Annotated in this window: 85 protein-coding genes and 1 pseudogene (1 of these 86 running past the window's edge); 22 read left to right on the top strand and 64 right to left on the bottom strand. The window is 31.3% G+C overall.

Features of this window, described 5'->3' with window-relative positions; translation table 11 throughout:
• Window positions 1-155 precede the first annotated feature (155 nt).
• From KTF99_RS06545 to KTF99_RS06510, 8 genes are all read right to left on the bottom strand, one after another.
• Window positions 156-347, bottom strand: a complete 192-nt coding sequence (locus tag KTF99_RS06545; RefSeq protein WP_003534968.1) for a DUF951 domain-containing protein — start codon at window positions 345-347, stop codon at window positions 156-158.
• Window positions 337-1185, bottom strand: coding sequence for a bifunctional methylenetetrahydrofolate dehydrogenase/methenyltetrahydrofolate cyclohydrolase FolD (gene folD, locus KTF99_RS06540; RefSeq protein WP_003534969.1), 849 nt, complete (start codon window positions 1183-1185; stop codon window positions 337-339). The genes KTF99_RS06545 and folD overlap by 11 nt, the downstream gene beginning before the upstream one ends.
• Window positions 1186-1246: 61 nt before the next feature.
• Window positions 1247-2227 (bottom strand): tRNA dihydrouridine synthase DusB, encoded by a 981-nt coding sequence (gene dusB, locus KTF99_RS06535; RefSeq protein ID WP_009299408.1) that lies wholly within the window; start codon window positions 2225-2227, stop codon window positions 1247-1249.
• A gap of 209 nt (window positions 2228-2436) precedes the next feature.
• On the bottom strand, window positions 2437-2901 hold the full coding sequence (locus KTF99_RS06530; RefSeq protein WP_008792379.1) for a DUF1307 domain-containing protein: 465 nt from the start codon (window positions 2899-2901) through the stop codon (window positions 2437-2439).
• A 133-nt stretch (window positions 2902-3034) separates the two neighbouring features.
• A complete protein-coding gene (gene hslO, locus KTF99_RS06525) occupies window positions 3035-3904 on the bottom strand; it encodes an Hsp33 family molecular chaperone HslO (protein ID WP_003534972.1) in 870 nt (289 codons plus the stop codon).
• 139 nt (window positions 3905-4043) lie between these two features.
• Window positions 4044-6008 (bottom strand): ATP-dependent zinc metalloprotease FtsH, encoded by a 1965-nt coding sequence (gene ftsH, locus KTF99_RS06520; RefSeq protein WP_003534973.1) that lies wholly within the window; start codon window positions 6006-6008, stop codon window positions 4044-4046.
• A gap of 9 nt (window positions 6009-6017) precedes the next feature.
• The gene (gene hpt, locus KTF99_RS17520) at window positions 6018-7817 is read right to left on the bottom strand and encodes a hypoxanthine phosphoribosyltransferase (protein ID WP_003534974.1); all 1800 of its coding nucleotides are present in this window, start codon (window positions 7815-7817) and stop codon (window positions 6018-6020) included.
• A 100-nt stretch (window positions 7818-7917) separates the two neighbouring features.
• On the bottom strand, window positions 7918-9228 hold the full coding sequence (locus KTF99_RS06510) for a DEAD/DEAH box helicase (RefSeq protein WP_003534976.1): 1311 nt from the start codon (window positions 9226-9228) through the stop codon (window positions 7918-7920).
• A gap of 252 nt (window positions 9229-9480) precedes the next feature.
• Here KTF99_RS06510 and KTF99_RS17625 point away from each other — a divergent pair, with 252 nt between their 5' ends.
• Window positions 9481-9657, top strand: coding sequence for an IS3 family transposase (locus KTF99_RS17625; protein WP_081446362.1), 177 nt, complete (start codon window positions 9481-9483; stop codon window positions 9655-9657).
• A 30-nt stretch (window positions 9658-9687) separates the two neighbouring features.
• Entirely contained in the window at window positions 9688-9804 is a 117-nt protein-coding gene (locus KTF99_RS17620) for an IS3 family transposase (RefSeq protein WP_081446363.1), read from the top strand.
• A 103-nt stretch (window positions 9805-9907) separates the two neighbouring features.
• Here KTF99_RS17620 and KTF99_RS06495 read toward each other — a convergent pair whose 3' ends face one another.
• The 7 genes from KTF99_RS06495 to KTF99_RS06465 all read right to left on the bottom strand — a co-directional run bounded on the left by KTF99_RS06495 (window position 9908) and on the right by KTF99_RS06465 (window position 18494).
• Window positions 9908-12100, bottom strand: a complete 2193-nt coding sequence (locus KTF99_RS06495) for a PP2C family serine/threonine-protein phosphatase (protein ID WP_003534978.1) — start codon at window positions 12098-12100, stop codon at window positions 9908-9910.
• A gap of 128 nt (window positions 12101-12228) precedes the next feature.
• On the bottom strand, window positions 12229-12723 hold the full coding sequence (locus KTF99_RS06490) for a GNAT family N-acetyltransferase (protein ID WP_003534981.1): 495 nt from the start codon (window positions 12721-12723) through the stop codon (window positions 12229-12231).
• Between the two features lie 64 nt (window positions 12724-12787).
• Entirely contained in the window at window positions 12788-13081 is a 294-nt protein-coding gene (locus tag KTF99_RS06485) for a nitrous oxide-stimulated promoter family protein (protein WP_008792380.1), read from the bottom strand.
• Entirely contained in the window at window positions 13081-14727 is a 1647-nt protein-coding gene (locus tag KTF99_RS06480) for an amino acid ABC transporter ATP-binding/permease protein (protein WP_029481889.1), read from the bottom strand. Before KTF99_RS06480 ends, KTF99_RS06485 begins: the two co-directional genes overlap by 1 nt.
• Window positions 14711-16447 (bottom strand): ABC transporter ATP-binding protein/permease, encoded by a 1737-nt coding sequence (locus tag KTF99_RS06475; RefSeq protein ID WP_029481890.1) that lies wholly within the window; start codon window positions 16445-16447, stop codon window positions 14711-14713. The genes KTF99_RS06480 and KTF99_RS06475 overlap by 17 nt, the downstream gene beginning before the upstream one ends.
• Window positions 16440-16814, bottom strand: coding sequence for a YbaN family protein (locus KTF99_RS06470; protein WP_003534988.1), 375 nt, complete (start codon window positions 16812-16814; stop codon window positions 16440-16442). Before KTF99_RS06470 ends, KTF99_RS06475 begins: the two co-directional genes overlap by 8 nt.
• 129 nt (window positions 16815-16943) lie before the next feature.
• A complete protein-coding gene (locus KTF99_RS06465; RefSeq protein ID WP_003534990.1) occupies window positions 16944-18494 on the bottom strand; it encodes a prolyl oligopeptidase family serine peptidase in 1551 nt (516 codons plus the stop codon).
• A 257-nt stretch (window positions 18495-18751) separates the two neighbouring features.
• On the opposite strand from KTF99_RS06465, the gene KTF99_RS06460 reads away from it, so the two are divergent.
• On the top strand, window positions 18752-19252 hold the full coding sequence (locus KTF99_RS06460) for a CarD family transcriptional regulator (protein WP_029481891.1): 501 nt from the start codon (window positions 18752-18754) through the stop codon (window positions 19250-19252).
• Window positions 19253-19261: 9 nt separating this feature from the next.
• Entirely contained in the window at window positions 19262-19708 is a 447-nt protein-coding gene (locus KTF99_RS06455; protein ID WP_029481892.1) for a hypothetical protein, read from the top strand.
• 32 nt (window positions 19709-19740) lie between these two features.
• Here the strand turns inward: KTF99_RS06455 and KTF99_RS06450 are convergent, their stop codons facing one another.
• The 37 genes from KTF99_RS06450 to nrdD (KTF99_RS06270) form a co-directional block, all read right to left on the bottom strand.
• Window positions 19741-21165, bottom strand: coding sequence for a 6-phospho-beta-glucosidase (locus tag KTF99_RS06450; protein WP_003534996.1), 1425 nt, complete (start codon window positions 21163-21165; stop codon window positions 19741-19743).
• 87 nt (window positions 21166-21252) lie between these two features.
• A complete protein-coding gene (locus KTF99_RS06445; RefSeq protein ID WP_009299395.1) occupies window positions 21253-22002 on the bottom strand; it encodes a MurR/RpiR family transcriptional regulator in 750 nt (249 codons plus the stop codon).
• 47 nt (window positions 22003-22049) lie between these two features.
• Window positions 22050-22907: a peptide chain release factor N(5)-glutamine methyltransferase gene (prmC, locus tag KTF99_RS06440; RefSeq protein WP_003535000.1), complete on the bottom strand. Its 858-nt coding sequence runs from the start codon at window positions 22905-22907 to the stop codon at window positions 22050-22052.
• Complete coding sequence (gene prfA, locus KTF99_RS06435) at window positions 22907-23983, bottom strand: peptide chain release factor 1 (protein WP_029481894.1); 1077 nt, start codon at window positions 23981-23983, stop codon at window positions 22907-22909. The genes prmC and prfA overlap by 1 nt, the downstream gene beginning before the upstream one ends.
• A gap of 363 nt (window positions 23984-24346) precedes the next feature.
• Entirely contained in the window at window positions 24347-24937 is a 591-nt protein-coding gene (locus tag KTF99_RS06430; RefSeq protein WP_003535004.1) for a thymidine kinase, read from the bottom strand.
• An 11-nt stretch (window positions 24938-24948) separates the two neighbouring features.
• Window positions 24949-26322, bottom strand: a complete 1374-nt coding sequence (dnaB, locus tag KTF99_RS06425) for a replicative DNA helicase (protein WP_003535006.1) — start codon at window positions 26320-26322, stop codon at window positions 24949-24951.
• A gap of 9 nt (window positions 26323-26331) precedes the next feature.
• Entirely contained in the window at window positions 26332-26778 is a 447-nt protein-coding gene (gene rplI / locus KTF99_RS06420) for a 50S ribosomal protein L9 (RefSeq protein WP_003535008.1), read from the bottom strand.
• Entirely contained in the window at window positions 26778-28739 is a 1962-nt protein-coding gene (locus tag KTF99_RS06415; RefSeq protein WP_003535009.1) for a DHH family phosphoesterase, read from the bottom strand. The genes rplI and KTF99_RS06415 overlap by 1 nt, the downstream gene beginning before the upstream one ends.
• Window positions 28740-28780: 41 nt before the next feature.
• Window positions 28781-29347 (bottom strand): DUF2232 domain-containing protein, encoded by a 567-nt coding sequence (locus KTF99_RS06410; protein WP_003535012.1) that lies wholly within the window; start codon window positions 29345-29347, stop codon window positions 28781-28783.
• A 39-nt stretch (window positions 29348-29386) separates the two neighbouring features.
• The gene (locus KTF99_RS06405) at window positions 29387-31096 is read right to left on the bottom strand and encodes a bifunctional diguanylate cyclase/phosphodiesterase (protein WP_003535014.1); all 1710 of its coding nucleotides are present in this window, start codon (window positions 31094-31096) and stop codon (window positions 29387-29389) included.
• A 192-nt stretch (window positions 31097-31288) separates the two neighbouring features.
• Window positions 31289-31516 (bottom strand): hypothetical protein, encoded by a 228-nt coding sequence (locus KTF99_RS06400; protein WP_029481898.1) that lies wholly within the window; start codon window positions 31514-31516, stop codon window positions 31289-31291.
• A 40-nt stretch (window positions 31517-31556) separates the two neighbouring features.
• Window positions 31557-31745, bottom strand: a complete 189-nt coding sequence (locus KTF99_RS06395; protein WP_003535017.1) for an ATP-binding cassette domain-containing protein — start codon at window positions 31743-31745, stop codon at window positions 31557-31559.
• Window positions 31746-31753: 8 nt separating this feature from the next.
• Window positions 31754-32167 (bottom strand): hypothetical protein, encoded by a 414-nt coding sequence (locus KTF99_RS06390; RefSeq protein ID WP_029481900.1) that lies wholly within the window; start codon window positions 32165-32167, stop codon window positions 31754-31756.
• A gap of 54 nt (window positions 32168-32221) precedes the next feature.
• Window positions 32222-33193, bottom strand: a complete 972-nt coding sequence (locus KTF99_RS06385; protein WP_029481902.1) for a serine hydrolase domain-containing protein — start codon at window positions 33191-33193, stop codon at window positions 32222-32224.
• Between the two features lie 20 nt (window positions 33194-33213).
• The gene (locus KTF99_RS06380) at window positions 33214-34041 is read right to left on the bottom strand and encodes a MerR family transcriptional regulator (protein WP_003535022.1); all 828 of its coding nucleotides are present in this window, start codon (window positions 34039-34041) and stop codon (window positions 33214-33216) included.
• 105 nt (window positions 34042-34146) lie between these two features.
• Window positions 34147-35619, bottom strand: a complete 1473-nt coding sequence (locus KTF99_RS06375) for a family 1 glycosylhydrolase (protein WP_003535023.1) — start codon at window positions 35617-35619, stop codon at window positions 34147-34149.
• 122 nt (window positions 35620-35741) lie between these two features.
• Window positions 35742-36593 (bottom strand): MurR/RpiR family transcriptional regulator, encoded by an 852-nt coding sequence (locus KTF99_RS06370; protein ID WP_008792388.1) that lies wholly within the window; start codon window positions 36591-36593, stop codon window positions 35742-35744.
• Between the two features lie 115 nt (window positions 36594-36708).
• Complete coding sequence (locus KTF99_RS06365; protein ID WP_003535026.1) at window positions 36709-36984, bottom strand: hypothetical protein; 276 nt, start codon at window positions 36982-36984, stop codon at window positions 36709-36711.
• Between the two features lie 15 nt (window positions 36985-36999).
• Window positions 37000-38307: a PTS sugar transporter subunit IIC gene (locus KTF99_RS06360; RefSeq protein ID WP_003535028.1), complete on the bottom strand. Its 1308-nt coding sequence runs from the start codon at window positions 38305-38307 to the stop codon at window positions 37000-37002.
• Window positions 38308-38713: 406 nt separating this feature from the next.
• On the bottom strand, window positions 38714-40192 hold the full coding sequence (locus KTF99_RS06355) for a 6-phospho-beta-glucosidase (RefSeq protein WP_009008542.1): 1479 nt from the start codon (window positions 40190-40192) through the stop codon (window positions 38714-38716).
• Between the two features lie 112 nt (window positions 40193-40304).
• A complete protein-coding gene (locus KTF99_RS06350; RefSeq protein WP_003535032.1) occupies window positions 40305-40745 on the bottom strand; it encodes a flavodoxin in 441 nt (146 codons plus the stop codon).
• Window positions 40746-40855: 110 nt separating this feature from the next.
• Window positions 40856-42160: a PTS sugar transporter subunit IIC gene (locus KTF99_RS06345; protein ID WP_008792391.1), complete on the bottom strand. Its 1305-nt coding sequence runs from the start codon at window positions 42158-42160 to the stop codon at window positions 40856-40858.
• Window positions 42161-42476: 316 nt separating this feature from the next.
• Complete coding sequence (locus KTF99_RS06340) at window positions 42477-43508, bottom strand: Gfo/Idh/MocA family oxidoreductase (RefSeq protein ID WP_009299377.1); 1032 nt, start codon at window positions 43506-43508, stop codon at window positions 42477-42479.
• Window positions 43509-43543: 35 nt separating this feature from the next.
• Window positions 43544-43972 (bottom strand): heme-binding protein, encoded by a 429-nt coding sequence (locus tag KTF99_RS06335; RefSeq protein WP_003535038.1) that lies wholly within the window; start codon window positions 43970-43972, stop codon window positions 43544-43546.
• 136 nt (window positions 43973-44108) lie between these two features.
• A complete protein-coding gene (locus tag KTF99_RS06330; protein WP_003535040.1) occupies window positions 44109-45461 on the bottom strand; it encodes an MATE family efflux transporter in 1353 nt (450 codons plus the stop codon).
• Window positions 45462-45708: 247 nt separating this feature from the next.
• Window positions 45709-47268, bottom strand: coding sequence for a putative ABC exporter domain-containing protein (locus KTF99_RS06325; protein ID WP_224209052.1), 1560 nt, complete (start codon window positions 47266-47268; stop codon window positions 45709-45711).
• Between the two features lies 1 nt (window position 47269).
• Window positions 47270-47962 carry an ABC transporter ATP-binding protein gene (locus KTF99_RS06320; RefSeq protein ID WP_003535043.1) on the bottom strand — a complete coding sequence of 231 codons (693 nt, stop codon included), beginning with the start codon at window positions 47960-47962 and terminating at the stop codon, window positions 47270-47272.
• A 176-nt stretch (window positions 47963-48138) separates the two neighbouring features.
• Window positions 48139-48912, bottom strand: a complete 774-nt coding sequence (locus KTF99_RS06315) for an EFR1 family ferrodoxin (protein ID WP_003535044.1) — start codon at window positions 48910-48912, stop codon at window positions 48139-48141.
• 163 nt (window positions 48913-49075) lie between these two features.
• Window positions 49076-50053: a ParB/RepB/Spo0J family partition protein gene (locus tag KTF99_RS06310; RefSeq protein WP_003535045.1), complete on the bottom strand. Its 978-nt coding sequence runs from the start codon at window positions 50051-50053 to the stop codon at window positions 49076-49078.
• Window positions 50043-50813, bottom strand: a complete 771-nt coding sequence (locus KTF99_RS06305) for a ParA family protein (RefSeq protein ID WP_003535046.1) — start codon at window positions 50811-50813, stop codon at window positions 50043-50045. The genes KTF99_RS06310 and KTF99_RS06305 overlap by 11 nt, the downstream gene beginning before the upstream one ends.
• Before the next feature lie 16 nt (window positions 50814-50829).
• A complete protein-coding gene (locus KTF99_RS06300; RefSeq protein WP_003535047.1) occupies window positions 50830-51690 on the bottom strand; it encodes a phosphatidylserine decarboxylase in 861 nt (286 codons plus the stop codon).
• Window positions 51687-52301 carry a CDP-alcohol phosphatidyltransferase family protein gene (locus tag KTF99_RS06295; protein ID WP_008792395.1) on the bottom strand — a complete coding sequence of 205 codons (615 nt, stop codon included), beginning with the start codon at window positions 52299-52301 and terminating at the stop codon, window positions 51687-51689. The genes KTF99_RS06300 and KTF99_RS06295 overlap by 4 nt, the downstream gene beginning before the upstream one ends.
• Before the next feature lie 491 nt (window positions 52302-52792).
• A complete protein-coding gene (locus KTF99_RS06290) occupies window positions 52793-54589 on the bottom strand; it encodes a beta-glucoside-specific PTS transporter subunit IIABC (RefSeq protein ID WP_029481906.1) in 1797 nt (598 codons plus the stop codon).
• A 2-nt stretch (window positions 54590-54591) separates the two neighbouring features.
• Window positions 54592-56061, bottom strand: a complete 1470-nt coding sequence (locus tag KTF99_RS06285) for a glycoside hydrolase family 1 protein (protein ID WP_003535051.1) — start codon at window positions 56059-56061, stop codon at window positions 54592-54594.
• A 357-nt stretch (window positions 56062-56418) separates the two neighbouring features.
• Window positions 56419-57201, bottom strand: coding sequence for a MurR/RpiR family transcriptional regulator (locus KTF99_RS06280; RefSeq protein WP_029481908.1), 783 nt, complete (start codon window positions 57199-57201; stop codon window positions 56419-56421).
• A gap of 163 nt (window positions 57202-57364) precedes the next feature.
• Window positions 57365-57892 (bottom strand): anaerobic ribonucleoside-triphosphate reductase activating protein, encoded by a 528-nt coding sequence (nrdG, locus tag KTF99_RS06275; protein WP_003535053.1) that lies wholly within the window; start codon window positions 57890-57892, stop codon window positions 57365-57367.
• 2 nt (window positions 57893-57894) lie between these two features.
• On the bottom strand, window positions 57895-60054 hold the full coding sequence (nrdD, locus tag KTF99_RS06270; RefSeq protein ID WP_009008533.1) for an anaerobic ribonucleoside-triphosphate reductase: 2160 nt from the start codon (window positions 60052-60054) through the stop codon (window positions 57895-57897).
• Between the two features lie 342 nt (window positions 60055-60396).
• Between nrdD (KTF99_RS06270) and nrdD (KTF99_RS06265) the strand changes: the two genes are divergently transcribed.
• Window positions 60397-62514, top strand: coding sequence for an anaerobic ribonucleoside-triphosphate reductase (gene nrdD / locus KTF99_RS06265; protein ID WP_009299370.1), 2118 nt, complete (start codon window positions 60397-60399; stop codon window positions 62512-62514).
• Window positions 62514-63008, top strand: coding sequence for an anaerobic ribonucleoside-triphosphate reductase activating protein (nrdG, locus tag KTF99_RS06260; protein ID WP_003535056.1), 495 nt, complete (start codon window positions 62514-62516; stop codon window positions 63006-63008). The genes nrdD (KTF99_RS06265) and nrdG (KTF99_RS06260) overlap by 1 nt, the downstream gene beginning before the upstream one ends.
• Window positions 63009-63031: 23 nt before the next feature.
• Here nrdG (KTF99_RS06260) and KTF99_RS06255 read toward each other — a convergent pair whose 3' ends face one another.
• Entirely contained in the window at window positions 63032-63691 is a 660-nt protein-coding gene (locus tag KTF99_RS06255; protein WP_029481911.1) for a cyclic nucleotide-binding domain-containing protein, read from the bottom strand.
• Between the two features lie 81 nt (window positions 63692-63772).
• Between KTF99_RS06255 and KTF99_RS06250 the strand changes: the two genes are divergently transcribed.
• Both KTF99_RS06250 and KTF99_RS06245 read left to right on the top strand, forming a co-directional pair.
• Window positions 63773-64192 (top strand): DMT family transporter, encoded by a 420-nt coding sequence (locus KTF99_RS06250; RefSeq protein WP_009299369.1) that lies wholly within the window; start codon window positions 63773-63775, stop codon window positions 64190-64192.
• Between the two features lie 29 nt (window positions 64193-64221).
• A complete protein-coding gene (locus KTF99_RS06245; protein ID WP_254210102.1) occupies window positions 64222-64647 on the top strand; it encodes a DMT family transporter in 426 nt (141 codons plus the stop codon).
• A 298-nt stretch (window positions 64648-64945) separates the two neighbouring features.
• On the opposite strand, the gene KTF99_RS06240 is transcribed toward KTF99_RS06245, so the two are convergent.
• Window positions 64946-66277: an MATE family efflux transporter gene (locus tag KTF99_RS06240; RefSeq protein WP_029481913.1), complete on the bottom strand. Its 1332-nt coding sequence runs from the start codon at window positions 66275-66277 to the stop codon at window positions 64946-64948.
• Window positions 66278-66478: 201 nt separating this feature from the next.
• Here KTF99_RS06240 and KTF99_RS06235 point away from each other — a divergent pair, with 201 nt between their 5' ends.
• The gene (locus KTF99_RS06235) at window positions 66479-67159 is read left to right on the top strand and encodes a PIG-L family deacetylase (RefSeq protein ID WP_008792403.1); all 681 of its coding nucleotides are present in this window, start codon (window positions 66479-66481) and stop codon (window positions 67157-67159) included.
• Between the two features lie 409 nt (window positions 67160-67568).
• Here the strand turns inward: KTF99_RS06235 and KTF99_RS06230 are convergent, their stop codons facing one another.
• From KTF99_RS06230 to KTF99_RS06220, 3 genes are read right to left on the bottom strand one after another with little or no spacing between them, the layout of a single operon-like run.
• The gene (locus tag KTF99_RS06230; RefSeq protein ID WP_029481915.1) at window positions 67569-68018 is read right to left on the bottom strand and encodes a hypothetical protein; all 450 of its coding nucleotides are present in this window, start codon (window positions 68016-68018) and stop codon (window positions 67569-67571) included.
• A 3-nt stretch (window positions 68019-68021) separates the two neighbouring features.
• The gene (locus KTF99_RS06225; RefSeq protein ID WP_029481916.1) at window positions 68022-68426 is read right to left on the bottom strand and encodes a DUF6120 family protein; all 405 of its coding nucleotides are present in this window, start codon (window positions 68424-68426) and stop codon (window positions 68022-68024) included.
• 9 nt (window positions 68427-68435) lie between these two features.
• The gene (locus KTF99_RS06220) at window positions 68436-68756 is read right to left on the bottom strand and encodes a PadR family transcriptional regulator (protein WP_029481918.1); all 321 of its coding nucleotides are present in this window, start codon (window positions 68754-68756) and stop codon (window positions 68436-68438) included.
• A 165-nt stretch (window positions 68757-68921) separates the two neighbouring features.
• On the opposite strand from KTF99_RS06220, the gene KTF99_RS06215 reads away from it, so the two are divergent.
• The 9 genes and pseudogenes from KTF99_RS06215 to KTF99_RS06175 all read left to right on the top strand — a co-directional run bounded on the left by KTF99_RS06215 (window position 68922) and on the right by KTF99_RS06175 (window position 73750).
• Window positions 68922-69494 (top strand): hypothetical protein, encoded by a 573-nt coding sequence (locus KTF99_RS06215; RefSeq protein WP_029481920.1) that lies wholly within the window; start codon window positions 68922-68924, stop codon window positions 69492-69494.
• Between the two features lie 15 nt (window positions 69495-69509).
• Window positions 69510-69635 carry an LPXTG cell wall anchor domain-containing protein gene (locus tag KTF99_RS06210; RefSeq protein WP_118263922.1) on the top strand — a complete coding sequence of 42 codons (126 nt, stop codon included), beginning with the start codon at window positions 69510-69512 and terminating at the stop codon, window positions 69633-69635.
• Window positions 69636-69905: 270 nt separating this feature from the next.
• On the top strand, window positions 69906-70118 hold the full coding sequence (locus KTF99_RS17080) for a hypothetical protein (protein ID WP_254210101.1): 213 nt from the start codon (window positions 69906-69908) through the stop codon (window positions 70116-70118).
• Entirely contained in the window at window positions 70090-70680 is a 591-nt protein-coding gene (locus KTF99_RS06205) for a hypothetical protein (protein WP_254210100.1), read from the top strand. Before KTF99_RS17080 ends, KTF99_RS06205 begins: the two co-directional genes overlap by 29 nt.
• 18 nt (window positions 70681-70698) lie before the next feature.
• Complete coding sequence (locus KTF99_RS06200) at window positions 70699-70935, top strand: PF20097 family protein (protein ID WP_336244690.1); 237 nt, start codon at window positions 70699-70701, stop codon at window positions 70933-70935.
• Between the two features lie 776 nt (window positions 70936-71711).
• Window positions 71712-72528, top strand: a pseudogene (locus tag KTF99_RS17615) (IS1634 family transposase); the annotation flags it as partial.
• 98 nt (window positions 72529-72626) lie between these two features.
• A complete protein-coding gene (locus KTF99_RS06185; RefSeq protein ID WP_229107935.1) occupies window positions 72627-72920 on the top strand; it encodes a PIG-L family deacetylase in 294 nt (97 codons plus the stop codon).
• Between the two features lie 55 nt (window positions 72921-72975).
• On the top strand, window positions 72976-73569 hold the full coding sequence (locus KTF99_RS06180; protein ID WP_029481928.1) for a transposase zinc-binding domain-containing protein: 594 nt from the start codon (window positions 72976-72978) through the stop codon (window positions 73567-73569).
• A 31-nt stretch (window positions 73570-73600) separates the two neighbouring features.
• Entirely contained in the window at window positions 73601-73750 is a 150-nt protein-coding gene (locus KTF99_RS06175) for a hypothetical protein (protein WP_254210099.1), read from the top strand.
• A gap of 142 nt (window positions 73751-73892) precedes the next feature.
• Here KTF99_RS06175 and KTF99_RS06170 read toward each other — a convergent pair whose 3' ends face one another.
• The 4 genes from KTF99_RS06170 to KTF99_RS06155 all read right to left on the bottom strand — a co-directional run bounded on the left by KTF99_RS06170 (window position 73893) and on the right by KTF99_RS06155 (window position 78606).
• Window positions 73893-74738, bottom strand: a complete 846-nt coding sequence (locus tag KTF99_RS06170) for a hypothetical protein (protein WP_003535073.1) — start codon at window positions 74736-74738, stop codon at window positions 73893-73895.
• 116 nt (window positions 74739-74854) lie between these two features.
• Window positions 74855-75799 carry a glycosyltransferase family 2 protein gene (locus KTF99_RS06165; protein WP_008792407.1) on the bottom strand — a complete coding sequence of 315 codons (945 nt, stop codon included), beginning with the start codon at window positions 75797-75799 and terminating at the stop codon, window positions 74855-74857.
• Window positions 75786-76193, bottom strand: coding sequence for a GtrA family protein (locus KTF99_RS06160; RefSeq protein ID WP_003535077.1), 408 nt, complete (start codon window positions 76191-76193; stop codon window positions 75786-75788). The genes KTF99_RS06165 and KTF99_RS06160 overlap by 14 nt, the downstream gene beginning before the upstream one ends.
• On the bottom strand, window positions 76165-78606 hold the full coding sequence (locus tag KTF99_RS06155; protein WP_009299363.1) for a YfhO family protein: 2442 nt from the start codon (window positions 78604-78606) through the stop codon (window positions 76165-76167). Before KTF99_RS06155 ends, KTF99_RS06160 begins: the two co-directional genes overlap by 29 nt.
• 140 nt (window positions 78607-78746) lie before the next feature.
• On the opposite strand from KTF99_RS06155, the gene KTF99_RS06150 reads away from it, so the two are divergent.
• Genes KTF99_RS06150 through KTF99_RS06140 form a run of 3 tightly spaced genes read left to right on the top strand, consistent with a single transcriptional unit; the run spans window position 78747 to window position 81325 of the window.
• Window positions 78747-79448 (top strand): response regulator transcription factor, encoded by a 702-nt coding sequence (locus KTF99_RS06150; protein WP_003535081.1) that lies wholly within the window; start codon window positions 78747-78749, stop codon window positions 79446-79448.
• Window positions 79441-80769, top strand: a complete 1329-nt coding sequence (locus KTF99_RS17515; protein ID WP_217215496.1) for a HAMP domain-containing sensor histidine kinase — start codon at window positions 79441-79443, stop codon at window positions 80767-80769. The genes KTF99_RS06150 and KTF99_RS17515 overlap by 8 nt, the downstream gene beginning before the upstream one ends.
• Window positions 80770-80812: 43 nt before the next feature.
• Window positions 80813-81325, top strand: a complete 513-nt coding sequence (locus KTF99_RS06140) for a dUTP diphosphatase (RefSeq protein WP_003535086.1) — start codon at window positions 80813-80815, stop codon at window positions 81323-81325.
• 40 nt (window positions 81326-81365) lie between these two features.
• Here the strand turns inward: KTF99_RS06140 and KTF99_RS06135 are convergent, their stop codons facing one another.
• Complete coding sequence (locus KTF99_RS06135; RefSeq protein WP_008792410.1) at window positions 81366-81602, bottom strand: hypothetical protein; 237 nt, start codon at window positions 81600-81602, stop codon at window positions 81366-81368.
• A gap of 161 nt (window positions 81603-81763) precedes the next feature.
• Here KTF99_RS06135 and KTF99_RS06130 point away from each other — a divergent pair, with 161 nt between their 5' ends.
• Window positions 81764-83293 carry a hypothetical protein gene (locus tag KTF99_RS06130; RefSeq protein WP_118249095.1) on the top strand — a complete coding sequence of 510 codons (1530 nt, stop codon included), beginning with the start codon at window positions 81764-81766 and terminating at the stop codon, window positions 83291-83293.
• Window positions 83294-83384: 91 nt separating this feature from the next.
• On the opposite strand, the gene KTF99_RS06125 is transcribed toward KTF99_RS06130, so the two are convergent.
• Together KTF99_RS06125 and KTF99_RS06120 are read right to left on the bottom strand one after the other, a co-directional pair.
• On the bottom strand, window positions 83385-84203 hold the full coding sequence (locus tag KTF99_RS06125; protein ID WP_029481933.1) for a sensor histidine kinase: 819 nt from the start codon (window positions 84201-84203) through the stop codon (window positions 83385-83387).
• 15 nt (window positions 84204-84218) lie between these two features.
• Window positions 84219-85003 carry the 3' portion of a hypothetical protein gene (locus KTF99_RS06120; protein WP_029481935.1) on the bottom strand. 40 nt of this gene lie beyond the right edge of the window, so the window shows 785 of its 825 coding nt (coding positions 41-825); its start codon lies off the right edge, out of view; the stop codon is at window positions 84219-84221.

Raw genomic sequence — 85003 nt, 5'->3', positions numbered from 1 at the left:
TTTTTTATTTCGCATACTTCGTATGCTCAACTGACTTAAGTCTATATGTTCAAATTTTCAATTTGAACAGGTAACAAAAAAATTGGCACTAAAAGTGCCAATATATATCTAAGACATTATCTAGTTCATCTTCTAATAAATCATCATCATCCATACTACTCAATTATCTTCTTTAATTTTTTTTCAAATTCACGGCGTGGGAACATTACAATCGCTCCGCATCCCAAACATTTAATTTTAATATCTGCACCCATTCTAATAATTTGCCATTGTGTTGACTTTTTGCATGGATGAGCCTTCTTCATTTCAACAATATCATTTAATTTATATTCCATATTAGTCACCATTTCTATGATAAAAAGCTTCAATTGTATTTTTCATTAACATTGTAATCGTCATTGGTCCAATTCCCCCTGGAACTGGAGTAATTGCTGACACTTTGTCTTTAACATCATCAAAATCAACATCACCGCATAATTTGTTATTTTCATCACGATTAATTCCTACATCTAATACTACTGCACCATCTTTAACATACTCGTGATTAAAGAATTTCGGTTTCCCTATTGCTGCAATAAGTACATCAGCACGTGAACAAACTGCCTTTAAATCTTTTGTCTGACTATGTGCAATTGTAACAGTTGCATTTTTTTGTAAGCACAATAAGGCTACCGGCTTACCAACAATATTACTGCGCCCAACAATTACTACTTCTTTACCCGCCAAATCATAATTAATTTCTTCTAATAAAACCATCATCCCTTTTGGTGTACAAGGAACCAAACTATGTTGTCCTAAAAATAATTTAGCCACATTTTCGGGATGAAAACCATCAACATCTTTACTAGGAACAATCGCATCTAAAACTTTTTCTTCATTAATATGCTGTGGCAATGGTAATTGCACTAAAATTCCATCAACAGTATCATCATTATTTAAATCATTAATTTCTTGTAATAATTCGATTTCACTAAAAGATGCATCATGTCTCAAGATTTCTGATTCAATCCCAATATACTGACAACCTCTTTCTTTGTTCCTAACATATGTCTGACTAGCTTGATTATCCCCTACTAGTATTACAACCAACTTAGGTAGACGTGGATATGTTTCTTTTATCTTACTTACTTCTTCCTTTAATTGATCCTTTATTTTTACAGATATTTCTTTACCACTAATAATCACTACTCAAATCCCCCTTTAATTATTATTTCAATTATACCAAAATATAAACTTGTTGCAACTCTTAGTCCAACTGATCTAAATATTCTTGATACTCTTTCAAAATAATTTCAAGTTCTTCAAAAGTATTAATCTTAGATAATTCATTTTTCACACGAGCTGAAGACTTTAATCCCTTGATATACCATGGCGCATGGCCACGCATTTGAAACATAGCAACCTTTTCTGGTTCAATTTCCATTAAACGTCGTGCGTGTGCTAAACACTGCGTAATTTTTTCTTGATAAGTAGGTTCACTAATTGTTTCACCAGTTTTTAAAGACTCTACAACCTGTTTAATCAACCATGGATTTCCTAAGGCCGCACGACCAATCATAACTGCATCAACTTTTGTTTCTTCAAGCATTCTTTTAGCATCCTCAACACTCTTGATATCGCCATTGCCAATTACTGGGATTTTCACAGCTTCTTTGACTTGACGAATTATTTCCCAATCAGCATGACCTTCATACATTTGCGAACGAGTTCTACCATGAATTGCAATAGCACTAGCACCAGCCTTCTCAATTAGTTGAGCAACCTCAATTGCATTAATATGTTCTTTATCAAAACCACTACGTATTTTTACTGTAACAGGTTTAGTTACATTATCAACGACACCTTTAACAATCTCATAAATTTTATCAGGATATAATAATAATTTACTACCAGCATCGGCCTTTAAAACCTTATTTACTGGACATCCCATATTAATATCAATAATGTCACAATTAGCATGTTTATCGATATATTTGGCTGCTTGAACCATTGTTTCTACTTCACCGCCAAATAGCTGAATACTAACTGGATGTTCGCCATCATCTACTTGTAACATTTCTATTGTTTTAGCATTTCCATAACATAGCGCTTTATCACTAACCATTTCCGAATAGACAAGTCCGGCACCAAAATCTTTAATAATTTTACGAAAAGCCATATTAGTAATCCCTGCCATTGGTGCCATTACTACTGGATTTTCTATTTCTACATTTCCTATTTTAAACATTATGTCACTCCTCAAAAGTATCTTATCAATAAATTAAAAAAAAAGAAATATAAATGTATAAAATATTTCTTCATAGCCATACTATTTATAGATAACTTACCCTTCCCCGCTATTTTCCTCCCCGAAATAGACGTAAGTTATCGAGTTAGTTATATTCCTAAATATGTTGGTTTCCAACAAAAAAAGAAAGGCTTCCCCCGCCTTTCTTTTTATTTTTCTTTACAAGTAAGTCCACCTTTTTCTTGTTCTTTAATTGTTTCTTCTAAAGAAATATACACGATTTTCTTATCACTATCAGTAGTTGTAACTAATTTAGCTTTTTTAAGTTCATCAAAATCAGCTTCACCATAATCTAATTCAATTTTAAGAATAATTTTTTCACCATCTACAGTATATTTAGCTGAACCACCTTTTAATGAATCATAATCAACATTAATAGATTTCACTTTAGGAAGCCAATAAGTATCAATTGGTGTACTTTCAGTTACATAACCAGTAAAATCATAAGTAACTGTACTTTTCATGACATCAGTTTTATCACCAGTTGCTTCGATCGTAACTTCAGCTGCTGTCATTTCATCAATATTTCCTTTACAAATAGTAGTGGTTTTTTCTTCTCCACCACATCCTGTTAATAGCAATGCCAGTAACATTACACTTAATAGTTTTTTCATTTGATTTTCCCTCACTTTATTTGTCTATACCATTATCATAGCACAAAATTTACCTAAAAAATACCATAATAGTACATTTGTAGCAAAATAATCACATAAAATTACAAAAAATAGAATAGTTTTCACTATTCTACTATAATCTATTTTTAATTTCTTTTAATTCTTCTTCACTAAATTGATATTTTTTATTACAAAACTGGCAACTTAATTCACAACCATGATCCTCATCAATCATCGCTTGTAACTCATCCTTACCAACTGTAATCAAAGCCTTACCCATTTTCTCTTTTGAACAATCACATTTGAAAAACAAATCTTGTTTTTCAGTAATCTCCACATCATCAAATAGCTGCTTTAATATCTCTTCAGGACTTTTCCCTTCATTGATCAACTTAGATACCGGCGGACATTGAGCGACAACTTTTTCGATATAATCAATATCTTCTTCAATAGCCTCAGGTAATAATTGAATAATAAATCCACCTGAAGCAAGCACTTCATTAGTATCATTTACTAGTACCCCAACCGATACAACTGAAGGAGTTTGTTCACTAACTGCAAAGTAGTAACCAAAATCATCACCTATTTCCCCAGTTTGTAGTGGAACTGATCCCGTAAACGGTTCTTTTAAACCCATATCACGAATTACTTGTAAAGTTCCTTCATGTCCAACTGCTACACCAACTGCTAATTTACCAGTATCATTATAAGTATAATGCACTTCTGGGTTAGCAACGAATCCTTTAATATTTCCATCACCATTAGTAACCGTCATCATAGTTCCAATTGGACCGCCACCATTGATCACAACTGTCATTTTCTCTTGATTCTTGTTCATTTTTGCCATCATCAAAGTAGCTGACATCATTCTCCCGATTGCTGCAGAAGCAGTAGGCCATAAATTATGATGTTTGCGAGCCTCATCTACTAAATTAGTCGTTTTACAAGCAAAAACGCGACAGTTTTTACTATTAACTAAACCTCTAACTAAATAATCTTTCATATATTCTCCTTATAAAAATACCATCAATGATGATAATATCATTGGTATTATCATACACAAAATAATAAAATAGATAAATATTTTTCTTTTCTTGTTGTTCATCATTTACCTCACATATGAAAAAAAGCGGATACCGCTTTTATTTCATATCATCTAATAGATCATCAGCATCATCAAACGATGGTGTTGTTGTACTTGAAGCATTAGAATCATTTGATGAATCATCATTAGAGCTACTATCAACTGTTCCATCATGACGATCTAACATCTTACCTGTATTAAATAATGCTTCAATTTGTTCACCAGCTAATGTTTCATATTCTAATAAAGCATCAGCAATAATTACTAATTTATCTTTATTAGCCTCAATAATTTCTTTTGCCTGTGCATAGCATTCATCGATGATCTTACGAACTTGAACATCAATTTCATAAGCAATTTGCCCAGAATGAGAATTATTGTGTTGTGTATAGTCGCGTCCCAAGAAAACATTTCCTTGTTCAGAATCATATTTGATTGGACCAAGTTCTGACATTCCCAATTCAGTAACCATCATTCTTGCAATTCTAGTTGCTTGTTCAATATCGTTATGAGCACCGGAACTTACATCACCAAAGAAAATTTCTTCAGCTACACGACCACCCATAAATCCAGCAATATTAGCTTCTAATTGAGTCTTAGTTTGGAAATATGTTTCTTCTTTAGGCGTCATTAAGTTATAACCCCCAGCTTGGCCACGTGGCACAATAGTTACTTTTTGAACTTTGTTGGCAGCTTCTAAAGTTAAACCTAACACAGCATGTCCAGCTTCATGGTATGCAACTAGACGGCGTTCTTTTTCACTATATTTACGAGATTTTTTCGCAGGTCCACCCATAACACGGTCAACTGCTTCATCAATATCATCCATTGAGATTACTTTGTGATCTTCACGAACTGCTAATAAAGCAGCTTCATTTAAAACATTTTCTAGTTCAGCCCCTGAGAATCCAGGAGTTCTTTGTGCTATATTACTAAAATCTACATCGGGAGCAAATTTTTTGTTCCGCGCATGAACTTTTAAGATTTCAGTACGAGCATTCTTATCAGGATTAGCTACCTGAATTTGACGGTCAAAACGACCTGGTCGTAATAATGCTGGATCTAATACATCAGCACGGTTTGTTGCCGCTAAAATGATGATCCCTTCATTACCACTAAATCCATCCATCTCAACTAACAATTGGTTAAGAGTTTGTTCACGTTCATCGTGTCCACCACCCATACCAGTACCTCTTTGACGCCCAACAGCATCAATTTCATCGATAAAGATAATACATGGCGCAGTTTGTTTAGCCTTTTTGAACATATCACGAACACGACCAGCACCGACACCAACGAACATTTCTACGAATTCTGAACCAGAAATTGAATAATAAGGCACACTAGCCTCACCAGAAACGGCTCTTGCTAATAAAGTTTTACCAGTACCTGGTGGCCCCACAAGTAATACCCCTTTTGGAATACGAGCCCCCATTTGAGCGAACTTTTTCGGATTTTTCAAGAATGCTACTAATTCTTTTAATTCCTCTTTTTCTTCATCAGCACCAGCTACGTCAGCAAATCTAGTTGTTTGGTTTTTTTCTAACTTAGCTCTAGAGTTACCAAAATCAAAGGCTTTAGCATTTCCGCCACCTTGACCCATCATCTTGAAGATAAAGAACATTCCTCCAAGTAATAATACATATGGTAAAATACTAATAATGACCTTCATAAATACACCACGATCATTAGCATCAACAATCGTAGTTTCAATACCCTTTTCATTTAACAATCCAGTTAATGATTGCATTTCAGCTTCAGTATTAGGAATCGTAGTTGTAAATTCATACTCTGTTGATTTACCATCTACTTTCTTTGTATACTTCCCACTTACATCAACGACTAAACTTGAAGGAACAATTTCTACTTCCTTAATTTTTTCGTCTTGGACTACTTCCACGAATTCACTATACTTAATCTCTTTACTATTACCCTGATTCATATAGGTAACAAGTCCACCGATTAAGAATAATAGAACTACCCATGGAAGAATCGATTTTAATAATCCATTCTTATTACTCATATACTCTCCTTACTTATAACAATCTTCTTTTAATATTCCAACATATGGCAATTGACGATATCTTTCATTAAAGTCAAGTCCATAGCCTACTACAAAAGCATTAGGGATTTTAAATCCCACATAATCGGCCTTCATTTCAAAAACCCGACCCTCTTCTTTATCTAACATAGTGACAATTTTAACACTATTGGCTTTACGTTTTAATAGCATCTCTTTAACATTAAATAACGTCTTTCCAGTATCTAAAATATCTTCAACGATCAAGACATTTTTACCACTGACATCTTCCTTTAAATCTTGCTTAACAACTAATGTCTTGGATTCAACACCCTCATAACTACTTACATTCATATAGTCGAAAGTAACATCAGTATTTAAATATTTTGATAACTCCGCCATAAAAGGGACTGAACCTTTTAATAAACCAACTAATAGGACTTCTTTCCCCTCATAGTCTTTATCAATGATTGCCCCTAATTCTTTACATTTAGCACTAATTTGATCTCCACTGATCAAAATTTCTTTTATATCCTTATGCATTATCTCACTCCTAGTCGTATATGTTTCTAATTTTACCACATATATATTGGGTTTTGAATATAAATACCCAATATTTTTTGCAAGATGTGGCACAAGAATTATCATTCCTTGGCTATTTTCAACAATTGGCCAAGTATCCCGCTTACTTTTAGGAATTTTATTGTCAATAAACAATCGCGAAACCTTTTTTGTTCCACCAGCAGTAACAATAACATCACCAGGACGTGCCGATCTAATCGTAATTGGGAAATCTTCTTTACTCACATAGACGCCTTCATTTAAATGACCTACTTCACTTAAATAAAAGTGCTCATGCTTATCATAAACTAAATGTTCATATTTTAAACAATAGCTATGGTTATTTTTCAAATTAGAAACACATATATTATCATACTCTTTTATGAACCTAATATTAACAGGCAAATCCATATTAATATTTGGCTTATTACTTTTTATTTGTTTAATAATTTCTTTAATCAAAGCATTGCTGATCAAAGGGGGATAAACAACTTCTTTTAAAATTTCATAAATAAATCCATCTAACAGCTCTTTAGGAATACAAGTATAATCAATTTTATTTTTTTGATGATATAAATCAAGATAAATTTGTAATTGTTTTAGCTTACTAGCATATCTTTGATTATGTTCTTGTGCCCACTTAAGTAATTTCTCTATTTTTTCTTCATCATAATCTTTCAAAGTAACATTTCGAACATAATCACGAGTAAACTCAGTTTGAAAATTTGTATAATCATCACGATATTCAACATTATGACCATGACAATAGTCTCTTAAAAACTGTTTTCGTACCGCTAAGCACGGTCTAATTACAGTTACTCCAAATACTTCACTGATTTCTTGGATTCCCAGATATCCCTTAGTGTTATGGCGCTGTAACTGCATTACAATATTTTCAATAACATCATTTTGATGGTGGGCCAAAACCACTTTTTGGGTTTGATATTTCATTCCAATTTCTAAATAAAATTGATAGCGTAGCCGCCGAGCTTGATCTTGGAAATTATCCGGTCCGTAAACTTGTTTATCAATTTCTCGAACATAACAAGGCAAATCATATCGGTGACAATATGCTTCAACTGTCTGTTGATCTAGGTCACTATCTTCGCGTAAATGATAATTGACGTGACATACGATTATTTGGTAACCAGCTTGATTCATCATGTCTAATAATGCCATCGAATCACAGCCCCCTGATACCCCAAGGATATACAGCTCCTGCATTTTCAGCAAATCTTTAAAACTATCCATTTAATCACCTCAATATCTTTACCATTATATCAAATAATTATTAATTTAACATATCATTTTCGTGACTTTTTCACTAATCAATTAGTAAAAGACGTCATTTTTAAGGACGCCTTCTTTTAAAATTACTTCTTTTTGTCTTACTATTCTTTTTTATGTTATTTGTTCTTACTGATGACTTTTTTTGTCCTTGTTTCAAGTGCTTAGCTTTATCACGTGATTTTTGTGTTTCACCCTTTTTTTTACTTTTATGTTTCTTTTCTGGTATTGATAAATCTTTCATTGGGTAATAAGGGTTATCCACCACCGGAATATCTTGGTTAATAAATTTTTGAATATCTTTTAATAATGCCTTTTCTTGAAAACTACAAAATGTAATTGCTTCTCCCGATGCTCCAGCACGAGCAGTTCGGCCGATCCGATGAACATAATTTTCTGCTTGATCAGGTAAATCAAAATTAATAACATGTGTTAATTCATCAATATCGATCCCTCGAGCAGCAATATCACTAGCAACAAGAACTCGAACTTTATCATTTTTGAAGTTATTTAATGCTCGAACACGTGCATTTTGAGATTTATCACCATGGATTCCCTCACAAGTTATTTGCGCCTTAATTAGTTTCTTACATAAAGTATCCACATTTCTTTTTGTCCTAACAAAAACAATTGCATTATATATTTGAGGATTTTCTAATAACTTGATCAATAACTTAGCTTTATTTACTTTATCAACAAAGTATAGCGATTGATTAATTTTTTCTACTGTAACATTACCACTGCTTATCATGATTTTAAGCGGGTCATTCAGTAGATCACTAACCAGGTGTTTAATTTCATCAGGTAAGGTTGCTGAAAATAACATAGTTTGATGACGACGAGGAATAAATCTTAAGATCTTACGAATATCTTTAATAAATCCCATATCCAACATACGATCTGCTTCATCTAAAACTAAGTATTCTACATGTTTTAAATCCACCAATCCTTGATTATAAAGATCAATCAGTCTTCCTGGCGTGGCAATCAGCACGTCGATCCCACGATTAATTTTAGTAACCTGACTACCCTGACGAACCCCACCAAAGATAACTGCTGATTTTAAATTAACCTGCGGATTCATTGCCTCAAAAGTCTCATTGATTTGAATTGCTAATTCACGAGTCGGAGCCAAAATCAGTGCTTTAATAGTTCGTGGATACTTTTCGCTTTCATCACGTAAATATAATTTTTGTAAAATCGGTAAAGCAAAAGCTGCTGTTTTCCCTGTTCCAGTCTTGGCACATCCAAAAATATCTCTTCCCGAAATAATTGCTGGAATTGCCTGTTCTTGAATCGGTGAGGGGATATCATATTTCATTTCTTTTACTGCATTTAATAATGGTTCAATTAATTCTAATTCACTAAATTTCATCTATTTCTCTCTCTTAATCGTTTTTTGCAGTATAACACATTTATTCTAAAATAACTAATTTTATTCACAATTCCATAAATTAACCTCATCTAATAGAAATTTCAGCTAAATTCTCACTATCTTTTTATACTTTTTGAAATATAGATATTTTAAAATTTTGCTTTAATAATACTAAAAATAGCCTTTATTATTTAGCAGTGTATTACCATGAAAATAGAAAAAGAAACAGAGAATTAGCTTAAACAGTAAAAAATATTCAAACAAAATAAAAGTCGTTATGGAGTGTGTAGGGTCTATCGAGAACTTCTTAACTGTGCTTACCAGATAAATCATAAACGTGTCCATCACATTATGTACAACTTAGGATTATTCAGTAAGATTGTTGACAATACCATAGATAGAAATTTTGGTACAACTGATGTTTCCTAGTTTAATTTTTTTTGAAAATTAAAGAATAAAATGTATTATGAAAATGAATTTAAATGTTTTGAAGAATTTGCAGTTGTTATAGATGAATATATAGATCATTACAACAACCAAAGAATTCAAGAAAAACAAAACGGATATCTCCTGTAAGATACAAGGAAACATCCATATGTATTGCCTAGTTCATAAATAAACATGTCCAAAATTATGGGTACATATCGCTGATTCATTCAAACTAATGAAGTCCACTAAATTAATTATTTACCACTTTAATAACTATAATACTTATATCATCTAAATTATTTTTCTCTAATACTTGATCCATTAAAAAAGTAGCTATTTCTTGTGGGTGCTGATCACAATATAAGTGAACATTATCATTAACGATCTGTTCAAAATCATTTCCTGTTCCATCACTTGACATAATAATTAAATCATTATTTTTTAGCGGCATCTCATAACTAACCATTTTTAATTTAGAAACAACTCCAACTGGTAATGAATTAGTTGCAATTTTTTCAACCATTCCACTACGAATATGATAACTTGGATTAGCACCATATTTGATTAACTTCATTCGGGCATTAGCAAGATTAATATTACATAGATCTAAAGTCGTAAACATGTCGTTACGATTTTTTATTTTTAATAAAGCATTAATTGAATCAATTGTATCTTTTAATCCAATTCCATTTAAAATTAATTTTGATAGTACTTCTAATGTCAACTTACTTTCATTAGCAGCCATCTTGCCTTGACCCATTCCATCACTCAATGCTAAATAATGAAGATTATCTTGATGGAACGCGCTAAACGAATCACCACAATTAAGAGGCTCTAAAGCATATTGCTGAAAACCATACTGCAATGAATAATTTTGTTGATGTTTTAAAACTAATGACGTGTAACCAAGATGATGCATTGAATCCTTTAGAGAAACTATTTCTAATGTTTCATTTAAATATGACTCTACTATTGGAACTAGTTCATTAACAACCTCCTCCTCACTAATATCCATTAATCCTAATTCTAAAGTATAAACATTATTACCGATTTGATGACGGTATAAATATGTAATATTAAATTGATAGCCTAATAAATGCTCTTTTAAACTATCATCATTTAATGGCGTTTGTTCTAAAGAATTGCTAAAATTATCAAACACCTCACTCAATAACGAAAATTCATAAAACAAATCTTTCTTTAAATGCGAATTTTCCTGATTAACTCTTTTTATCTTTTCATAACTATCCTTATATTCACTGATACTCTTTAAGAAGCGATTTGGACTAATGCAATTACTATTAATATAGTTAATATCTTCTTTTGTGTAGTTAGTCTTAAATCCTTTATTAATCAATTTTCCTAATCGACTTACACTCCCATCACGATAAAAACATAAATCCCGACTAGGACATTTGGAACATACATCCTCATAAACATAGCCAACAAACTCACCGACATTTACATTACGATTTGCTTCTTGAAAGATATCTGTTAATTGTTTAAATAAAGAGGCGAATGTGGTAGCACGTTGAATTAATTTGTTTCGACTTGTGATATTTTTAAAATCATCACTAAGTAATTTAGGCTTATGTTTAAAGGTAGGTACAAATAAAAACAACGTTGCGCTTACTACAATAATAAAACTATGATAGTAATAATCATATGTAATAAAGAAAGGGAGAACTAGATGACTTACAAGATAAACGGTTGAACAGACTAATTTATTTTCCGGCTTATACATAAAGAAAATACTAAAAGGAAGGATTAATGATAGTATTTCCTCTTTTAATAAGGGATTAATAAACATTAATATGATTGATATATATAGAATCGTAGGCATGGTACTATTAATTCCTAAATAATAGACACTTAGTAATAAATAGAACCTTAGTAATATCATCATATAGACTTGATTGAGCTCAACTAATGAAATGATGGCTAACATTATCATTGTTGAAAGAATCATCATCCGTTTATTGGTATATACTTCAATCGTGTTATGGATAAAGAGAGGCACTACTTCTAGGTACAGTAGACTATGTAATAGTGTAAAGGATAATATAACTAATACTTCAATATAATTATATTGATAAATGTAAAGAAAGAGTAAACTTACCAAAGTAACTACTAGGGCTAAATACTTACTTTTGACAAATTTTAAGTACATCATCACTTGCATAATTATCACGCTAGTAATCGAAACTAATAATAGCATATAGTTATCATAAGATATGTATGATACCAATAATAAAGCGGTCATGTACATAATGATATGTCGATAGCCGCACATAAATGATACTACTAGCATGGGGAGAACAAAACACAGTGATGTGTCATATATTTTTACTAAACCTAGAAGGAGGGTTAATCCAAAGATTGAAACATAAGTCATTCCAGTATTCTTTATTTTTGTTTTTGTTTTTGCTACTGTCAAATCCATTTCATTCACCTCGTAATATCGATTATAGATACTTACAGTAGAATAATTTGTCACTTTTTATTTATTTTAAAATAAAATAAAAACTTATAGATTTACAAACAAAAAAACAACTAGTTTTACACCAGTTGTTATAATCTTAATTTAAATCCAATATCCCCCATGATCTTAGATGTTTCATATTGAACAAATCCAAGATTTTTAAGCAAACGAATAGATCTTATGTTGTCATCATAAACATGAGCAAAAACAATTTTAAAATTATATCTATTTTTTAACTCCAATAAAAGTGCTCGCATCGATTCAATTGCATAGCCATGTTGCCAATAATCACTATCAAAAGTATAACCGATCGTAATAGAATTAGATTCTAAGACCTCTAAAAAATAATCACCTATCAAAATATTATTTTCTTTTAATACTACACCTAATTGATAATTACCACGACTTCCATCAAAAGGATGTTTAACACAATACTCTACTCTTTTTAAGGCTTTCTGGTAAGGGTACCGCCACCATGATTGATAGAAAGCAACTTCCCTTTTATCACGATATTCACTCAAACGCATAGCATCTTTTATTTCCAACTCTCTAATTATCAAGCGTTGTGTTTCTAGATTTTCCATCAAGCCACCCCGATTCCTCTAGATATCATATCATAATATCATTACCTAGTACAATCGGTTTATTTTAGCTCATTATTTTATATTTTAGCGTATTTATTACATGTTTGAAGGCAATGACTGGATGTTTGAAGATAATTCTTTTTCCTGAATATTTCATAACTTCTCGAATTTGCTGCCGATATGTTTTTTGATAGCAATGAATCGGGCATGATGAACAAAATGTCTTTTCCTCTTTACGAGGGCAAAATTCAATTCGCTTAAAAGCATAATTTTTTAAATCACTTAAATCGACTTTATTACCATCTTCATAGATTTTAATCATTATACTAATTAATTCTTTTTCTTGATCAATCGTCATTAACTCTGTCGCCCCTGTTCTATTTTAATAATTCGATCACAGATTTTTAATGATGAAGGTCGGTGACTAACCATAATAATGGTTTTCCCTTGATGATTATCACTTAGTGATTTTAATACTAAAGCTTCATTTAAGCTATCAAGATTACTAGTTGGTTCATCCAATAGAATCAATGGTGCATCATGTAAAAAAGCTCTAGCTAGAGATAATCTTTGCAGCTGTCCCCCTGATAAAGACTGATAAAGGCTCCCGATCATTGTTTCATAACCATCTTTTAAACTAATAATAAATTCATGAAGATTGGCTTTCTTACAAGCTTCAATCACAGCCTCATCGCTAGTTTCCATCCCTAATTTAATATTATTGATAATACTATCATTAAAAACATATGTATCTTGGGTAACATAACTAATTAATTTCGCTAAAGAATCACTTTGCCATGTTTTGATGTCATGACCATTAATCAGAATTTCTCCGTCAGTAGGATCATAGAAACGCATCAATAATTTCAATAGCGTTGTTTTACCACTTCCACTTCGTCCTTCAATTCCAATGATTTCACCAGGTTTAATACTTAAATTGATTTTATCTAAAATCGTTTCAGCTTCATATTTAAATGATAAATTATTTATTTCAATCGTTCCTAAATTCCCCTGATATCCATTGATTACAGTTTCAACTTGAGGTTCTTCAGCTAATAAGTCAAGAACACGATTTCCACTTGCAAAAGTAATAACTAGATTATGTGCTAATGAAGATAAAGCCAAGACTGGTCCAAATGATGCCATTAAAGCAATCGTACTAATTAAAACGCCATTAAATTCAATTGATCCTTGGCGATATAAATAATATCCTAAGATAAACATTGCTAGTGAAAATAAACTAACACAAATATCTCCAATCATTCGATATTGACCCTCAAGATCTTTTAATTCTTTATTTTGCTCATTTAATAACTCACTTTTTTTATCTATTTCTTTTAGGCGTTTATTACCACGGGAAAATTGATCAATAATTCTTAGACCATGGACAGACTCTAGTACATAACTAGTATACTTACCATAATCATTCCGATAATTTAACCCCATATTTCCCGACTTCTTACCAACAATTAAAGGAATAATTACACCAATAAATAGGTAAGCAGTGCTTGCTAAAAGACCTAAAGCAAAATGATAATATCCAATATAGATAATCATAATAATCGAAACAATTAAAGCAATCATCACTGGGGAAATTGTATGTGCATAAAACACTTCTAAAAGTTCTACATCGCTAGTAATCATGGCTACCAAGTTTCCTTGATCTTTACCATCAAGTTTTGCTGGTGCTAATTTTCTAAGTTTTTCAAAAACAATATCTCTAATCATCGCTAATAATTTAAATGCGATAAAATGATTACACCATTGTTCCCCATAACGTAGAAAGCCCCTTAATATTCCACAAGCAATCAATAAATATAATAAACTAGTAAAAGTCTCATGCTTAATTACTTTAATCATGATTTCTCCTGCTATTACCGTTAGAAAAATAGCAGCCAAGTAGCCAATAACACCTAAAATAATTGCTCCAAGCATGATTAAGAGCATTGATTTGACTAAAGCAATCAAACTGATTACTACTTTTAAATTACTCCGTTTTTGCATTTGCCTGGCCTCCATAATTCTCAATTTCTTTTTGGGTATTAACTAACTCTATATATTCTGGATTATTTCTCATCAATTCTTTATGATTTCCCCAGCCAATTAATCTCCCTTGACTAAAGACATAGTTACATTTACAATTTTCGACACTTGCTAAACGATGTGAAATTAAAATAACAATTTTTTCATCACGCATCTGCTCAATTACTTTCATAATTATTTCTTCACTTTCAATATCAATATTAGATGTCGCTTCATCAAAAATATAAACACTAGTATCATGCAATAATGCTCGGGCAATACTTAAACGTTGTTTTTGTCCACCAGACAAATTATTTCCACGCTCTTCAATTTCACTATCCAAACCATTAACTCCATCAAAATAATTCCATAAATTAACTTTCTTTAATACCTCAATCATTATACTATCATCACAGTTATCATTCCCATCACTTAAGTTACTGCGGACAGTTCCTGCAAAAATATAAGGATTATGTTCAACCATTGTTATTTGTTTCATTAAACTTTGATGTTTGACTTGATTGACTTGATTTCCATTGTAGCTTAAAACACCTTGATAATTATCATAATAACCCATTAATAATTTAGCAATCGTACTTTTACCACTCCCTGAGCTTCCAACCACACCATAAATACCAGGTTCATCAATTTCTAAACTAACATCCTTCAATACTATTTCTTCATCATATCCAAACGACAGTCTAGTAATTTCAATTTTTTCAATCTCAGTAATTTCTAATTCTTTATGATCATTTACCGGTGTATCTAATAACCTAAAAATTTTCTCACTTGCGGTATTACCATTCATAGCGATATGGAAAAATGATCCTAGCAGTCTTAACGGAATGAAAAACTCTGCTGATAACATGATCATCATAAATGTTTGCCCTAAATCAATTGCTCCACCTTGATAACTGTATAGTGAAATAATAATTCCTAGTGCTGCACCACCATAAGCAACAAGATCCATAATGCTGATAGAATTTAGCTGCATTACCAAAACCTTCATCGTAATATTTCTAAATCGTTGTGCTTCTTCATTCATTTCAAGATGTTTAGCTTGATCCCCTTGATACCCTTTCAATGTTGTCAAGCCGCGAACATTATCTAAAAAGCGTTCAGCAAGATTCCCGTAAAGACCCCAATACTTATTTAATAATCTTTTAGCAAACTTTTGAACTAAGACGATCGATACCGGAATTAAAGGAACACAAACAAACAATACTAGGGCTGCTTTGAATTCTACTCGTCCCAAAATAATGAACAGTGTCAGTGGTGCTAACATACTATAGAAAAACTGTGGCAAATATTTACCAAAATAAATCTCTAATTGTTCAACTCCTTCGCTCATTAATTGCGTTAATGAAGCCGTACTGATTACATCACTATAATGATTATTTAATAATAATACTTTCTGATAAATATCACATCTTAGTTTTCCTTTAATATTTTTTGCAGCTTTAAAAGAAAAAGATGATACTAATTTACCAAAATAACCTTTAATCAAAATTAATACAATTATGATTATGATTTTAATACTAAAATTATTTACTTGATGCCCCTGGTAAAGTTCATTGATCATATTAGCTATAATTGCAACAATTACTACTTGACTAATCAATGCCAGCCACTGCATCAAAACTTGTAAATAAATATATTTTTTATCCTCTTTTAAATAACTAACTAATCTTTTATTAATCATTGCTCACTTCTTTAATTGTTTTAATTCGAAATGCAAAATAATAATACTTAAATATTACTAATAAAACAATTGTTATCCTTCCATAAATATTATCCATCATTAAAAATGCAATTAATAACATCGTACTTGCAAACGATAACAACATCACTTTGGTTTTCAATGTCATAGCTCTTTTAGTTACAAAGTCATTTAAATGATTTTGATAAATTTTTGTCCCTTCAAACCAGACTTTAGCCCGTGAAGAACTTTTAGTAAAAAAGAACATTGCCACTAAAAGAAAAGGAGTTGTTGGTAAAACTGGTAAAACTACGCCAATCATTCCAATCCCTGTAAATATTATTCCTAGCATAAAATATAGATATTTCATATCGTTCTCCTTATGTTATATTCATCTAACATACTTTAACATTTACTTTTCATCTTTTCAATAATAAGTTAGTCTAATTTAACAATTTAATCAAAAAAGAACTTAGTTTCTCAACTAAGTTCACTACTTTTAATTATATCTCTTTTTTAATAATGCAATTCCACAAAGTCCTGCTAATGTAGTTATTGCGTATAATCCAAGGCTCACACTATCACCAGTCTTAACTGAAGTTTTAGGTGTATCAGCTGGTGTTTCTGGTACTGGTGCAGGTGTTGGTTGTTCTGCTGTTTTTCCATATTCAGCAGCCCAATTCATAATACTAACACCTTTAGCATCTTTAGGATTGTTATTTAATGTATAGATCCAAGACCAGTGATCACTATATTGAACTAATGTTGCTACACCATCTTGATCATAATCTTCTGCAAATTCTAATTTATTAGAACTTGCTCCTGTACTAGGATCTGTTACTGCTACTGTTTCATATAAAGATAATTTATATTTTCCATCTTTAGTTTCAGAAGTTGTAAAATCAGAATTTAAATCTTGTTTATGTTCTGAAGTAATTAATTCTTGTCCATCTGTTAAAGCATTAAATAAACGGATTGAGCAATCTTCTGGTTTAACACTGCTATCTGTTTTCCCTTGAACTAACCAAATTGCAGTATCAGAATTTTTAATACTTGCTAATTCTGCATCAGTTGGAGTTTCTCCACCACGAGCATCTGCTACATCTAATGCAGGACAGTTGATCATTGCAGCAGCAAATAAATCTGGATAAGCAATCAACATTCTTGTTGTCATATAACCACCAGCTGAACATCCTGAAACAAACACTTTATCAGGATCGATATTTTTAGCTTTGATTACTTCATTAATTTCATTATACGCTTTTTCTAATAAACCATCATTTTGTGCATAATACCAAGTATCTGGTGCTTGGAAAGCCATAACATGAGCCCCTCCAAAAATATTTTGAGTCTCATCTGTAGCCCAAGCAACTGTACCACGATTAGCTAACATTTGTGCAACATTGTTGCCAGAAGATAAATAATCACCTTCACCATTACCATGGAACCAAACAATCAATGAATCTGCACTACCTGCATCATAATATTGATAATTAATTCCATCCTTTACTTTAACTGATTCAAATTTAGCAGTTTCTGCATTTATTACAGTATTATCACAAGTATAATTACCGGTATATGAATCGTTAATAACTGTACCATCTGCAGCTGTTAAAGTAACTGGCTTATTTTGTGTAACCGTATAAGTTAATTCAGCCGGATAATTTCTACCTGAACTTAAATAAGCTAAAGTGGCCCCTTCACTTTGATTAAAATAGATGTTTACATATTGTCCTTCAACTTCTACTTTAACAATTTTACGGTCAAGATCATAATCACCATAGCTAGTATCTTGTGTACCTTGACGAATATCTTCTGTTGATGCTTTAGCATGAACAGTAAATGTATCTAACCCTACACCTGTAACCTTTTTAGCAGCACCATAGTCAATTACCATTTTTGATACGACCTCACCCGCATCTGTCACTTCCCCATATAATTGACAGCTATAAGTATCTGGAGCATCAACAGCAAATAATGGGGTGCAATATGTTGTTGCTACTAATGCGAAACTTACGACCATCGCTAATAATCTCTTTAATCTCTTCATATCTCTTTCCTCCTCGATATATTTAGTTTATCACCCTTTCTCATTGAAAGCGATTACAAAAATACTTACTAAGTACCATAAATAGGTACCTAAAAATTAAAAAAACTATTGAATTTAAAATCTATTTATGATAATGATTTTAAAATTGATACATGAAATTATTTTTTTAAATGATATAATTATATTATCTCAACGTGTAGTTTGCGGAACGTAAGTCCAGTTGCAGCTACACTTTTTTATTATATGGAGGAATTTATATGTACAAAATTGGCGATACCGTTTTATATGGACGTGAAGGTGCTTGTAAGATCAAGGATATTGTTACTCGCAAACTTAACAATATCGATAAGCAATATTATTTTTTAACCCCATTGGATGATCATATAACTATTCTTGTCCCAACAGATAATGAAGAGGCTTTATCAAAAATGCGAAAAGTATTATCTAAGAAAGATATTTATGAATTAATTAAGACGATGCCAGATAATGAAACAATCTGGATCAATGATAAAAATATTCGAAAACAAAAATATAATGATATTATTAATCATGGGAATCATGAACAATTAGTTAAATTGACCAAAACTTTGTATTTAAATAAACAAAAACAAGAAAAAGCCGGAAAAAAATTTCATGTTCAAGATCAGCATTTTTTACAAACCGCAGAAAAAATGCTTTATGATGAATTTTGTCATACACTCAATTTAAAGCCAGAACAAATTTTACCATTTATTTTAGAAACTTTGAAAGAAAATTAAGGAGCATTTATGTATAAAATTAATAACTATATTATTCATAAAAACAATCATCTTTATCAAATTATCGCTATTCACAATCACACTTGCATTTTAACAACTTGGCAAACCAATGAAACAATCATTACGAATATCACCGAACTTGTCCGAAAGGTTATAACAGCTTCTGAAATGGAGGAAATTGTTGAACGAATTCCATATATTCGTACTTTAAACATAACTAGTGAACGATATCGACAAGAGCTTTACCAAAAGTCACTAGATAAATATGATGAAGTTGAGTGGATCAAGCTAATTAAAACAATCTATATTCGTCACCAAAAAAAACAGACTCAAAATTATGAACTAAAATATTTTAAAGCAGCCAAAAATATTTTTCATGAAGAAATATCACTTCTTCTAAATATTCCACTACCTAAGATTGAAACATACATAAAACAGAAAATTTTAGAAAATTAAAAACATTGACTTTTATGAGTCAATGCTTTTAATTAATCTAAATCAGTTCCATTTGAAGCAATAACTTTTTTATACCAGGCAAAACTTTTTTTCTTTGAACGTTTTAATGAACCGTTCCCTTGATCATCTCGATCAACATAGATAAATCCATAGCGTTTTGACATTTCACCAGTTGAAGCAGACACTAAATCAATACATCCCCAAGGTGTATAGCCTAATAATTCAACTCCATCTTCATTAATTGCCTTATCCATCTCTATTATATGTTCTCTTAAATATTCAATTCGATAATCATCATTTACTGAACCATCAGCTCCAATTGTATCTTTGGCACCAAGACCATTTTCAACGATAAATAGTGGTTTTTGATAACGATCATATAAAGTATTTAATGTGATTCTTAATCCTAACGGATCGATTGCCCAACCCCATTCACTAGTTTTTAAATATGGGTTTTTAGTTCCCTCAAAAGCATTTCCAGAAGTTTTTTCAACATTTCCTTGTGTTGAAATACAACGTGATGAATAATAACTAAAAGAAATAAAGTCAACTGGATTATTCTTTAAAATTTCTTTATCTTCTGTGGTAATACCAATATTGATACCTTCACGTTCAAACATTTTTAAAGCATAGTTTGGATAATATCCACGTGCTTGAACATCAATAAACATTATATTTTCCCGATTTTTATTAATAGAAGCCCAAACATCTGCAGGATGGCAACTATATGCATAATATTCGCCTCCAGCCAGCATACATCCTACCATATTATTAGAATCAATTTCATGAGCAATCTTGGTAGCCCAAGCGCTTGCTACTAATTCATTATGAGCCGCAATATATTTAGCTTCTTTTTGATCTTCGCCTTCTTTAAACATCAGTCCTGCCCCCATAAATGGCATATGTAAGATCATATTGATTTCATTAAAAGTTAACCAATATTTTACTAGACCTTTATATCTTGTAAAAAGAACAGTAACTAATTTTTTATACATTTCAATTAATTCACGATTTTTCCATCCGCCGTACTTCTTAATTAAATGAATAGGCATATCAAAATGAGTAATCGTTACTAAGGGCTCTATTCCATATTTATGACATTCATTAAAAACATTTTCATAAAACTTTAGGCCTTCTTCATTCGGTTCATTTTCATCACCGTTAGGAAAAATACGAGTCCACCCTATCGATAGTCTAAATGTTTTAAACCCCATTTCAGCAAATAGTTTAATGTCTTCTTGATAATGATGATAAAAATCAATTCCAACTTGAGCGGGATAATAGTATCCCTCTTCAAAATCTAGCATTTCTTTCATTCCTAAGCAAACAGGAAAACGGTCTTTACCATGAGGTACTACATCAACATTAGCAAGACCACGTCCCCCTTCATTATATCCACCTTCACATTGGTTAGCAGCAGTTGCTCCACCCCATAAAAAATCTTTTGAAAAAGCCATCTTTCATTCCTCCTTTTTACTATATCCTTACCTTACTATAAAAAAAGAATAAATACTTAATAGTTCACAAACTGTGAACTAAAATATTTACTCTTGGTTTTGTTGCAATCTGGCAATAATCAAATCTGTCACAAAGCGGATATTTATCTTATTCAATGTAGAATCAACAGAGGGAACATAAATTTTTTTCCCAGCAAAAGCAATTTCTTGATTGCAAGTTATTAACCAAGCCTTTTGTTTTTGCTTTAATATTTTAGTAATTGTTCGGTGATTATACATTAGTGTATTACCATTAACACTGATAATTAAAAATACAGCGTGATCACCAATTCGATATTCTTTTCTAAAATCAACATCTACTACAATAATCGGTATTTGAAGTGCATCCAATTCAATTTGGATCATTGAACATAGTCCTTTTGCCTCTCCATGACCTAACAAAAATAGGCAAGAACAATTTCTAATATCTTCTACGAGCATATCTAGATCATTATAATTGATCTGATGTACTGTATTGGTTAATAAATTATTCATTCGCACAACTAAATCTGAACTATTACTTCTAAAATCACTATCTAACTGAAAATATCGATCCTTTAATCCAAGACTTCCGACATACATCGAACAACTTTCTTTTAACTCAGCAAAGTTATCATAACCTAATTCTTTAACGAACTTCGAGACCATGGCTTTAGAAACATGACTTCCATCAGCTACTTCCTTAATAGTTAAGGAATTAATTATAAGAATATTTTGTTTAATAAAGCTAGAGATCATATATCTAGGATCACTCGTTTGACTATTATTGATAATATCGTTTAACTTATTAATGATCATCATATCCCACCTTTATTTCATTATACAACAAAAGCACCTTTCGGTGCTTATTTAAGATTACGATAAATAAATAACATACGATCTTTTCCATTAATATCCTTAATGATTTCATGGGGATCGTTAGGAAAATATTCTTGAAGAGCTGCTTCCATAAGCTCCCGTTGATCAAATCCCATTTCAAATGCTAATAAAGCCCGTTCCTGCAATAATGGCTCGACTCCCTGAAATATTTTACGATAAAAATATAGTCCATCATTACCACCAAATAAAGCCACATGTGGTTCATTATCTTTAACCATTGCTTCGATTTCTTGTTCTTGAGGAATATATGGGGGATTAGAAACAAAAATATCAACCTTTATTTCATTTTCTAATAATGGCTCTAACATATCTCCAACCATAAATTCAATATTAGCACCCAGATTCTTTGCATTATCTTTAGCGACTGTAACTGCTTTTAAAGAAATATCAGTTGCGAAAACTTTTAGACGCGGTTCTTCTAAAGCAAGACTAGTTGCAATCGCCCCACTACCCGTTCCAACATCACAAAGAGTAATGCTTTGATATTCAGCAAAATAGTCATCAATACGATATAAAATATTTTCCACTAATTCCTCAGTCTCATAACGTGGAATCAAAACGTCTTCATTAACTTTGAAATCACGTCCAAAAAAGTTTTCTACACCTTTTATATACTGAATTGGTTTTCCTTGATAATATTCTTCCATACCTGCCAAGAACTTGGCTTCTAGTTCTGAACTGACTTCTTCATCATACATTAAATATAACTCATGCGGTTGTTTATCAGCAAGGTGATAAAACAGCACTTTAGCAACATTAACATCTTTACTAGCATCATCTAATCTGCTTTCTGCTAATTTAATCAGCTCTTTTACAGTTGCCATTAATGTTGACCTTCCATTTTTAAACGTTGGTCTTCATTAATCAAAGCTGTAATAATATCATCTAATTTTCCATCAACAATACGATCTAATTGTTGGATCGTTAAACCAATACGATGATCAGTTACTCGATTTTGAGGATAATTATATGTTCTGATTTTTTCAGCACGATCACCAGACCCAACTTTACTCTTTCTTTCACTACCAACTTGTTCGTCATGTTGTTGCTGATAAAAATCATAAATTCGTGAAACTAAAGCTTTCATTGCTTTATCTTTATTATCGTGTTGTGAACGTCCATCTTGACTAGCTGCCACAATTCCAGTTGGAAGATGGGTAATCCTTACTGCAGAATCAGTCTTATTAATATGTTGACCTCCTGCACCGCTAGCACGATATGTATCAATTCTTAAATCACTTTTATTAATTTCAACATCTACTTCTTCCATTTCCGGCATTACTAGAACAGTTGCTGTTGAAGTGTGGACACGTCCTTGCGTTTCGGTTTTAGGAACCCGTTGTACTCGGTGAGATCCAGATTCAAATTTTAATTTACCATAAACATCTTCACCCTTTACCATGAAAGAAATTAATGAATAGCCACCTGCTTCGGCATCAATAGCTTCCATTACTTCAACTTTCCAACCTTGAGACTCTGCATATTTTACATACATCCGATATAAATCTCCTGCAAAGATATTTCCTTCATCACCGCCAGCAGCACCACGAATCTCCATAATTACATCTTTATTATCATTGGGATCCTTTGGAATTAATTCAATTTCTAACTTGCTTATAATCTCAGGTAAGCGTGTTTCCAACTCCGCTAACTCCATTTTAGCCATTTCTTTAATTTCAGGATCACTTTCTTTAGCTAGTTCTTTAGCATCGCTGATCCCAGCTTCTACTTCTTTATACTCTTGATATAAATCATATGCTGCTTGAAGTGATGACTGTTCTTTTGTAACTTCCGTCATTTTCTTAATATCGCTACCGATATCTGGATCCATCAGCATATGTCCTAATTCTTCATATCTATTCTCCATTGTTTTTAAACGATCTAACATACTCTCATTCATGATTTATACCTCCAAACCTCTCATATTATATAATAAACATACTAAATAAGCAAAATAAATTTTGTTTGAATTCATCGTCTTTTATTTACATTTTAAAACTTTTAAATATTTCTAATATTATTATTTAGTTCACATTCAGTTCACCTAGCTATTTTATGATATTAGTGTAGTAAGAAAACTACCCTCCCTTTAATCATAAAAACGAAGACAAGTTACTAACGTAACTTGTCTTTATTTTGCTTTAGGCCGTACTTTTTAAAAGAAGGTTGAATTTAACCAGTGTGTCTACTTGACAGCACTAAAACCAAATTAAAACCTGCTTCTTTATATTTTTATAACCCAAACTATAAAAATCTCTCATAATTAGAATTTATGCGGTTTATTAGGAACTTGATGGCAATGACGACATCTTGGTTCATAACTTTCATCAGCCCCAACCATCACGATAGGGTCTTCAAATCCTGCTGGTTTACCATTAACTAGACGTTGTGTTCTTGTCGCCGGGGCCCCACATTTAGCACAAACCGCTGTTAACTTTGTGACAAACTCTGCCCGAGTCAATAATTCAGGCATCACGCCAAATGACTCACCTCTAAAATCTTTATCTAAGCCTGCAACCATTACGCGAATTCCCTTATCAGCTAAATATTCACAAACTTCAACGATATCTTTATCAAAAAACTGCACTTCATCTATTGCTACTACTTCGGTATCAGCTTCAATTTTCTTTAAGATATCCTGGGCTTTTTCAACTACTAAACAAGGTACTTTAGCACCAGAATGAGAAACTATCTCACTATCAGAATAACGATTATCTATTTTAGGCTTAAACACAATAATATTCTTCTTAGCATAGCTTAATACATTGATGCGTCGAATCAACTCTTCTGTTTTTCCTGCAAACATACATCCACTAATTACTTCAATCCAGCCTTCACGGTATTGATGATACATCTAATTCCTCCTTAACTTCTAAGATCACGCACGCCTTCACTTGTTCCGTCTGGACCCATTTGAGCCAAATCAGAAAAACGGCTATAATTCTTTTCAAAAGCAAGATTAACTTCACCTGTTGCCCCATTACGATGTTTTGCAATAATGATTTCTGTTAATCCATTATCTTCTGATTCTTCTCCAGGATCTTTATAATAATCTTCACGATAAATAAACGAAACAATATCGGCATCCTGCTCGATTGCCCCAGACTCTCTTAAGTCAGACATCATCGGCCGTTTATTAGGTCGTTGTTCAACTGAACGTGATAATTGTGATAATGAAATAACTGGTACTTCAAGTTCTCTGGCTAATGCCTTTAGCGTTCTTGAAATCTCAGATACTTCTTGTTGTCGATTTTCTTTATTTTTAGAAGCAGTTGTAATCAATTGCAAATAATCGATTACAATCATCCTTAAGCCATGCTCACTTTTTAATTTACGACTTTTTGCAACAATATCATTGATTTTAATACCCGGACTATCATCTATGTACATATTACATTTAGATACTCGTTCTGCTGCGGCATAATATTTATTTGCATTTGTTTTTAAAATTTCACCTGTTCTCATAGAAGAACCTTCTATTCCCCCCATTGAACAGATAACCCTCTGAACAAGCTGTTCAGCAGGCATTTCCAGGGAAAAAATAGCAACCGGTTCCTCAGCTTTATACGCTGCATTATGGGCTAGATTCAAGGCAAAGGCTGTTTTCCCCATCGCTGGACGTGCAGCCAAAATAATTAGATCTCCCTTTTGAAAACCAGATGTAATCTTATCAAGATCACGGAACCCAGATTTTACCCCAGATATATTTCCATCAATTTTTTGGAGTAAATTTAAACGATCCGTAACACTTTTAATAACCCCACGAATATCTCTAAATTCACCAGCACTTCGATCTTGAGTTACTTTTAAAATCGTTTTTTCAGTTTCATCAATAAAAGCATCAATATTTTCAACATCACCATAAGCATTTTCAGCAATTTGAGTTGTCTCGCGAATAATTCTTCGCAATGTTGCTTTATTATGTAATATCTTCAAATAATATTCACTATGCGCTACAGTTGGTACAGATTCACTTAATCTAAGCAAATAATCAACACCACCTATTTTATCTAGCTGGCTATGATCCATAAGATAAGATGTTACCGTGGTAACATCTACTGGAGTGCCTTCTTCATTGATTGCAGCCATTGCCTTAAAGATTGCTTGATGACTGTCATCATAAAAATCATCTTCAACTGTTTTATTCAAGATATCAATACACTTATCTTTTGAAATAAGCATTGAACCTAATAATGATCTTTCTGCCTCTATGTCATGAGGATATTCTCGATTGGCCATACATTTCTCCTATCGTTCTTTTAAATGAACATTGATTGTTGCAATAATTCCTTTATATAAATCTACTTTTAATTTAGTATATCCTAATGCTCCAATTGGATGAGCATCAATAAATTTTCTTTTATCAATTTTAATACCATACTTTTCTCTTAATTGTTCAACTACTTGTTTAGTAGAAACGCTACCAAAAGTTTTACCATCTTTACCTGATTTTAAAGTAAATTCTAAAGTAATGCTTTCAATTTCTTTAGCTAATTCTTTAGCTTTTGCTTGATTTTCTAAATCTTGTTGGTGCTCTGCTTCTTTTTGACTCTCAACAATTTTACGACTTGTATTTGTTTCTAGAACTGCTAACTTGTTTTTAATTAAGAAGTTTTGTCCATACCCATCGGCTACTTTAACAACTTCTCCTTTTTTACCAACTTTTTTTACATCTTGTAATAAAATAACTTTCATTATTCATTCGTCCTTTCATCTAAATATTCGTTGATTGCTTCCTCTAATAAATTAATTGCAATCGTTACATCTTCATACTTTAATTGGCAAGCTGCCATAGAAAAATGACCGCCTCCACCTAATTTTTCCATAATTAACTGCACATTAACATCACGGGTACTTCGTGCACTAATAGATACCTCTTCTTTACCTGTACGACCTACTGTAAATACCGCCTTAACTCCACTAATACCTAATAGCTCATTACCAGCCTTTGCTAACAATGTTCTACTATATATTTTATCTTGACGTCCAAAAGCAATCAAGATATTTTCACCATAACGATATGCTGTTTGCGTAATTGACAATTTTGTTAGAGTCGTATCATAATCATCTTCTAGATATTTATAAGCTTCTGATACATTCGCCTGCATCTCTTTTAATTTAGCTGCAGCCTGAAATGTTCTAGTTCCTACACGTGTCCTAAAATAATTAGTATCGATCAACATTCCCGCATACATGATTGTCGCTTCACGTTCAGTCACACAAACATTTTCTTTTTGATAATCAAATAATTCTACAATCAATTCAACAGTTGACGAAGCTGCCGGCTCTAAATACGTCAGCAATGGTAATTCAATAAATTCCTCACCACGACGATGATGATCAATTACAACTTTATTTTTAATTATATCAAGTGCATTAGCATCGATTGCTAATGACGGTTTATGATTATCAACATTCACCAGCAAGGTTTTACTGTGATTAAATTCATTAATTCTAGCCGGTGTAATAAAAACTCCACGATAACGTTCATCATCACGCAGGCTCCGAGCAATTACCCCAGTCTTTTCTTCCAATGAATCATAATCAATAATGATGTGTGCCTTTTTCCCATAGGCTTTACAAATTGAATACATTGCGATTGAAGCACCAAAAGAATCAAAATCCGATTGTTTATGCCCCATAATTAAAACATTATTAGCCTGACGAATCAATCCCGCTAATGATTGAGCAATTACACGGGCACGAATTTTATTTGATTTTTCATAGCTTTCACTATTTCCACCAAAGAAACGAATTGGTTCATCATTTGATTTAACTGTAGCCTGATCTCCGCCTCGAGAATAAGCCAGCGAAAGCGCAGAAAAAGCCAGCTCATCAAGTTCACGGAGAATATTACTTCCTCGTCCAATTCCAATAGATAATGTCATCATTTGTCCTAACTGCTCTGCTTGTTCTTTAAAATAATCCAAGATCTTAAACTTATCTTCAACCTGTTTACGATAAGTCCTTTCGTTAAACATTGCAATATAACCATCACTTTTATAGCGTTTCAAAACAATTCCATTTTCTTTTGCCCAATCTAATACGATCTGGCGTGTCGTTGATTGAATTGAAGCAGCTGTTTGTTCATCAGCCTGTTCAATCGACTCTTCATAGTTATCAACCGTAATATACGCAACACAAACCTGCTGATCTTCAAACTCTTTACTAATCCCTACATAATCACTTACATCTTTTAAATATAATAAACGGCTTTCCTTACTATTATAAACCTCAAATTTACGAGAATTGATATCAATCACCTTAATATCATCATCTTCAAATAAAGAAGCTAATAACGGTTGCCATTCTAATAATTTTTTACCAACAATATTTAATTTCATCTCAGTAAATAAATCACTGATCCAAGAAATATTCCGGTTTTCATCATATTTAATCAGGCCGATTCCACCAAAAATAAAGGCATTTTTAGCTTCATTATTTAACGCTTCACTAACACTTAAATTATTTTCATTAGCCAAACTTGATGAATAAAAGATAAATCCTAGAACAATAACATTCTTTATAAATATATATGTAGCCAGAACTAAAGATGTATTACTAGAAAGAAATACATATCCCATCAAAGCAAATATAAATTCAATCAATAATAAAGCAATCACTACATTCTTTATTCGTGTCATCTTTACTGTCATTTAGCTCACCACCTCTAGAATAATATCATTATACATTAATTTTACTTTCTTTTCATCAATTTGCTTACGATTATATTTGAATACACACGAACGATGTAAGATTCACTAATAAATAGAAATATCCACAGCAATGCAAACGATACTTCCGGTGTTAGAATATTTTTTAACATTGGTATTAACGAAATAATCTCTCTATACATCTCAAGTCCCTCTTGATAAACATTGATTCCTAATAATCCTCCCAATAGAAAGAAAATTAAAAAGTTTTTTATTGCTGAAATGATCATTAAGCCATATTTAGAAAAACATTTCTGCTTTTCATGTTTTAGACAATACCCATAAAATATCCCCATCACTAAAGTAAAAGTAACATAAAATGTAAAAAATAATTCACCAACTAAAAATAAAATTACAAAAGTAACTGCTAAAACACTCAATCCTGCTCGATAGTCATATAAATAAGTATAATATACAAGCCCAATAACCATAACATAAGCTAAAACAATATCAAAGATACTCCCAGTATAAAGATTAATAACTCCTAGTACACCAAATAATGATGCCAACATCGCACCTTGTGCCATGACTTTAACTTTATTACCATTCACCTTAATTTCCTCCTTAAAAGAAAAATGCCCGCAGGCATTTTATTCAAAAATATGATAGCTCTTTTTTCCATTCTTTTTAGCTTCGTAAGCAGCACTGTCAGCTTGATGATAAATTTCATCAAATATCACTCGAGGAGTCTCGACAAAAGTGACACCAACTGAACATGAAATATCAATTTTACTTCCTGGACAAGTCGTTGCTAGTGCCTCACTAACCTGTTTTGCCTTAGAAATAACATCTTTTTTAGCTCCTACTTCTTTCATATAGACCATGAATTCATCGCCCCCAAAACGACCGACAACATCATCACCACGGAATAATGACTTTAATCGATTAGCAACAAAACGTAACGTTTCATCACCAGCACTATGTCCATTTGCATCATTAACTAATTTAAAATTATCTACATCAATCATAAATAAGGCTCCATAGTTACCTGGTTCAACTAACTGAATCTCTGATGTAATTACCCGTTCCAATTCACGACGATTAATTAATCCGGTTAAAGCATCAGTCCGCGCCTGCCGTGTCAATTCAATCGTCTTACGTTTATCATCATCAATATCGTTAGCATAAAAAAAGCCCATCAACTGATTAGTTTCTTCATTATATAAAAACATCATATGCGTAGATACCCAACCATAACGCTTTTTCGTTGGACGATAAAATAAAAAACTAATTCTCAGATCATCTTTACCATCATGGTAAGCTTGACGTACATTATCCAATCCAAAAGTATCTAAAAATAAGTGTTTATCTTCATCAGCAACTAATGTAACCATCTTTTTAATAAATTCACTATAACTTGCTTTTTCATCTAATCCTAAAAGATTATAAGTAACATTGTGTGCTTTAATCACTTCATCAGTAGTTAAATTAACTTCAAGATTTGTAATTGAGCGTTGCATTAATTTTTGACGATATTTAATTTCTTGAAGATAACGTGACTCAAGTCGCACTTGCTCATCAATATTTTGGTAAACTCCAACGGCTTTGATCGGCTGATTGTCATCATCAAAAATATTAGTGAATTTAACATGAATCCAAATATATTTATCACTATTAAGTGCACGCATTTTTAATTTAACTTCCCCTGTTTTTACGCCACCAATAATCTGATGATAAAAATGATAAAAATCATCAAATGAACGTTCGTGAATCAAATCACTATCAATCAATGATTCTGGGATATTTGAAAAAGCAGCTGAATCAAAATACGCTGCACTACTTTCACTTGAACAAGAAACCTGTTTACTACGATGATCATATTCTAATAAAAATACATTACTTTGATTAAATGCAATATGATACATTTCCTCATTAATTCGCGATTTTTCTTCTAGCAGGCGTTCTTTAGAACTATCGGTAATCAATCCAACAAACACATTTCGGCCATCTTCAGTGCCAATATAGTTCACTCTAAAATATGTCCACATCAATGTCCCATCATTACGAAAACAACGGCAGCCATGCTCAAATGATTCTCTATTCTTAGTAGCTTCATAAAATTCTTCTTGTAGAGGTGCTAGATCAGGTTGATAAACAATTTCAAAAACATCACTATGGAAAACCGTTTTAAAAGCTTCTTTACTATATCCAAATAACTGATAAGTTCCGTCATTTGAAAATAATGTTTTAATCTTATTTTCCTGCATTTCAAAAACAATAATCCCACCTGGTAAATTATTAATGATTTTATCCATAGATGCTCTATTTTTCTGATTAAACAGTCTATCTTGATATTCCATTTCCAGACCTCCATTCTTTGTAAGATACTTGAAAATTATATCACAATAATATCACTTCTTCAATTGTGAGATTATCGACAAAAAGTCTGATAATAACCAAATAATTTACATTATTCACCTAAAAAAAGGAAACCCTAAAATTATATCTTAATACAAAAATTTAAAATAAAAATAAACTATCTTAAGAACAGTTTATTTTTTCTCTAATAACTCCGTCGTTTCCCGTATACTCTTTGCTGTAAGGGTCTGAGAAGTTGTAATCATTTCCTTGGGGGTTCCCTGAAATACAACTTTGCCTCCATTTTTACCACCTTCAGGACCAATATCAATGATCCAGTCAGCCTGTTTAATTACATCAAGATTATGTTCAATTATAATAACTGTATTACCGCTATCGACAAGCGAATTAAATAATTTCATCAATTTCGTTATATCGCACGGGTGCAATCCTGTCGTCGGCTCATCTAATATATATATTCCCTTTTTTATTCAAAGCTTGAGCTAACTTGATCCTTTGGATCTCACCACCAGATAAAGCTGTTAAAGACTGACCTAAGGTCATATACGATAATCCCACATCGACTAATTGTTGAAGCTTCTTAGTAATTTTAGCATTATCAAAGAAGTCAAGAACCTCCTCAATTGTCATTACTTTTCCTAATCCCGAACATACTGGGCAGGATCATTAAAAGAAAAACACGCGGCACTGCCAAAATAAGGCTTACCAATACGAGAAAATAAAATGCGTAAATCAGTATACAAATCACTAATTGTTCCAGCTGTTGAACGAATATTCCCACCCAAAGAAGATTGCTCGATAATAACCGCTGGTGACAAATTTTCAATACTTTGAAGATTTGGTTTAACATATTGTGGCAATTTTCCCCTTATAAAAGCCGCAAAAGTTTCATTTAGCTGACGACCTGACTCTGTGGCAATCGTATCAAAAACAATACTAGACTTTCCCGGCCCTGATACCCCAGTAAAGATTACAATTTTATGTTTGGGAATATCTAAATCAATATTTTTAAGATTATTTTGAATCAAACCTCTAATTTTTATTTTGTCCATTATATTCCCCTATTTAAAGAACAGATAACTTTAAAGTTATCTGTTCTTATTTAATTATTCATCAAATAGCGGTTCTAGATATTCTTTAATAAATTCAATTCGATCATTAACATCTGGTTTAAACGTAGCAGTAATCGATATTACTATTTTTTTCATGATATTTACATAAATAACATTTCCCCCATCACCCATTGCCATAAAACCATCTTGATGCAGCCACCATAAATATCCATATGCTAAATTAAGTTCATCATTATAACTTTGTTTTTTTATTGAATCAATAACCCATTGCTTTGAAACAATTTGTTGCTTATTCCATCGTCCTTGATTTAGATATAATTGCCCAATTTTAGCCATCGCCCTAGTTGATAACGTAAGTCCCCATCCTGCTGCATTAATGCCACATGAATCTATCACCCAGCCGTTAATATCTTTAGCTTTAAGAAAAGCTACTTGTTCCTCCTCACTTCTAAAAGTGATTTTATCTTTAACTTCAATTCCAAGTGGTGTAAATAAATATTCAGTAGCAAAATCAAATACTGATCTTCCTGTAGTATTAACTAAAATACCTGATAATATATCTGGCCCAATTAATGGAGCATACTGAAATTTTCCAATTTCACCACAATCACCTAGTAAATTAAGGGAAAAAGTAACCCAGTCTTTACTTGTAAAATATTTAATATAAGAATCTTCTTGATATTTGTAAGGTACAGTCATCGTCATCATATCTCTAATAGTAATTTTTTGAATTGCCAAATTATTGTTTTTTATTACATAATTCGGAAAAAAATCTATAATCTTTTGATCAATTTTTTCTATATAACCTTTATCTAAAGCTATCCCGATTAAAATTGAAATAATACTTTTAGTAACAGAAGCAACATGTACCGTACTATTTACGTTACCCCCATTAAAATAATTTTCATATTTTGTTACACCATTTTTTAATCCAATAATTCCTGTAATATTATCATATTTTGTATTAATGATTTCTTCTAACTGCATTATTTTCTCTTGGTTCATCTAGTTCTCCTTTATTTTCATCAAACTTTAAGCTTACTTACTGGATAATAAACTTCAGTAATAAGTTCTTTGTCACTTGTAACCTGTGATGGATCATTTACATATACTTCATACAAAGGGGCATCATTTTTATAACCTATTTTTTCCGCCCATTCACATTGTTTAATATATACCGAAGACAAATTAGAATAAGAGCCATGAACAACCGTTTTAAGACATGTTCCCGGTACAAATTCTCTAGTTCTATTATTTGTTTCTTGTACAGGAATGGCAAATTCTGTATCTAACCCTTGTAAAGTAAATTCTGAGCTGTGGAAAAGTACCATCGGTGGCGCGGTTACTGTTAACTTATCGGTCATAATTTCTCTAAACAATTGTCCAAAACTATTACTGTATGCTTCAGCAAATTCATCTTCTTGAATCATTTTACGAATATTCAGTAAATTCATAGGCGGTATTTCTACTAGCTGCACATCAATTTTATCTAGATACGACATAATTGATTTTCCTTGTTGGAGAGTTGTGATATCCTCATGCAGCTGCGCTAAAGAATTTTGATAATTTTGGATTTTTAAATCAATCTCCTTTTTCTTTTTCATTAAAGCTTTACATAATTTTTCATCCTGTGCTTCTTCTGTTTCAAGAATTTCTTTAATTTCTTCTAGTGAAAAATTATATGATTTTAAGCGATTAATAAATAACATTGTTTCTAACTGATCAATAGAATAATATCGATAACCATTTTCCAGATTGATCTCATCGGGTAAAATTAGCCCAATTTCAGCATAATATCGTAATGTTTTAGTCGAAACTTGGCATATCTTTGAAAACTCCCCAATTGATAACATAAATTAGTACCTCCTACTAATCTCTATGTTCATCTTACACCTTGCCCTAAGGGGAAAGTCAATGTAATCTAATTAAGTTTTTTATAATCCACAAAAAAGAGGACCTTAGTCCTCAAATAAACATGCTCCATTAGTTTCAATTACCTTTTTATACCAATAAAAACTTTTTTTAGGAATTCGTTTGTATGTTCCCTTACCGTAATCATCAGCATCTACATAAATAAAGCCATATCTTTTACTCATTTGCTTTGTCGATTCTGAAACAATATCAATACATCCCCAAGAAGTATATCCTAAACATTCGACTCCATCAATTTCAATAGCATTAAGCATTTCTTTAAAATGACAATCGAAATAATCAATCCGATATTGGTCATCAATAGTTCCATCAGGTAAAACTACATCCTTTGCACCCAAACCATTTTCTACAATAAATAACGGTTTACGATAACGGTCATATAAATCAACCATTGAAATTCTTAAACCAATTGGATCAATTTGCCAGCCCCATTCACTTGAAGGCAAGTAAGGATTTTTAACTGCTGTGACAGTATTTCCAACTGCTGTATCTAAACCTTCGCTACTAGCAGCTGAACATGATGACATATAGTAACTAAATGATACAAAATCAACAGGATACTTTTTCATCACTTCATCATCACCAGGTTCTTTTACAATTTCTACTCCCTCATTTTTAAATTTTGCTAATAAATAAGCAGGATATTCACCAAATACTTGAGTATCACTATAACAATATGTACCTCTCATATCTTGTTGGGCTTGTAAGACATCTTCTGGTTTGCAACTATAAGGGTAGTATGTCAGTTTAGTCAACATACACCCTACCATTGAATCAGAAATAATTTCATGACAAATTTTTGTTGCTAACGCACTAGCTACAAATTGATGGTGCATTGCTTGAAAAATTACCTGATTCCATTTAATTCCTGGAAAACGATCTTCAATCAAACCACCAGTAGTATAAGGATGACGAATCATACTATCCACTTCATTAAAAGTAAGCCAATATTTAACTTTATTTTTATAACGTTCACAAATTGTTTTTACGAACGTTTCAAAGAATCCAACTAATTTACGATTATACCAGCCATTATATTTTAATACTAAATTTAATGGGGGTTCATAATGTGACATTGTTACAAGTGGTTCAATTCCATACTTTGCACACTCATCAAATACATCATCATAAAATTTTAAGCCCGCTTCATTTGGTTGTTCATCATCACCATTAGGGAAAATTCGCGACCAGGCAATCGACATCCGGTAAACTTTAAACCCCATTTCTGCAAACATTTTAATATCTTCTTTATAATGATAATAAAACTGACTCCCATGCCGTTTTGGATACAAACTATCGTCATCACTTGCTAATGCTTCTTCAATATCTTTACTAGTAATATGATTATGAGCTTTATAATTTTCAACATCAACATCAAGGTGATGACGGGCACAATCAGAAACCGAAATACCTTTTCCACCTTCTTTCCAGCCACCTTCTACTTGATTAGCTGCAGTTGCACCGCCCCATAAAAAACCTTCTGGAAATTTTCTCATCATAACTCCTCCTATATAATTTTATTATAAGTTTTTAATCAGCAGTTGCCCATATCGATATATTGTTTCGGTTAGAATTATCAAATATTATAATTTGTTTTAAGCTTTTTTGAAATTATCAACCATTAGTCATTTTGCCAATCATAGCGCTGCCCAATCAATTCTTCAAGATGCCGTTCTATTTTATCGTAATTATGAACAATTAAAGATGCTACTAAGATATCTAAAATATATAGTGATGACATAGTAAAAATTACTGTTGAAAATTCAAAGGTATTTTCTGTTATCATAATTTGAAAATTATAATCTGTTAGATTCAATAACCGCTTATCAACATTCCCGGTTATTGATAAACTAGGGATATTATATTGTTTTAAACGTTTCGCAGCATCAACCATACTCGGATTTTTACCAGTATGTGATAATAAGATTGAAAATGAAGGAATTTTATCTTGCTGCAATCTTTTACAGTGATTCCACTGGATACTGTTATAAGCATTTGCTGAAATTCCGATTTCGTCAAGTTTGTAACAAATATTACGAGCAATTTCAAAATTGATTCCATCACCGTATAAATCAATTACTTGTGCTCGCTTCATTAAGTTGCTTACGCGAATAACCGTATTACGATCGAGCATGCTGCGAGTATGATCAATAGCACGTGAATAAATTAACGGCATAGTATGAATAATATCGTCAATTCCACTATTTCGACTGAATGGTACTACTTTTAATGAATCCTTTAATTTCATCATTTCAGGATATTCTGATACATAAATAAATTTCATATCAGCATATCCTTTAGTACCTAATTTTTTACATAATCTTGTAATTGTCGATGCACTAGTATAACTTGCATTAGCTAACTCATTAACACTCATTTCCAATAAAGCTTTAGGATTAGCAATAATGTAGTCGACAACTGCTTTTTCTTGATTAGTAAGATTTTCTAGGGTATTCATTTTATCAATAATCATCTCTCTATCCTCGCGTATCTTATTTTTCTTCATTATAATATTTTTATTGACGAAGCAACATTTTTTTCATTTTCTAAAAATTACTAATTAAAAATCCCCAGTTTTAACTGGAGATTTAAAAAATTAATTGAATTAGATAGCAAACATAGAGCACACAAGTCAAAGTTTGCCCAATTTTTTCTGTGATATCAAAAGTAGAATCCTTTTTCCAAACACGATACATCGCAATAGGTGGAAATAAAATAACTAAAAAATATGTGATGATTTTATATTTAGTGAAAGGATGTAATGCTTTTTCATCTGGTTTATTGAGCTCCTCTTTCATCCTTAAAATATTTTGTTGTCGTAGAGTCAATCCCCGATTGTTCTGTTTGATTACTTTTGTTGCCATCTCTATTCTCCTTGATTAATTTTCTTGCTTATTTGCAGCAAAAACAAATGGTAAATAAACGATAAATGATAATACTACACAAAGGGCTTGAGTAATAACTGCCCCAATACTTCCTCCCGAACCTAACCAGGCAATTAGTAATGGTGGAGTAGTCCACGGAACTGCATAAATCATTTTTCCACAGAAACCAATTACTGTCATAAAATATGCAAATGTTGCGGTAATGACAGGTGTTAAAATAAATGGAATCATAAAAATTGGATTTAATACAATTGGCAATCCAAAAGTCATTGTTTCATTAATATTAAATAGCCCAGGGGCTAAAGATAGTTTAGCAATTGTTCGATGGTCGGAACGTTTTGATGCCAGCAGCATAGCAAATAATAGTCCAATCGTACAGCCTGCTCCACCCATTGTTGTAAAACAACTAATAAATGTTTCATTTAAAATAAATTGTGGGGTTTGACCATTAGCTGCAGCATCAGTATTTGCGATAACAGCTTCTAACATGGTTGCTTGATAAACCGGTTTTAATACTTGAGTACCATGGATACCAATAACCCAGAAACAAGTTGAAAGGAAGAATATTAATAAATATCCCGGTAATCCTGTCAAAATACCTCTTAACGGCGCTTGAATCCATGTTGAAATCATATTGTAAATTGAATTCCCTGTTACTTTTGTAAATAAAAGTCCAAAGGCCGAAATAATCAAAATTGTAAGTACTGCCGGAAATAATGCATTAAATGCTGATGAAACATTTGATGGCACTGATTCGGGCATTTTAATTGCTAATTTTCCACTATCTGCTAAGCGACAATATATTTCCATTGAAACAATAGCTACGATCATTCCTAAAAATAATCCTTGTGCATTAGTAAACTCACGCGGCAATACATTGACTACTTCAACTAAATCAGTTACTCCCTCAACTGCAACTTTAGTAAACGAATCGCACAAAGATACATATGCAGAAATTGCAACAACTGGTGCCACTGTCTCTTTATGTCCTAATTGTTTAGCCATTTCAATTGCTATTAACACTACTGTACCAATCGTAAAGAAATTTAAAGTAGCGTAATTAGCTGCGGTAAATAATGGTGTCAATTCTTCAAGCCAAGCAAATCCATCAATTTTAGCTAAGCTGATTCCTGTAGTAGTTGTACTACACACAACATTACTAAACAGCGTACAAAATGCTCCCGTAATAATAATTGGCAGCAAAGCAGTAAATGCATTTTTAATCGCTGTCATATGACGTTGATTAGAAATTTTTGAAGCGACCTTTAATAGCCCCTCGGTAAGACGATCAGTCATACTCATAACTCTTTCTCCTTTTATCAATTAAAATTTTATTGTGCACAAAATTTAATTTATAGAATGATTGTAACCGCTAACAAATTTTAGTTCTACCGTAGAAAATTGCTTTGGTTGAAAAACGTCAAGATATTCAATATTTAGTTTTACTTTTTGAAAATTTCGTTCAAAATTTAATAAATAAAAACTATTAAAACTTTCTCTCTAACAGCCAACTCAATCTAAATTTATTTACTATCCTTCACAATTACCTGTTTTAAAATATCTTATTCTAAGCCGATTACTTTTCCTAATTTGAGTCCAATCCTCATACCTTCAGTTATACCTCTTTGAATCCATTATCATGATGCCTATCTTTAATTGTAATCATTTTTTATAAACAACTTGAATCATAAAATAATAAAAAGAGAACTTAGTCCTCTAATATAGATGCCCCATTTGTCGCAATAACTTGTTTATACCAGTCAAACGAATCTTTTTTATAACGTTTATATGAACCATTACCATAATCATCCACATCAACATACACAAAACCATAACGTTTAGACATTTGGTTTGTTGAATTAGATACCAAATCAATACATCCCCATGTGGTATAACCCATTAGCTCAACACCATCTTCATGAATGGCTTCATACATTGCTTGACAATGTTGTTTTAAATAATCAATTCGATAATCATCATGTACCTTGCCATCAATCAATTCATCTTTAGCCCCTAAGCCATTTTCTACAATAAATAACGGTTTACGATAACGATCGTATAGATCAACTAATGATACTCTTAAACCAATTGGATCAATTTGCCAACCCCAATCAGAACTAGGAATATGAGGATTTTTAATTGCAGTTACAGTATTACCTGCAGTTTTATTTAATCCAGTATCATCTTTAGCCACACAGCTAGATGAATAATAACTAAATGAAATAAAATCAACTGGATATTCTTTCATAATTCTTAAATCTTCTTCTGTCATATTAATATTGAAGCCCTTATTTTTATACATACTTAATAAATATGCTGGATACTCACCATGAACTTGGGTATCAGAGAAACAGTAAATTGAGCGCATTCTTTGTTGTGCTTCTAAAACATCTTCAGGTTTGCATGTATATGGATAATACGTTAATTTAGTCAACATACACCCCACTTTTGCATCAGGAATATTATCATGAGTGACCTTAGTCGCTAAAGCACTAGCAACAAATTGATGGTGCATAGCCTGAAAACATACTTCTTCAAATTCTTCCGGTTTAAATCTTGATTCAATCAAACCACCAGTCATAAATGGATGTCTAATAATTGAATCTATCTCATTAAATGTAAGCCAATATTTAACTTTATTTTTATAACGTTTAGTTATTACATCAACATATCTAACAAAAAAATCTATTGCTCGACGATCATACCAGCCATTATACTTTCTTGCAAACTCTAGTGGTGGTTCATAGTGTGACATTGTTACTAATGGTTCAATTCCATACTTTGCACACTCGTCAAATATGTCATCATAGAATTTTAATCCCGCTTCATTAGGTACTAATTCATCACCATTGGGAAATATCCGACTCCAGGCAATTGACAAACGATAAACCTTAAATCCCATTTCCCCTAATAATTTAATATCTTCTTTCCAGTGATGATAAAAATCACTAGCATGTCGTTTTGGATAATAAACTTCATCATCCGTTGCTAATGCCTGATCAATCATTTCATCAGTAATATCACATAATCCATGTACATCAGTTAACTCTTTTAAACTTTTAGGATCCGTAAATAATGCCACGTCACTTACCGAAATACCTTTTCCACCTTCTTTCCAACCACCTTCAAATTGATTAGCAGCAGTGGCACCACCCCATAAAAATCCTTCAGGAAATTGTTTTGTCATTTTATCGACCTCCGTATTCTAATTTATTTTAATGTTAGCACTATTGATTATTAATTTCTTATTTGTTTCATCTTATGAAAAACAAAAGCAGTAGATTTCTCTACCACTTTCGTTAATCAATATAATTATTTAATAATCTGCCATCAGCAAAATTAAGCTCCGGATAATGAGCTTTTAAATTTTCTACAACATTACTGATACCGCTACCTCCAGATGTAGCGAAAGGTACAATTTGTTTTTTAGAAAAATTATAACTTTCCAAAAAGGTATCAATAATTCGAGGTTCAACATACCACCAGATTGGAAAACCTAGATAGATTATCTCATATTGATCAAGATTATCCAATTTGTTTAAAATCTCTGGTCTACAGCTTTGCGCCTTCATTTCTAAAGAACTGCGACTATTATCATCCATCCAATTTAAATCAGCACTTGTATACTCGATCTTTGGACAAATTTCAAATAATTCCGCTAATTCTTCTTGAGCCAGTCTAAGTGCGACTTTTTTTGTAACACCACTAGCACTAAAATACGCAACTAATTTCTTACTCATACATTTCCTCCTAAACAATAATAAAGGTATATCTCTATACCTTTATTATAAGATGACTTTAAATAAAGTCTAATACTTAGTTTTTATTAGTAGTAATGCTTATTAAGCATCTATGCTGTTTGTTCAATTTGTGCCTGTTGTTTTTCATATAGCTTAACAAAAGGTAAATAGATCAATGCAGATAAAATGATTCCTGCTAATTGACAAATTGGCGCCATAAAATTACCCCCAGATCCTAAAAATGCAATTAACAACGGTGGCATTGTCCACGGTAAATCGACATACATAATTGGACAAATATGAAGCATTGTAAGAACATAACCAAAAATAACAGTAACTAGCGGTGCTAAAATAAATGGGATGATTAAAGTTGGATTCATTACAATAGGAACCCCAAACATACTAACTTCACCAATATTAAATAATTCAGGTACTAAAGCAATTCGTGCAATTGATTTATTTTCTGGACGTTTACAAACTATTAACATAGCTATCGTCAAACCTAACATACATCCTGTTCCACCAGTGGCGAAGAAAGCCCGATGAAATGTATTATTGACAATATTACTTGGCTCCAACCCTGCTTTAATTGCATCAAGATTTTCAACAGCTAAAGTTGTTAAAATAGGATTGAAAACACCACCAATCATGTTATCACCATGTAATCCAATTGACCAAAATACTAAACTAATAAACATAAATGTTAGTACACCCGGTAAAGAACCACCTATATATAGTAATGGCTTTTGAATAACATTAAAAATAACATCATTAATGTAGACTCCCGATACCGCATTTACCCCCAAACCAACTAAAGAAATAATCAAAATTTCAATAAATGCAGGTACTAAATATTCAAATGATTTAGCAATTTGTGGTGGTACTTGATCTGGTAATTTGATTTTTAACTTATCAAGTTTAAATAATCCACAAAATAATTCTACTGCCACTATCGCTACGATCATTCCTGTAAATAGTCCTTGACTCCCTAATGAACTAGTAAAGATTCCACTCACAGTTTGAATTAATTCACCTCCCGCTTTAATATCTAATGATGTTTGAGTTACAGTTAATAATGAAACGACTGCTAATAAACCACAAAACATTGGACTGCTTTTTCGACTTGTTCCAATTTCACCACCAACTAAAAATGTGATTGCAACACTGATACATCCAATTGTCGCAAAATTTAGTGCATTAAAAGCTGGATTTAAAAAACTTAAATTCATTACCGCTGGTACTAAGGCCCCTAATCCCGTGGTATCATTACAAATAACATTTGACCATAATACACCAATTGCTCCAATAATAGTAAATGGAACAAAAGTCTGAAATGCATTCTTGATTGATGAAAGATAACGATTTTCAGCAGCAAAAACGCCTACTTTCATCAATATATCTTGAAATTTATCCATAAAATTCTTCTCCTCTTTTAAAAACATTGTACTTAATCTTCGCTAGCAGATAATTAAGTTTTTTCAAGCCATATTCATCTTAGCAAAAAAATAATCATAAATAATAAATTGTCTAGATACAGGAATAAAAGTTCAATTATTTAGATTTATCAGTAAAATATTTCGTACTTTTAGTCCTATTTAAGTTTTCAAATCTTTAGTAAATAATTAGATACTCAATTAGTTTTACACAAATTGTAATGTACTATTAAAATCGTATAAAATAAAAAAGATTACTCGACTGAGTAATCTTTACAACCTAAAAACAAATAAATTATTATTTTAACTTTGAAATACCTGTTTCCAATATTTCCATTTGTAATAATGTTTGTTCATGAGTAATAATCTGAGGCTGATGCTTAACAATACAATCATAGATACCATCATACACTCGGGCATAGTCCCCTGTTACACTAACCACTTTTTCTTCGTGATAAAAACCATCTTGATCATAATAGATAAGGGTACCATAATGCTCCGGTGTATCAACTCCAAAATCTTTATTCGTCGGCATATAAAATAATTTTAAATGTTCTTCTTGACGATCCTTGCTCTGTTTAATAAACATTCCCTTCTTACCATATACAACAAAACTAGGTCTTTCTTTAACTCTAAAATAACTTGATTTAACAGACACTTTCAACGTTCCATAATACATATCTAGATCAAAATAATCATTAAAACGCCCCTCTCCTAATAATTGACGAACATCATAATTAATTGTATCAGGTTTTCCAAAATAACTAATAACCTGATCTAATGTATGGCAACCATGCCCATATAAATATGACATTGCAGGATCAAAATGATTGATTTTTTCTGGAACCTCCGGACGATAATAATCAAAATGCATTTCTAATTCTAATAAATCTCCTAATTTCCCACTCTCTATTACTTTTTGTACCGTTAAAAAATCACTGTCATAGCGCCTATTTTGATATGCTGAGCAATACAGCCCTTTCTCATCAGCAAGAGCAAAAATCTCTTTAGCCTGTGCACTATTTTCCATGAATGGTTTCTCAACTAAACAATGCTTTCCAGCATTTAAGACCATTTTTGCATAATCATAGTGTAAGTGATGAGCTGTACAAATAACGACCATATCTATTTTAGGATCATTCAATATCTTATTAACATCCTCAACATACTCAACTCCATCAATAGTTTTCCATAAATCATGTCTAATCCTAATATCAAATATCTTTTTAACAATAAACTTATCTGATCTTTGTAAGACAAAAGGTAAATGGTAACGATTAGCACTTTTGCCATTCCCAATATAAGCTAAAACTAATTTATTATTAATCATTTTCAGATACTACTCCTTTCTATTATTCATAATATTTATATTTTATTTTTCTCATCATGATATTTTGATAAAACATCAACAATTATTTGGTGATCCTCATTATGAGCTAATCCAGATACAATAACACTTCCAATCATCCCTTTACCAACAATAATAGGATAAGCACCACCACATATCACATATCTTTCATCATTAGTGTATTGCTGATAACAATGACTTCGTTCATTCTCTTGCCAAATTTGATAAGTTGGCAATTTAAATAGTTCTACTGTGTTTTGTTTACGATTTAACCATTGATCACCTTTTTTGCCATTCATCAAATATTGAAAAACAATATCTTGATTTAAAACAATTCTGATTCTAATATTTTTTAAGTTTTCTTTTTTTACTTTTTCAACTAAATTACAACCAAGCAAAAAAGCATCTTCATTATCAAACTTATTAAAAGCAATTAGTTTTTCCATTTTATCACCCCATTTATTTATATCATAAATATTTAGAGGTTTTGTTTATTCCCCTTATTTAGTATCTAAAGTTCTATTTTAAAACCATAAATAACAATTTATAAGTACCTTTAGACCTAAATAAAAAGGAGTTTAATTAAACTCCCACTAAATTATTAAATTTCTTTTTCTTAGTAACAAAATATGCAATTATAATTGATGAAGCTGTTAAAGCCCAACTAATTGGATAAATAATCAATAACATATTATATGTATTGAAATGCGGGAAGACTAAAAACATATAACCTAACCGAACCCCGCAAGTAAAAATAACACATAATAATGTTGAAATCATAGGACTGCCTAACCCCCTTAGACTACCTGACATAATTTCTATTGTCATATTTAAAACTTCAAAAATTAATATATATGTCATTCTGATTGTCGCCAACTCGACAATTTTAGGATTTGAGGTAAATATACCTGCAAAGAACCGATCAAAAACAATAAATATCATACTTAATGAGACTGTAAAAATAGTCCCTAAGATCATACAGCCTCGAGTAGATTTGATACATCTTTTATAGTTGCCTGCTCCATAATTTTGACTATTGAATGTAATACTAGCTTGTGAAAATCCAGTTATTAAATAGTATACATAAATTTCAAAATTCAAACCAACTGTTGAAGCCGCAACAACATCAGCTCCTAAACTGTTTATTCCTGATTGAATAATAATATTAGAAACATTAAATAACATCCCTTGAATAGCTGCAGGAATCCCAGTAAATAAGATATCTTTAGTAATAGTCTTATCTATTTTTAGTTTTTCTAACGATAATTTCAATGGTCCCTGTTCTTTAGTTAAGATATAAAATAATAATAAAGCACTAGTTGCATCTGCAATCAGTGTTGCTAATGCTACTCCTGCAACATCTAATTTACAAACAACAACGAAAAATAGTCCTAAAGTAACATTTACAACACCAGAAATCAATAAGCAGTATAGTGGTCGTTTTGTATCTCCACCGGCCCTTAGTATTGCTGCTTCAAAATTATAAATCGTTAAAAAAATCATTCCAATAAACGTAATCCGTAAAAACAAAGCAGCTTGATCGAGTACTTCTTTTGGTGTTGACATAATTTTCAATAGCCAGACTGCAATAACTTCACCAATTAAAGCAATGACAATCCCACTAATAATCGAAAGTAATATTGAAGTATGCACTGCTTTACTAGTATCTTTTTCATTTTGAGCCCCTAAAAACCGCGAAATAACAACATTTGCTCCGATTGATAAACCAACAAATATTGTAATAAATAAATTAGTAATCGGGCTGGTACTCCCAACCGCTGCCAAAGCATTACTTCCTGAAAAATGTCCTACAACAGCAACATCTGCAGAATTAAATAACTGCTGCAACACACTTGTTGCTGCCAACGGTAATGCAAATGCCAGTATTTTGTCCCAAATACTTCCGTTCAAAATATCAATTCTTTTTTTTTCCATAATAAATCCCCCAATTTTCTCACTTATTATAAATCTTCTACTATACTTTAAGGCAAGGGATTTTCAAAAACTGAAAAGAAGCTTATTTTCCAAGTTTTACTTTATCTAAAAATAAAACGTAGCACTTATTCAACTACGTTTTATGAATACTTCATTATATACAATTTTAATAACAGTAAATAGTTAATATATCTGTAATATCAAAATTAAAAAGGTATTGATCAAAACTAATCAATACCCATATTATTTATTCACTTTTTAATTCTCGTCCATTCATCATATTACGACATCCATATAAAATCAAAAACGATATTGCAAAGTTTACAAATAGTGCAACATAGCTAGCTGCCATCATCGCCACGGTAGTGCCGCTATTCAACAAGATGGCAGTAGTGATTACAGCACTTGGAATCGCACCAATCAACATCACTATCATTCGCATAAAATTCTCCATCATTGGTGAAGTTCGACTCTTTAAAAGTCTAACAGATAGTACACTTCCACTAATAAAGATACTAGTATAACCAATAACATTTAATAGATAGACAATGATCATCATTAGACTTTGATGATAATATAGGCCCATTGCAATAAAAGAAACAGCTGCAACAACAAATATCTTTATAAATGTTGGAATGATTACCGCAATCAATTTACTAAACGGCTTATCAGGAATTAAATAAATTTGATAATTTTTTAATTCTTTAGATAAATCTGAATTTTGTAAAGAAGAAAAAATCCAAATTACCATCATATAAATAAACATTCCAAACCCAACGTCAACTGCTATTGTTACTGCAATATATATTCCAATTGAAATCAAATCACTAACACTAATAAAACTATTAGTTTTACGCATTAATAAAATATTTTTTGACATTACAGCATAAGCCCCTTGGCGAAACTCCCCCTTAATCCCAAGCTTTACTTTCTTATTTCTTAAAGCCTCCTGATCTCCGGCTTTGGCCGCTTTCATTCGTTTTGATAAATCTAGAGAATCTTGTAAAGCCTGTTCATAAAAATTACCTCGATAACCAATAAATAAAACATATACTAAGATTACAGCTCCACACAACAAAAGATATCCTAATGTTACTAACAAATAGTTATGCTCAACATAAGCAATCAAAGCTAACTTCATCCACCCAAAAATAGGAACTACATAAAATAAATTTGATTGCACAAAATCCATAAACAAAGTATGATAATTACCCGTTTGAAGATATAAAACCAAAACGATAATTACAACAAAAGCAATAATAATACCAGGAATGATTTTCGAATACTTACGATATTTTTTATCCCCAATTGATAAAACATAAAGATAATCTGTTAATAATAAGAAAAACAAAACAGTGATAACAGATGCTAAGTAAGCTAGCACAATAAAAATAAAATTAAATCCGGCACCACCGCTAAATGCAGCTAAAAATACTAAACTAATCAAAGCAAGTAGAAAGGCCTGAATAATTGTTTGGAAAGTTAAATAGCTCATTACTTGTCTTCTAGTAAAAGGACCTGTAAAAAGATAGAATGCATCCTCACCTGTAAATAAAGCTTTTTTTGACTGCATCAATGTTGCAAATAGCATAATTGCTTGAAAACCAATTAATAATAAAATTCCCATGTGCAAATCTATATTATTAACAGCCATAATTTGACCTGCATCCACATTGAATAAACTAACGATCATTGCACCATAGAATAGAATCATAATAATAACAAATACTCCACTTGCTTTACGTTTAAATAAGTTTCTGATTGTCCCTTTGATTTTTAATAACCATAGTTTTAATAACGGTTTCATCTTACTCACCATCCGTTAACTCAAAGAAATATTGTTTTAACGATTCATCTTCTAATTCATCACGTAAAACGTGTTTAATAATTTTACCTTTATTCATAATATAAGCTTCATCATAAATATCCTTAATAATATCAATGATATGGGTACTAACAAAAACTGCACAACCTTCTTCCTTTAGCAACGTAAAAATTTTTAAAACATCTTCAATACTAGCTGGATCTAATCCTACCATCGGTTCATCGACTAATAAAGCTTGTGGCTGGATTAAGAGTGCTAATAACATACTCAGCTTCTGTGTCATCCCTTTGGATAACTCTTTAGCCATGCTTTTCCTTTTCCCTGTTAATTTAAATAATTCAAGATATTTATTCGCAATCTCGTGATAATTGTCTACTCGATACGCATTTCCAATAAAATCAATATGCTCATCAATAGTAAGCAGATCATACAAAATCGGTGTTTCTGGAACATATCCAAAACAACGTTTAGCCTCAATACTATCATTAGGATAACCACAAATTTTAATCTCTCCATCAAATTTCAAAAGATTAGCAATACTTTTGATCGTTGTTGATTTACCAGCCCCATTTGGTCCAAGTAAGATTGTGACTTTTCCCCCTTTAGCAACTAAATCAACATTATCAACAGCTCTAAAGCCATCATAAATTTTTGTTAAACCATTTACTTCAATCATTTCAAATTCCCCCTAGTCTATATATTCACTATACTCTAACGACCTAGGGCACTGTCAACCATTCATGCAATAATTAATACTTTTTAAGAAAATGGCACTAAATAGCTATACTCACCAAATAAATTATTGTGCTTAAATATAATAAACAGCTATTTTAAATATCAACAATAAGAAGCTTACTCTACAAATTCATTATACTTTTGCTTGATAATATCTGTTAAACGGACATCTGGATGATGATATTTCTCTCTTCTTTCAATTTCTTTTTCTTTAGACATATATATCGCTGCTGTTGGACACCAATGAAAACACGCTAAACAGGTCATACAATTATCTTTAATTTTAATTTTTCCTTCAATCAACTCAATATTATTCATTGGACAAACTTTTATACATGTTTGGCACCCGATACACTTCTCGTCAACTTTAATTCCACGCATATTACAAGCTTTATATACTGCAGAATTTTCAACTTCAGGTAATAATGAATAATCTATCTTATCTTGTTCTATTATTGATTTTACAAGTTTTTTGATATTTGTCTTTTGATTAGCTAATGTGTCTTTTATTTGTTCAACAGTACTCAAATAACTATTACCAGGCATTGGGATTCCCTTACTTAGTGCTAAACTTAAATTTTTTTCTTGTAAAAGATTATCAAATCTTTTTGCTACATCTCCGGGATGTCCTCTATATGTTGTGAATATAAAAATATAAGTATTCTGCTTAAATTTCATTTTTCTAATAGTATCCCTTATAAGATATGGCATATCCCCATAGTATATTGGAAAAACAAACCCCACTCGCTCATAATCAACTTCGATATCTTGTTTATTGTGAAGTGCTGCAAGCGATATAACATCACATTGCCCATCAAGAGATGCTGCTAATAGTTTTGCTGTTGTCAAACTATTGCCGGTTGCTGAAAAATAATAGATTCCTGTCTTCATATTAACCCCCTATAAATACTTTACTACTTTTAGAATTCTTAATTATAAGTATAACCAAATTAACTAATTTTGATAGTATTCTTTCAAACACAGAAAAAGAGGGGCTCATGTTTTTATGAACTCCTCACGTGTCATCAAATACTTAACTTAATGATATCGAAGCTTAACTTTCCTCAATTACTCCCATTAACTCTAAAATCCGATTTAAATCTTTAGTATCAGTATATTTGATTGTTACAGCCTTTTCATCAACCTTGATCTTAGTTCTAAATTTCTTTCTTAATAACCCTTCAACATAGACATATTCCTTTGGTTTTTCAACTTTAGGACGATCTTTACGACTATTGCCTAATTCAATTCCCTTAACAATGTTTTCAACATCACGAACTGATAAGCCTTCTTCAATACAACGAGCAGCTAAACTTTCGGCTTTTTCTTGAGGAAGAGTAATTAAACAACGAGCATGCCCCATTGTAATTTTTCCTTCAAGTACATAATTTTGAATCATTTCAGGTAATTGTAATAATCTTAACGTATTTGCAATATAACTTCTTGATTTACCAATTCTTTTAGCTAATTCATCTTGCTTAAGATTCAATCTCTCCATCATCATTTGGTAGGCTTTAGCTTCTTCAATAGAATTTAAATTCTCTCTTTGAATATTTTCCAATAATGCAATTTCCATCATTTGTTGATCTGTAAAATCTACAATAATTGCAGGTATTTCTACTAATCCCGCAATTTTAGCCGCCCGACATCTTCTTTCACCAGCCACAATTTCATATCCCTGGATTGATTTCTTTAAAATCACCGGTTGAAAAACACCGTGTTCTTTAATCGAAATTGCAAGTTCTTGTAGCTTTTCTTCATCAAATAATTTACGAGGCTGATAAGGATTAGGACGAATTTCTTCTAAAGAAACTGTTATCTGTTTTGATTCAGGTGTATTTTTTTCAATATCATCAATCAAAGTACTAATATCTCCACCAAAAATAGCATCTAACCCTTTACCTAACTTTTTATTTTTAGTTGTTGCCGGCTTACGAGCAGCAGGCTTTTTAGTTGTAGTTACTGTTTTCTTAGTTGCTGTTTTTTTAGCCGCCATCTTTGCTGGGGCACTTTTTGTTGTATTATTTGGCATTTCGTTTACACACTTCCTTTGCAAAATCTCGATAAGCGCGAGCTCCTTCAGAATTATTATCATAATCAAAAATAGCTAGTCCTTCAGAAGGGGCCTCTGATAATTTAATATTTCTTGGAATCGCTGTTTTATAAACTTTTTCTTTAAAATATTTGCGTACTTCCTGTGATACTTCAACCCCTAAATTGGTTCTTTGATCAAGCATTGTTAGTAATACTCCTTCAATTGTTAATTGTGGGTTGAAAACACTTTGAGTTAATAAAACAGTATTTAATAATTGTGTCAATCCTTCTAATGCATAATACTCACACTGAACTGGTATTAAAACCGAATTACACGCAGTAAGTGCATTTGTATTTAATAAACCTAATGCTGGTGGACAATCAATAATAATATAATCGTATCTATCCTTTATTTTATCAAGCGCTTTTTTTAAGCGTTGTTCACGACCTTTTTTTACGTTCGCTAATTCAAGATCCGCCCCTGCTAGATCAATACTACCTGGTGCTACATCTAATTTAGCAATATATGAAGGAACGATAACATCATTAATATTACACTCTTCAACAATTATATTGTATGTTGATAATTCAATATGATCGCGGTCAATTCCAATCCCTTGAGTTGCGTTAGCCTGTGGATCCATGTCCACAAGAAGAACCCGATTTTTAGCATTTGCTAGAGCGGCCGCTAAATTAATACTCGTCGTAGTCTTACCAACGCCACCTTTTTGGTTTGTAATCGCAATTATCTTTGTCATTATTTAGCCTCCCTCATTAATATTTCTTCCCAATAGTTTCACCTAGTTTAACTACGGTCTCTTTATCATTCATACTATTTTCAATTATATCGTTATCAATAACAACTTGATTTTCTTTTAATAAAATAATTACTGTTGAACCGCCAAATTCAAAGTAACCTTTTTCTTCACCTTTAAAACATTGTTTCTTATCATGGTTAACGATTCTACCAACCATCATCGCACCAACTTCCATTTGAATCATTTTACCAAAATTTTTAGATTCAATTATCGTATAGCTGCGACTATTCTGCTTATAAATCGGATAATAATCATTAGCAATAGGATTAACTGTATGAAATCTACCTTTAATATATTTATTTCCTATAATTTTCCCATCATCAATAAAACTATAACGATGATAATCATCTACTGTCAATCTAAAAATCATCCAATAACCATTCATATATTCCTTAGCTAACTCATCGTCTTCTAATAATTCCCCCAATGAATACCTTGTATCTTTAATCATAAAACGGCTATCTTGATCAATTTTATAACATGATAACTTAGAATCAGCTGGGCTAATCAAAACATTATCATCAGCTAAAAAAGGGCGTTTTCCATCAACTATTTTACGAGTAAAAAAGTCATTATAACTCTTAAACTCTCTTTGTTCATACTGCGACATATCTATTTTATTTTCTTTAATAAACGGTGCAATTCTTCGTTTTGATAAACTAGAATTCATATACCAGCCACCTAAATCACTAACAAACTTGCATACAAGGATTTTTAAAGCACATCTACCAAGAAATGTGCCATAAAGTTTCTTTAATAAGTTATTTTGGCCCTCACCGTTAGTTTGAACATTCCCTAAACGATCAACGACTATCATTTTGTCACCACGATTTGAATCAACTCTACAATAACTAATACCCCTAAAGCCGCTAAGCCTTTTGACTGTACTTTAGGAACTTTAAAATCAACAATAAATAAAATCCCTGTAATCAACATCAAAGCACCATAAAGATAATCCAACTGAAAAATAACATATCGCAAAGCATATGCCATCGGCAAAATAAATGATGATGTTGTCACTGGCAAGCCTTGATAATACTTTCTCTTTTCTGTTGTTTCTTTTTGTCTTGTCTCTTCTTTAACATTAAAATATGCAAGTCTAATAACCGCAGCTAGAACATAAAATATCTCTATTGCTAGCCATCCAATTGAACTTAATCCAACATTATACCCTAAAATAGCCGGAAAAACTCCAAACGCCACTAAATCACATAAAGAATCTATCTGGATTCCAAAACGCTTTTCTTCATCTGTACGATTTTTCTTACTACGTGCTACCATACCATCAAAAGTATCACAAATACCACACATAATTAAGCAAATAAATGCCCATTGATACATCCCATTAAAAGATAAATGAATCCCTGCCATTGCAAATATCAATGACAAATATGTAAGAATAACCGTATAACTATAATAACCGATCATTTTTCTACTCCCTAATAAAATTTTCAACAAAAACAGTATAGCACATATTTAACTAATAAGGTACATTAATCTATCTTTTGTCTCTTAATAAATCTAAATTTATTTGATTAATTGATATAAAATAAAGCAATTGAGCAGTTCGCTAATTAAACATATTTTTTAATTATTCTAACCAATTTTTAATTGCCCTATCAATCTTGCACCTCTTAATATTTAGTTACTTCTATGCATTATATCAAAATTTTCTTTTTAAACAATCTTTATTATTATGAGTTATAATTTTTATACTATAGATTTAGTCTCATTTCCAAACTTTTCCTATATATTTATGAAGTGATTTTATTTATATTATTATAAAAGAAAAAATAGGTAAACTGATGAATGATATGCTCCCTTCTAAGTAGACAAGTAAATTAATGACTTGTCACCTAGGAGGGAGCAGTTCAGAACAACTCTTTACCTGCTTTTTATCTAGATGTGTTTATTTAGTTTTAGTTAAAATCAATATTTAGTGTTTGGCCTAACATAACATCCTTATTAATATCCGAATTTAAGCGAGCATCCGGTTTATTTAAAAAGATTACTGAGGTAGTTGAATCGTAATGTTTACTAATTTCATTTAAATCAAATGCTAGCAGGACATCACCTTTATTAACTTTTGCGCCTTGTTTTACCATTGCTTCAAAATACTTTCCCCCTAATTCCACAGTATCAATACCTACATGAATTAAAAGCTCTACTCCTGATTCCGATGTGATTCCGATTGCATGATTAGTTGGAAATACTGCGTTTACTGTACCATTAAACGGTGCAATAACTTTTCCTTCTGCCGGAATAATTGCAAACCCCTTTCCCATTACTTCCTTTGAAAAAGTTTCATCATTAACATCACTTAGTGAAATTAATTTTCCTGCTATTGGAGAAATTATACCATTTGTTTCAACAATCTCGTCTTTTTCAGTTTTCACAAGAAGTATTGCAATAACAAAAGACGATATAATACTAATCAAGAAAGCAATAATTACATTTGTAACATTTACCTGTAAATAAATTGGTAAACTAACAATACTACTAGAAGCAAATGCTGGCAGTTCAAAACCGGTCATCGAAATAAATGCACCACCCAGTGCTCCACCTAAACAAGCTGATATTAATGCTTTTCTATTGTGGATAAGAACTGTATATAAAGCTGGTTCTGTGATTCCTAAGATAGCTGATATACTTGCAGAAGTTCTAATTGTTCTTTTTTCTTTATTTCTTGTTTTAAAAATCATTGCGGCAACTGCACCAAATTGACCCATTGTAGACATCATCATTGTAGGAAGCAAGAAATCTCCTCCGCGTTCTGCCAAATTTTGAAAAATAACAGGGGTAAATGCCTGATGCATACCTGTAATTACTAACAATGGTCTAATGAATGATAAGATAAATCCCCCAATAAAGCGATTAAATGTAAATAGTCCTCCCACACAATATGAAATAAGTACACCAACATAGTTACCTAGAGGCCCTAACACAACCAGCATTAATGGAACCATAATTAAAAGTGAAATTGTTGGAGTAAAAATTACTTTTAGTGCATTTGGCATTATTTTATCTACATAACGATATATATAAGATAAAATCCATACTGACAAAATTACCGGTACAACTGAACTAGCATAATTAATCAAAGGTACTGGTAAACCAAAGAATGATAATGATGCTTCTGTATCAGCAACAAGAGTTGTAAAAGTCGGATGAATGAGAGTAGCTGCTAATACAATTGAAATCATTCGATTCGTATTAAAAATCTTTGATGCTGATGCTGCCAACAAGATTGGTAAGAAATAAAATGCAACATCTGCCATCATATTAAATACGATAAAGACACCATTATCTTGAGGAATAATCTCAAATGCTTTAATTAATGCAATGATTGCTTTCAACATACCAGCACTAGCAATTGCAGGAATAACTGGCACAAATACACTTGATAATATATTTAAAAAGCTTTTGACAATTCCTTGTTTCTCTTTTTCTTCTAAATTATCTGCTTCAGAAAAATTGAAATCTTTTTCAATCGTCTGATAAATTTCACTTACCTGTGGTCCAATTACTACCTGTAATTGTTCATTTTTAAACTGCACTTTTAATACATCTTTTAAAGCCTCTAGTTTTTCAATTTCTACTTTAGTATTATCTTTTAAATTCATGCGTAAGCGAGTCATACAGTGCATGATATTTTTTACATTATCTTTACCACCTACATACGCAATGATTTGTTTTCCTAATTCTGTATAAGTCATGATCATTCCCCCTGATTATTTTCTTTTAAAATATTTCCATTTGATTTAATAAACTCTTTCATCCAGTAAAATGATGCTTTGGGATATCTCTTTTTAGAGCCATTTCCTTTATCGTCCATATCCACATAGACCCAGCCATAACGTTTTTTCATCTCACCAGTGCTTAGTGATACTAGATCGATGCCTCCCCACATGGTATATCCTAAAACTGGTACCCTATCAATTTCTACCGCCTTTTTTATTTCTAAGAAATGGTCATTTAGATAATTGATTCTATATGTATCGTTTACAAAATTATTTTCATCCGGTTTATCGACTTCGCCCAAACCATTTTCGACAATAAAAATTGGTTTTTGATAACGATCATACACTTCATTTAACACATATCGTATACTAACTGGATCAATAGGCCATCCCCAGGGTGTAGATTTTAAATATGGATTTTCACCGAATGGTAATGCGATGATTCCTAATTTATCGTCTTTCCCAATCGTTGTTGATCTATAACAGCTAAATGAATAAAAGTCTAAGGTTCCTTCTTTTAAGATTTCTTCATCATTTTCTTCCATTCTTATAGTCACCTTATATTCATCCCAGAAACTTCGTGCAAAGCTTGGATAATAACCTCTAAGCATTACATCTGAAAAATAGAATAGTCTTCTCCTTTGTTTCATCCATGCAAGTTGATCATCAGGATGACACGTTTTAGGATACGATGGACTAGTTGCATACATTGCTCCTAACATTGCTTTTGGCATAATTTTTTTTGCTAAAATTTTAGCCCTGGCACTGGCGATAAACAAATGATGAATTGCCTGCCAAGTAGTTTGAGCATCTGAATTTCTTGTACCCAGATGCGAGAATCCTTGAAGTACATTAAGTTCATTAAACGTAAGCCAGTATTTGACTTTTCCTTTAAACCTTTCAAATAACGCATTACATAACTTTTCATACAAATCAATCATTATTCGATTAGACCAGCCATCATATTTATTAGCAAGATATAAAGGAAGCTCATCATGGCAAATTGTAATCATTGGTTCAATATTGTATTTTAAACATTCATCAATGACATCTTCATAAAACTGTAAACCTTCTTCATTCGGAGTTTTTTCCTCACCAGTAGGATAAATTCTTGTCCAGCAGATTCCAAATCTCATCATTGATAATCCCATTTCTGCTAATAACTTAATATCCTCTTTATAGTGATGATAAAAATCAACCGCATTATGACTAGGATAATAAACATGATCGTGAATACACCCTACTGCACCTTCTGGAAATGATTCTCTATATGCAACTGAACCTAACGTTCCATCCGGCAATCTGTATGTAAGCCTTCTAGGGGTTGTGTACGAACCATCAGTCACAATGTCATGTGTAATGAGTCCTCTTTTTCCTTCATTAAATCCACCTTCATATTGAAAGTCTGCACTGGCACTTCCCCAATACATTTTAAATGGATAATTCATATTTTGTCCTCCTGTACCTGTCTTATCACACTGTTAGTATAATAAAAAAAATCACTTAATCTGTGATTTTTCACAAGCTGGCACACTGTTTCAAAACATGAAACAAAAGCTTACCTTTAATAACTATTTGTCATTTATTAAAAAAGAGATAAGAATATGTTGATCAAGTCCTTAGCTATTGAGCGCTTGATCGTCATACTATTATATCCTCACTCTCTTTTAAAAGACTTATATTTTCTTAGACTATTCCACTGATTCTCATATGAACAGGAAAATAAAATCAAGGCTTTTAAGCCTTGGATTTTGTTATTTATGAAACACATTTAACTACTCTTGCTTAAATCTCTTACTTTATCATCAATAATAATTATCAGTATATTTTTTATGATAAATAAGCGAAATAAGATTAGAATACATCTCTAATATAACGGACGATGAATAACTAAATTCTTCAGATAATTCAATATATTTATGAACAAAAGGAAAATGTTTTAACTTATTTGCAGTTATCATATATATTTTAGGACCAATTTCTCTATCCATAACACTCAAACGATCCAGCACTCTTTCTAAAAATCTTCCCCCGGCACTAAAAATAATAATCAGATTTTGATCATCTAAAGTCTCCAGCATTTCTCTTTGTTCATTTGGATCCTGTGTTGAATAAATGAATTTATGTAAAATCGTTAAATAATATTGAAGGGAAATAGCCGGAAAACTAGATTGAACATGTCCCATTAAAACTACTCTCTTATAGTCATGAATATCTTTAACTAACTCTTCGAGAGTGTCCGTATCCATATTTTGATTTAAATAATTAATTATTTCTTTAGAACGTTCGAAATAGTTCACAACATAATCTTTGGTTGTAACACCATCAATATGAGAAAATCTTTCTGCAATAAATGAGTTATATGTTGCAATCGCATATTGAAGCTCCATAAAATCCTCATACCCGATTTTACGACAGAAGCGGCTAATTGAAGACTTTGATACATTACAATTATCAGCTAATTCTTTAGTAGTAATTACCTTTCGCCTATCAAGATTTTCTAAAATATACTGTGCGATAATAAAATTCATTGAATCTGATGATTCTCTATTGATTACATTTAATAATTGAATCCTTATATTACTCATAAAATATCCCTTAACCTTTCCTTATATTATAAGATATCTTGATTCTAATTACTAGAAAGAAAAATTTGAGTTTCATTTTTTCTTGAAATCATCTATTTAAATATCTCGTAGATATGTCTTCAACACTTAAAAATATTACTTATGTAAAAAAGGTATGATATGGTCATACCTCTTTATCATTTTTATAATAACGGCTATCTTGATATAAAATAACCTCATCATTAGCTAATGATTTTTTTACATCTATTAATCGTTGATTTGAGGATCCACGGAATCTTAATTTACGATCCTTCAATGCTTCAACAAACGGTCCATCAATTAAAACATCTAAATATGATAAAATCTCAACATCAAAATCTTTGATTTCTTCATATAAGAAAGAAGAATATAACCAGATTGTCTTATTAGGACATTGTTCCTTAAGATGTTTTAATAAAATGGAAACATCCTGGCGATTTTCCAACTCTAATGGTTCACCACCAAGAATCGTGATTCCTACGATATGCGGCTGATTTACTAATTTAATTAAAATATTTTCAGTTTTTAAATCAAATTTATTCCCGCCAGTAAAATCCCAAGTTTCGGGATTAAAACAGTTTGGACAATGTCGTTTACAACCTTGAACATATAAAGATACCCTAATTCCTTCTCCGTTAGCAATATCCGTTTTTCGAATTTGAGCATATCTCATCGTTACTCACCATAAAGATGATTATCTAAGTGAACAAAACGTTCAGCAATTTCTTGTGTTCTACCTTGATTCCAGAAATTATCACCTAAATAACCACAAGTACGACGACAAACATTTAAAGTTTTATGATTACGATTTCCACAATTTGGACAATACCATTCCCGATTTTCATCTAGTAAGATTTCGCCGTCAAATCCGCATTCCTGACAATAATCTGATTTTGTATTAATCTCTGCATATTGAATTGTGTTATACATATAGTCAATCAACGCTGATAAAGCATCTAAATTTTCTGACATATTAGTGACTTCAACATAACTGATTGCTCCGCCAGAAGATACTTTTTGGAATTTTGCTTCAACTTGCAGTTTATCAAAAGCATCAATATGTTCTTTAACATTAACATGATATGAATTTGTTAAATAATCCTTATCAGTAATTCCTTCAACAATTCCAAAACGTTTCTTTAATGCTCTAGCGAATGTATATGTAGTTGATTCTGCTGGAGTTCCATATAAACCAAAACCTAATCCTGTTTCTTCTTTCCAGCTGTCACAAGCACTTCTTAAACGTTCCATGATCTTTGTTGCTAACTCATTTCCTTCTTTAGAAGTATGAGTTTGACCAATTAAAGCTACAACACATTCATATAAACCAATATACCCTAAGGAAATCGTTGAATACCCATTTTCCAAAAGCTTATCAATTGGTTCCCCTGACTCTAAACGAGCTAAAGCTCCATAACGCCAATGAATCGGGCTAACATCTGCTAGTGTTCCTTTTAAACTTTCATGACGTAACATCAAGGCCTCTTTACATAATTCTAAACGTTCATCTAAGATTTTCCAAAAGTTATCTAATTTATGATTAGCTGACAGACCAGCATCAGCAAGATTCAATGTCACTACTCCTTGATTAAAACGACCATACCACTTGTATTCACCATTTTCATCTTTCCATGGTGATAAGAAACTACGGCATCCCATGCAAGGGAATACTTGTCCCTCATAGTTTTCACGCATGATCTTAGCAGAAATAAAATCGGGCATCATTCTCTTTGAGACACATTTAACTGCTAAATCCGTTAAATAACGATACTTACTATCTTGCGGTACATTATTATCATCAAGAACATATAAAAGTTTTGGGAAAGCTGGTGTCACATAAGCCCCAACAGGATTTTTCATTCCAATAAATCGTTGTTTTAATGTTTCTTCAATCAGCATTGCTGTTTCTTCAATATATTCAGGTTCTTCTCTTAAATACATAAACACTGATAAAAATGGTGCTTGTCCATTAGTAGTTGAGAAAGTATTAATTTGATATTGAATCGTTTGAATTCCGGCTTTAATTTCATCTTGTAGGCGTGATTTAGCAATCTTAATAATTTGTTCTTCACTATAGTCAATTCCAATCAAACGACCTTCATTACGAACATTTCGTTGGTGCTTCTCATAACTTAAACGCACATATGGTGATAAATGAGCTAATGAGATAGTTTGTCCACCATATTGACCATTAGCTACTTGTTGTACGATTTGAGTTGCCACAGTACAAGCTGTTTGTAATGATTTAGGTGTTTCAATCAACTTATCATTAATAACTGTTCCTTTAGCAAACATATCCTTTAAATTGACAAGATCGCAATTATGCATTTTTTGGATATAGTAATCCATATCATGGAAATGAATGATTCCATCATCATGTGCCTGAACAATTTTAGGTGGTAATAATAGCCGCCGACAATAATCTTTTGAAAATTCACCAGCAATCAAATCTCTTTGAGTTGCTAAAACTGTAGCATCTTTATTTGAATTTTCTTCCATTGCTTCTTTATTAGTTTGGTTTACAATTCCATATATCTCTTTGTCAATCGTATTTGTTTCTCTTTGAAACTCCCGAACTTTACGATATCCTTCATATGCTTTAGCAGTTAAGATTTGTCCTTTTTCAATTAATTTTTCAAAAACTTGTCCCTCAATTCGATATATCGAAATATTATTATCACTGAATTGATGCCAGTTTTCTATCTCTACAGCAATATCATGAGCACATTTAGAATCAACGATCCCGCTTCCGCACTGCATTGCTTTTAAAATTGCTTTTTCAATTTTTGAAGCATCAAACTCAACGCTTTGCCCATCTCTTTTAATAACTTTCATTCTGTTCCCTCCTAAAAATCTCTTTTATTATGTTAACACTAAAACTTTTTTTATAAAAATAATACGCATCATCACCTCATTAAAATATTCAATTGGCAATGCACACAAATATTAATTATAACTGATATTTATATTAATTTCTCTAGTTTTTTTCAATTTTAGAAAATTAGTAAATTATCTATTTTGATACATCTAGTACTATCATCATCTAACAAAAATAATTGCTATTTTCCTAAAATATCAACAAAAAATATTTGTTTACTACTAATAGAGCATTTTACTTTTCAAGTCGATAATTCTCTAATATACTAATTTACGAAACTTATTATGGAGGACAAAAGAATGTACGTAATCAAGAAAGATAATACTAAAGAGCTTTTTAATATACAAAAAGTTGTAACAGCAATCAATAAATCTGCGACACGCTGTTTATATAAATTCAAAGAAGGTGAAGAAGCACAAATTTGTGATTTTGTTGAAGCCCGAGTTAAAGATTTCAATAGCAATGAAATTACTATCTCTCAAATGCACAATGTTGTTGAAGGTGCTTTAGATGCAATCAACCCTAAAGTAGCAAAAAGCTATCGTGATTACCGGAACTACAAACAAGACTTCGTGGCAATGTTAGATGAGGTCTATAAAAAATCACAATCAATCATGTATATTGGAGATAAAGAAAACAGTAATACTGATAGTGCTTTAGTATCGACCAAACGAAGTTTGATTTTTAATGAATTAAATAAAGAGTTATATAAAAAATTCTTCCTTACGACTGAAGAACTACAAGCTATTCGTGATGGTTATATCTATATTCATGATATGTCTGCCCGCCGTGATACAATGAACTGCTGCCTTTTTGATGTTAAAAGCGTTCTTGAAGGTGGATTTGAAATGGGAAATCTTTGGTATAATGAACCTAAAACTCTAGACGTAGCTTTCGATGTAATTGGTGACATTACTTTATCAGCAGCTAGTCAACAATATGGTGGTTTTACTGTTCCTAGCGTTGATTTATTATTAGAACCATATGCCATCAAGACTTTTGATTTATTTTATGAAAAATATCTAAGTTTAGGATTAGATCCAGAAACTGCTTCAAAAGTAGCTGAGGGTGATGTTTTAAATGAATTTAGACAAGGGTTCCAAGGATGGGAATATAAATTTAATTCAGTTTCATCCAGCCGAGGTGACTACCCTTTTATTACAATGACGACAGGAACAGGAACTGGCAAATTTGCGAAAATGGCTTCAATTGAAATGCTTCATGTTCGTCGACGTGGACAAGGAAAAAAAGGAAATAAAAAACCGGTTTTATTTCCTAAGATTGTTTTCTTATATGATGAAGAACTCCATGGCGAGGGTAAAGAACTTGAAGAATTATTTGAAGCAGCAGTATTATGTTCAAGCAAAACAATGTATCCTGACTGGCTCAGCTTATCAGGTGAAGGATATGTAGCTTCAATCTACAAAAAATATGGAGAAATCATCTCTCCAATGGGATGCCGGGCCTTTTTATCACCTTGGTATCGTCGAGGAGGAATGCATCCTGCTGATGAAAATGATACTCCCGTATTTGTAGGACGCTTTAATATTGGAGCGATCAGTCTCCACTTGCCTCTTATTTATGCTAAAGCAAAACAAGAAAGTAAACCTTTCTTTGATGTATTAGATTATTATTTAAACTTAATTAGAAAGTTACATTTACGAACATATGATTATCTTGGTGAGATGAAAGCCTCTGTTAATCCTCTTGCTTATTGTGAAGGAGGCTTCTATGGTGGGCATCTTGGTCTACATGATAAAATCAAACCTATTTTAAAATCTGCTACTGCTTCTTTTGGAATAACTGCTTTAAATGAATTAGAACAGTTAGCACATAAAAAATCATTAGTTGAAGATGGTTCATTTGCTTTAAAAACAATGGAACATATTAATCAAATGGTTGAAAAATTCAAAGAGGAAGATGGTCGTTTATATGCTATTTATGGGACCCCAGCAGAAAACCTCTGTGGTCTTCAAGTGCAACAATTCCGAAAAAAACATGGTGTAATTGAAAACGTTAGTGACCGTGATTATGTCAGCAACTCTTTCCATTGTCATGTTTCTGAAGAAATTAGTCCTATTGAAAAACAAGATAAAGAAAAACGTTTTTGGGACTTATGTAATGGCGGTAAGATTCAATATGTCAAATATCCAATCGATTACAACATGCAAGCTTTTAAAACCTTACTTAAACGTGCAATGAGATTAGGCTTTTATGAAGGTGTAAATCTATCATTATCCTATTGCGATGATTGTGGCCATGAAGAATTAAATATGGATGTTTGCCCAAAATGTGGAAGTAAAAACTTAACAAAGATAGATCGGATGAACGGTTATTTATCATATTCACGAGTTAAAGGGGATACGCGTTTAAATGATGCAAAAATGGCAGAAATTGCAGATCGGAAATCAATGTAATGAATTATCATAATATAACAAAAGATGATATGTTAAATGGTGAAGGGCTCCGAGTAGTTCTTTGGCTTTCAGGATGTACCCATCGATGTCCGGGATGTCACAACCCTCAAACATGGGATGTCACTAGCGGTATTCCTTTTGATGCTGAAGCTAAAGCTGAAATCTTTACAGAACTTGATAAAGATTACATTTCTGGAATTACTTTCAGTGGTGGTGATCCGCTCCACCCTTCCTCAATTAATGAAGTTGGTCAATTGATTAAAGAAATTAAAGAACGTTATCCTGATAAAACAATTTGGCTATATACCGGTTTCCAATTTGATGATATTAAAACGATTGATTTTATCAAAAATATTGATGTAATCGTTGATGGGCGCTTTGAAATTACCCAATTAGATCCTCAATTACATTGGAAAGGTTCTGCAAATCAACGTGTAATTGCAGTAGGCCCAACACTTGCTTTTAATACAATTATTCTTCATGACGATAACTAGGATGGCCATAGCCACCCTAGTTTTTATATATAATACAAATCCTGACCTAATGCTTTTAATGCACTTTCATCCGTAATCAAGTAATTGCCTCGTTTAACCTTACAAAGATACCCACACTGACAAAAGTCATTTAAGACTCGCTGTAACTGACGATAACTGCACCCGATCATTTCTGCTACTTGAACAAAATTATCCTTGATGATCAATTGTTGAGCACTCGAAATAAGATATGAAGCTAAACGATTTTCAACTGGATAATTAATTGAAATAGCAGTATTATGATTAGCATGATATAGCCGATTTGAAAGTGTTCGTGCTAAATAACGCATAAATATTAAATCATGTAATAAAATATCTTCATATTGCGCCACTGATATTCTAAAACAAACTGTATTTTTGAGTGCGTAAACATCATTAGTGACTTCATGATGATTTAGAAATTCAACTTCTCCAGTAACTGTGATTGGATTAGAAAAAGCTGATAAAACTGTTGTTCCATTCGCAGTCGTTCGACAGCTTTTAATTCTTCCAGATACAAGAATATATAAATATTCTAATGTCTGCCCTTGATGTAATAGATGTTCAGCCTTAGAAAACTCACATAATTCAAGATACTGATAATTATCATCACTCATCATCTGCTCAACTTTAAGCAAATTGATATAATACTCTCGATTTTTCATATATATCACCACCTTAAATATGACATATGTCGTATTTAAAAGCAATATCTTTTCTTTATAATAAATTTGGAGGTGTTAACTATGTATTTATTATTATCTTTTTTATGTGGTTTAATCGTATCGACCATGAATATTTTTAATGGTCAACTATCTGCCCACTGTGGTGCTTATCTAGCAACCGTTATTATTCATTTGATTGGTTTAATTACTTTTACCTTGATCATGTTTTTAAAAAAGCAAGAAATCTCCTTTAAACATCATTTACCCTTTATTTTATACACTGGCGGAGTAATTGGTGTACTAACTGTAATTTTTAATATTATCGCTGTCAATAATATTGGTGCAGCTTTGTTAACAGCATTAGGCTTACTGGGTCAAATGATTATTTCTATCATCCTAGAATCTAAAGGCTGGCTAGGGTCATTAAAAAGAAAACTAACACCACTTAAATGGTTAAGTTTAATAATTGTCACAATTGGAATTGGAGTGATGGTTAAATAATTGCAATAATATGTGCAATAGCTAGCGGTATGACTATTGTTTTAAGCCGTTCCATAAATGGATATTTAGCAAAAAAAATCGGTCCTTATCAAAGCACTTTCTTTAATTACTTTACTGGTTTGCTTACTAGTTCAATTCTCTTATTTTTTACCCTGTTACCAGCATTCAAAAACATTTCATTTACAAAGATAGATCTAATAATGTTAGTTGGAGGAATAATTGGTGTCTTTAATGTTCTAATTTTAAACATCGTCATTTCCAAAGTTACTCCAATCAAGCTAACTCTAATTACTTTTATCTCTCAATTACTTAGTGGAATGATACTAGACTATTATATCTATCACGTCTTCACCCTTAACAAATTGATTGGTTGTATTATCGTCATTATTGGATTAATTATATATCAATCTGCTGATATAAAAGTCATTTCAAATGAAGAAATTAATTCTATCTAATAATTTTCCTAATTATTTTAGATTGTCGTTGACAATCTTTTTCATGATTTTATTCAAATATTCTAACTTAGCTTTTTCATATATCTAACACATTTGTAAAAAACAGACCATTACTATATTGAGATCATAAAATCCTCATAATTTCCTTATAAAAAATTCAAAATGATAACTACAAGTAATAACATACCGTTCGCTTATATTTTCCTTTGTACTTAATTCTCCTATAAATTAAATAGCTATCTCTTTTTATCATTTCTCTCACCTCATATAGTATATTTTGTAAAGATAAGCAAAAAAATTAAAATAATAATTTCTTATTTAAATAACGAATATAAATGACACACATGATAATCGATGCCATAGAAGCAATAGGTGATGCAATCCCCATATGAAATAAAGTAATTCCGCTCAATTTACTAATTACTAAAGTTAATGGAATTCTTAAAATAAAGGTTGCCAGCAAACTATGAAGCATCGTAAAAACAGTATATCCACCACCATTTAAATAACCATTATAACAAAAGATAAAACTTGTACATAAACAATCAAAAGAATATGTTTGTAAATATAAAGCCGCATTTTTAATTACTGCCTGGTCACTAGAAAAAATTCGTGTGAAAATACTTCCATCAAATTGACAAACAATTGTCACAATCAATGAAATCGAAAGACAAAAAGCAATCCCATAACGCATTGATTTATACGCTCGTGAATACTGCTCGGCCCCAAAATTTTGAGCTGTCATCGTTGCAACAGCATTACCTAAGGCAATTGCTGGTAACATTAAAAATTCAATCAATTTTTCAACAACTCCAACAGAAGCACTAGCAACTAACCCCATACCATTGACGATTACCGTAATCAACAAAAAAGAAATACCAACTAAAGCACTTTGCAAGCCGATTGGTAACCCAACTTTTGTGATTTTCGCAATCATCGGAAGATTAAAACTAATATCTTGGCGATTAAACTTAAAACCTAATCCTTTATATTTTAGATAGATCAATGAAAAAATAAAAGCTCCTGCTTGTGCTAATACCGTTGCAATAGCAGCTCCCACTGCTCCCATTTGATAGCTATCTACCAAAATAAAATCTACAATAACATTTATTACACACGCAATTGCAACAAATAAAAGAGGTGTCTTACTATCACCTAAACCTCTTAAAATAGCACTAACTGCATTATATCCTACAATAAAAACAGTTCCTAAACTACAAATATATAAATAACTTCTAGTTGCACTGATTGCATCGTTAGGTGTATGCATTAATCCTACAATCTGATGATTAGTCAAAAATAATATAATTGAAATAGTCACAGCAATCATAGTAAACAACACAACTGAAGAACCCACTGTTGCAGCTAATTCTTTTTCCTTTTTAGCTCCAAAAAATTGTCCTAATAATACTGTGATCCCTGTTGTAAACCCAAGGATCAGGTTAGTTAGCATCGCCATTGTTTGACTACCGATAGAAACTGCTGAAACATCACTTGTTGTAGCGAAATGCCCCACCACAAATAAATCAGCAGCTCCGTATAATACTTGTAATAAGTTTGATAACATGAAGGGAATTGCAAAGAGCATCAAACTTTTAAAAACACTTCCATTTAATAATTCATCATTCATATTTTCCTCCTAAAAAAAGCTGGATAAAATAGTGGTTTGACCCACTACCTTATCCAGCATAATTTCTTATACCCTCCGGTAAGCAAGAAAATTTTACCAAGTTTGCCCTTAACTGTCAAACTTTTTATTTATTTAGTTTCTCTTAAGCAATATTAAGAAAGGTTTAATTTTATTAATTGAATAAAGTGGTACAATTCAAGTATGAAGAAACTACTAATAATCTGTTTAGTCCTCCTAACAGGATGTACTAACGCAAACGCAAAAGTAAATAAAATCGAACATCAAGATATTTTTGATCAAGTCCAATTAAGTGATTATCAAAATGTTATGATCGTAGCTCATCCTGATGATGAAACTATTTGGGGTGGAATGCATTTACTAAAAGATAAATACTTGGTTGTCTGCCTAACTAATGGTGATAACGAAATACGTTCTAAAGAATTTAAAGAGGTGATGAAAAAAACACAGAATACCGGACTTATTTTAAATTATCCTGATAAAACAAATGGTAAGCGGGATAATTGGAAATCATCATATCAAAAAATTGAAGACGATTTAAATTATCTTTTATCGAAACAACATTTTAATCTCGTTGTTACTCACAATCCTAAAGGTGAATACGGCCATCAGCATCACAAGATGACAAGTGCAATTGTTACAAGTATTGCTAAAGATCTAGCAATTACTAATAATTTAAAATATTTTGGTCTTTATTATCGAAAAACTAACCCTATCTTGCCAATGAAACCAACCTTTGATGATGATCTTACCAAACAAAAATTAGAATTAGCAGATTGTTACTCCTCTCAAAAGAAAGTCTGCCATAACTTAGGACATATGTTCCCATATGAAAACTGGATCAGCTACGATGAGTGGCATTGATCCAGTTTTTTATCTAATCTTTGTTTTATCAATCAAACGATAGTAATCTAACTTTCGTTCAAGATTCTCTTCATAATTTAATTCAAAATGGAATGAGGAAAATGCTGATAATTGTCCATATATTAGCCAAAGCGAAGTTCAAACAATTTTCGCTGGAAATATACAATAAAACCAACATTAGTTGGTTTTATTGTATTAACAAAGATTTTACATTATACACATTCATAAAATCCCCCACCCCTTATCTTACCGCTATATTCTATACTATAAATAACGGGGCATAGCAGAATAAGATTTTGATGATAATTCTTTATCATCAAATTTAGTTCTAAAAACTTATCCTCCGATTTTTTCAGTATAGAATTGTTCTTTATTCACCTTGACAAAAAAAAGCACATAATGTGCTTTTTTAGCTCAATGTACCATTTATACTGCAGCTTAATGTGACAACTGCTGTCTTAGTGTATATAACTACTCCATTTTGATATTTATTAGCTGTTGCTTTACCAATTGCCTTATTTCCACTTTTTGAAGACGATTTTGAAGAAATCCTCCATGCAGTCCCAGGACATGTAGTTGATACTGATGAACTGGTACATTTGGCAGAACTTCCATTATAGGTAAATGTTCCTTTAACTGATACCGACCACATAATTTTCCCATTACTGTAATAATTAGAAGTCTTTGTACCTGTCTTGGTTCCTGCCGCCTTTACCCGTGTATCTTCAGCTATAGTCGTAACAAGATAATCTCCATTTTCTAAATATTCTGTTTCGATATTAATTTCTGCAGCACTTACTGGCGTGTATGTTAGTATAACTCCCAAAAAAAGAAAAAGTGACAATAATATTTTTTTCATCTTCTACTCCTCCGTAATAATTGTTTCTTCTGTGATAACAGATTCACAATAATCAATATTTTGCTCTTTAGATTCTTTATAACCGATATAAAATAAATAACTATACCACAATGCTATACATAAAGCTAAAACAGTAAGTATAATTAAAACTCTAGATATAATAGTGCGAAGCCGTAATTTTCTGATAAGATAATTCTCATCACAGCTGTTTAAATACGAGATTACTACATCTTTTGGTTCTCCAAATTCCTTAATAATACCATGATATGATACTTCTGGAGTTTCATCTGAAAATTCTGATAAGTTTTGTTTAAATCCATTCAAATACTTTTTCTCGTTTTTTCCTTTTATTGGAAGTAAAGTTTTAACATTTTTATAGTATCTGGTTATGTCTTTATTTTTTTTCATTTTAATGCCCTAACAATGATTAATGATATTTTCAATTCCGTTAATCATTTCCCTATATTCATTAATTAGATTTTGTAGTTTTTCAAGACCAGATGGTTCTAGATGATAATAAACACGAAGTTTCTTATTAGCAATTTCCTCATACGAACTAACAATCCCTTCTTCTTGTAGTTTGCAAAGAATGGGATACATAGTTCCAGATTTAATATCAAGTAAATTGTCGGAATATTCTTTAATAAGCTTTGTTATCTCATAACCATAACAGTCTTGTTTCTTTAAAATGCAAAGCAACAGCATTTCAATTTTAAATAAATTATTTTTACTGCTCAATATAATCACCCTTAACGTCAAGTTAATTACATTATACTACACATGCAATTTTTATCAATAAGTAGATTTTCTATATATATATATTAATTGACAACTATAAATAATAATGATAATATATATTTAAGGAAGCGCTTTCTAAAAAATATATTGGTGGGAGAAAATAAAATGAAGAAAAATTACAAAAGGATTACTATTATACTGACTGCTGTTATAATCTTTTTAGGCAGTTCGGTTTCTATTAATGCGCAAGAGAACATTACAATTTATAATTCAACAATGGGAGAGGTAATGCGACATTTTGAACCTGCTGCCTATTCAGAACTACCCATTGAAATCAAGGAATATTATGATTCAATTGGTGCATATAAAATTTTAGGTGAAAATGCTGATGAAGTATTACCGGAATCGAGGGGGGTAATTTGGGTTCCTAGTGCAATAGTATTAACTACTGTATATAAAAATAGACCAAGTAGTGCGAAAATAACTTTTGGTGGTAATTATAGTTGCACTAAAGGCGTTAAAATTAATGGTTTCGCATATGTAATAGAAAGCTCAAATGGAAATATTGTCGAATCCGGAAGTGTAAGTAAAACCAAGTCCACTTCTGCTTCTTTAAGAAAAACCGTTTCAAGAAAGAATACAGGGAAGAAATATTATTGTAGAGCAATTGGTCACTATATGGACTATGATACTGGCTTAACTAAAACAACAATGCAAACATCAGGAAATTTTAGTTAGAAAGGGGGACTCAATTTGACAAATAGTGGATTAGGAATTATGTGGGGGCCTGTCTCAATTGACGAAAATGCAATATTGATAGTTGTACTATTAGCTTTATTGATAATTGGCACATTAATTTATTATAAAAGAAAGAAATAAAATTGATATATCTCAAGCTAAATAAGAGTAGATAAAAAAGCTATGTTTGATATGTTAGAGTTTAAATCTCATAACTTTTATTCAAGAATTAGAGAGTTGTTCAAAAAGTTGGCTATGGCCTCATGGATAGAGTTCGGCGATGACGAAATATTCGTGACGAGTTTCTAAATGAAAAATTTAGATAATCCTCGTGGTGTATTAGCAAATAAATAACAAGAAAACGTTTTCGATTTATTTGTTAATACTCTTTATAATTTAAAAAACTATGAAATGCAGAACAAAAAAATGAAGAAAATAATTGCTTTTATACTGGTATTTACATTAAGTTTTGGTGCAGTAACAAATGTTAGTGCGTTAAACAATAGCGTAGTATATTCATACTCTTATAAAGACTATGAAACCACAATTCTTAATTCTACCAATGAATATAATATCTGTTTTGAAATAGTAGAGAATGGTGCTAAAAATAAAATTAGAGTATGATACAGACTTTAGATATATAAAAGTAAATAATAATTATTACAATTTTAATGATTGTAATAATGCGTTATTATTACAATCCACATATATATACGACAAAAATCAACCTATTACAATTGTTGAAGCGTTAACTAATTTTTCAAAGATTGATAATATAAATGATTTAAATAGCAACAAGATTTCAGTAAAAAATAATAACTCGTTAGTACCAAAAGCAGAGTATGGTAAGTTTTATTTTGTTGGAAGTAGGAAGAAGAGTATGCTAGTATCTTTAGCAAGTAGCGCAATATCTACAATAATTGCATTCTTAGTAACTGGTGCCTTAGGACTTAGTGTGACAAAGGCAAATGTTGTTTCATTCATATCAGGAGTATTATCCTCTGAAGGGGTTAATTATTTTACTTCTGATGTATATTATAAGGTTTATCAAGCTATTTTAAATGCTCATAATACAACAAGAGAAAAAAGAATTTTAGGTGTCTTCCAACCTTTTAAAGCACAAGTTGTGTGGGATGATGCACACCCTTATTACAGAACGTTTGAAACACAGAGACCAAACAGTTAAACATAATATTTCAACATTGTGAAAGGAAATACAAAAATGAAGTGTCCATATTGTGGAAAAGAAATGGATAAAGGATTTTTTAATTCAGCAAAATGGGATTATACATGGACCCCGGAAGGTAAAAAACCCCATTTTTGGAGAAATCACCCAAAAGAATATGAAGTTCTTTTAAAAAAAGGATGGAATATACTACAATTAACAGCATATAGATGTGCGGATTGTAGAGTTATAATTATAAATGAAGATGATTGTTAGTATAAATTCCATTATGCTAAAATCGAATCGTTGGTGTTCTACCTTATCGTTTCAGAATTAAAAAATTACTATTGAATACAAAAAAGTTCGTAATGTATTTTACGAACTTTTTTTTACCAATGTCCTTCAGTCAAACTGCTGAACCGTTAGAAATGATGAAAATGATAAATTAACTTTTAAAAAGTATAGTAATCGAGAGTTTTTTAACATTCGCGAAAATACAAAAGGCTATATATATCAATGGTTTAAAGTGAAAAAAACTATTGCAAGCTAGGTTCCAGGCTTGCAATTATGTATTATTTTTTATCAAAATTTTGGCAAAATACTCCCACCTCTACAGGTGGTGAGATAAACGCCGATTTATTTCACTAAAATTATAGCTTTTATAAAAAATAGTTAATTTAGGGTTTGATTAACTACATTTTAATGTTGTTTTGATGATTTTGAAGTGCTGAAAACAATACACCATAATCGTACATTTTAAAACTCAAATAACTAAGGATATCAAAAAAGCTAGAAATAATACATTCAATATCTTCGTCTTCTTGAACACCCAGTCTTTTACATATACGTTGATTTGCTTTATAAATCTCTTGATATACTAAAGCACATCTACTTCCTTCTACAAATTCATTTTTTACTACCTTACTCTCTTTTTGGGGATAGTTTCTAAATCAGTATCCCCTGTCATTAAGTCATATACTAATTCTTTAAATTTTTCACTTTTTATATCCATTATTTACACTCCTTTACTTTTGAATAAATAGTGTTCGTATATTCTTTCTCCCGACAGTAAACGTTCTTCCCATGAATTCTCCTCTACACTGCTTGAAAAGTCAGGATATGAATCGCATGATGTTTATAGAGCTTTATCCTGCCTGGCTGAGGAATCAAGCTACATTCAATCCAAACTATATAAAAACACTCATTTCATCAAGAAAAGAAATACCAACACACTTTATTATGACTGCACCAATTACTATTTTGAGATTGAAGAAGATGGTGACTTTAGAAAATATGGAAAAAGCAACGAGAATCGACCTAATCCAATTATAGACATGGGACTTATGATGGATGGTGATGGTATACCCGTTAGCTTTTGATCTCTATGAAGGAAACAAGAATGAACAGATGACATTAAGGCCTCTTGAAGAAAGACTTATCGTTACATATTCACTAAAATATGCAATCTATCAAAAGAAAATCAGAGAAGAAGAAATGTATGATGGATTCTATACCAGCACTACAAATCTTGAAGATGATGATATCAAATCAATAATCGAAGTATCAGAAAGAAGATGTCAGATAGAAGAATGGTTTAGAATCATGAAAACAGATTTCAAGACAAGACCAGTATATCTGCATAACAAAGATAGAATCAAGGCATATTTTCTAACATGCTTCATTTTGCTAATTATCTACAGACTTTTAGCGTATAAGTTGAATAACAGATATGCAGTAAGTGAAACATTAAAAACACTAAGAGAAATGGAATTAGTAGATACATAGTATAATGGAAATATACTAGCATACAGGAGAACCCAAACAACAGATGAGCTTCATCAATTATTTGGATTCAGAACAGATTATTAAATAATTGGAAAGAAAAAAATGAGAAATATCATAAAAAATACAAAAATCGTATAAGTTACGCATATTCGATACAAAGGATAAAGTGGTACAATTCAAGTATGAAGAAACTACTAATAATCTGTTTAGTCCTCCTAACAGGATATACTAACGCAAACGTAAAAGTAAATAAAATCGAACATCAAGATATTTTTGATCAAATCCAATTAAGTGATTATCAAAACGTTATGATCGTAGCTCATCCTGATGATGAAACTATTTGGGGTGGAATGCATCTACTAAAAGATAAATGCTTAGTTGTCTGCCTAACTAATGGTGATAACGAAATACGTTCTAAAGAATTTAAAGAGGTGATAAAAAAGGGACAAAATAAATTTTGTCCACGGGGTGATTAATCACTACAGATGATTATCACCTTTTTTTGTTTTATAATATACCTGGTGATATATAATGATTGATTTAGCTGTTCCTGTTGATACCTCAAGTCTTCTTAACTTTAGTCAGTACGTTCAAAATGCCGGTAAAGAAACTTTTAGATATATCTTTTTTGACAACTTTGATTATATTTCCAAACTACATAACTCCGGTAAAATGCGCGATGTTATCTTTGACAATATTCAAAAAACTATTTTATGCTCTTCTATCTATCTGGGTTATGATCTTTATGAGTGTCCCTACTGTGGCCAGGAGACTATCGTCGCTCATACCTGCTCTTCCAGATTCTGCTCCAAATGCGGTTCTAAAGCTTCCCAGCGGCGCGCTGCTTTTGTTTCTGCTATGGCTTTCGAATCTAAGCATCGTCACATTGTTTTCACTATTCCTAAAGAGCTTAGGTGGTTCTTTCTAAGGGATCGTACTCTTCTTGACGGCTTTTTTGTAGTTGCTCGCAATGTCCTTGCCTGTGTATTCAATGACCGCAAATACCGTAAAGAAAAATCCAGACATAAAAATGATCTTATGTATAAACATCCTAAACATAAATCAAAATACCTCAGGAAAAGAAAAAAGCCGCCAGATAATGGAGTATACGGAAGAAGAGCTTGAGGCGTTAATAGAGGATGAAGTACTGATTGAAATGAAATGTGAATCGTGCGGATATGAAGAAGGAGTACCGGACTGGATATTAGAAGAATTTTTAGGAATGGAACTAAGCAGCGGATCCAAAGACAGGAGATACAGCTGCCAGTGTCCCAACTGTAATAAAACAATGTTCAGGAAAGAGTAATTTTCTGACACTTTTTTGGGTACCATAAATCAGGTACCCTTTTAGTTGGAATGATATACTGTTATTATCAGACGAATCCAAATTCCTATAGAATAAAAAAGAGAAGATACTGCTACCTTCCCCTGAATTCCTAATCTATATCTTAATAATAATGACGTTCAAATGTAGCATATTTCTTATTTAAAATGATATATGCAACAATCAAGATAATTCCAGCACCAGCACAAATAGCACCATCTAAACGTAAACTCCCTACCGGAATATCAATGCTCATTCCTAATAGACGATTTCCAATAGTAAACTCCATTGCACTAACAACTAATGGCATAAATAAACCAACTACAATACCTGAAATAACAGCAGCGATTCCACTAAATAAAGTCCATTTATAAAATGATTTATTAATCAAACCAAGTAAAACTGCTGTTAAAATAATTCCCACCACACAAATAATTCTCGTTGGAGTATCACTTAAAGTTTTATAAGTTTTAATAAATTTTTGTGTTCCTGGTGTTGTTTTTTGGACCTTTTCAACGGTACTTACAATTTTATTTTGTAAGGCACCATTTTCATCAGTAATCTTACTTTGAATTTGTTCACGCTGCTCTGTAGTGATTTTTTTACCAATTGCTTCTTCGATTGCAGGAATATTTTCATCAACAGCTTTAGATAATTGTGCAGCAATCGCAGCAGTATCAACATCACTACCATTTGCTACAGCTGCTGTAATTTGATCTAATAAATCGCTCGTCACATCATTTAAAGCACTATTATTTTTTACTGCTTCCTCAACTTTCTTGATATTTTCATTACTTACATCAGGAAATGCTTGATTAAGTACTTCTTCAATCCCGTTACTTGCCTCTTGAACAACGACAGCATTTGTAATTGCTTTAGTTGACATTGTCTTAATTGATAGATTAACACATAGGAGCATAATCAAACATAACATGACAATTGTTAATACTACATTTCCAAATTTCTTCATTTCTTTCTCCTCAATAAGATGCCTTGTTCCAATTTCTAAACTATAAGATATCTTTTCTAATGTATTTATTATAGTTTTTTTTATCTCTTAAGTCAAAAAGAGTGCCAAATCACACTCTAATTATACCGTTTTCTGCGGTTTGTATCTTTAACAATATAAATTGGTCGAGCTTTATTTTCCATATAATCTTTAGACACATATTCTCCTAATATTGCAATTAATAACATTTGTGTTCCACTTAAAAATAAAATTAAACAGACAATCGTAGTATATCCACCTACGCTATTTCCAAACATCAATGTTGAAATCGCTGTATATAACGATAAAATAATTGAACCAACAAATAGGATAACACCAAATATTCCTGCTATCTTTAGTGGAGCAGTAGAAAATGAGAAAATTCCTTCTAAAGCATAAGAAAATAAGCTTTTAAAATTCCATTTAGTAGAACCAGCAGCCCTTTCTACATTATTAAATGGTAACCACTTTGTCTCAAAACCAACATATGAAAATAAACCTTTCATATAACGATTATACTCTCTAATTTCTAAAATTGAATCAACCATAAGACGACTCATCATTCTAAAATCTCCTGCGCCATCACTCATATCCAATTTTGATAATTTTTGCATCACCTTATAAAATGACTTACTTAAGAAATTTCTTAATCTACCTTCACCCTCACGATCCATTCTTTTTCCCGCACAACAATCGTAACCTTCTTGACTTACTGCCTGATACATCGGTGCCAGCAATTTTGGGGGATGTTGAAGATCTGCATCCATGATTACACAATAATCACCGGTTGATTTTTCCAAGCCAGCGAACATCGCTGCTTCTTTTCCAAAGTTGCGAGAAAATGAATAATAGTCACAATGGTGATCTTTAGCACAGATCATCTTTAATAAATCAATTGTATGATCATGACTACCATCATCAATAAATAAGATTTCATAATCAATATTTTCAATCGTTTCAAGTTCTTTAGTCACTTCCTTATGGAATAATGGAAGTACTTCCTCTTCATTATAACAAGGTACGATTACACTAATTTTGTCCATATTCATGTCCTCCTTTGGCAGCAAAAATCTTAAACTTGCATAGCCCATAATTTGAAACTACTGTAATTACACTAACTACTACTTTTGATAACATCTCATTTGCAGATAATAACTGAATAAAAATAAATAATAATCCGCTTTCAACTAATAATGTCCCTAATCTTAAAATAAAGAATTGATAAGCTTCTTTTCCAGTTTCATTAGCACTTTTAAAAACAAAATGTTTATTAGCCCAAAAAGCGAAGATAACAGCACCAACCCAAGAGATTACATTTGCAAAAAGCCAGCCCTGATCCATCATTGTAATCACAAACCAATAAATTACAAAGTTAATTAGCGTTGTGCATCCACCTACAAATACATAACTAATTAATTCTTTCAAATCCTTTTTCATTCTTTTTCCTTCTCCCTTGAAATACTAACCATATAAAACCCACACCACTACAAACATAACCAACATTTTTCATTGGAGCTTTAAATATAATTCTAATCTGGTGTTGTCCTTTAGAAATCTTTGCTCCTAAAAATGCTTTATTTACACACTCCTTAGCAACTTCTTTGCCATCAATTAATACCGTATAGCCATTTTGATACGGTAATGAAGTAACTAAATAGCCATCATTACTAACATTGATTGTTCCTTCTACAAGATTGCCATCTTGATTATACGAGCCAACTAATGCATCAATTTCTTGATTACGGTTTTTGATTACATCATAGTCAATCGTAGAAACTTTTATATTCTTTAAATCATAACGTCCATTACTGAAACTAATACTAAGTTGGTCAAGCAATTCATTTTGACTTAAAACATATGTAAAATGCGTATTATGATTTGGATAAGCAGCACTTGAACTAGATAACTTATTTTTTACCCCATTAATCGTAATACTCGTATCTTTACGCTTAATTAATTTAACTTTAGCTAAATCAAATTCCACAATTAAAATCTTATTAGTTAAATCTTGATTGATCCCTAATTCTAATTTACCCGTCTTTTTAGTGTTAATACGATAGCCATCATTTAATTTAGTTATTTGTAAATTATCGCTTTTTTCTTTTACAACTGTTTCTAGTGCAACCGTAGCTGCCTTACTTTGATAATTACTCTGACCGCCTGCAACAACCACATTATTATAAATAGTGTCTAATGTTTGTGGGTAATCTAGACGATCAAACTGCACAACATCATAGCTATTACTAGTTGCATAAACAAGCGGCAATACTTTATCATTTTGATATAGATTATTACCAATTGCTTGATATCCCATCGGTACTACATTTTCACTATAGAGCGTCTTCACTCCCATCATTCCTTGAAAGAAAATATTTGAATTTGATAGACAAGCGACACGATTTTTAATACTAATAGGATTTTTAATAATATCGTAATAAAAATGATTATAGAGACTATTACTAACGGAACTATAGATTGAACTTCTAAGCTCGTTATTACTAACTTGATTGACAGTGTTCAATGACTGTTTAAAAATATCATATCGACCATCTTTTTCTACTTTAATATTTTTTAAATTCGAAACTTGTTGATAAGTGTCTTTTGTAACAAAACTCTCTTTTTGATTATTAACATAGCTAATTATTAAAGGCATTACCAACAATAAATATAAAGTTCGTTCAGTTATTCTTAGATACAATAATATCCCAACCAAACAAATTATAATATCTAAAATAACTAATGGCTCTTTATAAAATAAGACAATTGGTAAAATAAGTAGCACAATTAATTTTAAATCCAATTTAATTTGTGATTGTTTATACTCATTGATTGTTTGAATTACTACATAAATAATCAATGGTGTAAAAGGAAGCAAAATCTTGGCCCGAGGATATAAAAAACCATTTAAGACAAAACTAAAGATCGGGATAAATAATAACAATAATAGCCAGATCGATAATTTTCTCGTTTCTTTTAATTTTAAGCTTAGAACTAAACCTGCCCATGCAACAAAGCCTAATCCACAGCCATAAGCATTATACAATAGGGCTTTAAAATCACCTCGTGGCACTACTAACGACATCAAATCAAGTGAGCCGCCACTACTTTGATGGTTCTCCAGCATAACATAGGCAGTTGGAATTAAAAGAATTCCACAAATAAGCACTCCGATCAATAACGGCTGAATAAATAAACATAACTTTTTAAAAGTAATTAGGTTTTTCAATCGATACATTTCAAAACAATAATATGTAAAAATTGTTAGTAAAGCTGAAATTGCAAAAAAATAACTATTTGCAATTATTAGAACCACTGCTCCAATTAATAACCCTTGCTTTTGATTTTTAATATATGTATCTACCGCGATCAATGCCAAAAGCACTCCAGGCATATAATCAACAAACATGATTTGGCGGTGACTTTGGAATAATACAGAAGAAGATAATAATAATACAGCTCCAACTATACATAGCGTTGTGCTAAACTGTTTGCGTTTCAACCATATATAGGTCAGGTTAACACTTAAAACTAAATTTATTATCATATAGGTAATTATAATATCTTTCATTGCTATTCCAGGAATAAGACAGCCAATTAATACGTCAGGTCGAAACAATCCATAATAAGATATATTATAAATATTTTGACCACCGCCGATATTAAATGCAAAATCGGGGAAAAATGATTTTGTCTCTAACATCGTCTTCCGAATATAATCAGCTAGATTGACATGTTGCGATAGCCAATCAGTATTAGCTCCAAAGATACTAGAAGAAGGCGTGATGACTATGATCATCACTAAGGTTAAACATGTTAAAAATATAATTGGGTAAAACTGCTTTTTTTTCATTACTATCATTCTCCTGCTCACATTATCGTATATATTCCTTAAGAATCACCTAAAGAACATCTAAATATTTCTTAATTTTCATTTTACTATCTTCTTAATTTCCATTATGATGTATAATAAATACGAAAGTTGGTGAATATATGACGAACAATAAAATTTTAATTGTCGATGACAATCCTGAAATTAGAGAAGTATTAAATGTTTTGCTCTCAAGTGAAGGTTATGATGTGATTGAGGCTAAAGATGGCCAAGAAGCAATTGATATGGTTAGTGATGATATCGATTTATATATTCTCGATATTATGATGCCTATAATCAATGGTTACCAAGCCTGTGTTGAAATTAGAAAAAAATCTAACGCCCCAATCTTATTTTTAACAGCAAAAGGTCAAGAAAGTGACAAAACACTTGGTTTTTCTAGTGGTGGGGATGATTATTTATCAAAACCATTCTCTTATAATGAATTAACGACAAGAGTGAAGGCATTGTTGCGTCGATATTATGTTTATCAAGGGAAAATGGAAAAAGAAGAAAATAATGATGACAACATTGTTTACAATAATATTACTATTAATCCTAATAGTGAAGCAGTGTATCTAAACGGAGAACAAATTGAATTAACTTACCTAGAATACCAAATTCTTTATCTTTTATTAAGTAATCGTAAAAGAATTTTTTCAACGCAAACATTGTATGAGAGTATTTGGAATGAACCTTATTATTATAGTGCTAATAACACAATTATGGTTCATATTCGAAATCTTCGTAAAAAAATAGAGAGTGATCCTCAAAATCCAAAAATAATTAAAACAATTTGGGGTAAGGGTTATCGTTGTGATTAAAAATTTCTTTAATAAATTAAGTATTCAAATTAGTGCCATTATCATTATTTGTGGAACCTTAGGGGTGGCAACTTTTTGTCTACTTTATGCCGGTAAAGAAAGTTTCTTTGAATTTACCCAAAACTTAGGGGTCATCTCTGAAAATACTGAAGCTTATGCAAATAATATTGAAAATCAAATTATTGATCAAAATGTATCAATTACTGATGTCGATACTCTAGATAAGCTCTTAGGTACTAGCGATATTTATAGTGTCAATCTATATAATAAGGCTGATAACCTTGCCATCACTGGTTCTTTTGCTACCATGCTTGACAATTTTATCATCGGTTCAACAGTATATGATACTGAAGCAATTTATAACGGTGACGATTATAGTACAGAAATTGAGTTAAAAGATGGAACCATTGAAATGTATGTTTACTCATATGCTTTAGCTAAATTAGTCGTTCCTTACATCGTTGCCTCAATTGTCATTGCCTTATTTACCTTTTTACTTCCAACCTTTTTATTTATTCGACGTAAAGTAAATTATATGACAACATTAAAAAATGAAGTTACAATTATGTCACAAGGTGATTTAGACCATACAATCAAAATTAATAGTAATGATGAAATTGCAGAATTATCTAATCAAATTGATAATCTTCGCCTAACCTTAAAAGACAACTTTGCTACTGAAGAAGCTAATCGCAAAGCTAATTATGAATTAGTTACAGCACTTTCTCATGATTTGCGAACTCCTTTAACTTCTTTAATGGGATATTTAGATATTATTAGACTAAAGAAATTTAAAAATGAAGATCAATATAATTTATATTTGAAAAATTCAATTGATAAAGTAAATCAAATTAATGAACTAGCAAATAAAATGTTTGAATACTTTCTCGTCTTTAGTAAAGATCAAGATACTGAATTATCTAAGATGTCACTCGGCGTAATTTACGAATATATTTTAGAAAATATTGGTGTCTTAGAAGAAAATGGTTTTGAAGTAATCAAAAACATTAAGCATTCTGATTACTTTATTCGCGGTAATATTAATTTAGTCAAACGAATTATTAATAATGTTTTTTCCAATGTCTTAAAATACGCAGATATTAAACAGCCCGTTTATATCACTTTATTGATCGATGAAGATATTGAAAATCTAGGCTTAACGATTAAAAATACAAAAAAACATAGTGCTAACTATATTGAAAGTAATCAAATCGGTCTTAAAAGTGTCCAACAAATGATCAAGATTCACGATGGTACTTTTACAGTCCTTGATGAAGAAAGTACTTTCACAGTATCAATTACAATTCCTTTAATGCAATAATTAGTGTATAATGTTGCTATAATTTTAATTAAAAGGAGATATTATGCAGGCAATAGCAAAATTTCATAAAGTATCTAAAGAACAATTTATAATTGATTTCAAGGACAGTTTTCCTAAATATGATGAGGCAGCCATTAATGATATATATGCTTCAATTAAATTACCTAAGCGCGCTACTATCGGTTCTGCGGGTTATGACTTTTATACCCCTATCGATTTCATTTTAAAACCTCATGAAACAATTAAAATTCCTACTGGAATTAGAGTTTCTATCAACGATGGGTGGGTTCTTGCTATCTTTCCAAGAAGCGGACTTGGTTTTAAATATCGTTTACAATTAAACAATACAGTTGGAATCATTGATAGTGATTATTTCAATAGTGACAACGAAGGTCATATTTTTATTAAAATAACTAATGACAGTAATGAAGATAAAACAGTTGAATTAAAAGCTGGCCAAGGTTTTGGACAAGGAATCTTCCTACAATACGGTATTGTTGAAGATGACAATACGACTGATGAACGTAATGGCGGTTTTGGTTCAACAACTAAATAAAAAAATCAGATGGTTGATTATAGTGAACCATCTGATTTTTTTATAAGTTATTTTTATTTTCTTGATAATGTTGTTTAAATTTAATTGCTATTATTAAACAAACAATAATTCCTATTAAAAATGGAATCGCCGAAAAAAAGGCAACGTACGGTGGAAAACTAGTCGTTTTATGATGTTCAATCAAACAATATTGATATGCCACAACAATACATAATAAATGTGATAAAAATAAAGTCAACCCCAAAAAACTATAATACATATACTGATAAAATTTCATTTCATCCACCTCCATATGACTTTGTTATGATTCATTTATTCCTTCTTTTATCATTATAACATAGTATTTTTTATCAATTCCCATGATTCCCTATTTATTTACAAAATCTTTAGTAATATGTTATCTTTTTTGATAATATATTAGTATAGGAGGGAATTATTATGGATATTTTAATGAAATATGCTAAAAAGAAAACTGTTTTTATTTTATCGACAGTTTTGTCAGGGATAGTTACATTATTGTATTTAATCTCAAAATTCGGTCCAACAACATCATCTAATGTTAATATCAATGATATTAATGAATTAGCTGGAACGATTGGATCAATGGTTACAATTATTCAAATTATATTTTATCTATTTATTATATTAGCCATTGTAACCGCCATTCTTAGTGGAGTTTATTTTTTCAAAAAAAATAAGCAAGAATACGTGATGCTAGGGGAATTCATCGTTTCATGTATCAACTCAATATTATTACTATTATCAATGTCCGGAATCAATGCTATTTGTAAGATTCTTAGAGTTGCAATTAGTGGTGATTATTCATCACTTATGACTATGAATTCAGCACGATTACTTAGTTCCGTAACTAGCGCTGCAAGCAACCTTAAATATTTTATGTATTTATCAATTTTTGTATTTATTATCAATATTGTTTTATTATTAATTGTTAAAAAAATTATTAATATTGATGGGTTTCATTTTAATTTTGATGAACCAGTTGTAACTGCTGTTCCAGCTCAAGAACCTGTTCATGAAGATTCTACAACTGTCGAAGACGATTCTACGATAGCTGATAATGAGTTAACACAAGAAAACGGAGAAACTGAAACTAACACGGTTGAACCTAATGCTTCTGAAACTAAACCGGCAACTATCAATACACAAAAAATCAAAGACTTCTTTAAAACAAAAAACGGAAAAATAACGATTGGTGTTGCTGCTGCTCTTATTGTTTGCTTTGGTGGTTATAAAATATATGATACATTCTTTAATTATACTAGTATTGATCTAGGTAAAAATATTACTGTTGAATTTACCGGGAAAGACGGAAGTGGTTATATAAAAGATGTTGAAAGCAATATCGATTATGACAAAAATAATTCTGATTTATCTAACTTTGTTAGCAGCACTTATACTGACTATGATTTTTCTGGAGATCTATCTAATGGTGATAAAATAACTGTAACGATTAAATACTCAGAAGAATTGGCTAAAGCAAATAAAATCAAAGTAACTAATGATTCTAAAACTTTTACTGTTAAAGGTCTAATTGAAAAATTTAAAGATAGCAGTAAAATACCAGAAAAAGTTATTACTCAATTAAAAAAAGAAGCTGACAAAAACATAAAGAATCGCTATAAAGATGGTTATTCTTTTACTTATAATCATGAATTTAATTCTCTTTGGTTTGCCAAAGGGGAAGATGATGATAACGACAGTGTTATTGCTATATATAAAATTGACGAAACATATACCTCATCATTCAGTGGCCAACAAGATGTTGAAACTTACTATGTCGCAATCTATGTCGATGATGTTGATTCTGCCTATTTAGATGAAAAGTCACATTATTGGTATGGGGCTTCTTTATATGGCAGTGATGGTAAAGAATTATCAGATCTAAATGCATTGGAAACTGCTTTAAAAGAAAAATTTGATGATCAAACTTTAGAATTAATCAAATAAAAAACTAAAACCACTTTTTAAAATATTTAAGAAGTGGTTTTTTTATTCCAAATCAAACTGATTATTAAATTATTTTCACTTATCTTAGCAGTTACATCTCAGTAAATTCTTTAACAATAGCTAATCCTAAGCCAGTATTTTGTTTTGTACGAGAAATATCAGAAGTATAAAACTCATCGAATATTTGTTCAACTATGATTGGCTCATCTAATCGATTTTTGAATTGAAAACAAATTTCTGCTCCCGTATTAATAGAAATATAAATATCTCCACGGCTATGCTTCAAAGCATTAATAATTAAATTATCAAAAATTCTCCGTAAGATCCGTTCATTACTAAGCATCTCTATTTTTTTATTACCTTTAATATAGATCATCCGCCCTTGACTATTAAAATCTTGATAATAACAAACTAACTCTTCTTCAAAAATACGATTAATATCTAATAACTTTAATTCAAATTTTTCTTCATTGGAAATGATTTTAGTAAAAGTAAAAAAATCTTCTATCAATTGCGATAGCCGTTTTAACTTATCAATAATAATTGATTCATATTTATGCTGTTCTTCTCCACTTAGCTCATATTTTTGCAACAATTCGACATAGCCCAAGGCCGAAGTTAATGGCGTTTTTAAATCATGAGAAATATTTACAATTGTTTTTTGCAAACTATTATTTTTCTTTTCAATATCAATCTCTAATTTTCTAAACGTTAGCATCATTTCATTTACTTCTTGTAATAACTCTCTAAGTTCAAGATTCCCGTTAGTTGTTGTAATCAAAGCATTAGTATCAAGCCCTCTTATTTTATTAATATCATTAGCCGCTTTTCTAATACTTTTTTTTAAATTAAAAATATAACAGGTAGCAATAAGCAGTAAAATGATCAAAATTATCACTATTACTAACATTCAGCTACCTCCTGATTATTTAATATTGTATCGTTTAAAATACGTTACTCCTATCATACTTGAAGCGATGATCAATCCAATTCCTGTTAAAATTCCTGTTAACAATGTCTTTATTTCTATCTGTCCAATAACTGCCATGTCCCGAAGAATTGTTTCAAACTCAAATTGCATGATTATACTACCATCAATATTAAAAACAGTAATAATTGTCATTAATAGCATCTGTGATACCATAACTAACACGATTGCGATTGCATTATATCGTGATGTTTTTTGTGTTATTGCGGCAATCATCACTAGTACGCTCATTATACCACAAAAGATCGGCAACTGTCGCAGCATAATTATTGTTATATCTAAAAAGCTAGAATAATGACTCGGTGCATTAAAGATAATATTACCAAAATAACCTAAATAAGTACTGATTGCTATTATTGCTATCCCTAATCCCCATGTCAAAAGGAGCTTAGCGAAATAGTATGTCGTCCGTGAAACATCTGTAGAGATAACATTTTTAGCAGTATGATTAGCTAAATCAACACAAATAACTGCAAAGACTACAAAAATCAGTACATAGTACAGATTCCCATTAACTTTCATCATCCCTTCATCTAATAGCTCATTACTCTCACCAGCTACCTTTCTTACATCTTCTGGAGTTGCTAAATCATCTTCTTTAGTTACTTCTGAATTACTCGTTAACCCGCCACTTATTCCAATATGACCTGGCGATCTTAAATAAATTGAAACACTGCACAGTGCGATGATTGCTAGAAGAAAAACATAAATTCCTTTTCCTT

Origin of the sequence: Erysipelatoclostridium sp. MSK.7.34, assembly GCF_019041935.1 — a bacterium.
Lineage (GTDB): Bacteria > Bacillota_I > Bacilli_A > Erysipelotrichales > Coprobacillaceae > Thomasclavelia > Thomasclavelia ramosa.
The sequence above is the reverse complement of the archived record's forward strand: the minus strand, read 5'-3'. Positions and strand labels throughout refer to the sequence as shown.

Coding starts and splice junctions, on each gene's coding strand:
- KTF99_RS06230 (WP_029481915.1), bottom strand. CDS start 68,018: ATGAAAAAAATATTATTGTCACTTTTTCTTTTTTTGGGAGTTATACTA.
- prfA (WP_029481894.1), bottom strand. CDS start 23,983: ATGAATGAGAGTATGTTAGATCGTTTAAAAACAATGGAGAATAGATAT.
- KTF99_RS06375 (WP_003535023.1), bottom strand. CDS start 35,619: ATGATGAGAAAATTTCCAGAAGGTTTTTTATGGGGCGGTGCAACTGCA.
- nrdG (WP_003535056.1), top strand. CDS start 62,514: ATGAATTATCATAATATAACAAAAGATGATATGTTAAATGGTGAAGGG.
- KTF99_RS06155 (WP_009299363.1), bottom strand. CDS start 78,606: ATGAAAAAAAAGCAGTTTTACCCAATTATATTTTTAACATGTTTAACC.
- KTF99_RS06290 (WP_029481906.1), bottom strand. CDS start 54,589: ATGACTTATACAGAATTAGGAAAACAAATCATTGCGTATGTAGGTGGT.
- KTF99_RS06460 (WP_029481891.1), top strand. CDS start 18,752: ATGTACAAAATTGGCGATACCGTTTTATATGGACGTGAAGGTGCTTGT.
- KTF99_RS06405 (WP_003535014.1), bottom strand. CDS start 31,096: ATGGAATATCAAGATAGACTGTTTAATCAGAAAAATAGAGCATCTATG.
- KTF99_RS06340 (WP_009299377.1), bottom strand. CDS start 43,508: ATGATTAATAATAAATTAGTTTTAGCTTATATTGGGAATGGCAAAAGT.
- KTF99_RS06530 (WP_008792379.1), bottom strand. CDS start 2,901: ATGAAAAAACTATTAAGTGTAATGTTACTGGCATTGCTATTAACAGGA.
- KTF99_RS06335 (WP_003535038.1), bottom strand. CDS start 43,972: ATGGAAAAACTAATTGCTTTTAATAAGTTTGATAATGAAGATGCTTTT.
- KTF99_RS06445 (WP_009299395.1), bottom strand. CDS start 22,002: ATGATCATTAATAAGTTAAACGATATTATCAATAATAGTCAAACGAGT.
- hslO (WP_003534972.1), bottom strand. CDS start 3,904: ATGAAAGATTATTTAGTTAGAGGTTTAGTTAATAGTAAAAACTGTCGC.
- KTF99_RS06480 (WP_029481889.1), bottom strand. CDS start 14,727: ATGCAAAAACGGAGTAATTTAAAAGTAGTAATCAGTTTGATTGCTTTA.
- KTF99_RS06485 (WP_008792380.1), bottom strand. CDS start 13,081: ATGACGATTGATCAAGAAAAAGAATTAATTAGTATAATGATTAAAATC.
- KTF99_RS06250 (WP_009299369.1), top strand. CDS start 63,773: ATGTATTTATTATTATCTTTTTTATGTGGTTTAATCGTATCGACCATG.
- rplI (WP_003535008.1), bottom strand. CDS start 26,778: ATGAAAGTTATTTTATTACAAGATGTAAAAAAAGTTGGTAAAAAAGGA.
- KTF99_RS06385 (WP_029481902.1), bottom strand. CDS start 33,193: ATGAACCAAGAGAAAATAATGCAGTTAGAAGAAATCATTAATACAAAA.
- KTF99_RS06320 (WP_003535043.1), bottom strand. CDS start 47,962: ATGATTGAAGTAAATGGTTTAACAAAAATTTATGATGGCTTTAGAGCT.
- dusB (WP_009299408.1), bottom strand. CDS start 2,227: ATGTTTAAAATAGGAAATGTAGAAATAGAAAATCCAGTAGTAATGGCA.
- KTF99_RS06315 (WP_003535044.1), bottom strand. CDS start 48,912: ATGAAGACAGGAATCTATTATTTTTCAGCAACCGGCAATAGTTTGACA.
- KTF99_RS06390 (WP_029481900.1), bottom strand. CDS start 32,167: ATGGACAAAATAAAAATTAGAGGTTTGATTCAAAATAATCTTAAAAAT.
- KTF99_RS06380 (WP_003535022.1), bottom strand. CDS start 34,041: ATGTTATCAATTGGGGAGTTTTCAAAGATATGCCAAGTTTCGACTAAA.
- hpt (WP_003534974.1), bottom strand. CDS start 7,817: ATGGATAGTTTTAAAGATTTGCTGAAAATGCAGGAGCTGTATATCCTT.
- KTF99_RS06370 (WP_008792388.1), bottom strand. CDS start 36,593: ATGATTATTGATAAAATGAATACCCTAGAAAATCTTACTAATCAAGAA.
- KTF99_RS06415 (WP_003535009.1), bottom strand. CDS start 28,739: ATGACAGTAAAGATGACACGAATAAAGAATGTAGTGATTGCTTTATTA.
- ftsH (WP_003534973.1), bottom strand. CDS start 6,008: ATGAGTAATAAGAATGGATTATTAAAATCGATTCTTCCATGGGTAGTT.
- KTF99_RS06545 (WP_003534968.1), bottom strand. CDS start 347: ATGGTGACTAATATGGAATATAAATTAAATGATATTGTTGAAATGAAG.
- KTF99_RS06135 (WP_008792410.1), bottom strand. CDS start 81,602: ATGAAATTTTATCAGTATATGTATTATAGTTTTTTGGGGTTGACTTTA.
- KTF99_RS06140 (WP_003535086.1), top strand. CDS start 80,813: ATGCAGGCAATAGCAAAATTTCATAAAGTATCTAAAGAACAATTTATA.
- KTF99_RS06280 (WP_029481908.1), bottom strand. CDS start 57,201: ATGAGTAATATAAGGATTCAATTATTAAATGTAATCAATAGAGAATCA.
- nrdD (WP_009299370.1), top strand. CDS start 60,397: ATGTACGTAATCAAGAAAGATAATACTAAAGAGCTTTTTAATATACAA.
- KTF99_RS06305 (WP_003535046.1), bottom strand. CDS start 50,813: ATGACAAAGATAATTGCGATTACAAACCAAAAAGGTGGCGTTGGTAAG.
- KTF99_RS06330 (WP_003535040.1), bottom strand. CDS start 45,461: ATGGAAAAAAAAAGAATTGATATTTTGAACGGAAGTATTTGGGACAAA.
- KTF99_RS06365 (WP_003535026.1), bottom strand. CDS start 36,984: ATGGCAACAAAAGTAATCAAACAGAACAATCGGGGATTGACTCTACGA.
- KTF99_RS06465 (WP_003534990.1), bottom strand. CDS start 18,494: ATGAAGAGATTAAAGAGATTATTAGCGATGGTCGTAAGTTTCGCATTA.
- KTF99_RS06490 (WP_003534981.1), bottom strand. CDS start 12,723: ATGGAAAATCTAGAAACACAACGCTTGATAATTAGAGAGTTGGAAATA.
- KTF99_RS17080 (WP_254210101.1), top strand. CDS start 69,906: ATGCAGAACAAAAAAATGAAGAAAATAATTGCTTTTATACTGGTATTT.
- KTF99_RS06325 (WP_224209052.1), bottom strand. CDS start 47,268: ATGAAACCGTTATTAAAACTATGGTTATTAAAAATCAAAGGGACAATC.
- KTF99_RS06495 (WP_003534978.1), bottom strand. CDS start 12,100: ATGGATTTGACAGTAGCAAAAACAAAAACAAAAATAAAGAATACTGGA.
- KTF99_RS06350 (WP_003535032.1), bottom strand. CDS start 40,745: ATGAGTAAGAAATTAGTTGCGTATTTTAGTGCTAGTGGTGTTACAAAA.
- KTF99_RS06345 (WP_008792391.1), bottom strand. CDS start 42,160: ATGGATAAATTTCAAGATATATTGATGAAAGTAGGCGTTTTTGCTGCT.
- nrdD (WP_009008533.1), bottom strand. CDS start 60,054: ATGAAAGTTATTAAAAGAGATGGGCAAAGCGTTGAGTTTGATGCTTCA.
- KTF99_RS06185 (WP_229107935.1), top strand. CDS start 72,627: ATGAAGAAACTACTAATAATCTGTTTAGTCCTCCTAACAGGATATACT.
- KTF99_RS06175 (WP_254210099.1), top strand. CDS start 73,601: ATGAAATGTGAATCGTGCGGATATGAAGAAGGAGTACCGGACTGGATA.
- KTF99_RS06215 (WP_029481920.1), top strand. CDS start 68,922: ATGAAGAAAAATTACAAAAGGATTACTATTATACTGACTGCTGTTATA.
- KTF99_RS06255 (WP_029481911.1), bottom strand. CDS start 63,691: ATGAAAAATCGAGAGTATTATATCAATTTGCTTAAAGTTGAGCAGATG.
- KTF99_RS06510 (WP_003534976.1), bottom strand. CDS start 9,228: ATGAAATTTAGTGAATTAGAATTAATTGAACCATTATTAAATGCAGTA.
- KTF99_RS06235 (WP_008792403.1), top strand. CDS start 66,479: ATGAAGAAACTACTAATAATCTGTTTAGTCCTCCTAACAGGATGTACT.
- KTF99_RS06165 (WP_008792407.1), bottom strand. CDS start 75,799: ATGGACAAAATTAGTGTAATCGTACCTTGTTATAATGAAGAGGAAGTA.
- KTF99_RS17620 (WP_081446363.1), top strand. CDS start 9,688: ATGTATTATGAAAATGAATTTAAATGTTTTGAAGAATTTGCAGTTGTT.
- KTF99_RS06225 (WP_029481916.1), bottom strand. CDS start 68,426: ATGAAAAAAAATAAAGACATAACCAGATACTATAAAAATGTTAAAACT.
- KTF99_RS06395 (WP_003535017.1), bottom strand. CDS start 31,745: ATGACAATTGAGGAGGTTCTTGACTTCTTTGATAATGCTAAAATTACT.
- KTF99_RS06240 (WP_029481913.1), bottom strand. CDS start 66,277: ATGAATGATGAATTATTAAATGGAAGTGTTTTTAAAAGTTTGATGCTC.
- KTF99_RS06455 (WP_029481892.1), top strand. CDS start 19,262: ATGTATAAAATTAATAACTATATTATTCATAAAAACAATCATCTTTAT.
- dnaB (WP_003535006.1), bottom strand. CDS start 26,322: ATGGCCAATCGAGAATATCCTCATGACATAGAGGCAGAAAGATCATTA.
- KTF99_RS06400 (WP_029481898.1), bottom strand. CDS start 31,516: ATGAAATTATTTAATTCGCTTGTCGATAGCGGTAATACAGTTATTATA.
- prmC (WP_003535000.1), bottom strand. CDS start 22,907: ATGGCAACTGTAAAAGAGCTGATTAAATTAGCAGAAAGCAGATTAGAT.
- KTF99_RS06470 (WP_003534988.1), bottom strand. CDS start 16,814: ATGAAATATCTATATTTTATGCTAGGAATAATATTTACAGGGATTGGA.
- KTF99_RS06475 (WP_029481890.1), bottom strand. CDS start 16,447: ATGATTAATAAAAGATTAGTTAGTTATTTAAAAGAGGATAAAAAATAT.
- KTF99_RS06130 (WP_118249095.1), top strand. CDS start 81,764: ATGGATATTTTAATGAAATATGCTAAAAAGAAAACTGTTTTTATTTTA.
- KTF99_RS06310 (WP_003535045.1), bottom strand. CDS start 50,053: ATGCCAAATAATACAACAAAAAGTGCCCCAGCAAAGATGGCGGCTAAA.
- KTF99_RS06355 (WP_009008542.1), bottom strand. CDS start 40,192: ATGACAAAACAATTTCCTGAAGGATTTTTATGGGGTGGTGCCACTGCT.
- nrdG (WP_003535053.1), bottom strand. CDS start 57,892: ATGAGATATGCTCAAATTCGAAAAACGGATATTGCTAACGGAGAAGGA.
- KTF99_RS06450 (WP_003534996.1), bottom strand. CDS start 21,165: ATGGCTTTTTCAAAAGATTTTTTATGGGGTGGAGCAACTGCTGCTAAC.
- KTF99_RS06285 (WP_003535051.1), bottom strand. CDS start 56,061: ATGAATTATCCATTTAAAATGTATTGGGGAAGTGCCAGTGCAGACTTT.
- KTF99_RS06300 (WP_003535047.1), bottom strand. CDS start 51,690: ATGATAGTCGTTGATCGTTTAGGGAATGTTCAAACTAACGGTGAGGGC.
- KTF99_RS06360 (WP_003535028.1), bottom strand. CDS start 38,307: ATGAGTATGACTGATCGTCTTACCGAGGGGCTATTAAAGGTCGCTTCA.
- KTF99_RS06160 (WP_003535077.1), bottom strand. CDS start 76,193: ATGAAAAAGGATTTGAAAGAATTAATTAGTTATGTATTTGTAGGTGGA.
- KTF99_RS06170 (WP_003535073.1), bottom strand. CDS start 74,738: ATGAAGAAATTTGGAAATGTAGTATTAACAATTGTCATGTTATGTTTG.
- KTF99_RS06430 (WP_003535004.1), bottom strand. CDS start 24,937: ATGTATCATCAATACCGTGAAGGCTGGATTGAAGTAATTAGTGGATGT.
- KTF99_RS06245 (WP_254210102.1), top strand. CDS start 64,222: ATGACTATTGTTTTAAGCCGTTCCATAAATGGATATTTAGCAAAAAAA.
- KTF99_RS06150 (WP_003535081.1), top strand. CDS start 78,747: ATGACGAACAATAAAATTTTAATTGTCGATGACAATCCTGAAATTAGA.
- KTF99_RS06205 (WP_254210100.1), top strand. CDS start 70,090: ATGGTGCTAAAAATAAAATTAGAGTATGATACAGACTTTAGATATATA.
- KTF99_RS06295 (WP_008792395.1), bottom strand. CDS start 52,301: ATGATCGGTTATTATAGTTATACGGTTATTCTTACATATTTGTCATTG.
- KTF99_RS06125 (WP_029481933.1), bottom strand. CDS start 84,203: ATGTTAGTAATAGTGATAATTTTGATCATTTTACTGCTTATTGCTACC.
- KTF99_RS06180 (WP_029481928.1), top strand. CDS start 72,976: ATGATTGATTTAGCTGTTCCTGTTGATACCTCAAGTCTTCTTAACTTT.